Genomic DNA, 115,343 nt, shown 5'->3' with positions numbered 1-115,343 from the left:
GAACGTTCAGATTGTTGGTGTCCACTGGCGTTTCTCATTTGGTAGGTTCTGCTGAAACCACTTGTTCAACTTATACCTAATTTCAAATATTTCGACTGCTTGGGTCATTCGGATGCCTTGGTCAGGAGCCCGCACCCTGAGGAGGCCATGACCAAGCGCCAGGTGCGCTTGTTCCAAAGGTCACTACGATGTCGTTGCTCAACTCTTGCGCAAGTGTTTCTCGATGTTTCATCCAATCTTGGTTCAGGACCCCTACCATGATCATGTCGTGGAATTTTCCGTCTGCGAACCATGCCTGCCGCATGGTTCCTTCGATCTGGCATCCGACCTTTGCCACCAAGTCCCGACTGCTTTGATTGTCCACGCGGTAATAGGACGTAAGGCGGTTCAAACCTAACTGCCGAAATGCAAAATCAATCAGCAAGGCTGTTGCGCGCAGCCCGATCCCAAGGCGTCGGGCGTTCTTCTCAACAAACATGGCAATGACCGCGTCACGGTTGACGGTTGATATTGCTTCGATCCCCGCCATCCCAAGCGCCTTACCATCACTGGATTCCACCACGAACCAGCATTTGCAGCGGTTGTCAGGGGAAAAGGCATCTTTCCAGATTTCTTCGGTTTGCGACTGGTTGAAGGGAATGCGCGATGTTCGGTCAAACAGCGCCAAATCTTCTACGTCCTGAAACCACGGCGCGATAACCTCCAGATCGGACTTTTCAACTGGGCGCAGCCTGAATGTTCCTGTCGTTTTGTCCTGCACTGTAAAAACCTTTGAATAAAATACAAAAAATGACTCTGGCGACAGTAGCACAAAAATTCTGCAAATACGAAGGCAGAAACATGTGGCAGGTAAGAAGCCCCTAAAGTCCTTAGATATCAAGATGAAACTCTGTTTGATCGGACTCAACGGGGCTATTGCGCCCTGCATTGGACTCCGAAAATTCAAATTCCGAACCGACATGCCCAACGGTACCCATGAGGCGAACTAGCGAGTCGGGAACGCTGCAAGTTGTAGATGAAATTCTTGCATCTGCCGCAAAACCGGACTGAAAGCCTATCGGTACTGGAATGCCCGGATGCAAAGGTGGGATGCACGGTTTCGCAACGCCGGTGATCTCGTGCGTGCCGCTTTGGGGCAAATTTGTGCACGGCGGGTTTGGGCCGCCAAGGATATTGGTTCTAGCCCTTGGCTTTCGTTGCTATTGTCATTCAGTGATGATCAGCGACCAAAAACCTTCATTTTCAACAGTCTCAAGCAGCTTCATTCTTGATTGGCTTGTGGCGTTGCAGGCCCTTTGTGAGCCGGATCAATTTGCTTCGTTGCTCGCCCGATCCGGCATCTCATATGGCGACAATGCTCCGTTGGGTCGAGTGACTCTGGAGCAGATCGTTCGCCTGTACCAACTGGCAGCTGTGGAAACCGGCGATGAGATGATGGGGCTCTGGTCGCGTCCAATAAGGCCACGTGCCTTGCAACACCTGCTGACATCGGTGCGCGAGTCAACCTCGCTGTCGTCGGCGCTTTACCGGTTTTCGACATTCTGGAACCTGTTGCTTGATGACTACCGGTTCGAGTTGGTCGATGCGGAGGATACCATAGCACTGCGCCTTGTGCCCCGGTCAGACGCCCTTGCGCAGCGCTTTGGCCATATGCTGATCCTTAAGCTTGCCCATGGGATTCTGTCTTGGCTGGCCCGGCGTGAGGTCGCCGTGGAGCGGGTCGATTTCGCATTTGAGCGCCCCTCTTTCGAAGAGGACTATGCCGTCATTTTCCCCGCGCCTGTCACGTTTGATGCAAATTCCACATCAATTCGCTTTGCCAAAGCTTCGCTGGGGCCGGTGAATACGCGCAGTACCGATGATCTGGATCGCTTCCTGGAAAATGCGCCGCGCGACTGGGTCTTTACGCATTCGCAAGAGCACACACAGTCTTTGCGTGTCCGCGCCTATCTGAACCAATCGAGCTGGCAGGACGCGCATTTGGCGGGGGCCGCCAAGGCGCTTGGCATGACGCCGCGCACTTTGATCCGTAAGTTGGACGCTGACGGAACGTCCTTTCAGGCCATCAAAGACGGGTTGCGCAGGGATATCGCAATTCGCCGCTTGCAAATTGGAGATGCAAGTATCGAGGTTATTGCTCAGGACGTTGGCTTTTCTTCCGCGGCAAGTTTCCACAAGGCGTTTCACAGGTGGACAGGGGCGACACCAAGCTCGTATCGGCAGCGGGCTCTACTCTAGGCAAAGATTTGTCACTTTTGGACAATCGGTTGTCACCGCGCGAGATGGAGTAGGTGTTAATTGTGCTGCTACCTAGCGGTCAAAGCACATCTTACTGCGTAAACCCGATTTGCTTCGCCCAATGGTGGTGGCGAGATTGGATATTTGCGTTCAACTGAAAGGACCAAGGCCATGTCGTCTGATCTTGAAACTCTCTTGTCCGCCGCGCGCGATCACGCCAGTGAAGTGATCCTGCCTAATGTTGATGCCTGGAACAAAAACGGGGCTTGGCCTCGCGCGGCCTCTGACAAGGCAGGTGCGGCTAGTCTGACTGGCCTTTACGCACCGAAAGAGTGGGGCGGACAGGGTTTGCCGCTGTCCGAGGGTATTCAGGTTTATGAACAATTGGGAACAGGCGATGGAGCTTACGCATTTGCGATTTCCATGCACAACATTTGTACTTTTGCAGGTTGTGGATACGGGACCGACGCGTTCAAAGAGGAATGGGCGCGCGATCTGACTTCAGGTCGCAAGCTTGCTAATTTCGCGCTGACAGAGCCGCAGTCCGGGTCTGATCCGATGAAGATGTACACCCGTGCAACAATCAACAGTGACGGCACCTGGACGATCAATGGCGCTAAGGCGTGGGTCAGCTTGGCGACTGAGGCCGATATCTACTTTACCGTTGTCAAAACCTCGGATGAGCCTGGTCATAAGGACATGGCCATGATCGCGATTCCGGCAGACGCGCCAGGTATCAGCTTTGGCCCAATTTATGATACACCATCCTATAACTTCCTGCCGATTTCCGAGATGTATTTAGACAACGTCGTGGTCAGCGAAGACAATATCATTCTTCCAATTGGCCAAGGCTTGCAGGGCTCATTGATGGCGATCGACATCGCAAGGGTTTCGATCGCTTCTGGGTGTTGTGGCCTGATGCAGGCCGCGCTGGATACTGCGCTGTCCTATTCAAAGAACCGCAAGATGTTTGGCGGCAAGAACCTCGACCTTGACGGCATTCAGTGGATGCTGGGAGAGGTGGCAACAGATCTCGAAGCGTCCAAGCTGCTTTACCGCAAGGCAGCCGAAGCCCTTGGCACCCCCGAGGGGCCACTTATGGCGGCACATGCCAAACGTTTTGTCCCCGACGCTGCAGTAAAAGCCGCGAACACCTGCACGCAGGTTCTGGGTGGGATGGGTCTTTTGCAGCCTTACGGGCTGGATCGACTATCACGCTTGGCGCAGATGCTGCGGATCGTTGACGGAACAACCGAAATCAGCCGCGTCGTGATTGGTAGAGCGCTGCAAAAACGTGCGGCTGGTCTGCCGGACCTTCCTGTGCCAAAGGGGTATGGCGAAACTGACAAAAACGATACATACCTAGCGGCGGAATAGTACGCCATACATACAGGAGCTTGGGCTATGCGCGCTGTCCTTTGTTCGAAATTTGAGGGCGCTGATGCGCTTGAACTTGGCGAAGCGCCAGAGCCTGTTCCAGCAGCCGATGAAGTTCTCATCGAGGTGCATGCCGCCGCCGTGAGTTTTATGGATAAGCTCATGGCGGAAGGTGGTTATCAACTGAGGCCAGAGTTGCCTTATGTCCCGGGAACGGACGCGGCAGGCATTGTCTTACAGGTCGGGAGCGAGGTCACCGACTTTAAACCAGGTGATCGTGTCGTCGGGCAAATGTGGCACGGCAGTTACGCGGAACGTGCTGTAACCAAACACTGGAAGTGCGCGAAAGTACCCGAAAGCGTCGACCTTACGGTCGCTTCGACCGTTTTGCACAACTACATGACAGCCTATCACGCTTTGGCCCAAAGATGCGCGCTGCAACCGGGTGAGAACCTGTTGGTCACGGGTGCCACTGGCGGGGTTGGACTTGCTGCCGTTGACATGGGGCGGATGCTTGGTGCGCGCGTCCTTGCAGGAACCGGTGACGCCGCCAAAATGAGTGCGCTGCAGGAGGCAGGCGCCGATGCAGTCGTCAATATGCGCGAAGGCGACCTGCGCCAACAGATCCAAGACCTTACAGACGGAAAAGGGTTGGATGTTTGCTTTGAGATGATAGGCGGAGACACCTTTGTAAAGATTGCCCGATCCATGCGGTGGGGCGGGCGCATCACGCCAATTGGGTTTGTGAGCGGGGAAATCCCAAACCTACCGATGAACCTGCCTCTGCTCAAAGGCTTCTCGGTGGTTGGAGTGTTCGAAGGTGCATGGGCCGAGAAGTTCCCTTCGGAAGCCAAGAATGCAGCAGACAAGATAATGAACTGGATTGCTGAAGGTGAACTGCGCCCACTTATTGATCGCGTCTTGAAGTTGGAGGATGCATCTGAAGCCTTCCGATCTCTCAATGAGCGTGAAGTGATCGGGCGTATTGTTCTGCAAATTTAGGTGCTCCACCCACTTTCCAAGTCTGGCTAATATACGTCGAGGATCGGATGGTTCGCCCTCGGTCGACGATCTACCGCGAATTGAAGAGCAATTCGTCAGGGACGAGGATTTGGTTCGAGCGGTTTGGTAACAGAACCGATTTGTTTCAGAGTCTCAACTTCCCTCGATGCGATGTGAGTTGGCAGAGTGCAAATAGTCTGCTCAGAATCTTTCCATCTTAGATTTGGATAGGACATGCGCCATGACGATCAAACGCCGCCAATTCATGAAGCTGGGACTTGCTTCAACAGCCGCACTCGCACTCGGAACTCCTGCTGCATTTGCCGGGGACAAGGAACGCACCGGCGGCCTGTCCGGGCGTCGTGGCTATAACGTGAAAGGGACGGTCTCGGTCACCGGTGATACCGTTACACTCAAAAGCGACTATGTCTTTGACCCCAGCAAGAACCCACCGGACATCAAGATCGGCTTCGGCAATGGTGAGACCTATGCCAATGGTTCAAAAATTCACGACAAGCTGACCGTCAAGAAGGGCGAAGCCTCGTTTAAAATCCCGACCGGGATCGACACATCCAAGTACAACGAGTTGTATATCTATTGTGAGAAGTTCACTGTGATCCTGGCGGTCGCCCCGCTGAGTTAAGCGGTCCTTGAAGGCATTGTAAAACCGCCCGCCAAGGTGGGCGGTTTTCGTCCTTTTACCCAGCACTCAGCGAGGGCAGGTTTGTACCGTCAGGACTCCTTTTTTGATTTGTCAGGTTGGGGGCAGGTCGGACTGGCGTTGTTAAGCGCCATTCTTTTTTTGCTGATGGTGCTTCTGGCACGTCGTGCCTTGCGCCCTTTCCCGATCTGGGTGCGATTATTCGGGGCGCTTTCCTTGTTTTGGTTGTTCGTGTGGCTGTCGCCGCAAATCTATTACATGTATTATCGGTTGGTCATTCCCGATCTGCCTTTGCAATGGGTGATCTGGCCGCCCCGCGACCCTTTCAAGCCATTGAAAATGCTGATTTTCTCGTATGAGCAGAACCTAAGCGCCCTCGGGCAGGGTATCCTTGGGTGGACGGTCATTCTGGCGGCCGTCCTGTCACGCAAGCAAGCGGGTCGATCAGAGGGTTAGCTCTGTTCCCTGGTTGGTTCGATCTGGTCGAAAATGGCTGAACATATCTGGTCCATTTCCAGCGCAAAGAAGTTTTTAGCAGCCGCCTCGTTTGGATGGTATGGGTCCTTAACCATGCCGCTCTTGTTCAGGCGGAAATAATGCTTGTTGCCTTGATTGGCCGCAACCGTTTCGGGGGTGGCACCGGGTACGAACGTGCACCGCAATCCCGTGACCTTGAACGCATCCATCAAATTCTTTTGCGCCCGCAGTCGCAGATCCACGATCTTCTTCTTGTAAGCGGGCGCTGTGGTCATGAAAATGCACGGCAGGTCGGGGGGCAGTTGCGCTTGCAGGCGTTCAACATCCCGTACGGCGGCTTCGGGGTTGTTGGCCCACCGCTTGGCCGAGTTGCCGAGAAAGGACATCAGGATCAGTTTTGGATCATAATACCCGTCCCGCAGCATCTCTTCGAGCGGTGAGGTTTTGGCCGCGCAGAACTGATATTCCTTTCCCTTGCCAATCTGCACATACTTGTTGCCGGTCTTGTTCACGAACCCGTACGCACCGGCGTTCACGTTCCATTTCGGGTCCACCTTGCAGATCGTGTCCTTTGCCCGCCCCGACCGGGCGGTCCACGAGTCGATTGAACTGGACCGGACACCTATCACCCCGACCCGCATTTCCCCAAGGCGTTCAAGGTGCTTTTTCTGCCGGGCATTGGGGTGGCAGTGGTCCTTGATATCGCTGAAAAACTCCAGGAAAGCCGGGCCCGAACCAAAGGATATCTGGCTGTCCCCGATAATCAGAATCTCGGGCGAGGTAAAATCCTCTGCGCTTGCCCCCAGAGTGGTGAAGGCCAAAGCGCAAACAGTTGCGACCATCTTTTTGAACACCTGCATATCCCCCCTGCAGTCTTTACCTCTACTTCACGGCCGAAAATACAGCGTTGCAGATTTCGGCCGTGTTAATGTCAAGAAAAGCCCGGACCGCAGCCCGGCTTGGATGGTGCGGGTCCTTGACCTTGCCCGCGTCGTTGCGCCGGAAATAAGCGGGCTGACCTTCAATCACGGCGCGTGTCTTGCGGTTGAACCCTTCAACCACGGCACATTGCGTTCCCGCCTGCCGCAAGGCGCGGGCTATCGCGGTTTGGGCCTTCATTCGTTTGTCGTTGGTCTTTTTCAGATAGACCGGCACGCTTGAGATGAAGATACATGGAATGTCGTCCGGAATTTGTTCCAGCGTGCGGCGGGCATCCTGTTGGGCCAAATCAGGAGAATTCGCCCAGCGATCGGATGAATTGCCCAGAAAGGTCAGAACCAGCAATTCGGGGCTGTAATACCCGTCGTCAAACATCGCCTGAAACGCGGTCTGATTGGGTTTGCAGAACTGATAGGCGTTGCCTTTGCCGATCTGAATGAACACCCGGTCAGGGTTGCCTTCGATACCATAGGCCCCGGCATTGACCCCGAATTTCTTGTCGACATCGCAAATCGCACCTTTTGCGGCCCCATTGGGCGTTGTCCATGACTGCAAGGATGTCGAGCGGACGCCAATCGCGGCAGTCTCGCGGTTGCCGAGATTACCCAGTGCCCTTTTGCGTTCAGGCGTCATCCTGCACCGATCCGCCAGCTCATCGAAGAACCTCAGGTACTCTTTGCCAGCCCCGAACGAAATCTGGCTGTCCCCTAGGATCAGAATATCCGGTTGCGCCACCGCAGGCTGTGCGCTTAGGGCTGAAACGGCGGCCAGCCAAAGTCCGAATACTGATGTTCTGAACAAAGTCACACAATCACCTTCAACAGTCGTTCCCGCAGCCGGACCATGCCCGGTCATTCGCGCCAGAATGCGGGATTGTGCAGTGTAATACCAATCAATACCTGGTTATTTCCACTGCGCCTGCCGTGATGATCTGGCTGGGGTTCTATGAGGGGGGAGGTGGGTGTCCGATTGGTCGGATTAAGGGACATGCCCATATTCCATGCCATTCACGAAGACCTGCAACTCTATGGTTACCAATGTTTCTGGGCAAAGCCGCTCGATAACAAAGGCAATGAAACTAAAGGCTATTGGATATTGTGGCGTCCTTTCGTATTTTGGATACAAAGTGGAAATGCCAGAGACCATCCCAATGCCAAAAACCCGCGCGATTCATCGCCAAAGTTTGCCTGATGTCATCACAAACGACCTGCGCGAGCGTATCCTGAGCGGAGAGATGGTGGAAGGTGAAACCATTCGGCAAGAAGCGTTGGCAGAGGAATATGACGTATCCCGCATGCCGATACGTGAGGCGCTCAAGCGGCTGGATGCCGAGGGCCTGGTCCAACTGACTAACAATCGGGGGGCTTGTGTGACAACTCACTCCCTTTCCGAAATCGGAGAGATTTTTGATCTGAGAATCCTGTTGGAAGTTGACCTTTTCAAACGGGCGATCCCCCAGATGACAGAGGCGGATTTCGTCATCTGCGAAGAGTTTTTGAACAAAATGGAAAAGTCCTATGAAACATATGACGTCGGGCGGTGGGGCAGTCTGAACTACGAGTATCACAGGGCGTTATATTCCGCCGCTGAGCGCGGGATTACCAACGAATTCCTGCAACGGGTCAATCTGCAATCTGACCGTTATGTGCGGATGCACCTGAGTGTGATGGAACAGCGAGAGCCAGCCAAAGCGGAGCACCGTCAGTTGTTGGCACTGGCGCGGTCGCGCAATGCAGAGGCTGCTTGCGCGCTGCTGACGAACCACATCCAGCGCACCAAGGAACAGTTGCTGGCTATGGTCATCGCGACCCGCAAAGCCGAAAGTTAATCTGAATAGTCAGCTCACAGGACACTGACGGGCCACTTGGAGCGACCCGTTAATCCAACACGTTCCGTGAACCAGTCAAGTGTCAGCGGCCTATGATTGTAAGATCTTTGGGAAAACTGGTCAGCGACCGACAACCATCCTCGGTCACAAGAACATCATCTTCGACCCGAACACCAAAATTGCCCAGATCATACAGGCCCGGTTCGTTGGTCCAGACCATGCCCGGCAGGATTTTCTGGTGGTTCCCGCGCATGATATATGGCGCTTCGTGGACGTCGCGACCCAGACCATGACCCGTCTTGGTGCGAATCCGGTTGGCATAGGGCGAAGCCTCGAGCACATTTGTAACTGCGTCGTCGATGTCATGGGCGCTCGCGCCGGGGCAACAGGCCTTGAACCCTTCGAGGTTCGCGCGAAGGACTGTGTCGTAAACCGCCCTACCCTCGTCCGAAACCTCGCCAACAAAGAATGTACGCGTGATATCCGCCGCAAAACCGTTTTTGCGCGCGCCAAAGTCAAAGAGTAGCGCATCGCCGGGTTTGATCTGATAATCCGCGCGGGCTTTGCCGTGTGGTTGAGCCGAGTTGTCTCCGGCGGCGACAATCGGCGCAAAAGCCAACGACGCGGCGCCTTCAGCAAACAGCGCCTGGATCAACGCCTGTTCGATCTGTTTCTCGGTTTGCCCGACGCGAACCTCTGAAATCACACGTTCCAGCGCGCGTTCCGAGATATCAATTGCAGCCTGCAAAGCGGCAATATCGGCGTCGGTCTTGATGATCCGCAAACCGGAAATCTCGCGCTCGGCATCTACGATTTGCAAGTCGGGCATCGCATTGGTCAGGGCCTTGGACACGAAAACCCGCATCACTTGCCCTTCAACGGCAAGTGACCTCAGGGGCATATGAGCGGCCAATGAAGCAAAGGCGCTGTCATAGCCCTTTTGGTCCATCCAGTCGAAGACGGCCCCCTCAAAACCGACCAATTCCCACGTTCCCAGTTCCAGATTGGGCACAATCGCGGCAGGCGTGCCCTCAGCCGGGATTACGACCACAAAGGGTCGTTCGTGGCTCATGAAGGGTTTGCCCAATGCGCGGGTGAAATTAGGGCCCGGTACAAGGGCAATGGCATCTACTGACATTTCCCTTGCCAGTTTACTGTATTCCGACAAATTCGGCATGTGCGCCGACCTCCCAAGATAGTAAGGCCGAGCCGCCGTATCGGGCAGCCCTTGCCAATAATCTGCAACTGTTGGGACACTTACACCATGGAAGATGTAACTGCCCAGAGGGTGTGTTTTGGACCCGTACCCAAAGTGCCCATGGTTAAAACTCAATACCGAGCCAGATAGCGACCACCACGCAATTGCCCAAATATTGGGCGTAAGATTTGGGTTTGACGCGCATTTGGCCAGAATGGATTTACTTCCGATGGTCACGGATTTTTACTTCCACTCAATGAAAGAACGAATTGATCGCCCTTCCCCATGACCGCCGACCCAAAATTGCTGGTTTTCTCTGATCTCGACGGGACGCTGCTGGATCATCACAACTATAGTTGGGCGGCTGCTCAGCCGGGACTTCAACGCTTGTCGGAAATCGGCGCGGGGCTTGTATTGGCCAGCAGCAAAACAGCGGCAGAGATTGCACCGCTGCAGCAGGAACTTGATGTTACGCGAATGCCGGCAATTGTCGAAAATGGGGCGGGTATCCTGTGGCCCGATGCGCCCGATATTGAAGGTGACCATTATCAGGACTTGCGCACGGCGCTTTCCCAACTGCCCACGGGATTTGTCGGGTTTGGCGATATGTCCGATCAGGATGTGGCAGATGCGACGGGGCTCAACCCCGTTCAAGCCGCCCGTGCTCGAACGCGGAAATTCAGCGAGCCCGGGCTGTGGACGGGCACGGAGGCCGAGTTGGACCACTTCGTAGCACAAGCGCGCAACATGAGTCTTTTTGCCCGTCGCGGGGGGCGGTTCCTGACCGTATCCTTCGGCAAAACCAAGGCGGACGCCTTAAGGGAAGTTGTTCAGCAGCTAAGACCAAGCCGATCAATCGCCTTGGGTGACGCGCCAAATGACATCGAAATGCTAATGGCTGCGGATCAAGGCGTCGTGGTTGCAAATCCGGATGGGCCGGGCATTCCGCCTTTTCCACCTCATATCGAACCACGCATATTCAGGACAGACAGCAACGGTCCCCAAGGTTGGTCGGAGGCAATCCTGACCCTGACTGCAGTGTTCTGACAAAAACAAGGCGAACGACATGGCAGACTTCCATCAGAACGGAAATATAACGACGCTGCACAATTTGCGCAGCAGACCCAGTGGTCACCTGTCGCATGAGATTTCGGTCTTTGCACAGACCCGCAAGATCACCCTGATCCTTCCGTGTCTTTATTCCGAGCTGGAGGGGCCGGCCCTCGCTGGTATCCTCAAGGAACTGTCGCAGGTCCCGTATCTTCACCGCGTCATCATCGGCCTGGACCAAGCGGATGAAGAACAGTACCGCAAAGCCCGTGCGTTCTTTGCCGACTTGCCGCAAAACCACGCTGTTATCTGGAATGACAGCCCTCGTCTGACGCATCTTCAGGAACATCTGAAAGCCTTGGGCCTTGCGCCGCAGGAACCCGGCAAGGGTAAGAATGTCTGGTCTTGCATCGGCTATCTTCTGGCCTGCGCGGACAGTTCCGTTATGGCGATTCACGATTGCGACATTGTCACGTATAACCGCGAGATGCTGGATCGACTGGTTTATCCGGTGGTCAACCCGACCTTTCCGTTTCAGATGGCCAAAGGGTTTTACCCCCGTATCGGGTCTGGCAAGCTGAACGGTCGTGTGACGCGCCTTCTGGTCAGTCCGCTGCTGATCGCGTTGAAAAAGGTAATCGGGGACCGCGATTACCTCGATTATCTGCGCAGCTTCCGCTATCCACTGTCGGGTGAGTTTGCAATTCGCACCCCTACCCTGCCCGATTTGCGCATTCCTTCCGACTGGGGGCTTGAGATCGGAGTGCTGTCCGAAGCGTGGCGAAATCTGGCCCCGAAATCCGTCTGTCAGGTCGAAATTGTCGACAATTATGACCACAAACATCAGGAGCTGTCCCCTGAGGACGCAAATCGTGGCCTGTCGCGCATGTCCACCGATATCTGCAAGGCGATCTTCCGCAAACTGGCCGCCGACGGAACGGTGTTCACGCCCAATACCTTCCGTACACTCAAGGCGACCTATTACCGCTCGGCGCTGGACTTGCTCGAAGGGTATTACACCGACGCCAAGATGAATGGGTTGGAATTGGACCGCCACAAGGAAGAGAAATCCATCGAACTGTTCGCCGAAAATATCATTCGCGCCGGGCAGGTGTTTCTGGACAACCCGCACGAGACGCCGTTCATTCCCACATGGAACAGGGTCCATTCGGCTGATCCTGAATTCCTGCTGCGCCTCAAGGCGGCGGTGTCCGACGACCTGGACGAATTCAGCCCGCGTTCGTGATCCAGCGGCACTGATACGGGGCCAGCACAATATCGGGGCCGTTGGTGGCCAGGATTTCTCCAGTCAGGGCATCCGTCCAGGTTTCCTCGGCAATCATGTTGATCTCGGCAGGGCTGACGTGGACCTGCTCGGCCGAGACGTTATGCAGCGCAAAGATCGACTGGCTGCGATCCAGACTTTGCCGCCAGATGCCAAAGACGTGATCATCCAACCGCAGGGTGAATTGCGTGGCGTTCGGGTGAAAGGCCGCCTGTTGCGCCCGCAGGCGCAGACGTTTGGACAATTCGGACAGCACCAGCGCCTGATTTGACCCCGGATCGGCCAGCCTTGCCAGCAGGTCAGGGTAATGCCAGCGATGCCGGTTGATTGCCCGGTTCATGCCCCGCCGCGCAACAGCCTCGTGATCATTGGGTGTGGCCAGCAGGGAATGGATGTAAAAGGCCGGTATCCCTTCCAAAGACATCACGATGGTCTGTGAACAGATGAACCGCGCCAGATGGTACTGATCGGGGCCTTGAAATGTCTCGGCCATGGCTTCGAAATAGCCGCAGTTCAACTCATAGGGTTCTTCGCGCCCGTCAGGCAGCGCGCGCATCGAAACCAGCCCGCCAATGCGGCGCACCGTGTCGATCATACGCTCTTTTTCGTCGGGCGGCAGCAATCCCTCGGCCGGACGCATCCCGATCCCATCGTGGCTGGCGGTGAAATTCAGATACGCGCAGCCCAACTGGGCCGGAGGCATCGCGGCTTGCCATTCGCTCAGATATTGCGCTGTGCCTGACTGCATTGCGTGCAGGATCAAAGGGGGCAGCGGGAAATTGTAAACGGCGTGCGCCTCGTTCCGGTTGCCGAAGTAACTCAGATTCTCGGTCCGCGGGACGTTTGTTTCGGTCAGCAGTACAAGTGTTTCAGTTGCATAGTCGCACAGCAACCTGAGAAGCTGCACGATCGCATGGGTTTGTGGCAAGTGAATGCAGTTGGTGCCGATTTCCTTCCAGATGAAAGCCACCGCATCCAGTCGCAATATCCGCACGCCTTTGTCGATATGCAGACGGATAATCCGCAACATCTCGACCAAAACCTCGGGGTTCGAGAAATCCAGATCGACCTGATCGTGGCTGAACGTGCACCAGACGTATTTCTCACCCTCGCTGGTATCCACTTGCCGCAGCAACGGCGTGGTGCGGGGGCGCACAACCTCGGACAGATCATCTTCGGGTGACGCTTCAAAAAAGAACCGGTCGTGCGGGGATTTGCCCTGAAGGTAGTTGGTGAACCACGCGCCCTGGCTTGAGACATGATTCAACACGAGATCGGACATCAGATGAAAATCGTCCGCGATACGCGTGATATCCGTCCAGTCACCAAGCTGAGTGCTGACGCTATAGTAATCGGAAACAGCGAACCCGTCGTCCGAAGTGAAGGGAAAAAACGGTAAGACGTGAACGCCGTTGACCACCCCGGTCAGGTGTCGAACGAGAAAATCGTGTAACAGGTCCAGGGGTTTGTGCGCCTGATCTTCGATCGAGTTACCATAGGTTATCAGGACGCTGTCTTTCTCTGACCACAACTTATTGCCGGGCTTGCGGCCTTGTTTGCGCCTGTGCGTATTGGATGGCCAAAAGGCATCGGATACCTGTCGCGCCAATTCCGATTGATCATGGTCAGGGTAGATCTGAACAAGCAGGTCATTCAGGCGCCGGGAGAAGCTGGTATTATCACTGGTCAAGAGTCACAGGCCCTTCGCTGCATCCGCCTGATGGTTTTCCAGAACGGTCAGCCTGTCAAACCGAACGGCGGTTCTTTGACTCAACCTGCACCACCTTGCACATTTTTTGGACATGTAACCGGTGACAGAAGGCTCACACAGCGTAGCGGGTCATGAACATATCAACTGCCTGCCGCGCCACTTCGTCGATTTCAGACTGGGAAAAGCTATTCTGAATGCCAAATGCGGCACGGGCCCAGATGCGCACTTTACAAAGCTCTGAGAATTGTTCTGCGGCGATCTGCAAATCGTCGATGGCAAGCTCGCCTTGATTAACGGCCTTCCTAAAGTATTCCACCAAGTGCCGGACGCCGTTTTGCGGACCGGCCTCATAAAATGCTTGACCCAATTCCGGGAACCTGTCGCGTTCGGCCACGCAAATGCGGAAAACCTGCTGCGCAAACTCGGACACCAGAAAAGTAGTTAGTTGGGTTGCAGCTACAGTCAGCACCTCGCGCACTGGTTTGGAATCGTCGATCATCGACAAGACGTTTTCAGCCATCCGGCTGCATTCGGTATGAGCAACTTCCATGAACAAAAGGCGTTTGTCAGGAAAGTAGCTGTACAAGGTCGCCTTTGAGACACCAGCCGCGCGTGCGATATCGTCCACACTTGCGCCTTCGAAACCATCTGCCATGAATACTTCACGGGCACCGCGTACCACTTGATCGAATTTGCGACCTGTACGCAGAATGGTGGCTGACTCGGGCATTGTTTCTCCTTGGCTGCAGGTTCCAAGTTTATAAACCGTTCAGTTCAGATTCAACGATTCTCGCAGAAACTCCCTTGGGTGAACTACCGGACCCGCTTTGGGCAAGCGGGCTTGCCGCCAGTTCAAACCGTGCTAACACTCTGGCCATGGTCGATATCTTTCTGCGCACACTTCCTTTCTTTGCGATCATCGGCCTTGGATATTGGGCCGGGCGCAGCCGTTTTTTCTCGGAAGATGCAACAGCGTATCTAACAAAATTTGTCTTCTATTTTGCGTTGTCGGCGATGCTGTTCAGATTTGCCGCCACGCTTCCGTTTGCTGAAATCTTCAATGCGAAGCTGGTGCTGGGATACCTTCTGGGCACCTTCGCCGTCTATGCGCTGGCAACATTCGTTGCCTGGATCAGGGGCTTGGACATCCCCACTTCGGCGGTCGAAGCACAGTGTGCCGCCATTGGCAATGTTGGTTTTTTGGGCCTGCCGATGCTGGCGCTTCTGTTCACCGAGGCCGCAATCGGGCCGGTTATGTTGGTCCTCACAGTGGATCTTGTTGTCTTTTCGTCGTTGATCGTCATCTTGATCAACGGAGGGCGGGATGGGCGGCTGACCCCGTCTACGTTTCGGTTGATTGCTGTCGGGCTGATAAAGAACCCCATGATCGTTTCGATCTCGGCCGGGATGCTGTGGTCTGCGTTTCAAGTCCCGGTCCCAGTACCACTGAACGACTTTCTGACAATTTTGGGTGGTGCCGCGACGCCCGGAGCCCTGTTTGCAATTGGCGCGTCATTGGCCAGCAAGTCGGCGGAACGCGTGCAAATCGCGGGTTGGCTCAGCTTTTGCAAACTGGTGGTACATCCTGCCTGTGTCGCAATCGTCCTGATTTGGGTGATCCCCGTCGCGACATTTCCTGCGTCAATAGCCATCGCTGCGGCCGCTCTGCCGGTCGCGGGCAACGTTTATATGCTGGCCGCACATTACGGCATTGCGCCGCACAGGGCATCGGCGGCAATCCTTCTGTCTACTGCCGCAAGTATTCTGACTGTACCCGTCGTGATTGCGTGGGTGGGAACGCTTTAGGTTTCTGCGCTTCGAATTATCCCCTTAACCCGTCGCGCACAGGCTTTACGCAGCGGCTTGGTAAGGGTAGCCATGGCCCGAACCTAACGTAAGGACACGAGCCAGATGGAAACCCTTTCGGAAAGCGCCTGTTTCGGGGGCGTGCAAGGCGTCTATCGCCATACCTCCTCCGCGTGTAACTGCGACATGACCTTTGGCTTGTTCTTGCCCGCTGAAGCAAAAGACGGACCCGTCCCTGTACTGTGGTATCTGTCCGGGCTTACATGCACCCATGAAAACGCAATGACAAAGGCCGGGGCGCAGGCGTGGGCGGCTGAACAGGGAATTGCGGTCGTGTTTCCCGATACTTCGCCGCGCGGTGAAGCCGTGGCTGATCACGAGGATTACGATCTGGGTCAGGGCGCCGGGTTTTATGTCAACGCGACGCAAACCCCATGGGCCCCCCACTTTAACATGTGGGATTATGTGGCCGAGGAACTGCCCGCGCTGCTGGCAGAACATTTCGCGATTGATATGGATCGTCAGGCCATCACTGGGCATTCCATGGGTGGCCATGGTGCGCTGACGCTGGCGATGAACTTGCCGGGGCGGTACCGTTCAGTTTCGGCCTTTGCGCCGATCTCGAATCCGACGGGGGCGGATTGGGGCCGCAAACAACTGGCCGCCTATCTAGGGGATGATGAGGGCGCCTGGGCCAAGCATGATGCCTCGCTGATGATGAAGGAAAAGGGTTTTGACGGACCTGTCTTGATCGACACCGGGGCCAGTGACCAGTTCATTGACCTGCTGCGCCCCGAGGCCCTGGCAGAGGCCATTGCAGAGCGTCGCCAGCAGGCCACCTATCGCCTTCAGCCGGGCTATGATCATTCGTATTTCTTTGTATCGACCTTCATGGAAGATCACATCACCTTTCACGCCGAGGCGCTGTACGGAGACTGAGGCATGAGCGACTTTGATTACGACCTGATCATCATCGGGTCTGGCCCCTCGGGGCGGTCGGCAGCGATTCAGGCGGGTAAGCTGAAACGCCGGGTGCTGGTGATCGACCGAAAGGATCGGTTCGGCGGCGTGTCAGTACATACCGGTACGATCCCGTCAAAAACCCTGCGTGAAACGGTTCTGAACCTGTCGGGCTGGCGCGAGCGCAGCTTTTATGGCCGCTCGTACCGGGTGAAGGATCAGATCCGCGCCGACGACCTCAAGGCGCGTCTGCACATGACGCTGGATCATGAAGTTGACGTTCTGGAACATCAGTTCAACCGAAACCACGTGGAAACCCTGAATGGGCTGGCGCGATTTGTCGGCCCGCATGAGGTTGAGGTTGCGACCGACGCTGGTGACACGACCCGCCTGACCGCCGCAAAGTTTCTGATCGCGACCGGGACCAAAACTTACCGCCCCGACTATGTGCCATTTAATGGCAAGACCGTGGTCGATGGGGATGACTTCCTTGAAATGGCCGAAATCCCAAGGTCGCTTTGCGTGATTGGCGCAGGTGTGATTGGGGTGGAATATGCCACCATGTTTTCGGCGCTGGACGTGCGGGTTACGCTGATCGAACCGCGCGACACGTTTCTGGATTTCATCGACAGCCGCCTGATCCACGATTTCACTCACCAGATCCGCGAGAACGGCGTGGACCTGCGTCTGGGTTCCGCGGTCGAAAAGATCGAAGACGCAGGAGGCCATGTCGAGGTGACTTTGGCCAATGGGCGTCACGTGCGGTCCGAGATGCTGCTATTTGCGGCTGGCCGAATGGGTGCGACCTCGGCCCTGAACTTGTCGGCCGTGGGGCTTGAGACAGACCACCGCAACCGGATCAACGTGGACCGCAAAACCTATCAGACTGCCGTGCCACATATCTATGCGACGGGCGACGTGATCGGGCATCCTTCGCTGGCATCGACATCGCTGCAGCAGGGCCGCGTCGCCGCGTGTCACGCCTTGGAGACCCCTACCCTCCCAGAAAGCCCGTGGTATCCCTATGGCATCTATTCGGTGCCCGAGATTTCCACCTGCGGCATGTCCGAGGAAGAACTGCAGGAGCGCGGCATCCCATACGAGGTCGGCGTGGCACGATTCCGCGAAACCTCTCGCGGGCATATCATGGGCTTGGAACATGGTATGCTGAAGATGCTGTTCTCGCTAAAAACCCGGCGGGTTCTTGGCGTGCAGATTGTCGGCGAAGGCGCGACCGAACTGATCCACATCGCGCAGGCGGTGCTGAACCTGAAGGGAACGGTGGATTACTTCGTACAGAATACGTTCAACTATCCGACGCTGGCCGAGGCGTACAAAATCGCAGGTCTGGATGCTTTCAACCGAATGCCCATTCCGGATGAGTTCAAGGTGCGCAAGACATCAGCCGAAAAAAAGGCGAAGAAGGCGTGACGACGCTGTTCATCGACGCCGACGCCTGTCCGGTTAAAGCCGAGGCTGAACGCGTCGCTACGCGGCACAAGGTGCAGATGGCTCTTGTCTCCAATGGTGGCTTGCGGCCTTCGGCCAATCCACTGGTGCAAGTTGTTATCGTATCTGAGGGTGCGGATGAGGCCGATAAGTGGATCGCTGAACGTTGTGGCGCAGGCGATGTTGTTGTCACGTCCGATATCCCGCTTGCCGCGAAATGTGTTGAAGCTGGCGCGCGCGTATTACGCCCCAACGGCGAAGCGTTCACCGCAGCCAATATTGGGCAACAACTGGCTATGCGTGACCTGATGGCAGACCTTCGCGCCGCCAATCCGCTTGGTGCAGGTGGTGGCGGCAAACCCTTTGGCAAAGCCGACAGATCGCGGTTTCTGGACGCGCTGGAACGGGAATTGAGGGCAGCGCAAGAAGCATAGTCCTCGCGCCGGAGGGCGTTTTGCGCTGCGGTTGGGTCTTGTCAATCGGCGCCTGGCTTGATTCAGTCGGCGCCGACATAAACCTTCAGAACAGGTGTGCTCATGGCGGTTGAAGCCGTAGTTTTTGACATCGGAAATGTCCTTATCGAATGGCAGCCCGAACGTTACTACGACAAGGTGATCGGCGAAGACCGTCGCCGGGCCATGTTTGAAGAAGTCGATCTACATGGAATGAACGACCTTGTGGATCAAGGACATCACTTCACGGACACGATCTATGACTGGGCCGAGAAATACCCCAAGTGGCGCGAAGAAATCCGGATGTGGCACGATAAGTGGATCGAACTGGCCGCGCCCGAAATTCCGCATTCGGTCCGTTTACAGCGTGCTTTGCGGGGAAAAGGCGTGCCAGTTTTTGCTCTGACCAATTTTGGAGTACAGAATTTTGACTATGCGACAACGGTCTACCCATTTCTGAACGAGTTCGACAGGCACTATGTTTCGGGCAGGCTGCAAGCGGTCAAACCACACGTCCCTATCTACCAAATGGTCGAAGAAGACTGCGGCCTTTCACCCGATACTTTGTTGTTCACCGATGATCGCCTTGAAAACATTGAAACGGCGCATTCACGTGGATGGCAGACGCACCACTTTGAGGGCGCGCAGGGGTGGGCTGATCGCCTTGTTAAAGAAGGACTGTTGATGCCCGAAGAAGCCGTCTAGCTCAGGCGGGGACTGCATCCCTGTTTTCACGTATCGGCAGGTGAACGATTGCGCTGAATGCCCCGATTGCGACCCCAATCCACCAAACCAGCGTGTAATCGCCATATTGGTCATAAAGGCGTCCCCCAAGCCAAATACCCAGAAAACTGCCAAGCTGGTGGCTGAAAAAGATAATCCCGTAAAGGGTGCCCATGTAGCGCAGACCGTAAAGATGCGCGACCAGACCCGAGGTCAGCGGCACGGTTGCGAGCCAAAGCGAACCCATGACCAACGAAAAGACAACCACGGAAAGTGGTGTGATCGGAAAGATAATGAAGGCTGCGGCCGCAAAAGTTCGCGCGGTGTAGACGGACGCCAGAAGGTATTTCTTGGGATAGCGACTTCCGGCCCATCCCGCCAGCAAGGTCCCTCCGATATTCGCCAGACCAATCAAAGAGATGGACACGGCCCCCAGCGCCGATGTCGTTGTGATGCCAATGGAATGTAAAATACCCCCCGACATGATCGGGCCGCACATCTCGGTCACGAAGGCAGGGAAATGGGCTGTCACAAACCCAAGCTGATACCCGCAGCTAAAGAATCCAAGAAAAATGAGGGTGTAGGAAGGATCGCGAAGGGCCCGCCCCAATATTTCCCCCATGCTTTCCTGTAATTCTGCCTTCGACACCGTTTGCGGTGCCCGCATGAAAGGCAGCGTCAAAATCAATGCAAGAATCGCGATGGCGAAGACTATAAATACCTGCTGCCAAGGAAGAAATGTCAGCATCCATTCGGCTGCCGGAGCACCAATTATCTGCCCACAACTGCCGGCGGCGGTTACCAAGGCAAGAGACATTGACCGGTTTTCATCCGAAGAGGCACGACCAACGACGGCAAGCACAAGGCCAAATCCCGTCCCGGCAATGCCGAACCCAACAAGCCATGCATACATCTGATGTTCAAGCGGCGTCACCGACCACGCTGACAGTACCATGCCAGCGGCATAAGTCAGTGCCCCCAACACGATGGCACGCCGGTCGCCAGTTTTTTCCGCAATAGCGCCAAATATGGGCTGTCCGATTCCCCATGCCAGATTCTGAATCGCGATAGCCATCGAAAAATCTGTGCGCAGCCATCCGAACTCTTGTTCAATCGGGATCTGGAACACACCAAATGACGCGCGCACGGCGAAACTGACCGTCACGATAATACAACCGACGATCAGGATAGGATTCAGACGGCGCGGTGGCTGGGGCATTGAAACCTCATGACATTGGAAGGCAGACGCTAAATCAAAATTTAGTCCGGTCAATTCAGAAGTTTTGGGGCCGTAGATAAGCAAAATTGATGCAGGGCAGGTCTGGCTGCTTTTCAATGCGCGATGCAGAGGGTATGCCTCGGGCTATGACGGATTTGATTTCGCTTTATGAGGCTCGCGTCGCAGATGGAACCCTCACACGGGATGACGCGCAAGAGGCAGTTCTACCGCATTTTGAACGCATCCGCTCAGCGTTGGCGAAACCGGTAAAGCGCGGTTTGTTTCGCAAGCCACCCCCGCCGCCTAAAGGATTGTATCTGTGGGGCGGCGTTGGGCGCGGCAAGTCCATGTTGATGGACATGTTCGTCGACGCCCTTGACGGTATTCCGGCAAGACGCGTGCATTTTCATGCCTTCATGCAGGAAATTCATGCCGGTATGCACAAGGCCAGAAACGATGGTGTTGAAGATGCCTTGGCCCCAGTTGCGGACGCCGTGGTCAAGTCGGTTCGGTTGCTGGCATTTGATGAAATGCAGATCACGGATATCACGGATGCCATGATCGTTGGGCGTCTGTTCGATCTGCTGCACGCAGGTGGGGTTGTCGTGATCACGACGTCGAACCGTCACCCCGACGACTTGTACAAGGATGGATTGAACCGGCAACTCTTCCTGCCGTTCATTGCCCATATCAAGGAACTGCTGCAGGTGTGGGAGCTGATCTCGCCAACGGATTATCGCCAAAACCGTTTGGAAGGTGCGCCTGTCTATTTCTCACCCATTGGACCTGAAGCACGGCAGAACATCCGCTCGGTCTGGAACGACCTGTCCGGCGGCGTTGCAGATCCGTTGATATTGCAGGTCAATAGCCGTGCGGTTGAGTTACCTGAGTTTCGGAATGGTGTTGCACGGGCCAGCTTCTATGATCTTTGTGGTCGGATGCTGGGGCCTGCGGATTATCTTGCCATCGCAGAGGCGGTCAAGGTTCTTGTGCTAGAGGATATCCCCCGTCTGTCGCGGAACAACTTTAACGAAGCCAAGCGCTTTGTGACGTTGATTGATGCGTTGTACGAGGCCAAAGTGCGGCTGATCTGCTCGGCAGCGGCTGAGCCGGAGATGCTGTATGTCGAAGGTGAAGGCACCTTTGAATTTGAGCGTACCGCGTCACGTCTGCGGGAAATGCAGGATCAGGATTGGGGGAATTAGGGGGCTCTGCCCCCGCCGCGGCAAGCCGCGCCTCCCCCGGGATATTTTTAGGCCAGGTGAAGTATCAGGCGTTTTCGCGCAGGACGTTCCCAGCCAGATAGAGGGAACCGCAGATCAGGACGCGAGCCTGAGGATCATTGCCGACAATGGACTGAAGGGCATCTGTGACGCTGTCTGCAGTGGTCGATGCCAGTCCTACCTGGGCGGCGGCGGCGGCGGTTTCATCCGCGCTAAGGGTTGCGGCCTCGCCCGGAATTGAAACGGCCGTCAGGCTTTGGCACTGATTGGCCAAGGGCTTTAGGTACCCGGTTACATCTTTTGTGTTCAGCATGCCGCAGATCATATGCGTTGGGCGTGACGGAAGTTTCGCAAGCACATCCGCAAGCGCAACACCCGCGGCGGCGTTGTGACCGCCATCCAGCCATAGTTCAGCATCTTGGGCTTGCTCGACCAAGGGACCCGACTTTAACCGTTGCATCCGTGCGGGCCATTCGGCCTTTGTTACTGCGGCCTCATACGCGTCGTCACCCAGATCCAAATGACGCATGACGGCAAGGGCCGCGCCTGCGTTCTGAATCTGGTGCGCGCCCAGGAGGTTTGGCAGAGGCAGGTCACGCAGACCTGTTTCGTCCTGATACACGAGACGCCCGTTTTCTTCGACGACATGCCAGTGCTGGCCATGAATCAACAGGGGTGCGCCAAGGCGAGCGGCGGTGTATTCAATCACCTCCAGCGCTTCATCTTGTTGCGGCCCAACGATACAAGGGACTCCGGGTTTGATGATGCCCGCCTTCTCGGCCGCTATTTTTCCAAGGGTATTCCCCAGAAACTGTTCATGGTCGATGGATACAGGGGTGATTACTGTGACCGCAGGATTGTGCACGACGTTTGTCGCGTCCAGACGTCCACCCAATCCGACTTCGAGCAGGGTGTAATCCGCAGGCGTGCGTGCAAATGCTAGCAGCGCGGCGCAGGTTGTTATTTCAAAATACGTGATGGTATCGCCGTTATTCGCGGCGTAACACTCGTCCAGTACTTCGGTAAGTGCAGGTTCAGAAATCAATTCTCCGGCGAGGCGGATGCGTTCGTGAAACCGTGCCAGGTGAGGTGAGGTATAGGCATGGGCCTTAAGACCTGCCCCTTCCAACCCGGCGCGGATCATGGCCAGGGTCGACCCCTTGCCATTTGTTCCGGCAATATGGATGACGGGCGGTAGTTTTTCCTGCGGATAGTCCAATGCGGCCAGCAAACGCCATACGCGATCCAAGGTCAGGTCAATGATCTTGGGGTGAAGCGCCATCATCCGTTCGAGGATGAGGTCCGACGACTGAGGGGTCATTTCTCTTGTGCAGTGTCAGCCGGATTGCCGGGCTGTGCTTCTTCAGGTTTGGGGGCTGGAAGGTCACCTTTGACCGCAGGAGGTTGATTCATCAACATCCGCGTGATGGTGATCAGTTCCTCACGCATTTCTGTACGCTTGGTTACGCGGTCCAACATCCCATGATCCAAAAGGTATTCCGCGCGCTGGAACCCTTCGGGCAGCTTTTCGCGAATTGTTTGTTCAATAACGCGCGGCCCGGCAAAACAGATCAGAGCGTTGGGTTCTGAGATATGCACGTCGCCCAGCATCGCATATGATGCCGTAACCCCGCCGGTCGTCGGATGGGTTAGCACGACAATGTAAGGCAGGTTGGCTTCCTTGAGCATTTCAACTGCCACCGTTGTACGCGGCATTTGCATCAGGCTTAGAATGCCTTCCTGCATCCGTGCGCCACCCGCAGCCGAGAACAGGATCAGCGGGCGCTTGAGTTTTACTGCCTCTTGCGCGGCGGCAATGATGGCGTTGCCGACATACATGCCCATCGACCCACCCATGAAGGAAAAGTCTTGTGCGGCGGCAATAATCGGCGTGCGCCCGATTTCACCCTTGGCAACAAGCATCGCTTCTTTTTCGCCCGTCTTTTTCTGGGCCGCCTTCATGCGATCGGGATATTTTTTCTGATCCCGGAACTGCAGCGGGTCGTCTTTGGGGGCGGGAACGTCTACCTCGGTGAAGATTCCGCCATCAAAAAGATGCTTGAACCGGTCCCGCGGCGTGATCGCCATGTGATGGTCGCACTGGGTACAGACATTTTGGTTTTCCGCCAGCTCGCGGTGAAACAGCATCGTCCCGCATTCGTTGCATTTGTGCCAAAGGTTTTCGGGCACTTCCCGACGCGAGAAGATCGAGTTGATCCGGGGGCGGACGTAATTTGTGATCCAGTTCATATCGGAACCTTGCTAGTGCGGCTTTGAGGTCAAATAAGACGCTGCGGAAAGAAATGCAATCAACGCCTGAGCGCAAGGCGTGCTGTCAGCCAGCCGACGATCATGACGGCGAAGTCTACATATAACCATCCGCGCACTATATCCGTGTCGGACATGTCATAGGGCAGAATGAAAAGGGCCAGGCCGCTCAAGTTGTCTGGCAACGAGATCAGCAGCAGCGCAATAAGGTTATTGAAGAAATGCAAGGCGATAGCCGGGCCCAGCGTGCCGGACCGCGCCGTGAGGTCAGCCGCAAGCAGGCCGAACATGCAAGACCACAACGCGATCAGCCCCGCATTGTCCCCTGCAGCAGCCGGCGCGTAGTGACCAAGGGCAAATAACAGGGACGGCAGCCCCATCCAAATGATGGGGGACTGGAACCGTGCTGCAAGGCTTTGTTGTATGTACCCGCGAAACAGCACTTCCTCGGCGCTGGTTTGAATCAGTACCGCTAGCAGCGACAGCGGCAACAGCATTAACCACGTGGAGAGACCCAGATTAGGGGTCAACGGAGTCCCCATGTCATAGGGTGGCAGGACTGCGATCACCAAACCAAGGATCAGCAGCGCGCGAAACACAACCCAGAATTGGCGCGCACTTCTTCGAAATGAGCCAAGAACAGAACCCAGCGACCTATTTTGAAGCCGCCGAACCGCCATCCTGACGCCTAGCGTGACGAAGCCAAAACTAGACAATAAAATAATCATCGCCAGCGGTGTAGACCCTGTCAAAAACCCTTCGGCCACCGCATTTGACCCAAAGCCCACTACCACGCTGAATAGAACGAGGTTCAGTACGGTGACCACAACAGCGACCAAGCCCAAGCCGACAAGCAGGCGCCAAAGCTCGGGCTTTGGGCGCGCTTCGGCAACCAGACCTTCATGTGCGGCGTAGTACGCTGGGCGGGGTTCAGACACGGTTACTTTCACCTTCTGCTAGGTCAAACTCTTCCCAGAATTCGGTTGAATCTTTTGTGGCGTTTATTTGATCTGCCAGAGAATTCAGATAACCCGCAACGGTTTCCAGCAATTGAACGGCCACACCCGCATCGCTTTCGACGACAGCGCGAAGTTCCTCCGCACCGATTCGAAGGAACGAACAGTCGCTTATCGCGACCAGATTCAACTGCCTTGGATCATTGGTTATGATTGAAAGATCGCCAATCAACCGGCCCGGCCCGACTGTTGAAATCGGACGGGAACCGCCGCCGTCTTCGGGCCATTCAAGACTGGCCTCACCGGAAATGCAAAGATACGCCGCATCCGGCGCTTGCCCGTGTGAGAATATCACTTGCCCGGCTGCTACATCATACCATTGCGCCGAAAACGCCAACAGGCGCTGGTTTTTGGCATCTATTCCGGCGAACAGTTCGGTCGATGAAATGATCTTCAGCTTGCGGCCCAGATCGCCGACAACGCTGGCGTCTTCCTCGGCGGTCGCTTTCGAGACACCGTCGATGCGCCCATCTTTGATCTCGACGAACAGGTCATAGGCTTCGGGATGGGCAAAGCTGTCCTCCATGAAGATCATGATCGAATCCGGCAACAACTCGCGCAGCTTCAGTCGCGTGCGCAGGCGGCTTTCGGAATCGTGGCTGGCCAGTGCCTTGTCGAGGATCAGCACGTCGGGGCGCTTGATCCCCGCACGCGAGAAAGCGGCCCTTTCCTGGAAGACCGTCGGCAAGTTGTTTCCACCCAAGCCGGATGGCAGGTCATAGATGATGGCCGCTGCACGGCGACGTAAACCGGCCTCGTTCATGGCTTCGGCAACAACATCCTCAATGTCATCCGCGTGGGCCCCTGCCGTCAGCGAAATCCGACCAAACAGGGCATTCTCCATAGCCGTCATGCGCCCGATATAGGCATCAGGGTCTACGGGGATGAACATTCCATCCATTGATGTTCTCAACCGTTCAGCCTGATTGCTTCGGATCGAAAGGATCTTTTCTTTGTATTCATCCGGGAAATCCGGGCCGATCTGCTCGGCCGTCAACAGGAAAGGGACCGTTAGCAGCAATGCGCGCTCGCGTTCGCTGATCGCGTCGTCGCCCTTGGCAATGCGCCGTTCCTCGATATCCAGCAGCCGATAGTACATCTCCTTGGTCATACCAAGGCGCAGGAACAGCGGGTGGTCTGTCCCGTCGCGCCCGAACGTGCGGTTCAGTGTCTTGAGAACCGCGCTTGAGATACCCATCGCGTCATCGTCCAACTCATGCGCGCGCAGCATGGACATGAACCGTCCGTCACCGGCCAGAATATCCGGAGAAATGTCCCGCGACGGAGCCGCATAAAGCAGGTTGCCGCCCAAGGGAACGGCTGGATTGAACCGATCCGGGTCGAACCGGTAAACATAGCGATCCAACCCTCTTTCCCGAAGTCGCTCGGCAACCAATTCGCGTAAACCCACGATGTCACGCGCAAGTGTCGGGTGCTGAACCGGGTCGAACTGGCTGCGCAACGTGCGGCGGAACATGAACTCGTCAATGCCCATCGCTTCAACAAGTTGGAACCACCAATCGCGGATTTCTTCGGCATCTTCCAGACCGGCCAGTCCGGGATCAATCCAGTCATCAGACAAGGAATCCACTGGGTTTCCGGCGCGTTCCGCTTCGATCTGCCATCGGCTAGGGGCCTTTTTTGCGTCTTCCTCATGCTGAGGATGGGTTCGCAGCGGCATAAGCAGGTTGTCCCCCAGCGTGCCATCAAACAGGTAAGGGCGAGAATATGCATATCCGATCCGCGCCGCGATCACAGCCTGATGCAAGCCCTGAAGATCGTGCCCTGCTATGACGACGTCCCCCTGAACCGGCAAAATTTCCCGAGTCAGCAATTGTGCCAAAGCGCTGCGTTCGGCCGCGTTTGATGACTTGATGGCCACACGGGCACCCTTGGGTATGGTCAAGTCGATGTCTTCCAGGACCGTCTTTCCGTCACCATCGCGAACGGTGATGTTCTGAAGCTGAATCGCGCCCGTCAGATGAGGAATGGTCTCGGGTTCGCCCAAAAACAACTCTTCGGGGATCATGTTGTCAGGCGCAAAACGCTCGGTCACAACTTCCCACCGCAGCGACATGTCCTGCACCTGATTGTAATAGGTCAGCAGGTCTTTCCACGGGCCGCTGAGATCCTTGTAAGCACCCAATGCGGCGACAAGCGCGCCCACAGTCACCTCGCCCTTGATCGCGAGATACCCGCCTACTGAATAGAACAGGAACGGCGTGATCTGCGTGATCAGGTTGTTGAGGAATTTCATGAAGAACTTCTTGTTGTAGATCTTGAAACGGATCTCGAACAAGGTCCCCAGTCGGTGACTGAACTGTGCCAGGCGATACCGCCAGCCGCCATTCGCACGAAGATCACTGATCCCTGCCGCGCTTTCGCCGATCTCAGAGCTCAGCCTGCGCACTTCCTGAATGCGATCTTTGTTCAGAAGGTTGATCTGCCGCTGTAGCTTAGGGATCAGCCAGGCTTGCAATGGGATCAGTGCGATACTGGCCAAACCAAACCAGACGCTTTGCATGAACAGAAAAGTAACAATGGTCATCATCTGACCAAACTGAAACACCGGCTGTGCGATGGCGTCGCCCATCAGCCCGCCCATCGGCTCGGCCTCGGATGTGATCATGGATACCAACTCACCCTGACTGGTGGTGGCAAAATAGGACTTGGGAAACCGCATGGTACGATGGATCAGCGTAAAGCGCAGGCGGCGCAGCATCCGTTCGGCCAGCACGCCCTTCATTGTGTTGATCCGCATCTTCATCAATCCGCTGGCAATCACGGTCGCCAGAAACGCAACGCAGAGGATCAGAAGATACTGCACCTGCGTGAACGTCACGCCCATTACCGTCACGCTATCACTGGGCGCACCGATGGCATCGTTGATGATCTGCTTTGGCAGTTCGAGCGAGGCATATAGAAACGGAAACGAGAATACAGTCAGAACCAGCAACACAAGCTGTTGTTTCTTTGAATATTTCCAGATGAATGAAAAAAGAGTGGGTTCCATGCCCCGGCCTTGTATCAAAAATTGGTATGCAGTTTTTCGGATGATCCACAGCAATCAGGTGCCGGACGGTACGCATAGACCCGGTTGATTGCAAGAACGCCGCCTGACGTATCAGAACGCCACCGGACTGCCCAGCCCAAAGCGTAATGGCGTTTCGCGAAAATTAATCCTGTTTGTTCGAATTCCGCTTTATCCTGATCGCTGTCTTTGACTAAAGAGAAGTACCTTCAGGCGATAGGATTATGGGCAGACTTCTGGATCGCTATATACACCGCAAAGTTCTTGCGCGTTGGCGTCAGGCTGCACAGTCTGCATCAGACGCCGCGCCCGCGACTTTGCGCGCACAACGAGACGAGGCGCGCAGGCTGCGCGGTCACCTCGACCACTTGATTCACGAAGCAGACGGTCAACTGATGCGCCCGCTGATTGGCTCGTCTCAGTTTCCTAAGCCGCTGGGAACAGATTGGTACTGGCGGCCGGATCTTTGGCGGGGACCGCTGCCGCGTTCCGGTGTGGCATCGGCCCCTCGTAAAGTCACGGTGGATCAGCATGTGTCTTTGTTCCATGACTGCCGTTTGTCCGAGATTGGAATCCGTCAAACGCGAAACACGCGGGACGCCGACCTTGCCGCATTTGGACTGAGCCTTGAGGTATTCGGTTTCACCGGATCATTCCTGTCCCTGACCGTTGATTTGCCTGTTGAGGCCACGCAAGGATTCAGCAAACAACATCTGGTGCGCGTTGACGTGCATGCCGAGGCAGAGCGTCCATCAAGCATCATGGCGCGGCTGAATATCCAGCACGGCCCAAATACCGATCAGGTCCTGCGTCCGCTTGACATATCCCACACCTCCAGCGTGGCAGATTTCGATCTGGCGCATTTACCTTTGAATGAACGGCGCATTGATAAGGTTTGGCTGGACTTGATCATGGACAATCCCGCAATGAACCGCATCATTCTGCGCGACCTGACCTTCTGCCGCCACTTCCGTGCCGATTTGTGAGTTACTTGGATATGACACCCCCTATTCTGACGCCCACCCGACTGGAAAACGGCATCTGGCACGGGCACCTTTCAGCAGAAACGGAACCTCGGATCGAAGTTCGGTATCTGGGGCAAGAACTGGATGGTGTTGCCTTGTCTCCGACCAAAGGCGGATGGGCTCTGAGCGTAGAAGTCCCCACCGAAGCCTTGTCCGACGGGGTCCACAGTTTTCTGATCGTGGACCGGGAAACGTCACAGAAACTTGCTGATTTCACTGTGATCGCTGGAACGGCGGCGGCTGACGACATAAGAGCCGAGGTCAACTTGCTGCGCGCCGAACTGGATATGTTGAAGCGCGCTTTCCGCCGGGTACAGACGTCGGGCGACTAGGTATTCGTCCCCCCAAACACCGCATAATCCTATCTTTTGGCTCGTTTCCATGCATCATGGGTGCATTTTTTGGAAACAGGATGCGTTCATGGACCGAGCCAGCATAATCAAGGTTATCGCGCTGATGGTGACAGGGTTCGGCATCGGCATCGACTTTACGGGTGCCTTGATATTGGTACCCGCTATCGAAAACAGCTTTGACGCTGATATCACCAGCACTCAGTGGGTGCTGAATATCTATGCCCTGTTTTTTGCCATGACCATGGTCGCGGGTGGCCGCATGGGGGATATGTTTGGCCATCGCAGGATGATGCTGATTGGCCTTTCAATCTTTCTGTTTTCCTCGGTCATGTGTTTTGTTTCGCCAAGCCTGGATTTTCTGATCGCGTCACGTGCCTTGCAGGGGATCGGCGCAGGATGCGTGTGGCCCTGCACTTTGGCCTTCGGTGCCACCAAGGTTTCCAAACCAGAACACAGAGCCATGATCATGGGTCTGATCCTTGCCGGCGTAACCACCGGCAATGTCTTCGGTCCGATGATCAGCGGCATGGCCGTCAGCTTTGGTGACTGGAGGATGTTCTTTCTGGCAAATGTCGTCTTCTCGACCATTTCGATGGTGACAGCTCTTGTTTTGATGGAGCGTGAAACTCAGCACAAAAAGGACGAGCACCTGGATTTCGCTGGTATGGGCCTTCTGTCATTTGCGGTTTTGTTACTGCTCTACGGGCTGGACGTGGGTGCCGATTGGGGATGGACGTCGGTCCCGTTACTAATGCTGTTCTTCGTCAGCGCCGTCTTGTTTTTCTTTTTCCCGATGGTTGAAAAGCGTGTGAAAGAGCCGTTGCTGATGCCGCAAATGATGCAGAACCGCGAGTTCCGAATTACGCTGGGGCTCAACATGTTCAATGTATCGGCGGCCTTTGTCGGATTGCTGTATTTCCCGCAATATATGCAAAAGGTTCTGGGCTGGTCGGTGTTTCATTCGGCGCTTGGCCTTGCCCCGCTGACCGTTTTGTTGGCCGTCGGATCGATCGTTTCGGGTACGCTTTATAATGACTTTGGCCCCAAACGCCTGCTGTTCTGGGGTTATCTCATCGCAACCGTGGGTGCAGTCAGTATCGTCGTGATGCCCAGTGGCCTTGGCTATTTCCAGATATTGCCCGGCATGGCGATGATTGGTTTGGGTGCCACGCTTACTGTCGGGCCCTCCGGCACGGCCGCTGTCTGCGCCGTCAAGCCCGAACGCGCGGGGCTGGTAGGCGGATTAAGCTTTATGACCCACCTGGTCTATGGGGCGATCTCGGTCGCCTGTGCAACCGCGATCATGTATGTCACTAGCCTGTCCAGTCTTGGCAAACGGCTATCCGCAGACGGCATCAACATGTCAGAGGCGGATCAAAGGGCCATCAACGGGGGAACCCTGACAACGGACTCAGCAAAGGCGGTCATGTCCAAGCTCAGTTCGGCAGAAGCGGAAAGCGTTAAGTCCGCAATCGCTACCGCGTTCGACACCGGTATGAACATGGCGTTTGTCTTTGCCGCCATATCTGTTTCGGTGGGTGTCGTTCTGGCGACGATGCTAGACGAAGACAAGCTGCGCAGCGTCGAAAGCTGAGTGAAAGAAAAAGGGCCGCCGGTTGGCGGCCCTGGATTCTTATTGGGATGGCCCGTTTGGACTAAACGCTGAAAGACCCTTGAGAATGTCAATGGCATAGGCCAGTTGATAATCCTCTTCCCGTAGTTCAGCCGTTTCCTCGGCCTTGGCGCGATCTTCCTCTATCTGGCGAATCTCATCTTCGCTCAGACTGTCATTGTTCAGGCTGCCACGCAGATCAGCCTCGGACCGGGTGCGCGCATCGCTTTCGTCTTCTTCTGTTTCTGGCGCCGAACGCGGTTGCTCGACGATGATGTCCGGGCTAACACCAAGCGCCTGAATCGAGCGGCCCGACGGGGTATAGTAGCGCGACGTGGTCAGGCGCATTGCGCCGTCGCCCCGCAGAGGCATGACGGTCTGTACCGACCCTTTACCAAAGCTCTTAGTCCCAACAACAATCGCACGGCGGTGATCCTGAAGCGCACCAGCGACGATCTCGGACGCTGATGCAGATCCACCATTGATTAGCACGACAATTGGCTTGCCCTCGGCCAGATCGCCCGGCGTTGCATTAAACCGCTCGCCATCATTTGCGTCACGGCCGCGGGTCGAGACAATCTCGCCTTCGTTCAGGAAGGCATCAGACACTTTGATCGCCTGCGTCAACAGCCCGCCCGGGTTGTTCCTGAGGTCGAGGACAACGCCGTTGACCTTGTCGATACCGCCGATTTCGGCGATCTGCTCATTCAATCCTTCTTCCAGATTGGGGAAGGTCTGGTCGTTGAAAGTGGTCACACGCAGCACGACGCTTGTGCCTTCGGTCCGGGCGCGCACAGCAGTCAGCTTGATCGTATCGCGGATGATGGTGACGTCAAAAGGATCAGTTTCACCTTCCCGGACGACCGTGATGATGATCTCGGACCCGACAGGGCCGCGCATCAGGTCAACGGCCTTATCCAGCGTCAGCCCCAAGATGCTTTCACCGTCGACATGTGTGATGAAGTCTCCTGCCTCGATCCCCGCCTCATCCGCCGGAGTGCCGTCGATGGGTGAGACGACTTTTACAAAGCCTTCTTCCTGTGTGACCTCGATGCCCAACCCACCGAACTCACCCCGGGTTTGGACGCGCATCTGCTCGGCGTCATCAGGCGACAGATAGCTTGAATGCGGGTCCAGCGATGTCAGCATCCCGTCAATCGCGGCTTCAATCAGTTCTTCGGGCTCAACCTCTTCGACATATTGCGCGCGAATGCGTTCAAAAATATCGCCAAACAGGTCCAGTTGCTCATACACGCTGGCCTTGTTTTCGGCCTCTTGAGCAAGCAGGGGACCGGCAATCTGTGTCGTTGCGACGATACCTGCCAGGGTTCCGGCCAAACCGGCCATCACAAATTTCTTCATACTCGTTTATCCATCCTTGTCGGTCCGAAACCAAGATTCCGGGTCCACGGGGCTGTTATCTTGTCTTACCTCTATATAGAGCGTTTCTGACCGCTCAGTTCCAGTGCCATCACCGCTTGTTGAGAAAATAGCGCCTATTTCTGGTGTTTCACCGGGCATCAACCCGACCGGAGTGCCCTCGGGGATCACTTGTCCGGTCTCGCCATAAACCTCCTGCAAGCCTGCAAAAACGAACAGCAGTCCCGGCTGAGGTTCAAGAATTATCAAGTTGCCAAGTTCCAACAAAGGCCCGCGATATCGAATGGTTGCGGCAGTTGGCGACGTGACAATCGCGCGTGGCCGGGTTGCCAGGACGATACCTGGTCGGGTGACACCTGCAGCATCAGATTCGTTGGCATGGTGCAAAATGACACCCCGCGCTGGCAGAGCGATCTGGCCTTGTCGGTTTGAAACATTCGCATCGGTCTGCGCGATTTCACCTTCCGATATTTCCGACAATCCGCTGGCAAACCCTTCCAGAGTTTCGGTCGAGGAAATCAGAATGGCGGTGCGGATCGGGTCTTCTACAAATCTGCGGGGCAAGTCCGTTCTATCAGAGATCGCTTCGCTCAACTTGGTGCGCGCGGTCTGCACCCCAACCAACCCTTCGGTCAGGGTTTCAGACGCGTTCTGCTGCAAAAGGCGCAGCGTCTGAACCTCATGCAGGTTTTCGGCCAATGCCTGTGCGCGGGCATTCAAGGCCGGAGTGACTTCGGACAGCATCATCCCGGCGCGCGCCGACCCCAACGGGCCAGACGGGTGCAGCATGAGAACCGGCGGCGCGGTTGTCTCAATGGTTTGAAGGACACCCAATAGCTGGGCCACATCCTCTTCGCGTGCGTGCAGTTCGGCGGTCAATTGGGCCTCACGCGTGGCGGCCCGGCGCAAACCGTCCCGCATTGCTGAAAGCCCGGCCTCATAGGCCTGTATTGTCGCAGTCAGTGCGCGTACGCGATCTCGGGCACTGTCAGCTTCGGTCAGTGCAATTGACGCCTGTTCAAGTTTGCGCGCGGCGTTCAGCGCAGCCGTCGACGGATCAGTCTGTGCGCTGGCAGGCGACGTGAGAGCCATCGCCAGAATAAGCGCGCGAAGCGTCATGACAACAAACTCTGCCCGGTCATCTCTGGCGGCTGGTCAATATTCATCAGGGCTAGAAGCGTGGGTGCCAGATCAGACAAACGCCCATCCCGCAGCGACGCACCAGATGGGCCGCCAATCAAAGCAACCGGCACCGGGTTCAGCGTGTGAGCAGTGTGGGGACCACCGGTTTCTGGGTCGACCATCACCTCGCAGTTTCCGTGATCAGCCGTCACGATCATCGCCCCGCCCGCCCTTTCAAGCGCCGCAACTACCTGTGCGAGCCCCTGATCCACCGCTTCGCATGCCTTGATCGCGGCCTGTAGATCGCCTGTGTGTCCAACCATATCCGGGTTGGCATAGTTTGTGACAATCAGGTCATAACCTTCTTCAATTGCTTCAACGAATTTGGCTGTGACGTCTGCAGAAGACATTTCGGGCTGTAGGTCATAGGTCGCGACTTTGGGCGATTTGGGCATAAAGCGATCCTCGCCCGATTCCGGGGTTTCCTTGCCACCATTCAGGAAAAAGGTGACGTGCGGGTATTTTTCGGTCTCTGCCAGACGGAACTGGCGCAGTCCCTGTTTGGCCACCCATTCGCCCAGCGTGTTTACGATATCGCGCTTAGGGAAGACGGTGGTCATATAGGCGTTGTGGCCGTCGGAATATTCGACCATGCCCAAAAGCGCGGATAGCTGCGGGCGCGGCCCCGTTTCAAAGTCACCAAAGCCGGGTTCCCCGATGGCGCGCAATATTTCGCGCGCGCGGTCAGCGCGGAAATTCAGGCAGAAGAACCCGTCTCCGTCTTTTACGCCATCGAATTCAGCCAACACCGTCGGCACAATGAACTCGTCGGTTTCTGACTGGTTGTATGCGTGGTCAATCGCGCCATGCGCTGTGGCTGCCGCTCGCCCCTGCCCTTTGATCATCGCGCCGTATGCTTCGCTGACGCGTTCCCAGCGGTTGTCGCGGTCCATCGCAAAATAGCGCCCGCTGACTGTCACAATACGTGCACCTTCCGGCAACTGGCCTTCCAGTTCTGCAACGTAGGTAAACGCAGATTTTGGGGCCACATCGCGGCCGTCGGTTACAGCGTGCAAAGCTACCGGAACTCCGGCATCCGCGATCGCCTTTGCCGCGGCGACTATATGGTTCAGGTGCCCGTGTACGCCCCCGTCCGAAACCAGACCCATCAGGTGTGCCGTGCCACCTGACGCTTTCACCTTGGTGATGAAGGCTTGCAGCGCCTCGTTTTCGAAGAACGAGCCATCTTCAATCGCCAGATCAATCTGCCCCAGATCCATCGCCACAACGCGCCCGGCGCCGATATTGGTATGGCCAACTTCGGAATTGCCCATCTGACCACTGGGCAGCCCAACATCCGGGCCATGCGTGATCAAGGTCGCGTGCGGCCCGTTCGCCATGATCTTGTCAAAGGTCGGCGTGTTCGCCAGCAAGGGTGCATTGGCGGTCGTGTCCTCTGACAGACCCCAACCATCAAGAATACACAGGACAACTGGTTTGGGGGCGGTCATTTCGGCTCTCCGGATTATCTGCTCTTGGTTGGTCTTGTATCGTCTGGCCTGCGGCGGGTGAACCGCCTTTATTCCGTTAAACCTAAGAATTCATACAGCGGGCTAGTCTTTGCCGGTGAGCTCCCGGTAAGGCCGTGCTGTCCGGCCCCGGTACTTCACCGTCAGTTCCAGCGGAGCGTCGTTTTCATCGTAGACCCCGACCACGACTCCGCGCCCTCGGTTTTTGGTGCGCATTTCGATCAACTGTTGCTCGGACCGGGTGGTGCGCTGCGACTGGCGACGTGTCCATCTGAAAAGATGCGAATACATGTCCGCGATAACGTCTTCATGATCCGCAGAGCCACCCAAATCGTTCAGTTCATTCGGGTCATTCTCCAGATCAAACAGTAATGGGCGATGCCCGCCTTCGCAGTGGATCAGTTTCCACTTTTTGTTGGCGACCATGAACATCACGGCATCCCGAACTGACGCGTTCAGCTTGTCCGCAATCGGAGACGCAGAATAGTCGTATTCGCAGATCACTACATCCCGAGGTGTTTCCGTGCGCAGACCGTGCAGGATCGGCAACAGGGAATGCCCTTCCAGAATGTGATACGCAACTTCTTGGCCAGTTACGTCAACGAAAGTTGGGGCAAGGTCGATCGACTCGACCAGAGCATCACAAACCGTTCCGCGCGTGCTGTCGGCTTCGGGCGAAGGGTCGTAAATGATCAGGGGAACCTTGGTCGAGGCATCATGGAAGAACGTCTTTTCCCCCATCCAGTGATCGCCCAGAAAATCCCCGTGGTCCGAGGCCAGAACGATCATGGTATCGTCCATCCGACCGGTCTCTTCCATCCACTCAAACAAGCGGCCCATCTGATCGTCCGCCTGTTTGATCAATCCCATATAGGCCGGGATCACGGCGTCCCGAACGTCTTCACGGGAAAAGGTCTGCCCCACCTTGGTGTCCATAAAGGCCCTGAGGATCGGATGGGCGTTTTGCCGCTCGGTTTCAGCGCGGACAACGGGCAGCATATGTTCAGGCCCATACATCGAGGCGTAAGGTTCCGGCACAATGTATGGCCAGTGGGGTTTGATGAAGCTCAGGTGACAACACCACGGACCGGCATGAGATCTCATGAACTCGATCCCCCGTCCGGTAAGGTACGGCGTTTCGCTGTCTTCCTCGGCGATGTTGGCGGGCTCGGCTGAGTTTTTCAGAAACCAGCCCGACAAGACATTGCCGTCCGCATCCAAACCGGAATTGGCAAAGTCATGCCAGGGATTGTCGCTCTCATAACCCTTGGCGGTCAGAAACTTGTTGTATTCCTTCGCGCCGTCAGGGTCGTAATACCCATCCGGCCCTTCTGGAAGCATCCCGTCGTCGCGTTCAAACACATCGAAGCCGCATTCTGCTACGCGCGCGCCGATCAGGCTGTCAGGCTCCAGACCCAGCCGCGCCATGCCATCGGCATCTGCCCGCATATGAGTCTTTCCGACCAGCCAACACTCCATCCCGGCTTTGCGCAGATGATCCCCCATTGTCATTTCACCTACCTTGAGCGGAATGCCGTTCCAGGACGCACCGTGCGAATGCACATAGCGCCCGGTATAGGTGGACATGCGCGACGACCCGCAGATCGGCGACTGGATATAGGCGCGATCAAAACGCACCCCACGCGCTGCCAATCGGTCAATATTTGGGGTGTGTAAGTGTGGGTGGCCGTAGCAACTCAGGTAATCCCAGCGGAGCTGGTCAAACATGATGAACAGAATGTTTTTGGCTTTGGCCAACGCGATGCCTCCCCGATCGTCAGGGTCGCAGATTAGCCAACCCCTGCCCGTCGGTTAAGCGCAAATTACACCTGCGCCTCGCGTTCCATCTGGTCCAGCATTTTCTTGGCGCGTTTGCATTGCAATTGATCGCGCAGCGGGCTGTTTGGGTCGACGTCTTTCTGGCAAACCACGCATTTATCAGCACCCGAGATTGCGTTCAGGCCGCCGCAGCTACCTTTGATGGTCTTCCCCATCAACATGACACCCAGTGACATGCCCACCATCACAAGGGCCAACAGGATAAATGCCAGAATAAAGGTGCTCATATCTGTTCCTGCTTTCAGTTGGTGCCCAAAGCGTCTTTGAACGCGGTGCTGTGTACTGTGATATAGGCATCTTCGCCGCCTGTCACATCCCGCGAGATGAAATACACGGCAAGTTTATGCTTCTCGGCCAGTTCCATACCTTTTTCCTGACCCAGCGCCAGCATCGCCGTCGCCCACGCATCCGCCATCATCGCGTTTTCGGCCAGTACGGTCACCGATGTGGTCCGGTGCGTGATTGGCCGCCCGGTGATGGGGTCGATGATATGCGAATAACGCACACCGTCCTGTTCGAAGAAATTCTTGTAGTCGCCGGATGTTGCCATGCCCAGATCGTCCAATTGCACGATCAACTGCAGGTTCTGCGCCCCTGCTTCGGGTTTCTCGATCCCGATCCGCCAAGCCTCGCCCTTATCGTTTTCACCCATGGTGACCAGATCGCCGCCGATCTCGACCATGTAATCCTCGATCCCGGCATCCTGCAGGGTGCCTGCAACGGCATCAATTCCATAACCCTTTGCGATGGCCGACAAGTTGATCCCGACCCCGGCATCCGACTTGGCCAAAGTCCCGGCCTCACGATCCAATGTCAAAAGACGCGCCTGCCCGACACTGTTCAATGCGGCCTGAATGTCTTCGTCCGAGGGAACAGGGTCTTCTGGTTTACGCGGTCCGAATCCCCAGAGTTCAATCAGAGGTCCAAGCGTTACATCGAATGTACCGCCAGATTTTTCATGAACATCGTTAGCAGCCGCGATGACCAGGGCAAATTCATCTGAAACTTGCGTCGGCTCGGTGCTCTGTGACTTGGAAAACTTGGAAACTTCAGAATTTTCGTCCCAATTGGACATCTTGGCATTTACGTCTGCCAAGGTTTCCTCAACCGCAACAGCAAAGGCTTCTTCGTCGATGTCCAAGCCAATCGCCGTGATGTTGAAGGTTGTTCCCATCGTCTCGCCAGACAAACGCACGACGTCTGGCTCTTTGTCGAACAAACAGCCGGATACGAGTGTCGCAACAGCCAGAATAGGCAAAAGACGCATGCGGGAATCTCCTGTGGAAAAGCGTGATCGGCGTATGCCAGTGGCCTTTGCCAGAGTCAAACCAGCCTTACAGTTTCAAGGGCATGAACCCCAGCACAAGCAGGCCAATTCCTGCCGGAACTCCAAACAGCCAAGCCTTCTTTTGCCAACCCGGGGCCTGCTTTTTCCATGTCATGCGGAAATTGTGGCCACATACGACCACAACGAAGAAGATCAACGCGGCAACAGGTGGGGTCAGGTAAAGGTCAGACAAAAGGTCGAATATCCTGTGTGTTAGGCGGTTTTTCACGCTCGGGGCAATTGAACCCTATACAGGTCGCAAAGCTGCGCTAAGGTAAACTATAAAAGAAGAGGAGATTTCCCATGGCACCAAGCTCTTATCAGCCCCCAACGCGCGGCGACAAGGCCGAAACCGCGACGCGTAGCCAGTCCGTGGAATCCAACCTTTCCCATTCCCAGACTACAGTTGCGAAATTGATGGAAGGCAAAGGCGACGCGGTTTTTGCAGTGCGGCCGAACGATACGATCCACTCGGTTGTAAACATCCTCAAGGAGAAGCGGATCGGGGCTGTCGTTGTGACCGATCAGAACGGGAAACTGCACGGTATTCTGTCCGAGCGCGACATCGTGCGCCGGATGGCAGACACCCCCGGTCAGACACTTCCGCAATCGGTCGAAGACCTGATGACCCGCGAGGTCAAAACCTGCGCGCCAGAAGATTTGTTGAACGATGTACTGAAAACCATGACCGAAGGCAGATTCCGCCACATGCCAGTTCTGAGTGATGGAAATCTGCGCGGTGTCATTACCATTGGCGACGTTGTCCATTTTCGCTTGAAAGAGCTGGAATACGAAGCGTTGCGCATGAAGCAAATGATCGTGGGCTGAGAAACCCCTTGACCTTGGGCCAGTGACAGTATCCCTGATGCGAAAAAGTCTGCGATAGGTTCGAGGGTTGCATGAAACGGGTTCTGGTCACCGGTACGGCGGGTTTCATCGGTTTCCATCTGGCAAAGCTGCTGTTGTCCGAAGGGTTTCGGGTGCACGGCTATGACGGGATGACCGATTACTACGACGTGACACTCAAACAGCGACGCCACCAGATGCTGTTGCAGACGCCGGGTTTCTCGGCCACCGAGGATTTGCTGGAAAACCACGACCGTCTAGTGCAGGTCGCGGACGAGTTTCAGCCGGAAATCATCGTGCATCTCGCCGCGCAAGCCGGGGTGCGCTACAGTCTCAAGGATCCGCGAAGCTATATCAACTCGAATGTTGTGGGCACGTTCAACGTCATGGAAGTGGCGCGCGAACACAAAGTCGAACACCTGCTGATGGCGTCGACGTCGTCTGTCTATGGCGCGAACGAAGAGATGCCCTTTACCGAGGTTGAAAAGGCCGACACGCCGTTGACGATCTATGCCGCCACCAAGAAGGCAAACGAGGCGATGGGTCATTCCTACGCGCATCTATGGAACCTGCCGACGACCATGTTCCGGTTTTTCACGGTATATGGTTCTTGGGGGCGTCCGGATCTGGCTTTGTACAAATTCGTGGACGCGATTTTGGACGACCGCCCCATCGACATTTACAACCACGGTGACATGTATCGTGACTTTACCTATGTAGACGATCTGGTGCGGGGTATTCGGCTGTTGACCGACGTGCCGCCTGTGCGGCCGGATAGTGCCGACGATATCGCCGAGGGCGACAGCCTGTCCCCCGCCGCGCCGTGGCGTGTGGTCAATATCGGCAATGGCGACAAGGTGCGGCTGATGGATTTTATCGAAGCCATCGAAGAAGCCGTCGGAAAGAAAGCCATCCGCAACTACATGCCCATGCAAATGGGGGATGTGCCAGCAACGTGGGCGAACAACGATCTGTTGCAGGAATTGACGGGCTATCGGCCACAAACAGATTTCAAAGACGGGATTGCACGCTTTGTCGAATGGTTCCGCGACTATCATGGAAAATGACGCATATGTTTGAAACCGATCCAAACTCGCGCAGAATTGCCGTGATCGGACTGGGCTATGTTGGCCTGCCTCTGGCCGTGGCGTTCGGGAAGATAGCTCCGGTGGTTGGGTTTGATATTAACCCCGACCGAATAGACGCGTTGCGTGCCGGGCACGATTCCACGCAAGAGGTTGAACCCGATGACCTAAAAGCCGCAACTGGCCTGACATTCACCTCTGATCCGTCAGAGATTGCGGCCTGCGATACCTATATCGTCTCCGTCCCCACACCGATCACCGCTGGTAAGCAGCCTGATCTGACGCCTTTGCTGCGCGCGTCGGAAACCGTTGGCCACGTGTTGAAACCCGGTGATCTGGTGATCTATGAATCCACGGTATACCCCGGAGCCACCGAGGAAGACTGCGTACCGGTTCTTGAGCGCGTGTCCGGTCTGACCTTCAACCGTGATTTCTTTGCCGGTTACAGCCCCGAGCGGATCAACCCCGGCGACAAGACGCACAGGATCGCGGACATCTGCAAGGTTACATCCGGCTCGACCCCCGAGGTGGCCGATCTGGTAGATGCGCTTTACGCGCGGATCATTTCGGCAGGCACCCATAAGGCTGAAAGCATCCGCGTGGCCGAGGCCGCAAAGGTGATCGAGAACACCCAGCGCGACCTGAATATCGCATTGGTGAACGAGCTGGCGATGATCTTTGGCCGGATGGATATCGACACGGACGCGGTTCTGCGCGCAGCGGGAACCAAGTGGAACTTTCTACCTTTCCGCCCCGGTTTGGTTGGCGGGCATTGTATCGGCGTTGACCCCTATTATCTGACTCACAAGGCCGAGGCCGTGGGCCATCACCCGCAGATCATTCTGGCTGGGCGACGGTTGAATGACAGTATGGGCGGCTATGTGGTCTCGCAACTGGTCAAACGGATGATGCGCGACGGGATCAATGTTGCCGCTGCCCGTGTGCTGGTGATGGGGCTGACTTTCAAGGAAAACTGCCCCGATCTGCGCAATACTCGCGTTGTCGATATCATCAACGAACTGCAGGACTATGGCGTCACGGTCGATGTCTATGATCCCCACGCCGATCCTGCCGCCGCGCAGGCTGAATACGGAATTTCATTGATCAAGCAGCCTGAAGCCGGTGCCTATGACGGCATTGTTTTGGCCGTAGCACATCGGGAATTTCTGGCGATCGACCCCGCTGAGATACGCGCCTTTGGCGCGGGTCAAAGCGTATTGTTCGACGTCAAATCCTGCCTGCCGCCCGAGGCCAGCGACCTGCGGCTGTAAAAGAAACCGGCGCTCGGAAGCGCCGGTTTTTCTGTCTTATCCGCCGAAATCGTCCAGCATGATGTCTTCGCGGTCCACGCCCAGATCCAGCAGCATGTTGATGACCGACTGGTTCATGATCGGCGGGCCACACATGTAGAACTCGCAATCCTCGGGCGCGGGGTGGTTCTTGAGATATTCATCGAACAGCACATTGTGGATGAAGCCGGTATAGCCTTTCCAGTCATCCTCGGGTTGGGCATCCGAAAGGGCCACATGCCATTCGAAATTGTCGAACTCTTCGGCCAGTTGGTCGAAATCCTCGACAAAGAACATCTCTTTTTTCGACCGCGCACCATACCAGAAGCTGATCTTGCGGTCGCGGTTTTCCAGACGCTTGAGTTGATCGAAGATGTGGCTGCGCATGGGGGCCATGCCTGCACCACCGCCGATAAAGACCATCTCTTTCTGTGTGTCGCGGGCGAAAAACTCGCCAAACGGACCCGAGATCGTGACCTTGTCGCCCGGTTTCAGGTTGAAGATATACGATGACATCTGACCCGGCGGGATACCATCCGAACCCGGAGGCGGCGAAGCCACGCGGACGTTCAGCATGATCATGCCCCTTTCGTCCGGGTAGTTGGCCATCGAATAGGCGCGCTCGATCGGTTCGGCCACGACGGATTCGTATTGCCAAAGATTGAACTTGTCCCAATCCTCGCGGTATTCCTCTTCCACGTCGAAATCGGTGTATTTCAACGCATGCGCGGGGGCTTCGATCTGGATGTAACCACCTGCGCGGAAGTTCACATCTTCACCCTCGGGCAGGTCCAGTGTCAGTGCCTTGATGAAGGTCGCCACGTTTTCATTCGAGCGAACGGTGCATTCCCATTTCTTGACGCCAAAGACCTCTTCTGGGACTTCGATATCCATGTCCTGCTTGACCGCAACCTGACAGGACAGGCGGTCGCCACAGGCGGCCTCGCGCTTGGTGATATGGCTTTCTTCGGTCGGCAGGATCGAACCGCCGCCCGAATGCACCCGCACCCGGCACTGCGCACAGGTACCGCCGCCGCCGCAGGCCGAGGGTACGAACAGTTTCTCGGCCGCAAGCGTTTGCAGAAGTTTGCCACCGGCGGGGACCGAGATGGTTTTCTCACCGTTAATGGTGATGTTCACGTCCCCGGTCGACACCAGTTTAGAGCGCGCGGCCAGAATGATTGTCACCAGCGCGATGACGATTACGGTGAAAAGGGCTACGCCTAAGCTAAAAGTTTCCATTGCGCCCTCCTTACAGTTTCACGCCCGAGAAGGACATGAAGGCCATCGCCATCAGACCTGCGGTGATGAAAGTGATGCCCAGCCCCTGCAGGCCGTCGGGAATGTCCGAGTATTTCAGCTTTTCGCGCACGCCCGCCATCGCGGTGATCGCTAGCGCCCAGCCAAAGCCGGAGGACAGACCATAGGTCGCTGCCTCGGCAAAGTTATAGTCGCGCTCCACCATGAACAGCGAACCACCCAGGATCGCGCAGTTCACCGTGATCAAGGGCAGGAAGATCCCCAGCGCGTTGTAAAGGGGCGGGAAATACTTGTCCAAAACCATCTCAAGGATCTGAACCATCGCCGCAATCACGCCAATATATGAGATCAGGCCAAGGAAGGTCAGGTCCACATCCGGGAAGCCTGCCCAGGCCAGCGCGCCCGGTTTCAGCAGATAGTTCAGCAGCAGGTTGTTGGCGGGCACGGTGATGGCCTGCACCACCATAACCGAGATGCCCAAACCCAGCGCGGTTGAGATCTTCTTGGACACGGCGATGAAGGTACACATCCCCAGAAAGAAGCTGAGCGCGAGGTTTTCGACAAAAATGGCCTTTACAGCCAGTGAGATCAGACCTTCCATCAGTGGGCCTCTACCTGCTGAATTTTGTATTCACGCTCTTCCACCTGGTTCGGCTTCCATGTGCGGAAGGCCCAGATGATCAGACCGATGATGAAGAACGCTGACGGCGGCAGAAGCAGCATGCCGTTGGGCACGTACCAGCCACCGTTGTTCACGGTCTCCAGAATGGTGATGCCAAACAGAGACCCGGCGCCAAACAGTTCACGAATGAAACCGACCAGCAGCAGGATCAGGCCATAGCCCATACCGTTGCCCATACCGTCAATGAACGACGCGACGGGCGGGTTCTTCATCGCAAACGCCTCGGCCCGGCCCATCACGATACAGTTGGTGATGATCAGACCCACGAAAACCGACAGTGTTTTCGAAATTTCGAACGCATAGGCTTTCAGCACCTGATCCACCAGGATCACCAGCGAGGCGATGATCACCATCTGCACGATGATACGGATCGAGCCGGGGATCTGGTTGCGCAGGCACGAGATGAAGAAGGACGAGAACGAGGTCACGAACGTCACCGCCAGCGCCATCACGAAGGATACCTGCAGCGACGAGGTCACCGCCAGCGCCGAACAGATGCCCAGCACCTGCAGCGTAATCGGGTTGTTGTCGACAAGCGGGTCGACCAGCATCTCTTTTTTGGTCTGAGACATCAGATTTCTCCTGCTTGCAGTTTGGCCAGGAACGGAGCGTAGCCCGCATCCCCCATCCAGAACCTTACAAGGTTATCAACACCCACCGAGGTCAGCGTTGCCCCTGCCAGTGCATCCACATAAAAATCAGGGCCAGCGGCAGGCTGCGACTTCGCGACGGTAATCTGAAGCTCACCCGCATCATCGCGCAGCTTCTTGCCGTTCCACAGCGCCCTCCAGCGCGGGTTATCTACCTCGGCCCCAAGGCCCGGCGTTTCACCATGCTGATAGAACTGTAGGCCGAAGATATCGTTGCCGTTATTCTCCAGCGCGATAAAGCCAAAAAGTGTGGACCAAAGGCCATATCCATGCAGCGGCAGGATCACCTTGTCCAGTTCACCGGAATCGTCCCGCAACAGGTAAATCACGCGGTATTTGGATTGGCGTCCGATACCTGCGGGGTCATTGTCCAGCGCGATGCTGAGGTCAGGATCGCTGGCCGCGGCGATGTCATCGAACGTGGTGGCATCGAACTGATCGTCCACGAACTGACCGGTCGACAGTTCCAGCACATGTGGTTCAAACGCGGCAAATGCCTCGGAAACGTCGACGCCCGGCTCATAGACGCCTGCGACCTGCAGCACGTTGACCTGCTTGTCTTTCAGCGCGTTCGCTTCCTGCACAGGACGCAGGCTGACTGCCGCCGCAGACACAACCATTGAGGCCACCAGACATACGGCAACCGCGACAAAGATCGTTTTGCCAACTGAATCAGGCGAGGCCGCAAGGAACTTGGCAATCGCGCCTTTCGGTTCTGGGGATTGCGTATCAGACATGGCGACGCGCCCTCCGTTTGATGTTTGCCTGAACGACAAAATAGTCGATCAGCGGTGCAAAGACGTTGCCGAACAAGATGGCCAGCATCATTCCCTCGGGGAAAGCCGGATTGATCACGCGGATCATCACAACCATGACACCGATCAAGGCGCCATAGATGTAACGGCCCATATTGGTGTGGCTGGCGGAAACGGGTTCTGTAACCATGAAGGCCAGACCAAAGGCGTACCCGCCCAGAACGATGTGCCAGTACCAGGGCATCGCGAACATGGGGTTGGTGTCCGACCCGATCAGGTTCAGCAGCAGGGTAAAGCCGATCGTGCCCGCCAGGCAGCCGAGGATCAGGCGATAATTGGCAATCCTTGTCATCAACAGGAAGGCCAAACCAATCATACACGCCAGCGTCGATGTCTCACCAAAGCTGCCTTGAATTGTTCCGAAGAACGCATTGGCCCAGGTAATCCCATCAGCCGCCAGCGCCTGAAAGCCTTCGGCTGCGGTGATCCCCAGCGCGGTCGCCCCGGAAAAACCGTCGACCGGGGTCCAGACTGAATCCCCCGACATTTGCGCAGGATAGGCGAAATACAGGAACGCCCGCCCCACCAGTGCGGGGTTGAGGAAGTTCTTACCGGTGCCGCCAAACACTTCCTTGCCGATGACAACGCCGAAGATGATGCCCAAAGCCACCTGCCACAGCGGTGTCGATGCGGGCAGGATCAGCGTGTAGAGCATCGATGTGACAAGGAAGCCCTCGTTAACCTCATGCCCGCGCACGGTGGCAAAGATGACCTCGAAAATACCGCCCGCGACCAGTGTCGTGATGTAGATCGGCAAGAAATAAAGCAACCCGTGCAACACATTGGCAAACAGGCTGGACGGATCCAACGAAATGCCGAACATCTGCAGCAAAGCAATACGCCAGCCGGTCGCGGCATCCGGCCCCAGCGTGGCAATGGCCGAGTTTGCCTGATAGCCCGTGTTCCACATCCCCCACAGGATACAGGGGATAGTGGCGATCACGACATAGGTCATGATCCGCTTCATATCCACGTAGGACCGTGCGTGTGGGGCAACGGTGGTGACGGTTTTCGGAGTGTAGATGAAGCTTTCGACCATCTCGTAGATGGGGAAATACTTCTCGTACTTGCCGCCCTTGGTAAAGTTCGGCTCGATCCGATCGAAGAAGCTGCGCAAACCCATGTGGATCAGCCCTCCTTTTCAATCTTCGTCAGGCAGTCGCGCAGCGCCAGCCCATATTCATATTTTGCTGGGCAGGCAAAACCGACCAGGCCCAGATCTTCTTCGTCAAGTTCCAGCGCCCCAAGCGCTTGGGCCGTATCCGTATCCATGACCAACAGCGCCCGCAGCAACTGTGTCGGCAGATAATCCTGCGGCATCAGTTCTTCGAACGTGCCCGTTGGAACCATTGCACGGCGGCCGCCATTCAGATTGGACGTAAATGCAAACAGCTTTTTGGCAAAGGCAGAACCCAGAACCGGTTGAACGGCGTATTTTGACGGCATTGGGCGTATCCAACCCATCGGAATCTGGTCAGGGTCTTCGCGGATGATCGAAATCTGGCGCGCAAAACGGCCAAGATACGCGGTGGGGCCGTCTGCTAGTTTTCCCGAGAGGATCGAGCCCGAAATAATCCGCGCGGTGCCGTCAATTTCGATCTCATCCCGAGTAAGGTCATCTGTCGACGCGCCCATGACCGTTCGGATCAAGCGTGGGTGGCGTGCACCGGGGCCCGACAGGGCAATCACAACATTCGGGTCCAGATGTCCTGTCTGCATCAACCGGCCAATCGCGATTACATCCTGATATCCGATCGTCCAAACCTGCTTTTCGCCGGCCAGAGGTTCCAGAAAGTGGATATGAGTCCCAGCCAGACCAGCCGGATGCGGGCCGGAAAATGCTGCCGCTTCGACATCCGCAAGATCAGACCCCGGCAGCGAGTCCCCTTCCTGTTGACACAGATACGTTTTGCCATCCGTCAGAAGCGATACCGCCTTAAGCCCCTCGACAAATGCCTCGCCCGCGTCGTTTATGATGACGGCCGCGTCACCGGAAAGGGGCTCACTGTCCATTGCGGTGACAAAGATCGCCGCAGGCTTAGAGCCCGGTGCAGGCATTTTCGAATAGGGGCGCGTGCGGAAAGCTGTCCAAAGACCAGAGGTGCACAGCTTGGCAATAACACCTTCGGCGCTGTCCGAGTTACCCGTCGCCGAGAAATCCAAACCCGCATCGTTTGGGTCTGACACCTCGATCACGACGCTCTGCAAAACACGACGCGCGCCACGGTTGACCGCGACGACCTTCCCGGTCAGAGGCGCAACCATCATCGCTTCGGGCATGTCCTTGTGGCAGAACAGCGGCGTCCCCCGTTGTACCTCATCGCCTTCCTGAACCAGCATCCGTGGTTTCAGGCCAAGATAGTCACCACCCAGAACCCCAACGGTCGAAAATTCCGGACCGGGTTGAATTGTCTGCTCCGGGGCGCCCTGCACCGGCAATTCCAACCCCTTTTTCAGTTTGAAAGTTTGCATGTCGCTACGGTCTTCCAAGCCTTATTGCTGCACCACTCCGTTTTGGCACTCACATAGTGGCACAAAACGCTGTGAACGTGGGAGCCTTGGAGCAAAAAAAAGCGCGCGGCGCTCAATCCTGATCTATGGCTTCCTTTCGATCACGGACCCTTTACGCGCGGATGCTGACAAACGCAAACCCGTTACGGCTAAAATCGGCATCGGAATTTCACTTTCGGAAGAACAGCCTTATTTTAAGCCTTCTTAAATTGCGTATCGCGCCCGGAATGCTTCCGGTGTAAGCACCCAGAATGGAACACGCCGACACACTAGAGATTTTTTTGGTGGCCACGCCCGGCCTTGAGGCACCGCTTCGTGCCGAAGCCCAACAGAAGGGATTCGCCGATGTCACCGCCGTACCTGGCGGGGTGAATTGCCGAGGGACATGGTCCGAGGTGTGGCGTGCGAACCTGTGTCTTCGTGGCGCAAACAAGGTTCTGGTCAGGTTGGGTAGCTTTCCTGCCGTGCATTTGGCTCAACTTGACAAACGGGCGCGCAAATTTCCTTGGTCTCAGTTTCTGCGCTCCGATGTTCCTGTCCGGGTTGAGGCAACCAGCCGCAAGTCCCGAATTTATCACGCCGGTGCCGCGCGCCAGAGGATTGAGCGCGCGATTACCGAAACTCTTGGCGTTCAGGTGTCACCTGAAGCCAGTTTGCGCATATTGTTGCGTATCGAAAAAGATATCTGCACGTTTTCTGTAGACACATCCGGAGACCCTCTGCACAAGCGCGGTCATAAACCTGCGGTCGCAAAGGCACCAATGCGCGAGACAATGGCCTCTATGTTGCTGCGCGAATGTGGGTTCGACGGAACTGAGCCGGTACTTGACCCAATGTGCGGATCGGGAACCTTTGTGATCGAAGCGGCGGAAATTGCTTTGAACCTGAACCCGGGTCGATCGCGCTCATTCGCGTTCGAAAGTCTCAAGACTTTTGATCCCGCCATCTGGGCCGACATGCGGGCCCAACATGCGCCCTCAGAAGCAGATGTCATGTTTTTCGGCTCGGACCGAAACGCAGGAGCCGTCGACGCTTCGACTTCTAACGCCGAATGTGCAGGCGTCGCCAGTGTAACCAGATTTCAAACGCGATCTGTCAGCGACATCAAACCCCCGACGGACCGGGCGGGGCTTGTCATCATCAACCCCCCTTATGGTGCAAGGATCGGCGACGAAAAACGTCTGCGTTCCGTCTATGGGACGCTGGGCAAGGTCCTGACCTCAAAGTTCGTGGGCTGGAGGGTCGGATTGGTCACAAGTAATGCCTCGCTGGCGCGCGTCACTCGTCTACCCTTTTTACCTGCGGGGCCGGTGGTGGATCACGGCGGTACCAAAATCCGACTTTATCAAACAGAACCCTTGGCCTGACATGGAGCAAACTACTGTGTTCAAGTTGTCCTCAGCCATTTCGGTGCGCGACGCACAAAATCCCCCTTGCGCATCCAAATCGCCGGGTATAGACCCCCCGCCACGGTCGGAGTGTAGCTCAGCCTGGTAGAGCACTGTCTTCGGGAGGCAGGGGTCGGAGGTTCGAATCCTCTCACTCCGACCAATAAAATCAATTGCCTGTATTGATTTAGCGCCTTCCCAAAGCATCGAGTTTTCCTAACATGTTGGGGAAACCCTATTCCCTCACCCGTTCATTTTGTCGGTAAGGTTTGCATCTAAAAAACTCTGCGGTCGGTTTGAATTGGTCAGAGGGTCTACGCAGGCGGCGACTGCGGCCCGTTTTATTGGATCGTTTGACCTACAGCTCACTCAACCAGTTCGTAGTGCTTGATTAACCTGCTTTCGACCAACTCGGCTTCGGCAGGATCAATATGCGGAGAGCTATAGTCCTCGCCAACAAACTTCTTAAGCGTGGCTAAATCTTTCCAAACCATCACGAAACTGAATTCTCTTGGGCTATCGCTGTGCGGAGCACCCGGTAAAACCTGAACAATCCCTGCAGTTTCTTTCATCATCGGAATTGCGATTTTGTGGAAGAATTCCGTAAATTCGTCTTCCTTACCTTCTTTTACCTGAACTTGAAAAATGCGCATTATCATGCCGTTTCCTCCCTCAGAGGATTACTGGCCTGCATAAATGCCTCGGATAAGATAATACCGTCAGACCCTGTGAATGTCCTGACTGGGCGTATCCCTTTGTCACCCCATCGCTTCCAACGATTATAGAGTGCCGCGTGTAGTCCGTATTCCCTTGGCGCATTTCACCACCGTAACCCATTGTGATTGATAAAGATAATCCAACTCAAGACACGCCTGTAATCAACGTAAGGTTTGCCCTTGGACCTTGGCAAGAAAGGCTCAAGGCGCGACATCTGCTCGTCTCATAATCAAAAAAAACATCAGGCATGTTCACCGCTCGCTTTGAACGCGATGAATCACTCAGCCAAACGGAATTCAATGGGTCCTGAGCCCAAGGCGTTCGTGGCCCAAATTATCTTCAGTAAAACCTTCGGGGCTGGCTTGGAAGAAGGTTCAGGCCAGCTTCAACAGCGGGGTCAAAGCATCCACTCAACGGGCAGCCACCTTACGACCGCCGTTAGGGCGCGTTGGAAGCCGCTTGTTTCCGGGTCCGCGGTGTAAACGGTGACCGTCCCGTCTTGTTCTTCTTGCAGCCAGACAATCTCATCGTCTTCATTCAACTCAACGCGATACGAAAAATCGGTGTTAGCCAATTTCTCGGCCAGTGATTCAGCGATCGCCGCGCTTTCGATCATGAGCCCCATTTCAGTGTTCAATCGCGCGGATCTGGGATCGAGGTTGTATGAACCAATAAAGACACGTTTGCCATCCGATCCAAATACCTTTGCATGTAATCCTGATGCCGACCCCGCCAGCATTTCTGGCAGGCTTCGTTCGCGATGTTCCTGCCGTAAAGCCCGAAGCTCCAAAAGTTCTACGCCGCTATTCAGCAAATCTTCCCTGTAGCGCATATAGGCCGCATGAACCGGCATAACGTCGGTCGCGTCCAATGAGTTGGTCAAGACACGGACTTTAACCCCAGACCTGGCTAGTCCTTCCAAAACTTCGGCACCGCGTTTGCCGGGAATGAAATATGCTGAAACAAGGTCCAGTGAGGTTTGAGAGTCGTTGGCGAATGCTATCAGTTGCTCGACGATCAGATTTTCACTGTCTGCTTGGCCCAACCCTTTGGCTGGGTCGTCAACGAAAAGGGTAACTTCGCTCCACTCGACCTTCAGATCACGCGCAGCTATCCGGTCCGCAAGTTCATTGTCTTGGATCGCTTTTTGATAGCCTGCACCAACAGCGGTTTTTCGTGCGGCATCCGCCTTGGATTGCAGGCTTTTTCCCGCGGTGGGCTCCAGAAACAAGGCCGCGTCATAGGATGATGAGCTGTTCCAATACGCGTCGAATGACTGCGACACCTCATCGACAATTGGGCCAATGGCGATCGTATCTACATCCAGATAGTGCGTTCCAGCCCCATAATCGAAATAGATGTCACCGATATTGCGGCCTCCGACTATCGTGGCGACCCCATCCACAGTCATTGATTTGTTATGCATCCGACGGTTCAAGCGACTGAAGTCGAATGCATAAGACAGAAGTTTGGGGTTTCTCAGCGTAAAGGGATTAAAAATGCGCACATGCGCGTTGGACAGAGCATCCAGTTCAGCAAGCAAGCCATCCAACCCCGAGATGCCGTTATCATCGACCAGCAATCTGACCCGCACGCCACGCTCGGCTGCGGCCCTAAGCTCATCAAGAAGCATCAGACCAGTAACATCGTCCTGCCAAATGTAGTACTGAGCGTCTATAGAAGACGTCGCTTGCCTTGCGAATATAGCCCTGGCCGCAAAGGCGGCGCGTCCATTGCCCAAAGGCCGCACCCCGTCAAGGCCGGGGTTTCGTTCGATCGCTTGTTTAATAGTGGCGCCTAAAGGTCCGTCCCAGTCGGGATCTTGTTTGAGAGTTTGCTCAGAATAGTTTTTCTCAGGAAGTGGAAATGCCAGCTTTAGCCCGACCACGGCGATTGTGATCACCACCACTACAGTCAACAAAATCCTGATCAGCCGCATTCAGGGCTCCGTGTTCAGTACATCAGATAGGCCTTGTTCGTTAACATGATCTATCGACGGCTCATTTATCAAGAGTTTAGACTTGGGCGTCGCGCGATCGAACTCAGACTCCGTGCGACGAACCGGGTATCTGGGCAGTCAAATCGCGGGAATCGTTTTCCCTCAGCGCCAACTTCTAAATGTTGATATTATCCGTCAGTCGGCGCGTTCTCTCGGAAAAACTCCCAAGCGTCGACTTCTTCACCTGATGGAAGAATACAAATCCCGGTCTTTCCACCATTAGCACCATCGCGGATTTCATAGGTCCCGCCGCTTTCTTCACAGAACACAGCCGATGGGTTCGGGACTTTCACAAGGTCGTTGTTTGGCTTCATGCTGGCCTCCTTTACAATCGGGTATTTTTGGCCTTCGAAAACCGTTCCCCATATTCCGATCTTGGACAAGTCTGCAGTCTGGACCTCATACGGGTTTTGCTCAAGCACAACAAAATCTGCCTTCTTGCCTGCGCGGATCGAACCGATCTCGTCCTCCATTCGCATGAACCACGCGGCATCAATGGTGATTGCGCGCAGGGCCTGATCTATGTCCAGACGCTCTGACCCCGCATTGTTGTTGCCGTTGATCGACACGCGTTCCATCGCATTTTGTGCCAGCGTCAGCGGGCTGAGAGGTGCCATGGGGCTATCGGAATGCAGCCCGATTATTAATCCCTCGTCCGCAGCACTACCCAAGGGAACCATAAAGCGCGCCACATCTGCCCCCAACCACACATCTGCGTATACGTCAGCAAGGATGTATTGGTAGTAAGGGTTGGCCGACACCACCATACCCATCGCCTTCATCTGCCGCATCTGGTCCCGCGTGGCATAAGCAAAATGTTCAAGCGTCGTGCGGTGGTCAAAACGCGGTTTTTCCTCTTGCAGGTCGCGTACGATGTCGATCAGTAGGCTTGCGGACCCGTCGCCGTTGGTGTGGGCGTGCAACTGGAACCCTTCGTTCCAAAAGAACCGGGCCCATTCCAAAATATCCTCAGGCTCGTTCATCCACTGGCCTTGATGCCCGTCCTTGTAGCCTGGGAACCCGTATTGCGAGAGGCCGCTGTAGATCGCACCATCCATCATCAGCTTGAAGTGGTTGTCGAATTTGACCCTGTCGGTGTTTCCTTTCTCCCACTCGCGGATTTCGGCCAGAGCCTCTTGGGGCGATTTCCCACGCGCCGTGAAATCCGTGATGATCGGCGTCAGGACGACACGCACCGGGGCTCCGGTTTGCTCGGACACTTTGCGGATCAGATTTGTCTCGCCAACTGGATCACCGAACAAGCCGATGCCCATATCCATCACGCTTGTGACGCCAGCCTGATGGACGATCTCAAAAAAGGTCTCCATGCCTTGCGAGTAGCGGGATTCTTCCAGAATGAAGGGCATCTTCGGGAAAATTCCGACCAGCCCGTTCTCCCACCAGTGGCCGCGTTCCCAGTCGGACTCTTCGGGGAAGATCTGCGCGTCTTTTTCCGTCAGCCCAAGCAACTCGATGGCCGCGTCGTTTAAGAAATGCTCATGGAACGAGCGATGCCACAAGATCACTGGGCTATCAGGAAAAAGTCCGGTCAGATCATCGCGATACAACTCGCCATGCCATAGCGGATGGTAGCCCCAAGTGATGAAGGGGATTTCAGTGTCCCCCGATGCCTCATATTCAGCCACCAGTTCCTTTAGGCGGTTCACATAGCCCTCGGGTGTGGTTTCGCCGGGGAACTCACCAGTTGGAAGGCTCCAGTCATCCGGAGCGATGTAGGGATATTGTGTCAAAATCGCAGGCAGCGACGGGTGAACATGGGGGTCGATCAGGCCCGGCATGAGGATTTTGTCGGCGAATGTCGTGTCGATAACCGCCCCGGCCTTTACATAGTCGACCAAAGTTTCAAGCGTGCCGACCGACACGATACGACCATCTGACACAGCCACAGCCTTGGCTTCAGGAAGCGGCTTTTCCATCGTGATGATTTTATCTGCGGTATAGATTGTGATGTCGCCATCAGCCGCATGCACCGGTAACGACAGGCCCGTCACCGAAATTCCCATTGCGATTGCTACCTTGGTCAGGGTTTTGATCATCGCCGTCCCTCCAGTTCAAAAAAATTAAAGCATTCAAATCTTTGATGTGGATTTTGCCGCAACTACCTTAAGTTGCAAAATGAATTCTTAAGCGATCACAAGGACTGAGTCTTCAACATTGTGCCAGGGCTGCCAGAACATCAGGAGTATGGCGATATTTCCGCTGCTGTGATCTCGTAGCCAACTTTAGCCAGATGGGTCTCGGATTGGTTGGTTGAGAACACTCCGAGCGCCCAAACGGGTTCAAACAGCGTATCTGTTTCATAGGGCGTTTCGGGCGAAAGAAGAACCAATTGGTTTGGGGGCGGCGGAGGCACATGAATACATGCCCCGACATATGGCACAAGAAGAGCGGACAAAACCTTGTCTTCTTCAAATTTCAAAGGCACGAGATATCCGGGCAAGCGAACCCGCAGGCCGTTGTATTCCGTCGTCAGTTGCGCGCCCTTTTCGGCGTCAACGGGTTCTGACAATTCACCATGTTGAACAATGCCGCCATTTCGAAGGCGCTGAACGACCGTAGTCTCGGCACCCGGTGCAAGATCTTTCCAGCCTAGTTGTGTGGGTTCAGCGTCCAGTGCAAGCACGCAAGCAGGGCTCAGCACGCTTCCGGCACTTAGGGCCGTCGCAATCAAAAAATCTCTTCGGGTTTGGGTCATGGTTTAATCTCATCCCCCTTTGCCACGATTTCAGATCAATGCTTTTCGTAAACCAAAAATGGCGTCTTCTCGGCGACCTGATCATAGAGCATTCGTCCCTTATAGTTGAACTCCTGCGTCATCCAGTATGTAGTCGTGATGCCGTTCTCGGCGGCTTTGCTGTGAACTGCGTTGATCAAGGCGCGACCGATGCCAGTCCCCCGTGTGTTCGGGTCGACAAAAAGATCCATCAGGTAGCAGGTATTTTCCACGCTCCACATGGATCGGTGGAACAAATAGTGGGCCAGGCCCACAGGCTTACCCTGGACCTCAGCCAACAAACCCTGAAACTCACCGGGATTGCCCGACATCATCCGGGAAAATGAGGTGCGATAAATCTCGTCGCCCAGCGAAGTTTCATAAAATGCAAGGTACTGGCGCCAGAGTTGACACCAGACCTCGTAATACGCCTCGGCGATGGGACGTATGGTCGTGGTTTCTTGCATGTGCTCATTCAGTTGAAAGCCGGAAGGCCCTTGAGTTTCTTGGGTGAGTGATCGTGGTAATGCGCCTTGTTGCGTGCATGGCGCAGCGCGGCTTCAAGTATTTGATCGTCGTTTTCCAGTTTGATACCTGCCCTGTCATCAGGGTCGCTGTCTACCGGTACCGGTTGTACCCGGCCTTGCAGGACCGTGCCCCAAACGCCAATCTCTTGCAGTTTCATGTGGTCGACTGTCAAAGGATTGTCTTCAAGGATCGTGAAATTCGCAAGTTTGCCGGATTCGATCGAACCGATCTCATCTTCCAATCGCAATGAATATGCCGCCCCGATCGTTATACCTTTGAGCGCGTCTTCCGCGCTGATCCTCTGGTCCGGTCCCGGCACCCAGCCACTTGTTGCCACGCGGTTGACGGCGGCCCACATGAACTTGAGCGGTACGGCAGGTGCCATCGGCATATCAGAATGCAGTGAGATGGAAATACCTGCATTCACGGCATCGGCCAAAGGCACCATGCGTTCCGTCCGTTCGCGTCCGACGCCTTCGGCTGCATATTTGTCAGCCAAAGTCGGCGTATAAACTGCATTCGCACTCACAAGCGCCCCAAGATCCTTGATGCGGACGATCTGGTCCGGTTGGGCATACCCAAAATGCACCATCACTGTCCGATGGTCGTCGCGCGGGTTGCGCTGCATAGCGGCGTCCAGCGTGTCGAGGACGATATCCAGGCCCCCGTCGCCCAAGTTATGAATATGGATCTGATATCCGGCGTCCCAATACACATCAAACACGTCCTCGAAGAACTCGGGCGTCATGATCCACTGGCCTTTGTGACCATCCGTGTATCCGTCGCGCATGATCATCAACTGGCTGTAAATAGCACCGTCCAGAAGTAGCTTGATCTGCTTGGGCAGGAATTGGGTTCTGCCCTCGCTCCAACCCAGCATGGCTTCGGTTTCGGCCAGCATACGTTCGGGGCCCTCGGACTCGAGGAACATCCCGCCCAGCGTGCGTCCGTCAGGAATAAAGTAGAAGTTGAACGGCGTGTCATCCGGCCCAAACGCTTTTGCCACCAAGGCTTGCGCGTTTTGATCTACGGGGCCTGCGGGCTCGGCCAGGGTCGTGATGCCGTTGCTGTGGTAATAATCCTGCGTGTATTCCAGTGCGTCCATTACCCGGTCGATTGATGCAAAAGCGGGCGCAAACTTCTCAAAGAAGACGTGTTCCCAGAAGGCGGCCTCCAGAAAATGTCCATTCTCAAGATCAGCCTGCGATATAGCCAGCTGACTTGGCCAGCTTTGAATATAGTCGTCGGTAATGTCCAACTGCTCGAGCGCCAGTGTGTTGAAGTACATCTCGTGGGTGGAGCGTTGCCAAACAGCAACCGGAACATCTGGCACCAGCTCGTCAAGGATCGCGCGGCTCATGTCGCCGTGCCAGGTTGAGTGATACCCCCAAACCATCATCGACCGACCCAGACTGGTATCAAAGCCTTCGACTGCTTCGACCAGTCGGCTCCTGAATGCCTCCTGATCAATAGCAAGGGGTGCAAAACCGTTCGGGGTTTCCCAGTCTTCGATTGAGATAATGGCATCAGACATCATCACCAACGCCCCAAGCAGCGGGTGGAGATGTTGCTCGATAAAGCCCGGGACAATCACCTTGTCCTCGAATCCACGATCAATTGCATAGCTACCTTCGGGAAGGCGCTGCTCGATATCAGCCAAGACCCCAACATCCACTATGCGGCCATCTTTGACTGCCACCGCTTCTGCCATGGGTGCGTCCGGGTTCATCGTGACGATCTCTTTCCCGACGTAAACGGTGGTCGCCGGGAATTTTGGAAATAGCTGGTACGCGTCTTGCAGCGCAGAGGATTGTGCAAGGGCGTCAATTGGTAGAAGGGTGAGTGACAGTACGGAACACAGTTTTAAAAAATTCATGGCATTACCTCGATCAAGATAAAACACTGGGTCGATCTTCCACCCGCGCGGTGATTCAATCAACTAAATTCTTCTTCGGTTTTCAGGACTTATTCGTCATCATGTGCCCTTGTAACCTCCTGAGTGGTCGACGCTGCGTCCGGCTGCCAAGGTATCGTTGTTTGCGATATGCACGATTAAGGTTAGGGCGGTTTCGCGAAAGGGTTAAGGATGATCAAACGCATTTGGCACGGTTACACGACGCACGAAAATGCTGATACTTATCAGGCCCTGCTGCACGACACGGTGTTTCCCGGCATCGAGGCCAAGAACATCCCGGGCTATCGCAAAATCGAGCTTTTGCGCCGGGATCTTGGGCAAGAGGTCGAGTTTATTACCATCATGACCTTCGACAGCCTGCAAAACGTCATTGATTTTCAGGGCGAGGATTATGAGCGTTGCTATGTTCCGGCAGAGGCGCAAAAGGTCCTCAGCCGCTGGGATTTGACCAGCGCGCATTATGAGGAAATTGAGCACCGTGATTACTGATACACGTTGGTCGCAAGATCTTGCCCAATTTTTATAGGTTTCGTTTTGAGACCCGTAGGGCTGAGGCTATTGTATGCCACAGACGCAATAGTTGGCATTTTCCAACACTCGCTCGAAGTCTTTGTATTTTAAGAAGGATGAGATATTTGCAATTCCAGAGATTTATTGGATTGGCATTAATTTCGGCATTCATTGGAACAGGCGCTGCGCAGGCGCAGTCAGAAGCTGAAGATCTGGCCAAGCAGTTGGCGAACCCTGTCGCGGCACTAATCAGTGTTCCGTTCCAACTGAATTATGATGAGAACATCGGGCCAGATGATGACGGGTCCCGTTGGACGCTGAACATTCAACCCGTCATTCCCTTTGATTTGACTGAAGATTTGAATTTGATCTCTCGAACGATCTTGCCGGTTGTCTCCACCGATGGCATCCCAACTGGCGCAGGAAGCGAATTTGGATTGGGTGATACGGTCCAAAGTTTCTTTATTTCCCCAAAACGACCAACTGCTGGGGGATGGATATGGGGGGCTGGCCCGGTATTTTTGCTGCCAACATCCACGGATGACACATTGGGTCTTGGGGAATGGGGCGCATGCCTAACGGCAGTAGCCCTTAAACAACAGGGCCCATTGACATACGGAGGGTTGACCAACCACATCTGGGACATCAGCGGCGACACTGACGTCAACCAGACGTTCTTACAGCCCTTCCTGTCTTACACGACACCAAATGCGTGGACATTCACGCTTAACAGCGAATCCACCTATGACTGGGAAGCTGAGCAATGGTCGGTTCCGCTTAACGCGGTTGCAACGAAAGTAACCAAAGTTGGTGATCAACTCATAAGCGTCGGTGGCGGTGTTCGTTATTGGGCAGATAGCACGGATGCAGGGCCTGAAGGTTGGGGTGCACGTCTGATCCTGACCTTGCTGTTCCCGCGATAGTAGTCTGACACGGTCAGCCGAAAATATAACCGATACCTCGGACAGTACGAATAACCTCGGGTTTGGAGGGGTTCCTTTCAATCTTTCGGCGCAGGCGGGATATTCGCAGGTCGATTGAGCGGTCGAAAGGTTCCCAACCGCGGTCGTGGGCCCGCTCCAAAAGCTGGTCCCGGTTCAGAACACGGCCCCGGTTCTCGGCAAAAACCCGAAGCAAGTTGAATTCCATCGCAGTCACCGGAATTTCCTGCCCCTCGGTGTCGAAGAGACGCGCCGCGTCCAGATCCAGGCAGCAGCTTCCGAATGGCACTTTGGCCGCAAGACAGGATTGGTTGGCAGGAGGGGCCGGTTCGCCACCACGCCCTGCTGCGGGCCAGCGCCGGATGGCCGCTTTGATCCGCGCCTCCAACTCGCGCAAGTCAACGGGTTTACCAAGATAGTCATCCGCACCCATCTCAAGCCCAACGACCCGGTCGATGACGTCAGCCGCAGCGGTCAACATGATGACCGGAACTTCTGTTTCCTGCCGCAGTCGTTGCAATGCAGCCAAACCATTCTGGCCCGGCATGTTGATGTCCAAAACAATCAGATCCGGTGCAGTGCCGTCGCTGATACAGTCAAACAGCGCGTCTGCATTCTCGGCCTCACGGACGTCAAAGCCGCGTTCGGCTAGGTATTCCGCGACCATTTCCCGAAGATGCGGTTCGTCATCGCAGATGATGATGTTTCCATTACTCATGACCGGGGCCCGCCTGCCTCATGCGAACTGAAAATCTGGTCGACCAGTCTTAACAGGTCCTGAGGCGCAATTGGCTTTTCCATGTATCTGCAATTGTTGGATTTTAGAAACTCTATCGTCTTACGGCTCATTGCGTTACCTGTCACGAAACCAAAGCGGTTCAAGCACTCGGGCTTTTGCTGTGCAATCAACTTCAACAATTCCGTTCCATCCAGACCCGGCATTGTCATGTCGCTGAGTATGACATCGTATTCGTCCCGCTCCAGCAGGTTCAACGCGTCCCGGGAATCGTTGCAAGTTGTCACTTCGTATCCAGCGTCCTCGAGAATATCGGAAATCAACTCGGTTACATCTTGCTCGTCGTCGATGCTGAGCACCTTCAGCCTCGAGGTGTTCGAGGTTGGCGCTTCTTCCGCGTTCGGAGCGGCCTGATCAAGTGATGCTGGTTTCAGGCAAATGCGAAATTTTGCACCCTCACCCGGTGCTGTTTCAACGGTCAACCTGCCGCCATGACTGGTCACGATGCGATGGCAAAAGGCCAGTCCAACCCCCGTCCCTTCGCCCGCCACCTTGGTCGTGAAGAACGGCTCAAAAATCCGGGACTGGATGGCGGGGTCAATTCCATGTCCGTTGTCGTCGACTTCGATGAAAACATGACCGGACTTCGGTTCCGTCCCGCTGCGCAGTGTGACGCGGCCCTGTTCGCCCAAGCTCGCGACAGCATGTTCCGCGTTGACCACAAGATTGGTCAAAACCTGAACAATCTGATCGGGGTCTGCATCAACACATGGCGCATTTGGGTCCAGCTCGACCCGCACATCTGCGCCCGAACTCTTCAACCCGTACCCCGAAATCTCGAGCGCAGCTTCGACAAGAGTTCCGACATCGCATTGCACAATTTCCATCGGACGTTGGCGGGCCATGGCCAAGAACGCCCGCACGATCCTTGTGCAGCGTTCAGCGGCTTGACCAATACGTTCCACCCGGCGTTTCAGAACCGGATCGTCGACCTTGTCCTGCAACATCAGCGCATAGCCGACGACGATGGACAGAGGGTTGTTCAACTCGTGCGCCACACCCGCAAGCAACGATCCCAACGCTGACAATTTCTCGTTCTGATGGGCAATTTCGCGCTGCTTTTCCAGTTCGTCCTGCATCTGCAGGTAATCGGTCATGTCCCGCGTTGATGATACGATGACGTTCTCACCCTTGAAGTCGATCACCCGGGCCGATGTCAGCCCCTGCATGACGCTGCCATCCTGCTTAAGGAAGCGGACGGGGTAATTGTCCAACTGCCCTGTGGGTAACAGCGCATCCAGATAGGCCTGTCGATCCTCGGGGTTCAGAAAGAACCCCAGCGTGGTATCCAACTGACCAAATCGTTCCCGCGAGGCCGGAGGGCAATAGAGGATTCTGCCGTCATCCACACGCGAGACCAGAAAAGGCGTGGGCGAGGCATCAACAATCGTGCGCACCAGCAGGTCGGCTTCGCGCTGCGCCTGCTCGATCTGATCCCGTCCGCTCTGGTCCGAGAGGGTCAGCAACAATTCGCCCGCATCGCTTTTCCTGCCAGAGAAGGTGACTGGACGACCATCGCGCGTGTCCAGCCTGGTTTCTGCAACCGTTTGCGCGCTCAACCGGATCAGGGCGTCCTTGCTGTCCGAATGGGGTGCAAAATGTCCCCTTGCCGCAACAGCACGCGCAAAATCCTCGAACCGAATGCCCGGTTGCGCGTCTCGCTCGGCAAGACCAACAAAACTCGAGAATGCGGGATTGCAGACGATCAGGCAGCCATCCCGATCCCACAGGCTGATGCCATCCCTCAACGGGTGAATTGCGCTGTGCAGCAAGTCGCGTGCAGTGTCCGTGTCAACCTGTCGCGCAGCGGCGTCTTCCCTACCTCCCAGCGGCGCAAGCACATACCCGCGGTCATTGCCGCACTCAAAGCTGGAAACGACCACCACTTGATTGCCTTGCAGTTCCATCGTGACGCTGGCGTTTCCACCAAGCAACAGGCTCGCGGCCGTTCTCGCAGAACAGACCGTTTCTTCGGCGGTCAACTTCAATGCGTTGGACAAAATCTCATCAAGAAAAGCGCGTTCTGACAAACCTTCAGGTGCAGGTAGCCCAGCCGGGATGACACCGTTCCATTCCACGCACAAACCAGCCCTGTCGAAACGGAAAAAACTGACGGTTGCTTCAGATTTTTGGGGCTGGGACTTGGCGGCGCGTGAATGCATCTGGCTTCTCTTCAAATAGTGAACTTTCTATGTGACCGCAGGACGTGTCTGTCTGACGTCACCACATAAATCCGTTTGTATCAATTGTATCTGCGCCAAATGCATGCTTTGGCGGACGCACACAAAAAAGGCCCCCTCGTTCAGAGGGGGCCGATCACTCGTTAAGATAAATCAGTTCAGTCGAAGCGTCTTGGGCTTGCTTCCACCCGACTGGACCTTGAGACCGCCATTGCCCGGGCTTTTGCAATTCATCGAATATTTGGCACCGTTCGACTGGAACTTGGGCGAGACACCTTCGATTTTCACCCAACCGTTTTCCGGACCGTTGCCGTTGGGAATATCCCAGGTGTGCTGCACCACGGCGATCTTGTTGGCTGCTGTCTTGGCGGTAAAAACGTTGCTTTTCTTGCCAGTGTTATGCACGAACCGATACTTGATCTGTGCGTTGGCCGTATTGGTGGAAATAGCGGTCGTGGTCTTGATTTTGCAGGCCCCGTTGGGCGGCGCAATTTCAGTCAGTTTCATCGTAGCCTTCTTTACGGAAACCGGCTGGGTATAGCCTTTGACGCCACCCCCGGCCAAAGGCACGCGCGGCCCAGAGAATTTGCTGCATACGATCTTGACCGTCTTCGGTGCAGAATATTCCCAGATTTGGTTATTGGACCCGGCACCTGACGCTTCGACCGTGGTTTTCAGCGAAACCTTAAAGCTCACCTCGTGGTTTGAGCCAAAGATTTGCTTATCCGATTTACCCTGGTTGCGCAGGACAGTTGCTTTCATTTCGCACATGCTGACAGCCGCGGATTCGATCGTGCCGACGCTAAGGGCGAAAGGCCAGTTATAGTCGATGGATTTCGGACGATTGCCGACCGAATACGAGACAGTCTTCTTGTAAAACGACGTGCCCTGAACCTTGGCCGCGATACCGAAACCATGGGTGATTTCAGGCTCCATGGTCCATTTTTTGATCCGCCCTGCGGTACCGGTGTCATATTTGAGATTGGCACCTACTACGAATTTTCCGTTCAAATCCAATTTTGTATAATTCTGACCGTTGCTGAGAACTTTCAGCGAGGTCGGGTTTGTGTTGGTAACAGTCGCCACACCACTGTCGGCCGAGGCCACGTGCGGCAGGGCGGAAAAAATGCCAGAGATCAGAGCTACGGTTTTGATACTGGTTACGGTCTTCATAATCTTAATTCCTTCAGCTTTCTGTTTGCTTGTGACTGTCTGTCGTTTGGCACCCGAGAAAGGTTCAAATTTTTTTTGAGGGCCTGTTCGAATTGCGCCTGCGGCGTGAGATTAAGGTTCGCACGTATCTGGCAGATGTCCGGCAGATGTTTGGAATGTATCGACTTTGTCAGAGCCTTGTGCGGTCAGCACCCGCCGGATTGCACAAGGCCATAACCAAAACGCGTATCTCGGCCTGATGAACCAAGATCAACGGCTGTCTGGCGCAAGATGCGTCGTGCTTTGTCCAGAGACAGCCCGCCGCGGGATGCGTGTCGGGCCAGCAAAGCGGTCACAAGAGGAGCGGCGTAAGATGTCCCCGACCGATAACCGCCGCCTTTCGCTGTAATGACCCATAAGTCGACCCCCGGCGCGGAAAACTCGATATGAGGACCCTGGTTTGCCTTGCCATAAATCCGGCGAGCCGCGTCCACTGCTGTCACGGCAATGGTATCGGGGGATGCCGCTGGCAAACGCGGCGCGTTGCTGCTGCCATTTCCGGCGGCTGCAACCACGACCATGCCACGCGCGCGGGCTCTGGCAAGCAATTCAGCAAACACCGCGTTAGGCGCGCCTGACATCGACATATTGACCAACTGAACATTGCGCGCGCGTAGCCAGTCCAGACCCGTGGCAATATCTTCCAACCGTGCACCTTCACGGCCTTTGTCGCGACCAAACGCTTCGGCCGCAAAAATCTCTGAACCCGGTGCCAGGCCGACAATCCCGCCTGAGCCATTCCCGGCGATTAACCCAACGACTGCCGTAGCATGGTTGGTTCCCGTGGGCCTGAGCCCCGGCGACAGCACGGACTGACGCTGGATGCGCACGCCGGCAAGCGCCGGGTGTCCCGCCTGAACAGGGCCGTCGATTACTCCGACCCGCACGGCGCGCCGAAGAGCGCAGGATTGCTCAGGAGGATCTCCTACCATCGCGGCAGCATAGAGACGCGGCGGAGCCGCGAACCCGTAAATATGATGGCGGTCAATGTCAGCATCTGGCGAAGGGATCGTCAAAGCAGCGCGCGCGTCTGCAAGTGTCAGCCCTTGGGGGAAAGCATAAAACAGCATGACCCGACCCATCTGGGGTAGATTTCGCCGGCGCAAAAGCTGCGCCCCGCGTTCTTGCAACACATCCCTTGCCGCTTGCTCTTGCCGGGCTGGGACCAGAACCGTGTATTCCGGTGACCCATCCGGCGCAGGCACCATGTCACGCGCTGCGCGTTCTGTATTGCGCTGGCGTTGCGCGCAAAGCGTGATGGGCCCAAGGTCTCGTCCGGTTGTTCCACGGATAGCCCAGACGAGGCGATAAGTTTCACCTGCCCGAAGCCCGCGCGACGGCACCGCGATCGTGACTTGGCTGGGTGACCAGCGCAGCACCTGCATCTTCAGGGTCTGGCCCCGGCTGGTCGCGAGAATGTCACTGGGTCTTGCACCAAAATCGCGGGCTTCAATTCGGATGGAATCTCTGGGCTTTACGCATCCTTTGGCAATGATCCGAAAGTCGTCGGCCTGCGCTGCAATCGGAAATGCAAGCAATAGAAGGAGCATGAAAATACGCATGATCAATCCCCTCCCTCGACTTCGACGCTTTCCACAATCCCCGTTGCGGCGTTTAGACGTTCCAACGCACGGGCGGCGGCGTCTTCGTCTTTCGCGGCCAGCGAGTACAGACCCAAAGCCGATGGCCCGGACACGATGGTCAATTCCAGTTCCAGCAAAAGGGCGCGGATTTCTTGTTCGGTGGCTGTCGCGGCAAATGCCACTGTCAGGGTTGGCCCAGTGTCCAGAGATTCAGGGCCACCATCGGCCAGCTCGACATCTGGTCCAGTGTTAAAATATGGCAACGTCACCTGAACGGCCAGCAAAGCCATTGCTGCAAAGGCGGCGATTTTCCAAAGGCCGGGTTTTGTTGCTTTTGGCTGCGTCACGGTACGATTTGCATCTACATCCCGCATTAGCCTTGCCAACCCAAACTCACCCGGAGAGGTCCCGACTTCGGTCGCTTGCATTTGAATTCGCGCCGCTTTCAACGCAGCCAGTTCCGCCTGCAATTCGGGATTTTCGGCCACTGCGCGTTCAATTGCGCGGCGCTCATCACCTTCCAACGTATCATTTGCAAGAAACACCAGCAGGCTCTGGATTTCATCGTCATCCCAATTTGGACCGGTCATGTCGCTGCCTCCTTCATTCGACCTGACAGGCAGCGCAACAAAAGCTTCTTTGCGTGAAAAATTCGCGTCTTAATCGTGTTTTCAGGGGCGTCAACCACGCGCGAAATCTCGCCGTAACTCATGTCTTCGTAGAACGCGAGTTCAATGGCGCTGCGGTGATCGGCCTTAAGCCCCTCAAGACAGAACCGAAGATGTTCGGCCTCTTGCGCGGCGGCAAGGCAGGCCACGGCATCAGGCCCTTCATCGACCTGCTCGGGCAGGTCATCGCTGGGCGAGATACGTTTATGTTTTCTGAAGTGATCCATTGTCTTCCTGTAGGCAATTCCAAATACCCAGGTCTTGACAGCAGACCGACCCTCGAATTTACCGGCCGAGCGCCAGACTTCCATGAAGACCTCGTGAAGTATGTCGCCCGCTTCGAATGGATCGTTCATTTTTGAAGCAATAAATCTGTAAACCGGCTTTTCCAGCGCCCGGTACAACCCGGCCAAAGCGGTCTTATCCCCGCCCGCGACGGCCTGCAGCAAGGCGTTCAGTTGCGCGTTATTCATGGCTATTGCCTAAGCTGCAAAACAGGTTGCTGGCTTGGCGTAGTGTTCAGGCCACGTACCGAAGACACAGCCAACAGGTTTCCTGCAGAGTCAAACGCAGCAACTCGCCAGCGCAAAACCCTGACCTGACGCAAGCGATCGAGCGTGAAATCCTTCAACCGCGTTGACCGTTCACTGGTATCCAAAGCGGCGATCTGTTTTGGCGCAAGTCCGCCAGCACCCGAGTCCAGAAATTCCAGACGATAGAGGCTTGCGTTGGGAACCGATTGCCAACTGAACACAGTCGCTGCACTAAACCCCGCGCCCGGTTGGGGCGCCGAGAGATTTAGCATCGGCTTGGAGGCTGGATCCGGCGTTTGCGGCTCAATGGGCACGGCGGTGACTGTATAGCGCAGATCGGGAACGGATAGCGTAAAGCTGCCTCGCTGTCCGGGCGAGGGTACGAACCGCACCCTGTAGATTCCGGGCCGATCTACCGGCAGCGGCGGGCTCTCGAATGTGGCGCGCCGCGCGCCTGCCAAAACCTGACGAACTCTTCCGACGACACGGAAATCACCCGCGACGTCCGACGGACCGGCAACTTCCCACGCGCCGTCAAGGATGCCGCGTCCGTTCGTAGTCAACTCAAGCCGGGCTGCCAATTGCGAGCCGCTGGGAACCACACGGAAAAGACTGTCGTCGTCAAAGGCAAGATCAGCAAAACGCACGGCCAGTGGACCGCCGCTGGTCGCTTGCAGGCGTAAGGTTGCGGGCGCTGAGGTTCCGTTGAAATCCGTGAAGCTGCGGGTCAGAACGGCGTTGCCCGCCTGCGCAATCCGTGCCGCTGTTGTCCGGTCAACAACAAGCCGTTCGGACAGTGTTACAAAGATCAGACCGCCGCCTGGATGCTGCACCGTTCGGCGTAGAGGGCCGCCAATAGCACCGCCGGTGCTGAGTTGCGCGCCGGGCGAAGTGACCGTAATGGCTCTTGCTGCTCGCGAGATTACTCCGACGCGCCAGTTCAAGGTTATCGCGGATTCACCCGACCCATTGACGCGTGCCGTCGGAGGATTGACGGAAACCGGCCCCGCTGCATGAGCCAAGCCGCACAAAAGGGACAGGACAAAGCTGAGTATGAGTGTTGGCAGAAATCGCATACTCCGCCTCCTACCTAAAGAAATTAGTTGTTGCGCGCAGGGTCAGGCCGACCAGAGTATCCTCGTCCCCGCCACTTTCGCTGGCATAGGGCCCGTCGGCTCGGCTTGCGCTCAGAACCAGTTCGGCTGTTGGGTGGAACCGCCACGCCAGTTCGGTTGCATAATACTCTCCGTCCAGCGCGAAGGGTTCATCAGTGCGCGTTATGCCGGTATCGAGCCGAAAAATCAGATCATCCGGCCGCAGCGCATAGCTGAAGCCCAAAGTGGCTTCGTACCGCTCCCATGTATCAAAATCGCCATCCACACGCGTGTATCCCGCGGTGCCATTCACATTCGCCCGATCGTTGACGCCATAGTCAAAAGCTGCATTCAAACTGTGGCTGTCGGTGTCGATATCCAACACCCCCTGATCATCTTCACGGATGCGGACATAATCCAGTGACCAATTGCCGACATCCCCCAGTTTGTCGAACCCCACATACAAAGTTGTTGAGGTATAATCCTCGGGCGGGGGTGCCGCGTTGGGGGTCGTCAGCCGATCCTGTTCGATATAGCCACCCCCAAAACGCAGGGCTGTACCCTGCCAGAACCCCTCGCCCTGTAAGTCATAGCGGAGGTCGGTCAGGACCTGCGAAATCCGATCTTCGGGCCAGTCGGATGCCCCCCCGACATTAGTTTTCTGAGTATCGGCAAAGATGTTCAAAGCGAACCGGTTGGCGCTGTAGTCCATCGTTAGTCGCCAGGTTTCGGCCCCGACTGCAACACCGGGATTGGCGAGAGAAAAGTAGTCCTGATCCACTTTTTCATAGCCCAGACCCACGGTTAAAGCCCGGTCACCCGCGTCCGTGTTCAAAACGTCGTAGCTTAAGTGGGACAGAACCGCGTTTGCGCTGGTTTCAGGCAATGGGCCGCCGTCATCTTCGTCCCAATCGGTCTGTGACCAAACTGACCCATAATACAATCGCCCGCCCAACAATGTCCCGTCCAGCGAAAGCGACGAGCCTTGACCGGAACCTGTCGCGCTGCCGCCATAGGGATCACCATCGCCGGTATAGGTTTGCACGGACACTCTGAAGTCCTGCGTGGCAAAAGGTTGGAACGCGAATCTTGCCCCCTGCATGCGGCTGTCTTCGTCCGCCAGCCCTGTGAAGTTGGCGGCCCCCAATGCGTCGGCACTTTGCGACGCGAAGGCCCCCAGTTTCACGCGCTGATCTAACAGGCCCATGTCGACCGATAGACCACGCCGGGATACATCACCTACCAGCGCGCGATCATAGTCCAGCATCTGATGCCCCAATCGCCCAGTTAAGTTTGTGGCACCCAGCGTGCGATTGAACTCGAACAGATACTCGGCAATATCTACCGGGTTTTCGGTGACCCGCTCGACGGGGCGCGTCGAGCCCAGATAACTGACTTGTCCGCGAAAACTACCTTCTTCATTTTCCACGCCAAATGAACCGCTGCTTGAGGCGTTTGCAGCTTCGTCGCTGTTGAGAGATTGGATGCTGGCCTCGTGACTGGCGTCAACGGAAACCGTCAACCGGCTGCGGGCCGTGGTCAGGAAGCTGTAACTGGCGATCGGCACAAAGCCGTCACCCTCAAGCAGATAGACGGTCACATCGTGGAACTCACCCGCCAAAGGGGTGACAATGTTCAGAACAAGCTGCCCATTCTCGACCGCCGCGACATCGGTCATGTCGATGCCGTCAACTTCGATCGCAACCTCTCCGGTCAGGCTGGAAATGTCGAGCGGCAGGAAAAGCGTTTGCCCGGCTTCCAGCGTCCCAAGATCTTCAATCAGATCCTGCGCGACTGCGGGGGTGGTCGCCATGGCCAATCCACCGATGCACAAAAAACACCGGACTTTCTGTTTGAATTGCTGCCGCAAAACTGCGCCCTCGTCGTCTTGTCGCAGTGCAACGCCCTATGCGGCGAAACTGCCTAAAATATTGTTTTGCTAAGGATCAGGAGAGAGCAGTAACGAGACAAGCCACTGTAATGTCTCAATTGTTGCTGTTGTGTATCAGCTTGGGTCACGCGCTAAGCCACACAAGGCTTTGGTGCCCGCGCAACGTGTCTGACAGGATACAATTGATACACCCGCAGGGATATTCCGGAGGCTCTGCCCAAAGTAAAGTCTGCACGTACCCAGACTGCAAAAGGCATGGTGATGGCTGAATACGAGTTTGTTGAAAGCGCCCCGTTCGAAGCGGGGTTTGCAGAAGTGTATGAATGGCAGATTGCCCCCTTTTTGCGCGGCAAAGAGGAAGAGCGCCAAGCCGCGATCTCGCGCAGCATGGTCTGGGTAAAACTTATTGGCGCTGTCTCGGTCGTTCTGGCTGCTTTGGCATCGTATTACGTCCACCCGCTCCTTGGTATTTTTCCACTGGGGTTTGGTGGCGGTGCAGCGTTGATTATCTATCTCGAACGCGGAAGCCGCATCAGCAAGGACGTTTCGGGTTTCGTGCGTCCGATCTTGTGCAAGTTTCTGGGTAACATGGACTTGCACGCGCAAGTTCCCGCAGACTTTATGCCAGTAGGCCGTCTTGTTGCCCTGCAGATTTTACCCAAGGCCGAGCGCATACGCGAGGATACCGCCATCACCGGAACATGGCGGGATACAAATTACAAGCTGCTGAAGATGAGCTGCTCTGAAAGCTATCGCGATCACAATGACGACCGGAAATACAGAACCCTGTTCGCCGGAATCGTGCTTGAGATCGACTGCCCGGTCGACATGCCACGCACTGTGTTCGTCAAGGATTTTGGCGAGACCCTGAATAAGCTTTATTCCTGGGCGTCCCGTAATACCTTGCCAACCCATCGCTGGGATTTGGGTCTGGAAGATGCCGAACAGGTTTTTGAGGTCTACACTGACGACCCGGCCCAACTTGGTCAGTATCTTAAACCTCAATTCGCTTACACCTTGACGGACATTGCAGGACGGTTTCAGGGGGGGAAGGATTACTGCGCTGCGGCCTTTTCTGGCAGGCGGTTCTATCTGGCACTCAGCTTGCCGCATAGCTTTTTGGGGTTTGATGTCGCCGGCGCCCCCCTGAGCGAAGCTAATGACAGCATCCACCGCGCTTTACGCGATCTGATGACGCCAAGGCAGATCATTGACGCCCTGCACGCCTGAGGGGTGTGGCGTTGGCTTCGCCTGTGCTTTCAGGCAAACGCAATATCGACTGAGCCGAATGGACTGAAATCAGCATGGAATTTACTTCCCGGAGGGCATTTGGCCGGGCTAAACGCCCTGTCCGCATTGCGAAGCTCTGCGCCCACCCTGACCTATCACACTCGCCATCTCGCCTTGATAATCCAGCGTGTGATTTTCCAGTGACGGCACTAAAATAGGTGTGACCGCCCGCGGTCAAGGTCGCAAGCTTCAATTCAAAGCCTCCCAAACCTCGCTGATCACATCAGCAGCCATCAACACATCATTCCGCGTCGTATCGAATTGCCCCACCTGAAAGCGGATGATTTTGCGGCCGTCGAACATGCCCTGCGTCAGATAAATCCGACCATCGTCATTCAGCGCATCCACCAGACGTTGTTGCATCACGTCGTCACCCGGACAGCGGAACGAAAACAGGCTCAGGATGGGTCCCGTCGTGATCTCGAAACCGTCCATTGCACCGATTATTTTGGCAAGCTCATTTGCCCAAACAACATGGTTGCGAATTCGCTCGCGCAGGCCATCCAAACCGTAAGAGCGCAGCAGGAACCAGATTTTCAACGCCCTGAACCTGCGACCCAGCGGAATGGTCCATTCGGAATAGTTCGTGACCTCGGCCCCTGTGGTCTTCAGGTATTCGGGTTCGATTTTCAAAGTGTTGAGCTGCGGAGTAGCGTCCCTCAGAAACTGGATCGCGCAATCGAACTGGGCGCCAAGCCACTTATGTGGGTTAAAGACAACACTGTCATAGCGATCCGCTCCGGCCCACAACGCCTGACGGAACTCGGGGCAGATCATGGCGGACCCGACCCAGGCAGCGTCAAGATGGGTGTATAGGTCATGCTTCTGCGCGATATCCGCAACGGCCATCAGATCATCGCAGGCCCCTACACCCGTACCCCCGGTGATCGCGATGATCCCGGCCGGAACGTGCCCGGCGACTAAGTCGCTTTGGATCGCCGCCTCAAGTGCGCCGGGATCAATCGCGTAAGTTGACCCCCGCGTCGGCAATTTGACCAGATTGTCCTGCCCGATCCCGGCAACCCAACAGGCCCGGTCAATGGACGAATGCACCTGATCCGAGCAGTAAATCCGCAGCGCGCCTTTCGTATTCAACCCTTCACGGTTGCCGGTAAACCCGGTGGCGCGCTCTCGCATGGTCAACACCGCCGACAAAGTGGCCGAAGACGCACTGTCCTGAATGACGCCTGTCATGCCAACAGGCAGTCCAAGCGCCTGGCGCAACCAATCGACCATCACGGTTTCCACCTCGGTCGCGGCGGGCGAGGTTTGCCACAACATGCATTGGGCTGCGATTGTGGTCACCAACATCTCGGCCAACATCGAGGGTGGCGCGGCGTTGGCTGGGAAATAGGCAAAGAAACGAGGGTGCTGCCAATGGGTCATTCCAGGCATGACGATCCGTTCAAAATCGGCCATGATGGTTTCCATCGCCTGCCCGGAATCTGGCGGCGACGCGTCAATCTGGACGGCAATATCCCCCGGGTTTGTTTGCGCCCGGACTGGGCGATCCGACAGGGTTTGGTGATAATCGGCAGCCCATTTCGAAATGTGCTGCCCCCAATGCGAAAATTCATCCCAGTTCATCAATTCGCCCTTGTGTCGCCCGCTGATCAACTGGACATGACCTCTGCGGCAGTCGTTGTATTTGTAGCTGAAAGACTTCGGCCTAGACCTATAAGCCTATATTGGCCTGACCCGTTCCGGAACTGCCAAAATGGGGCGTTTAGATATCAATTGCGCCCTTGCAGCTGCCCCACCCACGGGCACCAACAAAAGCGCCGTATCGTTCATCGCGCATTCGCCGGCGCATTTCTTGGCTTAATCGGGAAGAATCCGAGACCGAGCCAGTGCACTTTCCGAAGCTGTTCTGGCACAGTTGCCACCTGGCCCAAATAAACAGCGCGTGCATTTGGTTGATTTCAAGCAGGTCAAAGTGGCTGTTTCTTATGCAAAGCAAGGAAACAGGTCCGTGTTCTGAAGGCGTTTAACACATCAGTGGTAGACCAGAGCACCTCCGCCTGCCTCTAATGTTCTAATAAACTGTCGGACCATTCAGGTGAAGGAAAGGGCAGGTGAAAGGCTGATTGGCAACCCTGTGTCATTCGACCAGCATGAGCAAAACAACGGTTTTGTTTAACGCATTGACTGACATCTGCTACTGATTGTGGCGCGTATTTAAGAATCAATGGAGAAGTTTACACCACTTGCTCCTCCATCGGTTGACCCTGTTTCTGCGGGTTTTTTTGTGACTAGTGTGAAGGTAAATCGGTTTGAAACTCATAGTTCAAATTCCCTGCTACAACGAGGCAGAGACCCTGCCCGCGGTCCTTGCCGACATCCCAAAGGAAATTCCCGGCGTAGACAGCATTGAAGTTCAGGTTATCGACGACGGGTCCACCGACGGAACATCAGAGGTTGCGCGCGAAAACGGGGCGACATATGTGCTGCGAAACCGGGGCAACAAGGGCCTTGCCCGAAGCTTTCAGGTTGGAATTGATCACGCGCTGCAGGCCGGGGCGGATATCATCGTCAACACCGACGGAGATAACCAGTATTCCGGTTTGTCCATTCCCGATCTCGTGGCGCCGATATTGCGCAAGGAAGCGGACATTGTTGTCGGCGACCGCAAACCCGGCGAGAACGCTGAATTTTCCACATTGAAGCGCCTGTTGCAGCGGTTCGGAACGTCGGTCGTGCGGCGGCTTGCCGGGATTGACGTCACTGACGCAGTATCCGGATTTCGCGCATACACCCGTGAAGCTGCCCTGACGATCAACGTCATGACCAAGTTCAGCTATACCACCGAAACCCTGATCCACGCAGGGCAGACAAACCTGAAAATAGCGTCTGTTCCCGTCAACGTGAATCCCGTCGAGCGCCCCTCGCGCTTGTTCACGTCGATGGGTGGATTTCTGCGAAAGCAGGCGACAACAATCCTTCGCAGCTATACGATGTATCGACCTCTCAGCGCCTTTTTGACAATTGGCCTGGTGATGTTGATCATCGGAACAATCCCGGTTCTGCGGTTTCTGTTCTACTATTTCACCGGTGACGGAGAGGGCCGCGTACAGTCCTTGATTCTGGGCGGCGTTTTTATTCTGGCCGGCTATATCACCATGATCATCGCGCTTCTCAGCGACGCGATTGCAACAAACCGGCGCCTTACGGAACAAGTCTTGAGCCGAATGCGGGAACTGGAACTGCGTATCGACACAAATAATCGTGGGAATGGATCGACGTGACGGATATGGGCGCGGCAAACGCCCCGTTTGCCGGGGGCAAACGTATTCTATGGCTGATTTCAATTTTGGGGTCCGTCTATTTCGGTTTTCTTGTGATCTCTTCGTGGACCTTGTTCGACCTCAAACCTTTTGGCTGGCAGATATATGACGCTTATTATGCGGCGATTTTGGATGGTCGGTTTGACCTGCCCGCCCGCGTGCTTCGCTACGAAGGTCACTATACCGCAGACGGAACGGGCTATCTCTATCATGGCGTTGCGCCGCTTCTGACACGCTTTGCCTTTGGCTGGGCTTGGCCGTTCGAGACCTTCCCCATGAACGGCTTTTCGATCTGGTTTTGGGCCGTGATCGGAACGCTGGGCTGGCAGCATGTTCTTGTGACCTTGGCCCGGACAGCAGGAGTTTCTGCGGATCGCCGCGTTTTGGTGCTGGCGCTTTGTGCCGCCTTGTGGGTCGCCGGGCCAGGCCCCGCTCTGGTCATCAACCTTTCGTTTTATCACGAACCGATTGCAGTGGCGTTTGCGATGTCTGGGCAGTTTGCTGCCGTTTGGACACGCGCGGCGCGCGGCGTGACACCAATGTCAGTGGCAGTCGTTTTGCTTGCCGTTTGCGCAATGGTCGCCGTGCACGCGCGGCCAAATGTGGCAATCGGGCTTTATGCCGGTGTCGTTTTGGCAATTGGACACGGTTTGTGGCGCGACCGTTCAGCCTTTCTCATCCCCGCGATCATCGCCATGGGGATTTTGGCCGCAGGCGGGTTCGGATATCTAGGGCTAAATGCTTTGCGGTTTGGGGATGCGTTGATCACCCATGGCAGCTATGAAGGCTCGCGCGTTGTATATGGCAACGTCTTTTGGGGTATAGAAACCAAGGACTCGATCCGCGCGGCAGCCTTCGAAGAGCATGGTCGTCTGAACCCATTACGCGTTGTTCCCAATGCAGCGTTTTACTTGTTCGACGTCCCTTCAGCATCTTTCCTGACCGGCCTGTCCGACTCGATTCTCGGTCTTTACCGAGCGGTAACGGAGCCGATTCTAGGCCATATCAGAGTTGGCGGCCCAAGAACCGGATTGGTTATGCTATGGCCGCTTTGGTGCCTTCTGGCGCTGTTCGGTATTCGCGCGGCTTGGCGCGACACACAAATGGCAGGGCTTGTGGTTGCGGTTGCGCTGTCGGCTATTGTGACATTGGCCTACGGCACGATCACCTTCCGATACCGCTTGGATCTTTGGCCAGTTATCGCAACACTGGCGCTGATGGGTGCTGTTTTCTGTATGCGACGCGAACCGGGCATAGCTGCAAAAGCCTGGATCGTTGGATTAGGTACGACGGCTTTTATTGTCGGAACTGCAACAACGACAGCGTCAGTGTATAAATATGCTTCTCCGCTTAGGGAAAGGCCGGGAGAATACTTTGAAAAGTGGTCTGAAGACGCCTGCCTGAGGCGCGCGGCCCAGATTGGTCTTACCGTCGAACAAGGTACGAAAACCTGCAGGTCGCATTCTTCGCTTGAGGACGCCGTATGACAAACGATCCACGCGCCACCCTTTCGAGGGCAGCAAAATCCGGCTACGTCGCAACGATGCGAGGCATCGCTTGGGGCCTGAACAAAACAAGCGTCGCAGACTGGCTCTCGCGCCGGCATCATCGCGGCAGGGGGTATCATTGGGCGTCAAGCCTTATGGCAATCCATGACATAGACGGGCTGATCGCCCTGGACGTTCCCTGGTGGACCTATGATGCGATTGAAGTCGTCGACGCGTTCCTGAAATCAAGACCAGCCCGTGTATTTGAATACGGCGCGGGGGCCAGCACGATCTGGGCGGCGCGACGTTCGGCTTCTGTAACGAGCGTTGAGCATGATGCGGATTGGTACGCACGCGTCTTGGAACGGGTCCAGGGTCAGACCAATATCTGCCCGGTCGACCTGCGTTTAGCACCTGCTTCGAACGCAAAAGACGTCGCACTTTCGGACCCTATCTACCTGTCTCAGAAACAAGACATGCGCGGCCTGAACTTTACATCCTATGCATCGGAAATTGACAAGGCGAATGGCTCATACGACTTGATAATTGTCGACGGTCGCGCACGCCAAGCTTGCTTGCGCCACGCTGCAAACCGGTTGTCACCGGGTGGAATGATTGTCTTCGACAACTCAAAGCGTGCCCGATATCGCGAGGCTATCAGTCAGTCCGGGCTTTACGTTAATCGCTACCCCGGGCTTACCCCGTCGCTGCCCTATTCAGACGAGACGTCAATATTGACGGCTCATACCTGAGCCTGCCGATGGAAGAGAACACGCCCTTGCGCGCAGGCTTATGGTTCAGGCGCGGAATTCGTGTGGCCGGGGTCGTGTTGCTTGTCTTGTCACTGGGTTATATCGCGCTCGAAGTTCAGCGCAATTGGACAGAGGTTTCGCATTGGCGCCCAAGTTCAACGGAACTTGTCCAACTATTCGGCCTGACGCTTGTCTACATTTTGACGCTGTCCCTGCCTGCCGAAACCTGGCACCAACTGGTTGGCGTCTACGGCGCGGAACCCCGGCGGCGAACGTGGCGCTCTTTCGGATTGGCGCAGATTGCACGCTATTTGCCGGGTAATGTGGCCCATCTGATCGGGCGCGCCATGGTCCTGCGCGACGGCCCGTTAAGCGCGAAACAATTGGGGTTGGCGACGCTGTTAGAATTAATTGCGATGCCAGCAGGCGCTGTTTTGGCACTTTTGATTGCTGCACTCGTCACTCCGGGGGTCGATCAAATCGCGCAAACAATTGGCTGGTCGGAAGACACGGTGCGGATTCTCACACTCATTTCTGCTCCCTTGTTGATTGCAGGTTTGTTCATCACCTCGCGAATAGCGGGGAATAGCAAGGAACTGACCCACACTTTTTGCATTGTGGTGCCGATTTGCGCGCTGTTCATGCTGGGGCTCGGCGCAATTTTTGGAGCAATCGTCTGGATAGTGGGACAGGGCCCATTCCTTGTCGCAACTGTCGCGGGCATCTGTGCATGGCTGGTTGGATACGTAACACCCGGTGCACCTGCTGGTTTAGGCCCGCGCGAGGCAGTACTGCTACTGTTTCTTTCGAATGTAATCCCCGCAGGCGGGCTGATCGTAGCTGTCGCCGTTTTCCGGCTTGTCACAGTCTCTGGCGATTTGGTCTGCTTTGCGATGTGTGCAGCCGTTCTGCGCAATGGCGCGCCAGCATAAGCCCCGCTGCCAAGTCTTACGTTGTTGCTCATCCTCTGAAATCCAACGCGCAGACCCTCTTTTTGTAGTTGAAATGCGATTTGGGTGAAAAATTGCTGCAATTTGAGACAATAAGCGGAATACTGGCATTAGGGAATCGTCTCTAGCCAGGTCAACCAGTATGGATCGAGTGACCAGCCGACGTGGGTTTCTGAGTGCCAAAATTCTCAGGGAGGACGGAAAAATCGTCCGACCTCCGGGTGCTTGTGTGAGCGGTTTCGCCGATGCCTGCACAAAGTGCGTAGAATGCGTGTCAGCCTGCCCGGAAGACCTGATTTCAATGGAACCCGGCGGCTACCCTGTTTTCAAACCAAACGATAACCCCTGCACGTTCTGTGGTGAGTGCGCGCGCGCCTGCCCGACCGATGCTTTGGATATCGAACGCTTGGCCGACTGGCCCTGGCGGGCTGCGGTGCGGGCTTCAAGCTGCCTGTCCATGAACGGTGTAAGCTGTCGTATCTGTCAGGATAATTGCGACCAGAATGCGCTTCGGTTCAAACTACAGACAGGCGGGCGTGCCGAACCCGCACTGGATTCCGATGCCTGCAACGGATGCGGGTCCTGCGTGGCGCTGTGCCCTGTCGATGCGATTATGCTGGAACGGCGCACCCAAGTTCAGATGGAGCCGATTCAATGAGTATTTGTGGCTGCCTTACCCATGTTTCCCCGGCTCAGGCCGATGCTGCGGCGCTGGTTATGAATGAGATACCCGGCGTTGAAGTACATGCGCAAACAGCCGAAGGCCGGTTCGTCGTTGTTGTCGAAGACACGCCCGCGCGCCTAGCATCCGAGATCATCATGGACCTGCATCAGATCCCGGGGGTGCTCTCGGTCACTCTTACCTATCATCATTTTGAGGATATTGCGGACAACGTTTCGCGTCCTGATGCCCCAAGCCAAACCACCAGTCGGAGGCCATAGCTATGACTACATCAGAATCTCGCCGAACATTCCTTAAGGCATCTGCTGCCGCTGCAACCGCTTCTGCTGCTGGAATTCCCCTGGCCGGTGGTCAGGCCAATGCGCAGATTGGCATTCCAGACATAAGCTGGGACAAAGCGCCCTGCCGGTTTTGCGGGACCGGATGCACCGTCCTTGTTGGCACCAAGAATGGCCGTGTTGTCGCCACGCAGGGTGATCCGAAAGCCGAGGTGAACCGCGGCCTCAACTGCGTCAAAGGGTATTTTCTGTCCAAGATCATGTACGGCGAAGATCGCCTGACCCAGCCGATGCTGCGTATGAGAGATGGTAAATACGCCAAGGATGGAGAATTCGAACCGATCTCATGGGACGACGCTTTCGACATCATGGCCGAAAAGTGGAAAGAAACCCTAAAGAACAAAGGCCCCGAGGGCGTTGGAATGTTCGGCTCGGGTCAATGGACTGTGTGGGAAGGCTATGCCGCATCCAAACTGATGAAGGCCGGGTTCCGGTCAAATAACATTGATCCCAACGCGCGACATTGCATGGCGTCGGCTGTTGTTGGGTTCATGAGAACCTTCGGAATTGACGAGCCGATGGGCTGTTACGATGACCTGGAAGCTGCGGACACCTTCGTTCTTTGGGGATCGAACATGGCCGAGATGCACCCGATCCTATGGTCGCGTCTCACCGACACACGCCTGACAAAAGAAGGCTGCGAGGTTCACGTACTTTCCACGTTCGAACACCGGTCCTTCGAACTGGCCGACAACGGGATGGTATTCAACCCGCAAACGGATCTGGCCATCCTCAACTATATCGCCAACCACATCATCCAAACGGGCGCGGTAAACGAAGAATTCCTATCCAAGCATGTCAATATCACCAAAACTGACACTGATATCGGTTTCGGCCTGAGGGAGGACAATCCACTGCAAGAGGCGGCGGCCAATCCGAACTCTGGCAAGCTGACCGAGATCAGTTTTGACGAATACGCAGAGTCGGTGAAACCCTACACCCTGGAATACACGGCCGAGCTGTCTGGTGTTCCGGCCGAGAAACTTGAACACCTTGCGCAGCAGTATGCCGACCCAAACCGCAAGGTCATGAGCCTGTGGACGATGGGCTTCAACCAGCATACGCGGGGCTCATGGGTGAACTCGCTGATGTATAACGTTCACCTGCTGACCGGAAAGATTTCCGAGCCCGGAAACTCGCCATTTTCACTGACGGGCCAGCCGTCCGCCTGCGGTACCGCGCGTGAGGTGGGAACTTTTGCGCATAGATTGCCAGCCGACTATGTGGTCACCAACCCAGAACACCGCGCGAAGGCCGAGAAAATCTGGAAAGTGCCCACGGGCACAATTCCTGAAAAGGTCGGCTTCCACGCTGTTCAGCAAAACCGGATGCTGAACGATGGAGTGTTGAACGCCTATTGGGTCCAGTGCACGAATAACATGCAGGCAGCCCCGAACATGAACCAAGAGGGTTGGCCGGGTTACCGTAATCCCGACAACTTTATCACTGTGTCCGACCCCTACCCGACCGTGACGGCGATGTCTGCCGACCTGATCTTGCCGACGGCCATGTGGGTTGAAAAGGAAGGCTGCTATGGCAATGCCGAGCGCCGCACTCAGATGTGGCGGCAACAGGTTCACGCACCCGGCGACGCTAAGTCGGACCTCTGGCAGCTTATGGAGTTTTCCAAGCGGTTCACCGTCGAAGAAGCATGGGGAGAGGACTTTGTCGCCACGGCACCCGAAATGGCCGGGAAAACCCTGTACGAGGTTCTCTACAATAACGGCAATGTCGACAAGTTTCCGCTTAGTGAAATTCAGCCAGGGCACCCAAATGACGATGCAAATCATTTTGGGTTCTATGTTCAGAAGGGCCTGTTTGAGGAATACGCCGAGTTTGGGCGTGGACACGGCCACGACTTGGCACCCTTTGAACGCTATCACGAAGAGCGCGGCTTGCGCTGGCCGGTCGTGGACGGAAAAGAAACTCTGTGGCGGTATCGCGAAGGCAGCGACCCCTATGTCGAGGCCGGATCCGAAGTTCAGTTCTACGGGTTCCCCGACAAGAAGGCCAAGATCATCTTCGCACCCTATGAGGCACCTCCGGAAATGCCGGACGAGGAATACGATCTGTGGTTCTGTACGGGTCGTGTCCTTGAACACTGGCATTCGGGCTCCATGACACGCCGTGTTCCTGAGTTGCACCGGTCCTTCCCTCTGGCCGTGATCTACATGCACCCCGAAGACGCCGCAGCCCGCGATTTGCGACATGGGCAGGAAATCAAGGTTTCGACGCGGCGCGGTGAAGTCACAAGTCGCGTATCCACCAAGGGGCGAAACAAGGTTCCCAAGGGGCTGATCTTCATGCCTTGGTTCGATGAAGGCCAGTTGACGAACAAGCTGACGCTTGACGCGACCTGCCCACTGTCCAAGCAGACAGATTTCAAAAAATGCGCCTGCAAAGTCGAGCGTGCCTGAAGCAGCGATGACCGCCCCAAGGCGGTCGTCCAGCCAATAAAGAAGGAACATGCAAGATGAACAAGATAGTCGCCACCGCAGCAGCCCTTCTCATCGCGCTTGGCAGTATTGCGATTGCGCAAGAACTTCGTGACCTGCGCGGAACCCCGCCAGATGCGCCCAGCGTTGTGAACATGAGCCTTCAATGGGAAGGCCGAGAGGGCCGAATGGTCCGAAACTACCGCCAGCAACCGCCGTTGATTCCGCATTCCATCACGCAGTACCAGATTGATCTGCGAACCAATCAGTGCCTGTCCTGCCACGACTGGACAAAGGCCGGTGAGCGGAATGCGCCGACGCTTTCGATGACGCACTACCTGGATCGCGACGGGACCGAGTTGGATCACATCGCCGGAACTCGTTATTTCTGCAACCAGTGTCACGTCCCGCAAGCGGATACGGAACCTCTGGTTACCAACCTCTTTCAACCGTCGTCCACCGACTGATCCAAAGTTGATCTGAAAGGAGCACCGAGATGGCAGACTCCCCTGAAAAACGCGGTTGGATAGGCCGGGTATGGAACGCAATCTGGACACCGGCAGTTGCCTTCAGTTCTGGTTTTTTGCTGCTGGCAGGCTTTCTTGCTGGAATCCTGTTTTGGGGCGGATTCCACTGGACCTTGGAACTGACCAACACCGAGGAATTCTGCACCTCGTGCCATTCGATGGAAACCAATTTGGGCGAGTATCGGGAAACGATACACTACAACAACCACTCTGGTGTCCGCGCAATTTGCTCGGACTGCCACGTCCCTCATGAATGGAACCACAAGATCAAAGCTAAGATCATGGCCGTCAAAGACGTGTATCACGAGATGGTCGGCACCATCAGCACAACCGAAAAATACGAAGAACACCGCCTGAGTATGGCATCGGCTGTCTGGAAAAAGATGAAGGCCTCGGACAGTCGCGAATGCCGCAATTGTCACAACTTCGATTATATGGACTTTACGATTCAGGAAGCACGCGCGGCATCCGAACATCAGCGCGCGATCGACAACAACATGACCTGTATCGACTGTCATCAGGGCATCGCCCATAACCTTCCACCCGGATACCTTGAACGATACCAAGAAGTTACAGAGACACTTGCCGGCACACCACAGAATTCCGTTCAGGGTCAACTGGCTGACAGTAGCGCTGAAATCCGGTCGTACCTGACCACGCAGGCCGAGTGAGAGGGGACAAGACATGCTTGAATTACTTGGAACCATCGGAGCCAACATTATCGGCCTGCCCGGAATCCTTGGCCTTGCTTTGGGGATGATGACCCGAAATCTGATGCTTGGCGCTGCGATGGGTGGGATTGTCGGCGTGATCGAGACATTGATTTTCGCACACTGGTCCTTTGCCAATGTGGAGATGACCGAACTGGTCATCGCTGTGATCATTGGGATATGCGCAGGCATGCTGGGAACTGCTATTCGCATCAAGGGCGCAACAGTCTGACCCAGCCGAGACCTGCTCGACGGGTTCTGAGACAGGTATTTCAAAAGATGTGCCTAATTTAAGTTCAGCGATGCGGGCCTGCGACCAGTTAAATTGCGGGGTTTGCACCGCTTTGGAGATTGCAGTTCCCGATGTTACAGTCTCGACTCAGACGAATTGTTCAAAACCATTTTTCAGACAGATTCAGGGAGACCCGCGATGAAGGGTGACAAGAAAGTAATAGAATACCTTAACAAGGCTTTGCGGCACGAGTTGACAGCAGTCAGCCAATACTGGTTGCACTACCGATTGCAGGACGACTGGGGTCTTGGCAGCATGGCCAAGAAAAGCCGCGAAGAGTCGATCGAGGAAATGGAACACGCCGACAGACTTATCGAGCGGATCATTTTCCTTGAGGGGCATCCAAATCTTCAAAAACTCGACCCGTTGCGGATCGGTGAAAATCCGCGGGAAACACTGGAATGCGATCTGGCCGCCGAAAGAAGCGCACGCGCCCTTTACAAGGAGGCCCGAGATGTCTGCAAGGATGCGGGCGATTACGTCTCGATGAACCTGTTTGAAAACCTGATGTCGGACGAAGAAGGACATATCGACTTTCTCGAAACCCAACTGGAATTGTATGACCGTGTTGGGCCTGAATTGTTCGCTCAACTCAACGCAACCAAAATGGAAGACGCGGAGTAAGCGCATTAGCGTACCATCTGTTACGCGGTTTCAATTTTGCGTAGTTCGTACGTCCTGCCGGATGAGCCCCCTGCCCGGGTGGTTTCGACCGGTGAACTGTAAGGTGAAGTTTCACAAGCTAAGGGATATTGCCGAAAATAGCGAACTATTGAAAAATCAGTCTCAGTTTTAGACAGAATCACATTGGGTTATTTTGGTATGATGGGTCTTGCAAGATTGGGTTGGCAATACGCCTTTGCAGGATGGTCGGAGTTTCACAATGGCCGCCGAGCAAGGTTTTTCTTTCCCCTAACCCTGCTGAAACATGAAAAGAACCTAGGGATAAATTTCGCAGGCGATGCCACATCGGATGACAACGCGAAATTTGACCTGCCTTTCCAGATGGCTCTGATCTGATGCAGGACCGTACTCAAGTATCGGCTTTTGACGTTGCACCTTTCAGCATTGCCGTAGGCTTGATCAGCCTGTTGATCGTCTTCGTCATCTCTTGGACGACCGGGGCAGACTTTGGCTACCTGACCCGCGACCCTGCGCAACAATTCAAAGCCCCGTCTTATGCAGGGTTTCTTTCGAATATGGGCGTTCTGTTCTGGATGGCCAGCGCGACCGTAACTGCGTTTGGCTTTGCCCTGTTAAGTGGCTCGCCACATGCAATGGCGTCACGAAGACTTCTGTTGGCCCTGACAATTCTTTCGACCGCGTTCTGCCTCGATGACTTTTTCTTGCTGCACGAGCGGCTCCCCATTGGTGAGAAGTATTTTTATGGGGGGTACGCTTTGTTCCTGGCGGGTACTGTCGTTCTTTACCGCCGCCATTTGGGACGGCTGGCCAGTATTCACCTTGTTATCGCGGGTTTGTTCTTTATGACCTCGATCGGAATAGATTTCTTTCAGAAGTTAATTCAGGTCTACCTCGGCCAGTATCGCATCCTATTTGAAGATGGCGCCAAATTCCTCGGAGCGGTGTTTTGGCTGAACTTCTCTTGGGCGGTAACCACTCAACAAATACTAAGCCTGTGGCCTAACATTTCCGAGCTGCCCGAAGGCCGCCCGAACTCTGACGGCGTAACAGCAGGCGAATAGAACCGCTGCTCACCATACATCGCTAAGGGACCAAGACCCGGCTTTGTACGGGCCAACGCGCCCCTTAACTTTGTTCGCTCAGGCGCGCAGGCGGGCTCGGGAGCTGATGATAGACTTCCAAATATTCGCCACTGCAATCAGTTAGGACGGCAGGTCAGTGCGTGTGCACTCCGCCACCCTTGGCCAACAGGAACAAGCAAACCTAAGACCCGTGTGAATCAGGAAAGACAGGTTTGCGTTTTTCCTCAAACGCGCGAATACCTTCCTGCGCTTCGTCGCTGCCAAGGGCAATTGACATAAGGCGTCGCTCGCGCAGCAGATGTGCGTTGAATACTTCCCGTTCGGGCGCCGCAATTAGCGATTTGATAGAAGCCTGCGCCTGACGTGGGCCGCGCGACAACGCTTCGGTCAGGTCCAACGCATCGCTCAGGGCATCGCCGGGCGCAACAACCCGGTTTACAACTCCCATGGCGTACAGCCGTTCGGCCAAGACCGGCTGGCCCGTCAAACACATTTCGGACGCCAACTGGCGTGGCAGGTTCATCGACAGGAAACCCGACCCCCCTCCATCCGGGACCAGCCCCGCGTTGACATAGGCCAGGGTGAATTTAGCTCCTTCTGAGGCCACTATCATGTCACAGGCAAAAGCAAGGGATGCCCCCGCCCCCGCAGCTCCGCCTTCTACCGCCGCGATCACCGGCAGCGGGCAGGCACGGACGGTTCGGATCATGCTGTGCAGAAACTCAATCTGCTCTTCTCGGTCCGGCAGAGGCATTTCGCGTCGCTGCTTGAGCATACGCAAATCGCCGCCAGCCGAGAAAAACTGCCCGGCACCGGTGATCACCACGGCCCGAACCGAGGAGTCAGGTGCAACCGCATCGCTCAGGGCCTTTTCTACAGGCTCATAGACCGCGCGCGACAGCACATTGCGGCGCTCGGGCTCATTGATGGTGATGATCAGTGTTGACCCTTGGGTCTCGAACAAGACAGCTTCGCTCATGGGTCAGGCCGCCATCACTCGGTGCAACTGAGCATAGCGGTCGCCCAGTTGGTGGTCGATCATCGACAGCCGCTTGGCATAATGCGAGCCGGGATATTCCCAGGTCATGCCGATGCCGCCGTGCAACTGAATGCTTTCTTCCGAAATCAGCAATCCGGTGCGGCCGATCAGGTTCTTGGCCATCGCGACATATTTGCCCGCCTCATCCGTTGCCAGCTTGCTTGCCGCCAGAATGGTGATCGCCCGACATTGTTCGATCTCGATTGCCATATCCACCGCGCGATGTTGCAGCGCCTGAAAGCTTGCGATTGGGCGACCGAACTGTTTGCGCTGTTTGAGGTAGTCGACCGTCATGCCGACCAGAACCTCCATGACACCCACAGCCTCGGCGCACAGCGCCAGACGGCCAGCGTCAAGTGCAGCTTCGATGATATTCCCGGCATCTTCGCTGATGCAGGTGGCGGCCGCATTGTCGAGGATCAATTCCCCCGCGCCACCGCCGTCGATCATGGCATAGTCGATGGTTTCGGGGCTATCGACCAGAAACAGCCCAACCCCGGCTTCGGTTTGCGCCGCGACCAGAGCGCCATCGGCACCCGGCAGGCCATAGACCACCGATTTTCGCCCATTCATAACCCAGCCGTCACCGGATTTGTCTGCGCTGGTCCGGATCAGCGGCAAGCTGTCCGCGTCCGGCTCCAACACCGCAAAGGCCAAACGTTTTGTGCCTGCGATCATGTCCTCGACCAGTTGCTCGGCACCGCAATCAGCCGCGGCACGCACGCTCATGAGCGTGGCAAGAATAGGTTCAGGACAGAGGCCGCGGCCAAGTTCCTCGAACACGGTTATGATGTCGAAACCAGCGCCGCCGAAACCGCCCTGATCCTCGGGAACGAAGGCGCCGATCAGGCCAAGCTCTGACAACTCTGCCCATTTCGTTGGGGAATGATACGGCGCGGTTTCGATCAAGCCGTTGCGCGTTTCAAAGTCGTACTGGTCCGCAAGGTAGCGGCGCAACGTGTCCGACAACATCTGCCGGTCTTCGGTCAGTTTGAAATCCATGGCTCAGCTCCGGAACATGTCTTTGGCGATGATGTTGCGCTGAATCTCGTTCGATCCGCCAAAGATCGAGAGTTTGCGATTATTGAAGTACGTGGCCGCCGATGCGGTGGCTTCTTCGGGCACTGTGCGGGCGTTGTCCGACAGCTCGGTGGCCGGGAATGGCGCAGCGGCGGCCCCCAACGCGGATTTGGTCAGGCCGTGGATGCGCTGACGGATGACCGTTCCCTTAATCTTAAGCATCGAGCTTTGCATCCCCGGCGCAGCGCCTTCCTTGGCCGCGGACAACATCGCAAGGTTCATCACCCGCATGGCTTCCAGATCAATCTCCACCTCGGCGATCTCAGCCGCGAAAACCGGGTCTTCAGCCAAGGGTTTGCCCATCCGGTGCAACTGCTTCGACAGCCGCTTCAGCCGGTCCAAGTCACGAAGTGAAAAACCCACTCCGGCGATATTGGTCCGCTCATGGGTCAGCAGATACTTGGCGATCGTCCAACCTTTGTTTTCCTCGCCCACCAGATTGGCCACCGGCACACGGGCATCGGTGAAGAACACTTCGTTCACCTCGTGCCCGCCTTCCAACAGTTTGATCGGGCGAACCTCGATACCGGGCGTGTTCATATCCACCAACACAAAACTGATCCCTTCCTGCGGCTTGCCCTCGGAAGAGGTGCGCACAAGGCAAAAGATCTTATCGGCGTGCTGACCCAGCGTGGTCCAGGTTTTTTGACCGTTGATCACATAGTGATCCCCATCACGGTCCGCGCGTGTTTTCAAGCTGGCCAAATCGGACCCGGCACCCGGTTCGGAATATCCCTGACACCACCAATGGGTCCCGTCCAGAATGCGCGGCAGAAATTCGGCCTTTTGCGCGTCCGAGCCGAATTTCAACAGAACCGGCCCCAGCATGCTTACGCCAAAAGCCACGATACGCGGGGCAAATGCCATTGCGCATTCTTCTTCGAAGATATGGCGCTCGACCGCGCTCCAGCCGGGGCCGCCGTATTCCACTGGCCAGGTAGCGGCCAGCCAATTGCGTGTTTGCAACGTGGCGTGCCAACCTTCCATATCCGCCTTGGTCAGTTCTTCACCATTGCGACCCTTGGCAGCCAGTTCCTCGGACAGGTTTTCGGCCAGAAACGCTTTGACTTCGGCGCGAAACGCCTCTTCTTCTGGGGTAAAGCTCAGGTCCATCCTCAGCCCTCCTTGTTGAGATCGTTAAAGGATTTGCCAGCCTCGGCCAGCTCACGCAGCAGGGCTGGAACCTGCCAGTAATACGGGTCTTCTTTCGCGTATTCCTCGATGCGCTGAACCAGAACATCCAGCCCTGTGATGTCTGCATATTGCAATGGTCCGCCCCAGTGGCGCGGAAAGCCGTAACCGAACAGGAAAACCGCATCCACGTCGATGGGGCGCAGGGCGATCTTTTCTTCGACCACTCGCGCGGCCTCGGACACCATCGCGGCCATATAGCAATCCACGATCTCGGCATCGGTAAATTTGCGGGGCGAGATACCTTTGGCCTCGCGCTCGACCTGCGCATACTCGGCCACGGCAGGGTTCACGCTGCGGGTCTTGCCGTCATAAATATAGAAACCCTTACCGCTCTTGCGTCCAAACCAGCCCTGCTCGCAGACCCGGTCAGCGATCTCGACATAGCGCTCCTCGGCCGGGCGGAACTCTGCCTGCCGCTTGCGCGTGGCCCAGCCGATATCCTGCCCTGCCAAGTCCGATACAGCAAAGGGACCCATCGCAAAGCCGAAATCCTCAAGCGCGCTGTCGATTTGTTCAAACGGCGCACCGTCCAGTTGCATATAGGCGGAAGACTTGCGGTAATGTGCCAGAATACGGTTGCCGATAAAGCCGTCGCAAACCTCTGACCGCACGGCGATTTTGCGCAGTTTCTTGGCCAGCCTAAAGCTGGTGGCGACGATTTCGGGCGCGGTCTCTTTACCGACCACAACTTCCAGCAAACGCATCACATGGGCGGGCGAGAAAAAGTGCAACCCGATCACGTCCTGAGGCCGGCTGGTTGTCGCCGCGATTTTATCGACGTCCAGATACGAAGTATTCGTCGCCAGAACAGCCCCCAGTTTACAGATCTGGTCCAGCTTCCCGAAAACCTCGCGTTTTACGTCCATGGATTCGAATACCGCTTCGATCACCACATCTGCGTCCGCCAGAGCGGCCATATCGGTGGTGCAGGTCAGCATGCCTAAAACGGTGTCCCGCTGCCCCTCGGTCAGTTTTCCGCGTTTGACTGCACCGTCGAGGTTCTTGGTGATGGTCTCACGGGCAAAAGCAACGCGGTCCTCTTCCATTTCAATCAGCGTGGCAGGCATCCCGGCCAGCAACATCGCCGTTGCAATGCCCGACCCCATGGTACCGCCACCAATCACACCACCAGACTTCAGGTCACGTGCGTCCGCCTTGGCTTCGGGGATATGCGCCACGGCGCGTTCTGCAAAGAACGCATGTTTCAGACCCTTATGTGCATTACTGGCCAGTGCTTCGACAAAAAGGTCACGTTCTACCTGCAACCCTTCGACCAGCGGAAGGCTGCTTGCCTCTGCCGCTTTCAATGCGCGGGTTACCACTTCGCCCTTTGCCTTGGCGCGGAACGTGTTCAACTCATCTGCGGTGATGCGGTTGTCTTGTTCAGCCGTAACGCGGGTTTTGAGTGTGCCGTCCAGAACCTGCTGACCAGCGGCCAGGGCAACCGCCTCGGGGTCACCATCCTGCAAGTCATCCAGCAGCCCAGCTTCCAGCGCCGCTTCGGCCGAGATCGGTTTTCCCGAGGTGATCATGGTCAAAGCCGTCTTACCATCCACAAGCCGGGGCAGACGCTGAGTCCCACCTGCACCGGGCAGCAAACCCAGATTAACCTCGGGCAGGCCCAGTTTCAGGCCCTTGATGCCGACCCGCGCCTGACAACTCAGAGCGATCTCAAGACCGCCGCCCAGTGTCGTCCCGTGCAAAACGCAGACTATCGGCTTGGCGCTTGCCTCCAGCAGGTCACAAACCTCGGGCAGGCCGGGCAGTTTCGGCGGCTGGCCAAACTCACGGATGTCTGCACCGGCCACAAAGGTTCGACCCGCAGCAAAAAGAGCGATGACTTTGACAACATTGTCCGATGCCACGTCCTGAATTGCATTCACCAGCCCGACGCGCACGTCGTAACCGGCAGCATTGACCGGAGGGTTGTCGATCTTGACAAGGGCGACCTCGCCCTCTTTGCGAATTTCGACCGCAGTCATAAAAATCTCCTGCTTTCTATCACATATACCCAAGGCTGTGCCTGAGTGTTTGCACCGTGTCGCGCAGCCGTGGCGCCACAACCCGTTCCAGTTTTTCAGTATTTAGATCAGAGGCATTGGCCCCGCACAGAAAGGCAAATGGCTGCGTGCCTAGGGTAGTTTGGAACGGGACAGCGCAAGCATTGACGCCGCTGTTCCAGCCTCCGTAGGAAATAACGTAGCCTCTGCTTTCAAGCTGTTCGCGGTCGGCCCTTGCCTGTTCAGTTTTGGCAACAAGCGTTGGGTCAGCGGCAAGAATGGCACGACCGGGGGCGCTTTGCTCCATCGGCAGTCGGTGCCCCTCGCTCAGCCACAGAGACGATGCGTTGCGCGGCCTCCAACAGCGAGTCAACATGGCCGCATCGCCGTGACGCATGGACAGCGCAACCAACACGCCGGTGTCGTCAGCCAGTTGCTGCATCACGTTTTCGGCCATTGGCAGAAAGGACAGCCCGGCGCGCGCCGTGTATCCAAGCGCCATGACCGAAGGCCCAAGCCGGTAGGCCTCGGACGGGTGCAACTGCTCTAAAAACCCCATCGAGGCAAGAGTGAAGGTCATCCTCGCCACGGTGGATGGGGGCATTCCAGTGCGCCGCGCCAGTTCGCGGTTGCCCAGCGAGACATCACCGGGCTTGAACGCCTGCATTACCTGCAACCCCTTGGCCAGGGTCGAAGCAAAACGGCGATCTCTTTCCGCGTCCGACATGTGGGCTTACACGCGCTCCAGGATCAGGGCGATCCCCTGTCCCACGCCGATACACATGGACAGACAGGCATAACGCCCGCCCGTTTCCTCAAGATGCCGCATCGCGGTCAGCACGATCCGCGCACCCGACGCACCCAAAGGGTGACCAACCGCAATCGCACCACCGTTGGGGTTCAGGCGGCTGTCGGCGGGATCAATCTCTAAGTGTTTGCAGCAGGCCAGAACCTGTGCCGCGAAGGCTTCGTTGATCTCGATAAGGTCCATGTCATCCAAGGACAGACCGGCGCGCTCCAGCGCCTTGGGGACTGCAAATGCCGGGCCGATTCCCATGATCCGAGGCGGTACGCCTGCGATGGCTCCGGCCACAATCCGCGCGCGCGGCGCGGCACGGTCGGTTCTGGCGCCGATCATCAGCATCGCCGCACCATCATTGACGCCCGAGGCATTGGCAGCAGTCGTCACCCCCTCGGGGAAGATCGTCCGCAAAGCCGACATCTTCTCAAGTTGCGTTTCCGGGCGGGGATGTTCGTCCTGCGCAACGTCATGGGTCGCCCCTTTGCGCCCCTTGATGGTGATCGGGGTGATCTCGTCGTCAAAGAAGCCACGCGCTCGGGCCGCCTCGTACCGGGCTTGAGAGTTGTATCCGAACTGATCCGACGCCTCACGTGTGATCTGGTAATCCTGGGCCAGATTGTCCGCGGTTTCTGGCATCGGGTATTCCCCATGCATCTCAGCGATGCGCGGATTTGGAAAGCGCACACCTATGGCACTGTCAAAAATCTGTGCTTGCCTTGCATAGGCGGTTTCAGACTTGGCAATGGTAAAAGGGGCGCGGGTCATGCTTTCGACACCGCCTGCGACGTACAAAGGAGCCTCGCCAATTGTAACTGAACGCGCAGCATCCAAAGCGGCCGACATGCCCGAACCGCACAGGCGGTTTACGGTCAGACCGCCAACCTCAACCGGCAGACCAGCCAGTAATGCGGTGTAGCGGGCCACGTTGCGGCTGTCTTCGCCCGACTGGCAAACATTGCCAAGAATGACGTCTTCGATCTCGGACGCGTCGAATGCGCTGCGTTCTACCAGCGCGCTCAAAACCTGCGATGCCAGATCATCGGGCCGGACCGACGCCAGCGCACCGCCGTGCCGACCAAACGGGCTGCGCAGCCCATCGTAAATATATGCGTCAAGCATTCTCAACCTCTTTGATCAATTGTGCCGGTGTGTCCGCGAAAACCCCAACTTGCTTGTGGGATAATTCGCTCGCTGCCTGTTCTTCGATCGGCTGGTGGGTTTGGCGCAATACACTCTCCTCAGATGCAGCGCCGTTGTTCTAGCTCCAAGACCTAAGTTAGTCAATATGCGGTTTAATGTTCCGCATAGCGGAATTATAAGATCGACAGTCTCGCCCAAAACCCCCATTCAAATGGGTCGGATTGGAATTTCCAGAACAGCCCAACGCGTTGTTTTGACGACCCGCAGATCAGACTGGAAAAGCAATTCCAATTCATGGGAGGATTACATCAAAGAAAAGTGAGCGATTCAAATTGGTGCAATATCCGTCGCTTGCACAGAAAATTACCTTTGGAGACGACGATGAGTGGCGGTGAAAACAAATTTGTCCCAGAACACGTGGAGCTGGATCCCAACCACGAGGATGCTATCGTTCGATGGTGCAACCGCATGATCCGCCACGGTGTCCGAGCGTTGTCTGTCCTCATGCTGGGCATTATTTTGTTGGCTATTATTGATGCAGGATTCACAACCTATCAGAAATTTATGGAACCACCTTTGTACATCCTGGAGGTCAGCGATCTTCTGGCGGTATTCAGTGCCGTTCTGGTCGTACTGATCGCGATAGAAATCTATACAAATATCACGCTCTACCTGACCGCCGACGTCATCCATATCAAGCTTGTAGTCGCGACAGCCCTGATGGCGGTCGCGCGAAAGATTATCACGCTGGACGACAAGAGCTTGGACCCTCACTACTTTCTTGGATACGCAGCGATCGGTCTGGCGTTGGGCGTAACGTATTGGCTCATAGCAAGAAAACCATGAGCGGAACCGCCCGCGCCCTCCACATACTCAGCAAAAACTGATTACAGCCCGAATTTGTTCGGATCAGTCCAACAGTCTGGGCGCTGCGTCGTTCAGGCCAGGTAATACTCGTCGAACTCAAAAAATTGCGGTCATGTGTTGAGTGCACGGCAGGTTGAGGGCGCCCCGTCACTTGCAAACGCATGCGTCAAAATATACATACAAAAAGTGATATTTTGCTACAATGCTTGGCTTTTGTATGCCATACACCCCGAGAATTGATCTTTGATGGCTGGATTCGGAAATGGAAGAAAGAGACACACGATCAGCCCTGCGCAGGGGCTTTGCTCTCAAATGCCCGAACTGTGGCAAAGGGCACGTGCTTCACAAGTACCTAAAGGTGAATGATACGTGCACTGTGTGCGGCCTTGATCTGACGCACGCGCGTGCCGATGATGGCCCTGCGTATTTTACGATTTTGATTGTTGGCCACTTAGCAGGCTTTGCGCTTCATATTATCTGGTCCGTCTGGGAACCTACGCCGTTGGTAATGGCGACGGTGACATCCGCCGGTGCAGTTGCGTTATCCCTGTTCTTGCTGCCACGGTTCAAGGGCGCGCTAATTGGCCTTCAGTGGGCAAAGCATATGCACGGGTTCTAAGGCGGGCTTGCCCGGCAAGCCTAGGCTGTTTCGGACAGATCAAGGCCGTAGTCGGTTGCGCAACTCCTTTCGGGAAAGCCCGACTACGCAACATGATCTCCCTCAACCTTCAGCCACGCGACGCTCGCAAGGGCTGTTACAACAAAAAAGATGCGCCGTCGCAGTAAGTTCTGCGATGGTTTTCCCTGTCGCCTCAAGCGAAACAGAACCCACGTCCATCTTTTCTTAATCTGGCTGAATCCGCCGTGAACGTTTGGATTTTCAGACAACCATCCAATCGTGCTGATCTGCGTTTTCCAACGCATCGACCAGTTTGCGCAATGCAGTCCCCAAATTCGCCGCGGTATCAACAGACCCAAGCGCAACACGGACCGCATTTGGCGCCTTGCCAGGCGCAAAGGCCGCACCCGGCACAAGTCCCAGCCCCGAGCCGCGCAGCTTCAGAACAAACTCTGTGGCGGAACACCCGTCTGGCAGCGGAAGCCAGATATGAAACGCGTCCTTTGGCACATGGATGTCCGGCAGAGATTGGCGCAGTACGCCCTGCCGCTGCCCAGTCTCAAGCCGGATCGCGGACAAGATTTTGTCTGCCAGACCAGAGGTGATCCAATTCGTCGCCAGCCGTGCGGAAATCGGCGACACAACGCTGCCATTGGCGCGCATCGCCCGTCTGACACTGTCATTCGACGCACCGGATGGCGGCACCATGAAGCAAACGCGAAGCGACGGTGCCAGGCATTTTGAAAGGGATGACACATACCACGTCCGCTCTGGCGCGATGGCACAAAGCGGATCCGGCGCCGTGCTTGCGAGCACCCCATAGGCATCGTCTTCAATGATCTGAAGATCGTGTTTGCGCGCAACCTCGGCGATGCGCGCGCGCCGTGCGACAGGCATCGTGATTGCCGTCGGGTTATGCAAGGTTGGCGTGGTGTAAATGGCACGAGGCTTTACAGTCTGGCAAATCTCATCCAGCGCGTCGGGGTCAAGACCGTCCGCATCCATTGGGATCGACACAACGTTCAGCTTTAGGTGTCGCGCAAGCGCCAGAAGGCCGGGATAAGTCAATTCTTCGCAGCATATTGTGTCGCCCGGCTCGAGTATGAGTGACAAAATAGTCCAGGTTGCGCCCTGCACGCCATTGCAAATGATGATGTCATCATGCGGCTGAAGCCCCAGATGGCGCTGAAGCCAGGATTGCGCGGCCTGCTGGTCTTCATGGCTGCCACCGGGCATCTGGTAGCGCATCAGAAACTCAACCCCATGTTCGGATCGAAGTGCATCAAAGCCCTGCCACATACTGCGCACTAGCCCAGCATCCTCCAACCGGGGGGGCACATTCATGCTCATGTCGACAGTCTGGTTTTTTGCGCTGTCCGAAGTCACCGGATTGGTAGGCCCGGACTCTTTGACGTAGGTGCCCTGCCCCACGCGCCCTTCGACCAAACCGTCTTTTCCTGCAGCCGAATACGCCCGGCTGACGGTCGTGAAATCAATGCCGAGAACACTGGCCAGCGCGCGCTGTGGCGGAAGCCGCTGACCGGGGCGCAGGACGCCCGCACGAATATCGCGCGCAATGGCTTTAGCAATCGCAAGGTACATAGGGCCGTTGCCTTCTTCGACGGCTGGAACCCATGCGACATTTGGCGCGCTGTCATTCATTGCTTCACTCCTTGTCTGCATTTATATGCGCTTTGTATGCATATTGCAATGCCTCAATCACGCTTGCGCCGCACTTATGGCCGCCGGGCAGAAAGAAGCGCAAGTAAACGAAAAACGGAAGGACATTCGACGTTTTATTTCAACCTTTCAAGGCAATAGCACAGTGTTTCGCACCCGATTGCAGCACAGCGATATGAATAAACCGACAGAACCCAACTTGGGTACAATCCAAGCAAGATCAGGAAGCAACTGATGTCCTCTCCCTCACTATATGCTCCACGCGAACCCATATTTCCCCGCCGCGTGTCAGGCTATTATCGCCGCCTGAAATGGGTGATACTGATCGTTACGCTGGGCATATATTACGTCACCCCATGGCTCAGGTGGGATCGGGGTCCAAACCTGTCTGATCAGGCGGTACTGGTCGATATCGCCAATCGTCGGTTTTACTTTTTCTGGATCGAGATCTGGCCGCACGAGTTCTATTTCGTCGCGGGCCTGCTCATTATGGCGGGTCTGGGACTGTTCCTGTTCACATCGGCGCTGGGTCGCGTTTGGTGCGGCTACGCTTGCCCGCAGACTGTCTGGACCGACCTGTTCATTCTGGTCGAGCGATGGATTGAAGGGGACCGCAATGCGCGGCTCAGGCTGCATCGCAGCACGTGGACCTTGCAGAAGATGCGGTTGAGCTTGACCAAATGGGCCGTCTGGCTGCTGATCAGTGTCGGGACCGGCGGCGCTTGGGTTTTCTATTTTGCCGACGCACCAACGTTGCTGGCTGATCTGGTGGCATTTTCGGCCCACCCGGCCGCCTACGGCACCATCGGTTTCATGACGCTGTCAACGTTCATCTTTGTCGACTTCATGCGTGAGCACATTTGCATTTATGCCTGCCCGGGGCCGCGCATTCAGGCTGCCATGATCGATGAACACACTCTGGTTGTAGGCTATCGTGACTGGCGGGGAGAGCCGCGAGGCAAAGCCAACACATCGGATGCCGGCAATTGCATTGACTGCAAGGGCTGAGTGAATGTCTGCGCGAAAGGAATCGACATCAGGAACGGATCACAGATGGAATGCATCACCTGCGCTTTGTACATCGACGCCTGCAACGACGTGATGACGCGGATCATGACCGGATATTGGGCAAGTTCAAAGAACGCTATCAGGAAGCCGTTCATTTGACGCTGATATATCCGGGCGTCAAACAGGCGCTGGATGCGCTGGTTCAGGGAGGGCACAACCTGGGAATTTGCAAATACAAGCCAACGGTCCCCTGCATGGACGTCGTTAAGCATCTTGATCTTGAAAAATATTTTTAGGTCGTGCGCGCCGGGGACAGACCGTCTGTACATAACCCCGACCCGGCTCCCCTGTATTCGGCCTATGCAGACCTGCCACTGGGGCCTGAGATTTTTGTCGGCGACAGCGGGGTTGATACCGAGACCGAAATGCGTGCGTAGGTTCCGTTTTTGCTGTTCACCGAAGGATATCGCAAGAAACCGGTCGAGTTGATTCCGCATACCCAATCCTTTTCCCACCACGACGGCATGCCGGGTTTTGTGGACGCACTATTAGCCGACTCCGAAAACGCCCGGTCGCCCTGATACACCCAGAGTCGATTCACCCCTTGGACCGCCAAAGTCAATTATTGGCGGTCCAAGGGGTGTGTTTTCTCGTCAATATTATTTCAGAACTATTTCAGACTTTTTGGCACATGTTTCAAATTTTAACCGATTCCTGCCGAAATTCCTTTTGTGATGCAATAATCTGCGCTCGCTGACCCAATCTGAACACGAAACTAACACTCCCCTTCACAAATCAGCGAAGCTCATACTCGGTCAGGTACCGCCTGTGGCATAAACGAGGACAAGGCCAGCCCGAAATGGTGCAGACAACGCTTGCCCAATAAGCGCGAGCGGTTCGAATAAGAGATATGTTTATTGACAGCGGCTAAGGACGACAAAATGGCTCTCGATCAAATGCAAGGCACTCCGCAGTCCTCAAAGGATATTCGCGGGGTACCGGTTTCTTATGGCGACGCATCGGCCATCGAGGGGTTGGAACGGGCGATTGAACAATCCTTGTCCTTCCGCGGAGACGCAATTGCCGGCATTGAAGCGATTTTGGCCGAGCATCCCCGCTTTGTCATGGGGTGGCTGTTCAAGGCTGGATGGCTGACACAGTTCATGGAAACGCGCGTGTACCCGCAGTTCATCGAAGCGATCACGCGCGCGGAACAACTGTCAGACCAGGCCAACACACGCGAGCAGGGTCACCTGGCGGCTGTCAAAGCCTGGGCGGCTGGTGATTTTTTTGGGGCCTTACAGAAGTGGGAGGCCGTTCTGACGCAATACCCTAAGGATCTGTTTGCGCTTGGTCTGATCCACTACACCATGGTTTTGCTTGGCGATGTCCCGGGGCAGCGCGACGTGGCCGCCCGTGTCTTCAACCTGTGGGATCCCGATATTCCGGGCTATGAGTTTGTTCTGGGCTTCTACGCTTTTGGGTTGGAAGAAAACCGCGACTTTACCCATGCCGAAGATCTGGCACGACAGGCATTGGATATCCGGCCTGACAACCCCTATGCGATTCACGCAGTAAGCCATGTGATGGAGATGCGCGGACAGCAATCCTGCGGCATCAAGTTCATGAAAGATCGCGCTGACGTCTGGGGCACGTCTAATTTCGCAAACCACCTATGGTGGCACACCTCGCTATATCACCTCGATCTGGAGCAATATGATCAGGTCTACGATATCTTTGATCACCACCTGGATTCCCGCCAGAAGGATGGCAACAAATACGAAGAGCTGGATGCGGCGGCCCTGCTGTGGCGTATGAATCTGGCCGGTCAGGATTCGGGCGACCGCTGGGTGCATCTGGCCAACAAATGGGAACCGGCGGCCCAGGACACGCTTTATGCATTCAATGATGTGCACGCGATGATGACATTTGCGTCTGACGACCGGTTAGAGGCACAAGACCTGTTGATCCACGCCAACAAACGCTATCTCGAAAGCGCCTCGGACGCGAACGCTGCAATGAGCCGCGAAATAGGAATGCCTTTTTGCATGGCAATTCAGGACTTTAAGCGCGAAGATTATTCCGCTTGCGTCGAACGCTTGTTGCCGGTCCGTTATATGACCCACCGCTTGGGCGGCAGCTTTGCCCAGCGGGACATCATCGGCTGGACCTTGCTGGAGGCCGCCTTGCGCGACAAACGCTATGATCTGGCGCTGGGGTTGGCCAATGAGCGCGCCGGATTAAAGCCAACGTCTGTTCAAAACTGGCGAGCCGTCGCGCGCGCGTTGAAAGGATTAGGCGATAACAGCGGCGCAGCTCGGGCCACGTCGAAGGCCGACGCGCTTGCCTCGGCCTGACAAGCCGGCAGACCCCTGCCCCTGATCTGTCGGGGCAGGAAACTACCTTCCATTTCACAAATCTCGCCCCAGATTGTTTTTGCTGCGGGCGCGCCCGGTATATTGAGTGGCTGAATAAGATGCCAATGCCGCTGCAGCGGCAGAACGTTCAGGTTCAGGCTGACCAGACGCCCGGTTTTCAGCTCTTCCATAACCGTATGTTTGAACAGCATAGCAATACCCAGCCCTGCATTCACGGCCTGTTTGATGGTTTCGTTACCCCATAACCGAAACCCGATAGCTTTGCCCTGCTCCCATGTCGTCCAGATAGCGCGCCATCAGCATCCGGGTGCCCAATCCCTCTTCTCGGGCGATGAACGTTCCCTGCAAAATCGCTTAGGACGACACTGCGCTTAACCCCGCCAAAGAATGTTCGGAGTTCGCGATCAGGATATAGGGATGCGACCCAATCATGGCCGACACAAGTTTGGGCGATTTCGGTGGGCGGCCCCGTTGCTTCGCGGAATACCAGCCATCAGCGAGACGTCCGCAGGCGCGGTCTTGGCGCGGGCGACGTTCTTGATCTGCACCAGCCAAGTTTCGCCCGTGGGAACGGCGGCCGAGTTCACCTCGATCTCTGTGGCCTTGGTGAACTCAGAAAAGATGAACTGCTTGAAGCTGTCCTTGAAGAACCCGCCATAGGTTCCGACCTTCAGCGGCTGTGCGGCGCTGACGATCGTAGGCACGGAAAGGGCGGCGGCAGTACCCAGAAAGCGGCGGCGCGGAAAGGTGATTGTGGCATTGCGGTCTCCTATTAGTGCCGTTAATTGGCCTGGTTTCCGGGCAAAACACATAGCATTTCATAGGCCAGGTTGGCCCCGATCAGCGCGGTGCAGCCGCTGACATCGTATTGCGGCGAGACCTCGACCAAATCGGTTCCGACAAGGTTGAGCCCGGCACAACCACGCACGATCTCTAGCGCTTGGATATTGGTCAGCCCGCCCATTTCAACCGTGCCAGTGCCGGGGGCATAGGCCGGATCCAGACTGTCGATATCAAAGGTCAGATAAGTGGGCGTATCTCCGATCCTTGCACGGATATCTTGCATCAAGGGTGTCAGAGACTTGTGCCAACATTCTTCGGCCTGAATGACGGTAAAGCCCTGTTTGCGGCCCCAGTCAAAATCATCGGGCGCGTAACCCGTGCCGCGCAACCCAATCTGAAAAACTTTGTCATTTTGCAGCAGCCCATCTTCGACCGCGCGCCGGAACGGGGTGCCATGGGCGATTTTTTCGCCGAACATCTCGTCATTCGTGTCTGAATGCGCGTCGACATGGATCAAGGCCACCGGGCCGTGCTTGCGGGCAATCGCACGTAGCACAGGATAGGTCAGCGTGTGATCACCGCCCAGCGTGATCGGCACGGTGTTGTGGCTGAGGATCTGATCATAGGCGTCGGTGATGATGTCCACGGTCTTTTTCAAATCAAAGGTGTTGATCGCAACGTCACCGATATCCGCCACCTGCATATTCGCAAAAGGTGCTGCACCGGTGGCCATATTAAAGGGCCGCAACATGCAGCTTTCTGCGCGAATTGCCCGTGGGCCATGACGCGTACCGGTTCTGTTCGACGTACCGATATCCATCGGAATTCCAACAAAACATGCATCCAGCCCCTGCGCTGTATCCTGAGCCGGCAGCCGCATCATCGTGGTTCCACCTCCGAAACGCGGCATCTCATTTCCGCCCAAAGGTTGATTGAAATGCGGCCTTGCGGTGTCTGGCATTGTGGTTCCCGTCGCGCTGTTTTTTTCGATTATCGCCAGACCTTAGCCAGAGGCGGGCGGGCGAAAAATACCGTTACGCAAACTCTTACATTTTCATTTCCCAATGTAATTTGCCCCATAAACCCCTTCTAGAATTGAAATGAACAGCTCATTGACGTTGGGCAGGCTCCCGGAGCGGGTGACAATCTGCATGGTACAGGTATAGTCGCCGTGGCTATTGGGCAGACGTCGGACACGGCCCTCACGCTCCAGCGGGACGGCCAGATGCAGTGGCAACAGGCCGACATAGGCCCCGCTCAGAACCAAGATGAGCTGTGCCTCGATTTCCTGCACAAACAAATCCCTTTCGGACGGATTCAGAGTCTTCCGCCTTTGCTGATTCCAGTATCCGCGATGTACCCAGGCCTGACGTGCGATCACATCCTCGGTGATCTCTTCGGCGGGGGCGCCAAAAAGAGGATGTGTATCCGCACAGTAGAGCGCGTGGTTTTCCTCGTATAGATCGGTCAGACTTAACCCATTGCCAACATTATCAAAGCTTCCAATACCGATGTGATAACTGCCATCCAAAATACCCTGCAGAATCTCCTGCGGCTCGGAAATCGACAGATCAATCCGAACTGCGGGCGCAGCTTCGGTGAACCGTTTTATAGCTTGCGGCAGCTTGAAATTCTCATCACTTGTGGTGGCATCAACCACCGCCAGCTTCAGACGGCCCACCATGTTGCCTTTCAACTCGGCCAGGTGGGTCGAGTGTTCGTCCAAAGACCCTAGCAGAGCCATACCGATCTCATGCACCATCTGACCCTTCTCGGTCAGCAGGAACCCACGGCGTCCGCGTTGACACAGGCGCACGCCCAAACGCTCCTCTAACGCAGTAATATGGTTTGAGATCGTCGGCTGGCTGAGGCCAAGCTCAACCTGCGCTGCCGAAAAACCCCGATTGCGCACCACACTGTTAAATACGGTCAAAAGATGGATGTCTGAGCCAGTGATTTTCATCCTTTCATTGAGCCCGAGAAATGTATCCGTTTGCAACGCACTATTTGTTGAATCCGCCATTCTGAATACGGTCGCGCAAGGAAACGCTGAATTTTTGATCCAACTGCACCACGACATGGGGCCGACCATGAAAATCACCGCATTTCAGATGCAGGCGGGCGGCACCCCCCAAGACCGGTTGACCCGTTTGGAACAGGCCATGCGCGATGCCAAGGCAGAGGGCTCCGATCTGCTGGTCGCGCCCGAGTTGGCCATTTCCGGATATGGGCGTGGGGCAGAACTGCGGACGTTGGCGCAGCCAAAGGATGGGCCTTGGGTGCAAAAACTGCAGCAATTGGTGCACGACCTCGGCATCAGCCTTGTCACCGGCTTCCCGGAAGCTGACGGTGACCGGCGCTATATCAGCGCCGTCATCATCAACAGCGATGAACCGAACACGCCGCTGATCTATCGAAAATACTGCCTTTATGGCGATTATGAGAAAGGGATTTTTGACACGCCCGAGCGGTCAACGATCCTGACCAATATGCACGGCCTGAAACTAGGCTTTCTGATCTGTTACGATGTCGAATTTCCGGAAAATGCCCGAAGGCTGGCACAAGCGGGCGCACAGGTGATTATCGTTCCAACCGCGATGGCCGAAGGGCCTGCTGGCGCTTTCATTACCCAACATGTGATCCCCGTGCGCGCGTTCGAAAACCAGGTTTTTATTGTCTATGCCAACCATACGGGTGCCGATGATAGCTTTGGCTATCAGGGCATGTCTTCGATTGTGGCCCCAGACGGGCAGAAACTGGCCTTTGCGCCCCAAGACAAAGCTGCGCTGATCTCGGCGCAAATAGATCCGGCCGGATATGAGAAGTCCCGTTCAGACAATCCTTATTTGTCGGATAGGCTAAAGCTTGACCTGACACGTCCGTGAGCGGGGTTCTTGCAACCAAATTGGTCAATACACTTCTAGTATTTCGAATATTGAATTTCGGGTCGCACCAGCATTTGGAAAGATTCTGTTGGTGAGAAATTCGTAAGGAAACTCGGGCCACGTCTTTCGCATTTCGGTAACGAGTTGTCGCGCAGACTCTGAGTTTCCTAACTTGTTTTGCGCAACAGCTTGAAACAGCAATGAAGGGGCACTGACAGGTGCGCCAGCGGCTGGCGCGCCTTGAAAGGCTTCGACAACACTTTGGTAATTCCCGAGCATAAGCTGCGAGACCCCCCAGATGTTTCTTGCGCCAAATCGACCAGATCCCGTTCGGGGCCTCTCGGGGTTGCTGACTTGGGCTGCAAGCTCGGGCGCATTGGCAACAATTGCCGTTATTCCAACAAGATCCAATACATGGCCGTCCATTGGGGTCAGTTCGATCGAAATCCTCGCATATTTCAAAGCGTCGTTTGACCGACCGCTGACAGCCAATACCCATCCATTTGCAGCATTCGCCCACGCATCAGTTGGGGATAATTCAAGCGCCTGCCCTGACATTTTCGAAGCTTGTCCAATAAGGTCTTCTCTCTGCGCTTCATCCGGTGACAACAATGCCAGAGTTGCCAAGACCTGCGCCGATCCGGCGTATCCGTCGGACAGCGCAGGGTCGAGTTCGGTCGCGTGCTGGAACATTCCTAGTGCGATCCGCTGACGTTCGGCGTCAAAGACGGGGAAAAACATGCCGCGCGCCTGATCCGCAAGGTTAGACGCCTGCAATCGCGTCAAAGACTGCTCGCCAAGTGCGGCTCGTTCCGCTTGCTCTCTGGAATTGGATGTTGGCATAGACTCGTTGCGTTCCCAGCCGAGCCAAATCCCAAGGCCAGCGACAGAAGCGAGAGCCCCAAATCCGAAAAGCAATGCGCGCCAGGAACGCCGCGCAGCACCTTTGCGCGTTCTAACAATTTCGGTGCGATCTTCAGGCGGGGCCTCGTACGAAAATCGAGGTTTGTAGCCGCCAGGATCGACAAATATCTGAACGCCGGTACCATCCCAGTGGTCGTCATAGTACTCACGCAGTAATCGACGCAGCCGTCTGGCTTCGACACGAACAAGGTTTTGACCGCCAGAACCGTCAATGCGGCGCCCATAGACCTCGACAGCGATTGCTTTACCCCGAATCTGGGGGCCGCGACCCGCGATAGTTTCCTCGACAACGTAGGTAAGAAACTGCTGGAGGCGGGGCGAAGCCTGAAACTCTTCGCTTGATACAACACGCGCGAGTGCTTCGCGGACAAGATCCGGCGAAGGCTGCCCAACATCTTGATCTATCTGCAAATCATTGACTGTGTTCAAGGCAAACTCACCCCCAACTCACGGTGACTCACTTGGCCGATGCGGTCAACCACACTCATCTGGATGTGAGAATAGATAGTGGGAACCGGGATTTATCCAGTGGCGGTGGATCTGATTGAAGAGATACCAGAACTTTCCGAAGTGCTTTCAGGGCGTATCAAAGCGGATGCGTTGCTGAAAGAAGTCATCGAAGACCTACGGAAGGTTTCGACGCAATTGGATGACGTATCCATCACAGCCTCAGAGCGCGCGGAATGGGCCCACATCAAATCTGAACTCGTGAACGAGCTTCGCAGGATGGTGAAGCGCGATCCTCGCAGCATTTCCAATTGAGGGCATGGCCATGACAAAAGAAGACAACAGCAAAGATATTAAGAACAATCCGAACCAGCAATCTGACGAAATCGAAAACCCTTCGCGGCGACACGTTATGCAGGGGTTGGCCGCAGGTGCAGTCGCAACCGGAGCGGTCAGCTACGGTACAGGCGAAGCGCAAGCGCACCAAGGCAATGGACCACTGGGTGAAACCCTTAAAAACCCTTACGGCGGCAGGCCTGCCGGGGGCATCACTTTGCCAGAGTATTTTCGCCCCACGAAATACATGACAGGCTCGAACGCGAACTATTTCCCGCTGTCCGAGGAACTCGGGCCTGACGAGATGCGGATTTCATTCTGTGGTTCAACTCCATTTCCACCCCGTGAAGATCAGGCCGGGACATGTATCATGGTGGAATTGGGCAATGGAAAACGGTTCTTCTTCGATTTCGGATCGGGCTGCGTTCGCAACATCATCGGGATGCAGATTCCGGGTCAGTTGATCAATGACATCTTCATCACGCACCTGCATGTCGATCACTACGCGGATATTCCGTACATCTACCCGTTCCGGGCTTGGTCTGGTGGATACACACCGCTGCGCATTCACGGCCCCTCTGGTCGGACGCCCGAACTTGGTACTGCCGGAATGGTAAAAGGCATGCAACAGATGCTCAAATGGCATCTGGAGGCATTTGACGTCTTCCCAATCGGGGACGGGTACGAGATCGACGTGAATGAATTCGATTTCCGTCAGGAAGGCGGCATTGTCTATGACGAAGACGGCGTTACGGTTCGGTCCTGGCCGCGCAGCCATGCTAAGGACGGTGCGGTCGGCTATCGTCTGGATTGGAACGGCCTGAGCTTTGTTTGGACCGGCGATGGCCGTCCCGATGAACTGAGCCTTGAGTACGGCAAAGGCGTCGACGTGTTTGTCACCGAAATGTCCGGTCAGGATATCGGTCAGTTGATGACCTACAAATACGGCCTGCCGCAAGAGCTGTTCAACTACACAATCGATACCCACCACACCTCGCACTATGCGGTCGGTAAGATGATGGCTGAGGCGCGCCCACGGCTTGCAATGGTGACCCACTATACGCAGGACGAGGACATTGATGCCGAGATGCTGGCAGGAATCCGGGCCCACTATGACGGGCTATTCGCCTGGGGTTTGGATGTCGCCGTCGTGAACGTCACAAAGGATGCAATCTGGTATCGGAAGGCAACGCTTCCGGGGAAATCCGGCTCGGTCGCGCCATTCCGCGAATTGGGCAAAATGGAAGCCGAAGGCAGGATCACCTTGCCGGATGAAATCAAACCACCGGCACCACGATCATCACGGGCGGAACAGCAGGATCAGAAATACCGCGATATGGAGATTGATCCCAAGGAATACTATCCAGCCGACGTTTTCCGAGCCCCTAATCCAGAATGGCCCAGCGATTTCGTCATCAAGGTCGATGACGTCATCCCAAACCGCAAGAAAAAGGCGGAGTGACGACATGATCGAATTCGGTTCGGCATCCGCAATCCCTGTTACGATCCTTACCGGCTTTCTTGGGGCCGGTAAGACAACACTATTAAACCGTATCCTGACAGGCAATCACGGGCTGCGGGTCGCGGTTCTGGTGAATGACTTTGGATCCATCAACGTCGATGCTGATCTCGTTGTTGGCCTTGAAGATGATGTGATGAGTCTGGCGAATGGCTGCGTTTGCTGCTCGATCCGGGATGATCTGATTGAGACTGTGGAAGCCGTTCTCGCCCGGCCTGAGAAACCGGAATACATCGTCCTCGAAGCAAGTGGCGTATCGGACCCGTCATCAATTGCGATGACGTTTACAGATCAGCGGTTCCGGGACATGATCCGCCTGGACAGCCTTATGTGTCTTGTTGATGCGGAACAATTATTTGCCGCGCCGGAACAGATGGAACTGAAGCTCCGTCAAATCGCATTTTCCGACATGGTTATTTTGAACAAGGTCGATCTTGTCGACAGGGCCACAGTTCAGAAGGTGCATGATTGGCTTGGCTCTCGTTTCCGTCGATATCGTCTGGTCGAAGCCGTCAATGCGAACGTGCCACTGGACATACTTCTTTCCGTTGGCCGCTTTGCGGCAGAACAACTCGAAACGGAAATACCTGATCATCATGAACATGGCCCCGACTGCGGCTGTCGTCACGCTGATCATTCAGACAGTTTTTCGACGACCATGATGAAAGTTGAAAACCCGATAAGCCTGTCATCTCTTCGAAGTGCTATTCGAAAGCTTCCCGGCGACGTCTATCGCCTGAAGGGTTTTGTCTTCAGCCAAGAGGATCCGGATCATCGCATCCTTGTACAAGTCGTCGGAAAGCGTATGGACATCGCACGGGATGGGGCGTGGGGCAGCCGAAAACCCGAAACAAGGCTCGTCGCAATTGGCGCACCGGGCACCCTTTCGGAACACGCGCTTTCCGATGCGTTGTTGGAAACCGCATAACGGCACGTAAAGGCACCTTCCGATTCGCACATTTTCTGAAAGCTCGATTCCAGAGTTTTTGACAAAATGGCTGATGCGTCGGCAGCAAATGCCGCCTCCTGGATCAGCCCCTTCCACCAGGGCTCCCCTAACGATCTCTATACCCAAGCCGCAAGCACCATTCTCGCCCCCAGGTCTGGGTTTAATCCGTCGGCCGACGCGCACTATCCAACGGTTTACGATGACTTGAAGGGGGTGCGTTTCATCGATGCTTGCTACCGCAGTCGAAGCGGCAGAGACCGCATTTGCCACCTTTGGCTGGTCCTCTCGCACCGAGCGGGCCGCACTTCTACGCAAGATCGCAGATGAGATTGACGCGCGCGGGGATGCCATCACCGAAATCGGCACGCAGGAAACCGGCCTGCCCGAAGCACGGCTGCAGGGCGAACGTGGCCGTACCGTTGGGCAATTGCGCCTGTTTGCCGATCACATCGAGGCCGGAGATTATCTGGACCATCGCCATGACCCCGCGATGCCCGACCGTGCCCCCCTGCCCCGACCGGACCTGCGGATGATCCAGCGCCCGCTGGGTCCGGTGGCGGTATTCGGAGCATCAAACTTCCCGTTGGCCTTTTCGGTTGCCGGGGGCGACACGGCCGCGGCGTTGGCCGCAGGATGCCCCGTCGTCGTCAAAGGACACTCGGCCCATCCCGGCACCGGCGAGATCGTCGCGCAGGCCATCGACGCCGCGATCAAGGCGACCGGCGTTCATCCCGGCGTGTTCTCTTTGGTTCAGGGCGGCAAACGCGATGTCGGCACTCGTCTGGTACAACATCCATTGATCCGTGCGGTTGGCTTTACCGGAAGTCTGGCCGGAGGGCGCGCCCTGTTTGATCTATGTGCACAACGCGACGAACCCATCCCGTTCTTCGGAGAATTGGGATCGGTCAACCCAATGTTCGTTCTGCCGCAAGCCGCCACCGCCAGAGGGTCAGAGATCGGCACCGCATGGTCAGGGTCTCTGACCATGGGGGCTGGCCAGTTCTGCACCAATCCCGGCATTGCCGTCATCGTCGATGGCCCCGATGCTGATGCGTTTCAGGCCGCTGCCGAAACCGGCCTGTCCGCAGTTGCCGAGCAAACCATGCTGACCGACGGGATCGCCGCCGCCTACCGGGACGGTGTGTCCCGCGTCGCGGCAGGGACCGGGGTTTCCAAAATCATCGGGACTGCGTGCGAAACCCGCGATGCGGCCCCTTATCTGTTCACCGTTTCGGGCGAGGATTGGCTATCCGACCACAAGTTGCAGGAAGAGGTCTTTGGTCCGCTGGGTATTATCGTGCGCGTGAAGGACACCGCGCAAATGCAACAGATCGCACGCTCTATCGAAGGGCAACTGACCTGCACGCTGCACCTCGACGAAGACGACATGGCGGACGCCCGTGCCCTGTTGCCTTTGCTGGAACGCAAGGCGGGACGCCTTCTGGCCAACAGCTTTCCCACGGGTGTTGAGGTTTGCGATAGCATGGTTCACGGCGGCCCCTACCCGGCCTCAACCAATTTTGGCGCAACTTCGGTTGGCACATTGTCCATCCGGCGCTTTTTGCGGCCCGTCTGCTATCAGGACATCCCGACGTCCCTTCTACCGGAGCAACTATAAGGAACCGCATGACATCCGGGCAACCCTCCCTTCGTCTTTCGGGTAAAACTGTCCTGATCACCGCCGCGAGCCAGGGCATTGGCCGTGCAACTGCCGAATTGTTTGCGGCCGAAGGGGCCCGTGTAATCGCCAGCGACATCAATGAGGCTTCACTGGCCGAATTGGGCACCATTCCCGGCATCGAGCCGCTTAAGCTGGACGTAACGGACAATGAAGCCGTGGCAACAGCTGCGGCCAACCTGCCAATTCTGGACGTTCTGTTTAATTGCGCAGGCTTTGTTGCCAGCGGATCAATTCTGGAATGCTGCGAAAAGGAGTGGGACTTCAGTCTTGACCTCAACGTCAACGCAATGTTCAGATCGATCCAGCTAACCCTGCCCGGAATGCTCAAAGAAGGTGGCGGGTCGATCATCAATATGTCGTCCGTCGCATCATCCATGAAAGGCGTCCCGAACAGGTTTGCCTATTGCGCATCAAAAGCGGCCGTGATCGGCCTGACCAAGTCCGTCGCTGCCGATTTCGCAACTCAAGGAGTCCGGTGTAACGCAATTTGTCCGGGAACGGTCGACAGCCCCAGCCTGCACGACCGTTTGCGCGCAACGGGTGACTACGACCAAGCAATGACTGACTTTATCACGCGGCAACCGATGGGCCGGATCGGCACACCTGAAGAAATAGCCGAGCTTGCGCTGTATCTTGCAAGTGACGCCAGTAGATATACCTCGGGACAACCATTCGCAGTCGACGGCGGTTGGACCATCTGAACGGAAAGGAACCATGAAATGAAACTGCTGAGGCACGGAACTGTGGGGGCAGAAAAACCCGGCATTCTGGACGAGGATGGCAATATCCGCGACCTATCACGCATCGTCGACGATATCTCAGGCCCGGTTCTGAGCGACGAAAGCCTGAGCCGCTTGCGGGCTGTAGACGTCGCCAATTTGCCGCTTGTTGCCGCGGACACACGTATCGGGTCGTGCGTCGGGCACGTGGGCAAGTTTATCTGCATTGGCTTGAATTATGCCGACCACGCCGCAGAAAGCGGAATGGCATTGCCGGATGAACCCGTAATCTTTTTCAAGGCAACATCAGCCATCATCGGACCTAACGACACCGTGGAAATCCCGCGCAATTCGGTCAAGACCGATTGGGAAGTGGAATTGGGCGTCGTCTTCGGGAAAGAGGCAAAATATGTCTCAGAGGCCGAAGCTCTGGATTACGTGGCCGGATATTGTGTGATCAATGATCTGTCCGAAAGGGACTTTCAGTTACATCGTTCAGGTCAGTGGGTCAAAGGGAAGTCCGCAGACACTTTCGGCCCGATCGGCCCTTGGCTGGTCACACGCGACGAAGTACCAGACCCGCAGAACCTGCCGATGTACCTAGAGGTCAACGGGCATCGGTATCAGGACGGGTCGACTAAGACGATGCATTTCGGCGTCGCGACCGTTATTTCGCACTTGTCGCAGTTTATGTCTCTGCAGCCGGGGGATGTCATCTCAACCGGAACACCGCCGGGTGTTGGCATGGGTCAGAATCCTGCGACTTATCTGAAACCCGGTGACAAGATGGAACTGGGTATCGAAGGGCTGGGCATTCAACGGCAGGACGTTGTGGCCGGATAAACCGGCTGGACGTCGCAAATAATTTTACGTCCCGACCCCGGACCTCGCGTTCGGGGTAACTTTTTGCGAAATGCGAAACCTCTAGAGAACCCTGCCAAAGAAAATACTTGTCTTTTGCACGTCCGGCTTTCTCTTCTGGACACCCACAGGCGGTCGACGTCTTTTCACATAGATCTGGCTTTGATGAACCCGCTGGGCAAGACCCAGCTACCTTACGTGGCCAAATGGTTCACGCAGAGGGAACGAAAGTGCACTAGAACGCGGCACCCAAGACCCAAAGTCTGATCACACACAACGAGCACATTCTTCTCAACATCGTAGTTAATCCTTGCAAGACTGAGGCTGCACCTGATCTTGTGACTAAAATCGAAGTGTTTTGGGGGTGAGGCGCTTGCGGACAGAACAAGATCAAGACTACGAAAACGAATTGCGTATTTACGAAGCGCTGAACGTTGCGTCGACAACGCCTATTTTTGGACTGTCTTTCTTGATGGCCTTTGCTGTCATTATTTTGCAGATCGGTCCCTCGAACCTGACGCTGGCTGCAACTGCATCTTTGATCGTACTGCTGGTCATGAATTTTCTGGGGATGAAAAGCTATTATGCTTTGCGTCACAAACCACGACCCAAAGCGATATCCAAGCGGCGATTGAAGGTAATCCTCTGCACTTCGATAATCCTTGGAACAGGATGGGGCAGCTTCAATTTTTTCATGATGCCCCATCTGGCACCGCATGAGCAGATGGTGCTGTATCTGTTTGCATTTATCGGAGCGTTTGGCGGATCTACGACTTTTTCTCTAAGGGTATCATGGGGCTTCTCCAGCCCGGTTCTTTTTCTAACTTGGTTGTCCATGCTTCTTTGGGGCCCGCTGGCATGGTATATCAACACATTCACAATGATGGGCACCGTACTGGTCATCACGCAACTGACGTTTTTGACCAGAAAAAGCGCGATCAATGGCATCAAGTTATCTCTCGCGAACACAAGAGCGCTCGACGATCAGTTTAAGGCTGAAAATCGAATGCGTGAATTGTCGCGCATACCAGAGGAAAACCCGAACCCGGTCTTGCGCCTCAGCGATCAGGGCAAATTGATTTACGCGAACAAGGCGAGCGCTCCTTTAATGAATGCGTTGAACTTGAAAGTCGGCGATCAAGTCGGGAAGAGTTGGCGCGAGCGGGTCGCCAAAGGAATGGAAGAGGACAAACGACAGGATTTCGAGCAGGAAGGCGGAGATTTGATCTATGCCCTTTTGCTTTGGCCGGTTCCCGAAGGAGGATACGCCAACATCTACGGTCGTGACATCACTCGGCAAAAGCGCGTTGAGAGCGAGTTGCGGGTCGCCCGCGATATTGCCGAGACAGCCAATAAAACCAAAAGCACGTTCCTTGCGAATATGAGCCATGAGCTCCGTACGCCCTTGAATGCCATTATCGGATATAGCGAGCTGATGCTGGAAGAAGCCATCGATCAAAACGACGAGGCGAACCTGAGTGACTTGAAGAAAATCCAATCCGCCGGGAAACACCTGCTTGCGCTTATCAACGACGTATTGGATCTCTCGAAAATCGAAGCTGGCAAGATGGAATTCGATCTGGAATCTTTCGACGTTCGCCGGATGATCAAAGACGTCAGCGCGACTGTAGAGCCATTGGCAGAGAAGAACGAAAACACGCTGGAAATCTTGTGCCCCGACGATATCGGTGAGATGGTCTGTGACTTGACCAAGATCCGGCAGGCCCTACTGAACCTGTTGTCCAATGCCTGCAAATTCACTGAAAAAGAAAAGATCACCCTGTCGGTCATGAAGTCGAACGACGCGGATCACCTGGAATTTGCGGTTGTCGATCACGGCATCGGCATGTCCCCGGAACAGGTGGATAGGATTTTCGACGCCTTTACGCAGGCGGACTCGTCTACCACCCGGAATTATGGCGGCACCGGGTTGGGATTGTCTATCACGAAAGCCTTCTGTGAACAGTTGGGGGGTCACATTCATTGCGACAGCACTCTTGGCTCAGGATCGACGTTCACAATTCGCCTGCCGAGTATCTGCCGGGATCCGGCGGCAGATGCCGTGTTGCAGTCCGACCATCCTGAGAACGACTTGAACAGCGACCCAAATGCGCCTTTGGTTCTGTTGGTAGATGATGACCCTACCGTGCACGATCTTTTGGGTCGGCGTCTGCGTCGGGAAGGATATCGGGTTCTTGTTTCGACCAACGGCGAGGAGGCGATGGATTTGGCGCGGTCGGCCCGGCCAGATGCCATCACGCTGGATGTCTTCATGCCCCACATTGACGGCTGGGCCGTCCTGTCAAAACTGAAGGACGATCCTGAGTTGGCGGATATTCCGGTCATCATGTTAACCTTCGCGGAAGATCGCAAAAGGGGTCTGTCGCTGGGGGCCAGCGAATACTTAGGCAAACCGATTGACAACGTTGAGTTGCTGAATGCCCTGAAGGAACACTGTCCCACTCTGCCGTCCCCACGCGCGTTAATCGTAGAGGACGAAGCAGCTACGCGCGAATTGATCTGCCGGGTTCTTGAAAAGGAGGGTTGGCGGATCACCACAGCCGTTAATGGACTGGACGCACTTCAACGGCTCTCTGAATCTGTGCCGGATGTGATTTTGCTGGATCTCATGATGCCCGAGATGGACGGGTTTGAGTTTCTTTCGGGGATGAGGAAAAATCCCGATTGGAAAGAAATCCCCGTTATCATCGTGACCGCCAAAACCTTGTCCAATGAAGACCGCACGCGGCTGAACGGCTTGGTCCAGACTCTGATCCGTAAAGATGGGGATGAAATAGAAACCATTCTTAGCCAGTTGAACGAAGTACTGCCAACGCCACACTCAGAGGGTGCGTAATTTGTGAGTGACTTACCAGAATCCCAGGCCCAGAACACCCAAGCTGTTTGGTTGGCAAATCTACGCCAGAACCTGATTTCTCCAGTCAGCGCCATCGTAGGTCTTTGCGAACTTCTGGAAAGTGAAGCCGGGCTTTCGGACCTAACTGACACGACCACCGACCTAAAACGGATTTCAGCGGCAGCAAGCGAATTGAGTGCGTTTGTCGATCAACTTCTTCACCCTGATATGGTGGTAAAACTGACCGTCAGCGGGGATGAAGGCACAAAGCAGCTACGCCATGACCTTCGAACGCCGATGAATGCAATCAAAGGGTACGGTGAAATGCTGCTTGAGGATCTGGATGATCTGAAGGCGCGGCATTTGGAATCTGACTTGCTAGGCCTGTTGGAACACACCGACGCCCTTTTAGATCAAATCGACATTCTCGCGTCACTGTCCGACAATCCGGTCGGCGGGACCCAACACATACCCGACACGCCTCAGGACGCGGCAGCAATGTTTGCAAGCCTTACGCAAAGTATGCGCTCTATCGCTCCGATGGCGGAAACCGGTGCGTTGACCGGAAGTATCCTTGTCGTCGACGATCTCGAAGCTAACCGAGATCTGCTGGCCCGTCGGCTACAACGGGACGGGCACGAGGTCTGCACCTCTGACGGGGGGCAGTCGGCGCTGAAAATGATGTCCCAACATCCGTTCGATCTCGTTCTGCTCGATCTCATGATGCCAGATATCAACGGCTACGACGTACTGACCCGGCTAAAAGAACATGATGATTGGCGCGATATCCCGGTGATCATGATTTCTGCGCTTGATGAGATCGAAAGCGTCGCGCGTTGTATTGAGGTCGGAGCAGAAGATTACCTGCCTAAACCGTTCAATCCAATCTTGTTGCAAGCTCGTATCCGCGCCGCGCTAGAGAAAAACCAGTGGCGCGAACGAGAACGTCACTACCTTTCGCAGATGGAAGCAGAAAAGCAGAAATACAAAGACCTGCTTCATAGTATTCTGCCACAAAAAATAGTGACCCGTTTAAACGACGGTGAAACAACAATCGCCGATCGGCATGACGACGTCACTGTCCTGTTCTCCGATATTGTTGGTTTTACCGAGATGTCGGCAAAGCTGCCGCCCGCGCATGTCGTTCACTACCTAAACCGGGTTTTTTCCGGCTTCGACAAAACTGCATCCGAACTTGGTGTCGAAAAGATCAAGACGATCGGGGACGCATATATGGTTGCGGCAGGAGTGCCAGAACACCGAAACGACCACGCAGAGGTAATCGTCGAGATGGCCCATCGGATGTTGTCTTGGATCGAGGCGCTGAACCACGAGATGGATTTTTCCATGAACATCAGAATTGGCGTTCACAGCGGACCCGTGGTTGCCGGTATAATCGGGTCACATCGGTTCCTTTACGATGTCTGGGGAGATACCGTGAACGTCGCCAGCCGTCTTGAATCGACAGGCGCACCGGGCCGCATTCAGGTCTCAGAAGAAACCGCACAGCGTGTTGTGCATCGCTTTGAACTATCCGATCCCATGGACGTCAGGATAAAAGGAAAAGGCCAGGCCAGAACGTTCTATGTATCGGGTCGCAAGTCTGATCCCGAATAGATGGCTTTTCGTTAGGGTGCTGACAGCAGCTTTTCCATTTTTTCAAGCAAACGACCAAGCTCGACAGGTTTGGTGTCAAAGTCGTCACAACCAGCATCCAGCGCCTTTTCGCGGTCACTGGCCATGGCATGGGCTGTCAGCGCAACCACTGGAATCGAGGTTGTCTCTGGCGCTGCTTTGATACGTCGCGTGGCCTCCCATCCATCAATCTTTGGCAGGCTCATGTCCATCAAAATGATGTCGGGGCTTTCTGCACCCGCCATGGATACACCTTCCAACCCGTCTTTCGCGACGACAACTTGATACCCTTTGCGCTCTAACCGGCGCGACAGCATATCACTGTTCATTTCGTTGTCTTCCACCAATAGAACTTTCGCCAAAATCCCCCCCCTTGCGCACTCGCGCCTTTTGACTGTCCAAAAGACAGAATAGTTCCAGATCCCAATTCAAAACGTCGGCAATGGCGCAAGACCGTGCAGCCCGTCTCGATTGGAGCATTCTTTCATCTATTCAGTTTCACGCAACGAGTATTTTGTCGGTGTAAGCCATCGAGCATTCACATTTCAGGACGCCCAACCAACAGAAGTGGCCGTTATCCGTCAATCAAAACGCGGTCACCTTGGGGATCGTGCGAGAAAGAGACCATGACTCAGAGACCGGTCGACGGTTCAAAGCTGTGCAGTTCGAAGGTTTTCTTTCCGTCCGAATTGAATTTCTGGACCGAGTCGCCGACGCGCAGCACCGTCATACAGCGGTAACGCCCCTTGTCGGCGGCCATGGAAACACAAACTTTGTCAGTATCCGTAATTGCAAAAGCACCCGCGCCATTCCAGCCACCATTCGTAAGCTCTCCGCTCACAACATTGTTCGCGTCATAGAAGAAGCGAAACGTCTTCTCTCCGGATGTGGCCGTGACCGTGTGTCCAATCAAAAGTTCTGCGATCTGATCTGCCTTGAGACGCTCGGCGCCATTCCCCAATGCGGCCTCCAGTTCGGTTTGCGCGGCTGCGCTGCCTCCCACCAAAACAACCGCGACCGCCGTGCAAAGCATTTTCAATTGTGCCATGTTTTTCTCCTCAACGTTTAGGGCGCTGGAAAAAGTAGGCGCCTCGGAAAAGGCTACTCGGGGCGAGTTCGCCTGGCTTGATCGGAACCTGATTTTTTTCTGACATTCTTCTGACAATTCCCAAACTTCGTTGAGCCAGGGACATTCCGGGGTGTAGGTTACGGTATGTACCATTTCCTGGAGTTCCAACTTGATCCCAAGCAGGGATTACACCGGTTAGGCGAACCGGTGTCTCTGGAACCGCAAGCCTTGCAGTTGCTGGAGTTTCTCGTTCGGAACCGAAACAGGATTGTCAGCAAACAAGAAATTATTGATGAGATATGGGACGGGGCCGCAATAACGGACGCGGCGCTGAACACCCGCATTCGGTCCGTGCGAAAGGCCTTGGGCGACACGGCGGCAAGCTCTGACTATATCAAGACTTTCCCCAAACGTGGGTTCCAATTTGTAGCCCCGGTCACGTCGGATGACCCGACTGAGGGCATTGTCCAGGCACCCAAACGCGGCGTTCTTGTTGCGGGGGTTCTGTTGGCCTTGGCAATCGCCATCCTGTCGCTTTCCATATTTGCCGACCGACAGCGCTTGCCAGACACCGGGAAGCCCTCTTTGGCCGTTGTGCAATTTGACAATATAGGGGACGAAAGAACTGGTCAGTACTTCGTCGACGGCCTCACCGACGACCTGATCGCACATCTTTCGCGCAACCGGGAACTGTTTGTTGTGTCCAGCGCGACCATGTTCTCTTACGCACAAGATCAAGCGACTCCGATAGAAATCGCACGTGACCTTGGGGTTGGTTATGTCGTTCGCGGCAGCGTTCGCCGCGCTGACGGTCAGATGCGTGTCAGCGGAGAGCTTATTGATGTCGACAGCGCCGAAACCATCTGGGCCGAGGTTTTTGATCGCCAAGTGACCGATATCTTCGACCTGCAGGACGAGATCAGCCGGGTCATCGCGGGCCAATTACTGCCCGAGATTTATCAGTCCGACGAGGCGCAGTCGCAAGGGAAACCTACAGAGGATATGGGCGCGTGGGATCTGTATCTGCGCGGTCGGGCACGGCAGGCGGTCTTTTCGCAAGAGGCGCAGCAGGACGCGGTGGCATTTGCGCAGGATGCCATTGCTGTTGACCCAAGCTTTGCCGCAGCCCACAGCCTGCTGGCCCGTGCGTTTGGGACAATTTTCTTTTTTCAGTGGACGGATACGCCTCAGGACACACTGATTGCCGCAACCGAGGCGGCCAAGCGCGCGATCGAGTTGGACGATCAGGATGCGCAAGCACATGCGGCCCTTGGCTATATCTACCGTTTTACCGGAGAGACCGATCCAGCCATCGCAAATCTTGAACGCGCCGTTTCGCTGAACCCCAACGACGCGCGCATCCGGCTGGAACTTGCCCATACCTATGATTGGTTCCGCATGCAGGATCGCGCCCTGCCCGAGATAGAAATGGCGCTCCGGTTAAGCCCCCGCGATCCTATGTTGCAGAACATGTATTTCTACAAAGGACACATCCTTTTTCATTTGGACCGTCACGAAGAGGCGCTGGACGCCGCCCGACAGTTAGGCGCAGTGGCGACAAGCAACACATGGCGACTTTTCCATCACTTGCTGAGTGCAGCCACCCTTGCTGAGATGGACAGGCCTGAGGAGGCACAGAAGGCCGTCAAAGCAGCGTTGGAGATCAACCCTAAACTGTCAATTTCCGCAATGCGAAGACAATTTGCGGGTTCTAAAAATCACCCTGAAAACAGACGTATCTGGCTGGCAAGCCTGCAAAAAGCGGGCATACCGGAATAAGACGGAATACTCTGCGTGCAGTCCGTATGGGACGCGCGCCCTAGTTGTTACGGGGCTTCGCGACCTCTGCTCAAAGGAATGACCCCGCCACCAGGCATTCCCGCAGCGTCAATTAAGGTGATCAGTTCAACCAGTGCGGCGCATCCGACTAAATGTCGTCAGTGGCAGGCCGCTTGGCCTGCATACATCCCCAAACCCACGCCGGCTGCGGTAGACAAAGCCTTGCCTGTTCCACCACCGAACCGGTTCCCAACCACTCCACCAAGTGCGGCACCGCCCACAACACCCGCAGCACAGCGCGCGTCATGCTGTAATTGGGCCTGAGTTGGCGTTGTTGGGGCTCCACATGCCGCCAAGAACAACGATCCGCCAACAATGCTGGTCAACACCACCTTTTTCATCTTGATCGCCTCTGATTTTGTCCAATGGGATACCTGATTAGGTGGTCCGTGGGCGGTTTCCATGCAAGGCTCCAACCGCAACATTAAGCAACCGTAATCTTTTCTTAATGTGCTCACTTGTCGCAGAACTTCTCAACCAACGCGCGCATGGGTTCGGATACAGGGTATCCGTCATTACTGTCCTGCGCGTGCGACCCCTCACTCAGAGTTTGGATCAAGGTCGCACCCTGGCTGAATTCACCGCTTCAGGATCGAAGCCCCAGCGTATTCGGCGACCTCGCCCAGCGATT

105 protein-coding genes, 1 tRNA gene and 2 pseudogenes (1 of these 108 running past the window's edge) are annotated in these 115,343 nt (G+C 55.7%); 52 read left to right on the top strand and 56 right to left on the bottom strand.

Annotated features, from left to right (window positions below):
• Positions 1–25, bottom strand: partial view of an adenylate/guanylate cyclase domain-containing protein gene (locus GOV87_RS17100; protein WP_371808196.1) — the beginning only. The gene continues 1,745 nt to the left of window position 1, outside the view; 25 of the gene's 1,770 nt are visible here — the first part of the coding sequence; it begins with the start codon at positions 23–25; its stop codon lies beyond the left edge, outside the window.
• A 96-nt stretch (positions 26–121) separates the two neighbouring features.
• Positions 122–760 (bottom strand): GNAT family N-acetyltransferase, encoded by a 639-nt coding sequence (locus tag GOV87_RS17095; RefSeq protein ID WP_371813534.1) that lies wholly within the window; start codon positions 758–760, stop codon positions 122–124.
• Positions 761–1,215: 455 nt separating this feature from the next.
• Here GOV87_RS17095 and GOV87_RS17090 point away from each other — a divergent pair, with 455 nt between their 5' ends.
• From GOV87_RS17090 to GOV87_RS17070, 5 genes are all read left to right on the top strand, one after another.
• The gene (locus GOV87_RS17090) at positions 1,216–2,238 is read left to right on the top strand and encodes an AraC family transcriptional regulator (protein ID WP_171126802.1); all 1,023 of its coding nucleotides are present in this window, start codon (positions 1,216–1,218) and stop codon (positions 2,236–2,238) included.
• 171 nt (positions 2,239–2,409) lie between these two features.
• A complete protein-coding gene (locus GOV87_RS17085) occupies positions 2,410–3,615 on the top strand; it encodes an acyl-CoA dehydrogenase family protein (RefSeq protein WP_171212577.1) in 1,206 nt (401 codons plus the stop codon).
• Positions 3,616–3,642: 27 nt separating this feature from the next.
• The gene (locus GOV87_RS17080; protein WP_171212576.1) at positions 3,643–4,617 is read left to right on the top strand and encodes an NADPH:quinone oxidoreductase family protein; all 975 of its coding nucleotides are present in this window, start codon (positions 3,643–3,645) and stop codon (positions 4,615–4,617) included.
• A gap of 241 nt (positions 4,618–4,858) precedes the next feature.
• Positions 4,859–5,260 (top strand): DM13 domain-containing protein, encoded by a 402-nt coding sequence (locus tag GOV87_RS17075; protein WP_171212600.1) that lies wholly within the window; start codon positions 4,859–4,861, stop codon positions 5,258–5,260.
• An 81-nt stretch (positions 5,261–5,341) separates the two neighbouring features.
• The gene (locus tag GOV87_RS17070; protein WP_171212575.1) at positions 5,342–5,734 is read left to right on the top strand and encodes a hypothetical protein; all 393 of its coding nucleotides are present in this window, start codon (positions 5,342–5,344) and stop codon (positions 5,732–5,734) included.
• Here the strand turns inward: GOV87_RS17070 and GOV87_RS17065 are convergent.
• Both GOV87_RS17065 and GOV87_RS17060 read right to left on the bottom strand, forming a co-directional pair.
• On the bottom strand, positions 5,731–6,615 hold the full coding sequence (locus GOV87_RS17065; RefSeq protein ID WP_171212574.1) for an SGNH/GDSL hydrolase family protein: 885 nt from the start codon (positions 6,613–6,615) through the stop codon (positions 5,731–5,733). The genes GOV87_RS17070 and GOV87_RS17065 overlap by 4 nt on opposite strands.
• 22 nt (positions 6,616–6,637) lie before the next feature.
• The gene (locus GOV87_RS17060; protein ID WP_171212573.1) at positions 6,638–7,501 is read right to left on the bottom strand and encodes an SGNH/GDSL hydrolase family protein; all 864 of its coding nucleotides are present in this window, start codon (positions 7,499–7,501) and stop codon (positions 6,638–6,640) included.
• Between the two features lie 343 nt (positions 7,502–7,844).
• Between GOV87_RS17060 and GOV87_RS17055 the strand changes: the two genes are divergently transcribed.
• Positions 7,845–8,522, top strand: coding sequence for a GntR family transcriptional regulator (locus tag GOV87_RS17055; protein WP_171126796.1), 678 nt, complete (start codon positions 7,845–7,847; stop codon positions 8,520–8,522).
• A gap of 82 nt (positions 8,523–8,604) precedes the next feature.
• Here GOV87_RS17055 and GOV87_RS17050 read toward each other — a convergent pair whose 3' ends face one another.
• Positions 8,605–9,699 (bottom strand): Xaa-Pro peptidase family protein, encoded by a 1,095-nt coding sequence (locus tag GOV87_RS17050; RefSeq protein WP_171212572.1) that lies wholly within the window; start codon positions 9,697–9,699, stop codon positions 8,605–8,607.
• Between the two features lie 306 nt (positions 9,700–10,005).
• Between GOV87_RS17050 and GOV87_RS17045 the strand changes: the two genes are divergently transcribed.
• Both GOV87_RS17045 and GOV87_RS17040 read left to right on the top strand, forming a co-directional pair.
• The gene (locus tag GOV87_RS17045; RefSeq protein ID WP_171212571.1) at positions 10,006–10,767 is read left to right on the top strand and encodes a mannosyl-3-phosphoglycerate phosphatase; all 762 of its coding nucleotides are present in this window, start codon (positions 10,006–10,008) and stop codon (positions 10,765–10,767) included.
• Between the two features lie 19 nt (positions 10,768–10,786).
• On the top strand, positions 10,787–12,016 hold the full coding sequence (locus GOV87_RS17040; protein ID WP_171212570.1) for a glycosyl transferase: 1,230 nt from the start codon (positions 10,787–10,789) through the stop codon (positions 12,014–12,016).
• Here GOV87_RS17040 and GOV87_RS17035 read toward each other — a convergent pair.
• Both GOV87_RS17035 and GOV87_RS17030 read right to left on the bottom strand, forming a co-directional pair.
• Positions 12,000–13,745, bottom strand: coding sequence for a sugar phosphorylase (locus GOV87_RS17035; RefSeq protein ID WP_171212569.1), 1,746 nt, complete (start codon positions 13,743–13,745; stop codon positions 12,000–12,002). The two genes, GOV87_RS17040 and GOV87_RS17035, sit on opposite strands and share 17 nt — an antisense overlap.
• Before the next feature lie 133 nt (positions 13,746–13,878).
• On the bottom strand, positions 13,879–14,496 hold the full coding sequence (locus tag GOV87_RS17030; RefSeq protein WP_171125690.1) for a TetR/AcrR family transcriptional regulator: 618 nt from the start codon (positions 14,494–14,496) through the stop codon (positions 13,879–13,881).
• A gap of 146 nt (positions 14,497–14,642) precedes the next feature.
• Here GOV87_RS17030 and GOV87_RS17025 point away from each other — a divergent pair, with 146 nt between their 5' ends.
• The 5 genes from GOV87_RS17025 to GOV87_RS17005 all read left to right on the top strand — a co-directional run bounded on the left by GOV87_RS17025 (position 14,643) and on the right by GOV87_RS17005 (position 19,138).
• Positions 14,643–15,572 (top strand): AEC family transporter, encoded by a 930-nt coding sequence (locus GOV87_RS17025; RefSeq protein WP_171212599.1) that lies wholly within the window; start codon positions 14,643–14,645, stop codon positions 15,570–15,572.
• 105 nt (positions 15,573–15,677) lie between these two features.
• Complete coding sequence (gene fghA, locus GOV87_RS17020) at positions 15,678–16,511, top strand: S-formylglutathione hydrolase (protein ID WP_171212568.1); 834 nt, start codon at positions 15,678–15,680, stop codon at positions 16,509–16,511.
• A gap of 3 nt (positions 16,512–16,514) precedes the next feature.
• Positions 16,515–17,963 (top strand): Si-specific NAD(P)(+) transhydrogenase, encoded by a 1,449-nt coding sequence (gene sthA / locus GOV87_RS17015; protein ID WP_171125686.1) that lies wholly within the window; start codon positions 16,515–16,517, stop codon positions 17,961–17,963.
• Positions 17,960–18,415, top strand: coding sequence for a YaiI/YqxD family protein (locus GOV87_RS17010; protein WP_171212567.1), 456 nt, complete (start codon positions 17,960–17,962; stop codon positions 18,413–18,415). The genes sthA and GOV87_RS17010 overlap by 4 nt, the downstream gene beginning before the upstream one ends.
• Before the next feature lie 102 nt (positions 18,416–18,517).
• Positions 18,518–19,138 (top strand): HAD family phosphatase, encoded by a 621-nt coding sequence (locus tag GOV87_RS17005; protein WP_171212566.1) that lies wholly within the window; start codon positions 18,518–18,520, stop codon positions 19,136–19,138.
• Position 19,139: 1 nt separating this feature from the next.
• Here the strand turns inward: GOV87_RS17005 and GOV87_RS17000 are convergent, their stop codons facing one another.
• Complete coding sequence (locus GOV87_RS17000; RefSeq protein WP_171212565.1) at positions 19,140–20,375, bottom strand: MFS transporter; 1,236 nt, start codon at positions 20,373–20,375, stop codon at positions 19,140–19,142.
• A 146-nt stretch (positions 20,376–20,521) separates the two neighbouring features.
• On the opposite strand from GOV87_RS17000, the gene zapE reads away from it, so the two are divergent.
• On the top strand, positions 20,522–21,580 hold the full coding sequence (zapE, locus tag GOV87_RS16995; RefSeq protein WP_171212564.1) for a cell division protein ZapE: 1,059 nt from the start codon (positions 20,522–20,524) through the stop codon (positions 21,578–21,580).
• Between the two features lie 64 nt (positions 21,581–21,644).
• Here zapE and GOV87_RS16990 read toward each other — a convergent pair whose 3' ends face one another.
• The 4 genes from GOV87_RS16990 to GOV87_RS16975 are packed head-to-tail and all read right to left on the bottom strand — an operon-like array spanning position 21,645 to position 27,895.
• Positions 21,645–22,919 carry a folylpolyglutamate synthase/dihydrofolate synthase family protein gene (locus GOV87_RS16990; RefSeq protein WP_171212563.1) on the bottom strand — a complete coding sequence of 425 codons (1,275 nt, stop codon included), beginning with the start codon at positions 22,917–22,919 and terminating at the stop codon, positions 21,645–21,647.
• Complete coding sequence (gene accD, locus GOV87_RS16985; RefSeq protein ID WP_171125675.1) at positions 22,916–23,848, bottom strand: acetyl-CoA carboxylase, carboxyltransferase subunit beta; 933 nt, start codon at positions 23,846–23,848, stop codon at positions 22,916–22,918. The genes GOV87_RS16990 and accD overlap by 4 nt, the downstream gene beginning before the upstream one ends.
• Positions 23,849–23,907: 59 nt before the next feature.
• Positions 23,908–24,804 carry a type II CAAX endopeptidase family protein gene (locus GOV87_RS16980; RefSeq protein WP_171212562.1) on the bottom strand — a complete coding sequence of 299 codons (897 nt, stop codon included), beginning with the start codon at positions 24,802–24,804 and terminating at the stop codon, positions 23,908–23,910.
• The gene (locus tag GOV87_RS16975) at positions 24,797–27,895 is read right to left on the bottom strand and encodes an ABC transporter transmembrane domain-containing protein (RefSeq protein ID WP_171212561.1); all 3,099 of its coding nucleotides are present in this window, start codon (positions 27,893–27,895) and stop codon (positions 24,797–24,799) included. The genes GOV87_RS16980 and GOV87_RS16975 overlap by 8 nt, the downstream gene beginning before the upstream one ends.
• 242 nt (positions 27,896–28,137) lie before the next feature.
• On the opposite strand from GOV87_RS16975, the gene GOV87_RS16970 reads away from it, so the two are divergent.
• The 3 genes from GOV87_RS16970 (at position 28,138) to GOV87_RS16960 (ending at position 30,885) form a co-directional block, all read left to right on the top strand.
• On the top strand, positions 28,138–28,899 hold the full coding sequence (locus GOV87_RS16970; protein ID WP_171125669.1) for a DUF6478 family protein: 762 nt from the start codon (positions 28,138–28,140) through the stop codon (positions 28,897–28,899).
• Positions 28,900–28,910: 11 nt separating this feature from the next.
• Entirely contained in the window at positions 28,911–29,270 is a 360-nt protein-coding gene (locus GOV87_RS16965; RefSeq protein ID WP_171212560.1) for a hypothetical protein, read from the top strand.
• An 88-nt stretch (positions 29,271–29,358) separates the two neighbouring features.
• Positions 29,359–30,885, top strand: a complete 1,527-nt coding sequence (locus tag GOV87_RS16960) for an MFS transporter (RefSeq protein ID WP_171212559.1) — start codon at positions 29,359–29,361, stop codon at positions 30,883–30,885.
• A gap of 39 nt (positions 30,886–30,924) precedes the next feature.
• Here GOV87_RS16960 and GOV87_RS16955 read toward each other — a convergent pair whose 3' ends face one another.
• From GOV87_RS16955 to GOV87_RS16925, 7 genes are all read right to left on the bottom strand, one after another.
• The gene (locus GOV87_RS16955) at positions 30,925–32,265 is read right to left on the bottom strand and encodes a S41 family peptidase (protein ID WP_171125663.1); all 1,341 of its coding nucleotides are present in this window, start codon (positions 32,263–32,265) and stop codon (positions 30,925–30,927) included.
• 6 nt (positions 32,266–32,271) lie between these two features.
• Complete coding sequence (locus GOV87_RS16950; protein ID WP_171212558.1) at positions 32,272–33,402, bottom strand: murein hydrolase activator EnvC; 1,131 nt, start codon at positions 33,400–33,402, stop codon at positions 32,272–32,274.
• Positions 33,399–34,916: a 2,3-bisphosphoglycerate-independent phosphoglycerate mutase gene (gene gpmI / locus GOV87_RS16945; RefSeq protein WP_171212557.1), complete on the bottom strand. Its 1,518-nt coding sequence runs from the start codon at positions 34,914–34,916 to the stop codon at positions 33,399–33,401. The genes GOV87_RS16950 and gpmI overlap by 4 nt, the downstream gene beginning before the upstream one ends.
• A 102-nt stretch (positions 34,917–35,018) precedes the next feature.
• A complete protein-coding gene (locus GOV87_RS16940) occupies positions 35,019–36,692 on the bottom strand; it encodes a sulfatase-like hydrolase/transferase (RefSeq protein ID WP_171212556.1) in 1,674 nt (557 codons plus the stop codon).
• 65 nt (positions 36,693–36,757) lie between these two features.
• Entirely contained in the window at positions 36,758–37,000 is a 243-nt protein-coding gene (gene nqrM / locus GOV87_RS16935) for a (Na+)-NQR maturation NqrM (protein ID WP_171126775.1), read from the bottom strand.
• Positions 37,001–37,014: 14 nt separating this feature from the next.
• A complete protein-coding gene (locus GOV87_RS16930; RefSeq protein ID WP_171212555.1) occupies positions 37,015–38,040 on the bottom strand; it encodes an FAD:protein FMN transferase in 1,026 nt (341 codons plus the stop codon).
• A gap of 67 nt (positions 38,041–38,107) precedes the next feature.
• Positions 38,108–38,293, bottom strand: coding sequence for a hypothetical protein (locus GOV87_RS16925; RefSeq protein ID WP_171126773.1), 186 nt, complete (start codon positions 38,291–38,293; stop codon positions 38,108–38,110).
• Between the two features lie 110 nt (positions 38,294–38,403).
• Between GOV87_RS16925 and GOV87_RS16920 the strand changes: the two genes are divergently transcribed.
• From GOV87_RS16920 to tviB, 3 genes are all read left to right on the top strand, one after another.
• Positions 38,404–38,928, top strand: coding sequence for a CBS domain-containing protein (locus tag GOV87_RS16920; protein WP_171125651.1), 525 nt, complete (start codon positions 38,404–38,406; stop codon positions 38,926–38,928).
• Between the two features lie 71 nt (positions 38,929–38,999).
• Positions 39,000–40,013, top strand: coding sequence for an NAD-dependent epimerase/dehydratase family protein (locus GOV87_RS16915; RefSeq protein WP_171212554.1), 1,014 nt, complete (start codon positions 39,000–39,002; stop codon positions 40,011–40,013).
• A gap of 5 nt (positions 40,014–40,018) precedes the next feature.
• On the top strand, positions 40,019–41,302 hold the full coding sequence (tviB, locus tag GOV87_RS16910; protein WP_171212553.1) for a Vi polysaccharide biosynthesis UDP-N-acetylglucosamine C-6 dehydrogenase TviB: 1,284 nt from the start codon (positions 40,019–40,021) through the stop codon (positions 41,300–41,302).
• A gap of 36 nt (positions 41,303–41,338) precedes the next feature.
• On the opposite strand, the gene nqrF is transcribed toward tviB, so the two are convergent.
• From nqrF to GOV87_RS16880, 6 genes are read right to left on the bottom strand one after another with little or no spacing between them, the layout of a single operon-like run.
• Positions 41,339–42,562: an NADH:ubiquinone reductase (Na(+)-transporting) subunit F gene (gene nqrF / locus GOV87_RS16905; RefSeq protein WP_171212552.1), complete on the bottom strand. Its 1,224-nt coding sequence runs from the start codon at positions 42,560–42,562 to the stop codon at positions 41,339–41,341.
• A 10-nt stretch (positions 42,563–42,572) separates the two neighbouring features.
• Positions 42,573–43,181, bottom strand: coding sequence for an NADH:ubiquinone reductase (Na(+)-transporting) subunit E (gene nqrE / locus GOV87_RS16900; protein ID WP_050603817.1), 609 nt, complete (start codon positions 43,179–43,181; stop codon positions 42,573–42,575).
• The gene (locus GOV87_RS16895; protein WP_171125643.1) at positions 43,181–43,834 is read right to left on the bottom strand and encodes an NADH:ubiquinone reductase (Na(+)-transporting) subunit D; all 654 of its coding nucleotides are present in this window, start codon (positions 43,832–43,834) and stop codon (positions 43,181–43,183) included. Before GOV87_RS16895 ends, nqrE begins: the two co-directional genes overlap by 1 nt.
• Positions 43,834–44,649 carry a Na(+)-translocating NADH-quinone reductase subunit C gene (locus GOV87_RS16890; protein WP_171125641.1) on the bottom strand — a complete coding sequence of 272 codons (816 nt, stop codon included), beginning with the start codon at positions 44,647–44,649 and terminating at the stop codon, positions 43,834–43,836. The genes GOV87_RS16895 and GOV87_RS16890 overlap by 1 nt, the downstream gene beginning before the upstream one ends.
• Entirely contained in the window at positions 44,642–45,850 is a 1,209-nt protein-coding gene (locus tag GOV87_RS16885; RefSeq protein ID WP_171212551.1) for an NADH:ubiquinone reductase (Na(+)-transporting) subunit B, read from the bottom strand. Before GOV87_RS16885 ends, GOV87_RS16890 begins: the two co-directional genes overlap by 8 nt.
• 5 nt (positions 45,851–45,855) lie before the next feature.
• Positions 45,856–47,199, bottom strand: a complete 1,344-nt coding sequence (locus GOV87_RS16880; protein WP_171212550.1) for a Na(+)-translocating NADH-quinone reductase subunit A — start codon at positions 47,197–47,199, stop codon at positions 45,856–45,858.
• A 290-nt stretch (positions 47,200–47,489) separates the two neighbouring features.
• Between GOV87_RS16880 and GOV87_RS16875 the strand changes: the two genes are divergently transcribed.
• Both GOV87_RS16875 and GOV87_RS16870 read left to right on the top strand, forming a co-directional pair.
• Positions 47,490–48,605 carry a class I SAM-dependent RNA methyltransferase gene (locus GOV87_RS16875; protein WP_171212549.1) on the top strand — a complete coding sequence of 372 codons (1,116 nt, stop codon included), beginning with the start codon at positions 47,490–47,492 and terminating at the stop codon, positions 48,603–48,605.
• Positions 48,606–48,712: 107 nt separating this feature from the next.
• A tRNA-Pro gene (locus GOV87_RS16870) sits at positions 48,713–48,789 on the top strand.
• A 202-nt stretch (positions 48,790–48,991) separates the two neighbouring features.
• Here the strand turns inward: GOV87_RS16870 and GOV87_RS16865 are convergent.
• The 7 genes and pseudogenes from GOV87_RS16865 to GOV87_RS16835 all read right to left on the bottom strand — a co-directional run bounded on the left by GOV87_RS16865 (position 48,992) and on the right by GOV87_RS16835 (position 56,480).
• Entirely contained in the window at positions 48,992–49,285 is a 294-nt protein-coding gene (locus GOV87_RS16865; RefSeq protein WP_171212548.1) for an antibiotic biosynthesis monooxygenase, read from the bottom strand.
• Between the two features lie 89 nt (positions 49,286–49,374).
• A pseudogene (locus GOV87_RS20470) lies at positions 49,375–49,557 on the bottom strand (transposase); the annotation flags it as partial.
• Positions 49,558–49,740: 183 nt separating this feature from the next.
• Positions 49,741–51,282 (bottom strand): phospholipase D family protein, encoded by a 1,542-nt coding sequence (locus GOV87_RS16860; protein ID WP_171212547.1) that lies wholly within the window; start codon positions 51,280–51,282, stop codon positions 49,741–49,743.
• Between the two features lie 188 nt (positions 51,283–51,470).
• Positions 51,471–53,399, bottom strand: coding sequence for an amidohydrolase family protein (locus GOV87_RS16850; protein WP_217360886.1), 1,929 nt, complete (start codon positions 53,397–53,399; stop codon positions 51,471–51,473).
• Between the two features lie 140 nt (positions 53,400–53,539).
• On the bottom strand, positions 53,540–54,058 hold the full coding sequence (locus GOV87_RS16845) for a DUF3299 domain-containing protein (protein ID WP_171212546.1): 519 nt from the start codon (positions 54,056–54,058) through the stop codon (positions 53,540–53,542).
• 35 nt (positions 54,059–54,093) lie between these two features.
• On the bottom strand, positions 54,094–54,543 hold the full coding sequence (locus GOV87_RS16840) for a GNAT family N-acetyltransferase (protein WP_171212545.1): 450 nt from the start codon (positions 54,541–54,543) through the stop codon (positions 54,094–54,096).
• Between the two features lie 8 nt (positions 54,544–54,551).
• Entirely contained in the window at positions 54,552–56,480 is a 1,929-nt protein-coding gene (locus GOV87_RS16835; RefSeq protein WP_171212544.1) for an amidohydrolase, read from the bottom strand.
• Positions 56,481–56,690: 210 nt separating this feature from the next.
• Here GOV87_RS16835 and GOV87_RS16830 point away from each other — a divergent pair, with 210 nt between their 5' ends.
• Together GOV87_RS16830 and GOV87_RS20465 are read left to right on the top strand one after the other, a co-directional pair.
• Positions 56,691–57,008, top strand: coding sequence for an antibiotic biosynthesis monooxygenase (locus tag GOV87_RS16830; RefSeq protein WP_171212543.1), 318 nt, complete (start codon positions 56,691–56,693; stop codon positions 57,006–57,008).
• A 20-nt stretch (positions 57,009–57,028) separates the two neighbouring features.
• Positions 57,029–57,952: a transporter gene (locus tag GOV87_RS20465; RefSeq protein ID WP_254447403.1), complete on the top strand. Its 924-nt coding sequence runs from the start codon at positions 57,029–57,031 to the stop codon at positions 57,950–57,952.
• Between the two features lie 13 nt (positions 57,953–57,965).
• Here the strand turns inward: GOV87_RS20465 and GOV87_RS16820 are convergent, their stop codons facing one another.
• From GOV87_RS16820 to GOV87_RS16785, 8 genes are all read right to left on the bottom strand, one after another.
• Positions 57,966–58,688, bottom strand: a complete 723-nt coding sequence (locus GOV87_RS16820; RefSeq protein ID WP_171125623.1) for a response regulator — start codon at positions 58,686–58,688, stop codon at positions 57,966–57,968.
• Positions 58,685–60,928, bottom strand: a complete 2,244-nt coding sequence (locus GOV87_RS16815; RefSeq protein ID WP_171212542.1) for an ATP-binding protein — start codon at positions 60,926–60,928, stop codon at positions 58,685–58,687. Before GOV87_RS16815 ends, GOV87_RS16820 begins: the two co-directional genes overlap by 4 nt.
• A 171-nt stretch (positions 60,929–61,099) precedes the next feature.
• The gene (locus tag GOV87_RS16810) at positions 61,100–62,119 is read right to left on the bottom strand and encodes a hypothetical protein (RefSeq protein WP_171212541.1); all 1,020 of its coding nucleotides are present in this window, start codon (positions 62,117–62,119) and stop codon (positions 61,100–61,102) included.
• Between the two features lie 185 nt (positions 62,120–62,304).
• Positions 62,305–63,720 (bottom strand): S8 family serine peptidase, encoded by a 1,416-nt coding sequence (locus tag GOV87_RS16805; RefSeq protein WP_171212540.1) that lies wholly within the window; start codon positions 63,718–63,720, stop codon positions 62,305–62,307.
• A 2-nt stretch (positions 63,721–63,722) separates the two neighbouring features.
• On the bottom strand, positions 63,723–64,331 hold the full coding sequence (locus GOV87_RS16800) for a hypothetical protein (RefSeq protein WP_171212539.1): 609 nt from the start codon (positions 64,329–64,331) through the stop codon (positions 63,723–63,725).
• Positions 64,328–64,882 carry an RNA polymerase sigma factor gene (locus GOV87_RS16795; protein WP_171212538.1) on the bottom strand — a complete coding sequence of 185 codons (555 nt, stop codon included), beginning with the start codon at positions 64,880–64,882 and terminating at the stop codon, positions 64,328–64,330. Before GOV87_RS16795 ends, GOV87_RS16800 begins: the two co-directional genes overlap by 4 nt.
• Before the next feature lie 2 nt (positions 64,883–64,884).
• Positions 64,885–66,018 carry a hypothetical protein gene (locus GOV87_RS16790; RefSeq protein ID WP_171212537.1) on the bottom strand — a complete coding sequence of 378 codons (1,134 nt, stop codon included), beginning with the start codon at positions 66,016–66,018 and terminating at the stop codon, positions 64,885–64,887.
• A 10-nt stretch (positions 66,019–66,028) separates the two neighbouring features.
• Positions 66,029–67,849: a hypothetical protein gene (locus GOV87_RS16785; RefSeq protein WP_171212536.1), complete on the bottom strand. Its 1,821-nt coding sequence runs from the start codon at positions 67,847–67,849 to the stop codon at positions 66,029–66,031.
• 339 nt (positions 67,850–68,188) lie between these two features.
• Between GOV87_RS16785 and GOV87_RS16780 the strand changes: the two genes are divergently transcribed.
• The gene (locus GOV87_RS16780; protein WP_171126745.1) at positions 68,189–69,157 is read left to right on the top strand and encodes a DUF3137 domain-containing protein; all 969 of its coding nucleotides are present in this window, start codon (positions 68,189–68,191) and stop codon (positions 69,155–69,157) included.
• A 249-nt stretch (positions 69,158–69,406) separates the two neighbouring features.
• Here GOV87_RS16780 and GOV87_RS16775 read toward each other — a convergent pair whose 3' ends face one another.
• Complete coding sequence (locus GOV87_RS16775) at positions 69,407–70,804, bottom strand: pyridoxal-dependent decarboxylase (protein ID WP_171212535.1); 1,398 nt, start codon at positions 70,802–70,804, stop codon at positions 69,407–69,409.
• A 686-nt stretch (positions 70,805–71,490) separates the two neighbouring features.
• Between GOV87_RS16775 and GOV87_RS16770 the strand changes: the two genes are divergently transcribed.
• The 12 genes from GOV87_RS16770 (at position 71,491) to GOV87_RS16715 (ending at position 82,380) form a co-directional block, all read left to right on the top strand.
• Positions 71,491–72,462: a glycosyltransferase family 2 protein gene (locus tag GOV87_RS16770; RefSeq protein WP_171212534.1), complete on the top strand. Its 972-nt coding sequence runs from the start codon at positions 71,491–71,493 to the stop codon at positions 72,460–72,462.
• Complete coding sequence (locus GOV87_RS16765; protein ID WP_171212533.1) at positions 72,459–73,988, top strand: hypothetical protein; 1,530 nt, start codon at positions 72,459–72,461, stop codon at positions 73,986–73,988. The genes GOV87_RS16770 and GOV87_RS16765 overlap by 4 nt, the downstream gene beginning before the upstream one ends.
• On the top strand, positions 73,985–74,740 hold the full coding sequence (locus GOV87_RS16760; RefSeq protein WP_171212532.1) for a class I SAM-dependent methyltransferase: 756 nt from the start codon (positions 73,985–73,987) through the stop codon (positions 74,738–74,740). The genes GOV87_RS16765 and GOV87_RS16760 overlap by 4 nt, the downstream gene beginning before the upstream one ends.
• An 8-nt stretch (positions 74,741–74,748) precedes the next feature.
• Complete coding sequence (locus GOV87_RS16755; protein WP_171212531.1) at positions 74,749–75,672, top strand: hypothetical protein; 924 nt, start codon at positions 74,749–74,751, stop codon at positions 75,670–75,672.
• 160 nt (positions 75,673–75,832) lie between these two features.
• Positions 75,833–76,348 (top strand): ferredoxin-type protein NapF, encoded by a 516-nt coding sequence (gene napF, locus GOV87_RS16750; RefSeq protein ID WP_171212530.1) that lies wholly within the window; start codon positions 75,833–75,835, stop codon positions 76,346–76,348.
• Complete coding sequence (locus GOV87_RS16745; RefSeq protein ID WP_171212529.1) at positions 76,345–76,632, top strand: chaperone NapD; 288 nt, start codon at positions 76,345–76,347, stop codon at positions 76,630–76,632. The genes napF and GOV87_RS16745 overlap by 4 nt, the downstream gene beginning before the upstream one ends.
• Positions 76,633–76,634: 2 nt before the next feature.
• Positions 76,635–79,127, top strand: a complete 2,493-nt coding sequence (napA, locus tag GOV87_RS16740) for a nitrate reductase catalytic subunit NapA (RefSeq protein WP_171212528.1) — start codon at positions 76,635–76,637, stop codon at positions 79,125–79,127.
• Positions 79,128–79,183: 56 nt separating this feature from the next.
• Entirely contained in the window at positions 79,184–79,612 is a 429-nt protein-coding gene (locus tag GOV87_RS16735) for a nitrate reductase cytochrome c-type subunit (RefSeq protein WP_171126737.1), read from the top strand.
• Positions 79,613–79,641: 29 nt separating this feature from the next.
• Positions 79,642–80,343, top strand: coding sequence for a NapC/NirT family cytochrome c (locus GOV87_RS16730; protein WP_171125588.1), 702 nt, complete (start codon positions 79,642–79,644; stop codon positions 80,341–80,343).
• A 13-nt stretch (positions 80,344–80,356) separates the two neighbouring features.
• Positions 80,357–80,614 (top strand): hypothetical protein, encoded by a 258-nt coding sequence (locus GOV87_RS16725; RefSeq protein WP_171125586.1) that lies wholly within the window; start codon positions 80,357–80,359, stop codon positions 80,612–80,614.
• A gap of 198 nt (positions 80,615–80,812) precedes the next feature.
• Entirely contained in the window at positions 80,813–81,298 is a 486-nt protein-coding gene (gene bfr / locus GOV87_RS16720) for a bacterioferritin (RefSeq protein ID WP_171212527.1), read from the top strand.
• Positions 81,299–81,693: 395 nt separating this feature from the next.
• Positions 81,694–82,380 carry a hypothetical protein gene (locus tag GOV87_RS16715; RefSeq protein WP_171212526.1) on the top strand — a complete coding sequence of 229 codons (687 nt, stop codon included), beginning with the start codon at positions 81,694–81,696 and terminating at the stop codon, positions 82,378–82,380.
• A gap of 202 nt (positions 82,381–82,582) precedes the next feature.
• Here the strand turns inward: GOV87_RS16715 and GOV87_RS16710 are convergent, their stop codons facing one another.
• The 6 genes from GOV87_RS16710 to GOV87_RS16685 are packed head-to-tail and all read right to left on the bottom strand — an operon-like array spanning position 82,583 to position 89,635.
• Positions 82,583–83,380: an oxepin-CoA hydrolase, alternative type gene (locus tag GOV87_RS16710; RefSeq protein WP_171212525.1), complete on the bottom strand. Its 798-nt coding sequence runs from the start codon at positions 83,378–83,380 to the stop codon at positions 82,583–82,585.
• Between the two features lie 3 nt (positions 83,381–83,383).
• On the bottom strand, positions 83,384–84,442 hold the full coding sequence (locus tag GOV87_RS16705) for an acyl-CoA dehydrogenase family protein (RefSeq protein WP_171212524.1): 1,059 nt from the start codon (positions 84,440–84,442) through the stop codon (positions 83,384–83,386).
• Positions 84,443–84,445: 3 nt separating this feature from the next.
• The gene (locus GOV87_RS16700) at positions 84,446–85,633 is read right to left on the bottom strand and encodes an acyl-CoA dehydrogenase family protein (protein ID WP_171212523.1); all 1,188 of its coding nucleotides are present in this window, start codon (positions 85,631–85,633) and stop codon (positions 84,446–84,448) included.
• Between the two features lie 2 nt (positions 85,634–85,635).
• Complete coding sequence (locus GOV87_RS16695) at positions 85,636–87,696, bottom strand: 3-hydroxyacyl-CoA dehydrogenase NAD-binding domain-containing protein (protein ID WP_171212522.1); 2,061 nt, start codon at positions 87,694–87,696, stop codon at positions 85,636–85,638.
• Between the two features lie 19 nt (positions 87,697–87,715).
• A complete protein-coding gene (locus GOV87_RS16690) occupies positions 87,716–88,441 on the bottom strand; it encodes an IclR family transcriptional regulator (protein ID WP_171212521.1) in 726 nt (241 codons plus the stop codon).
• Between the two features lie 6 nt (positions 88,442–88,447).
• Positions 88,448–89,635 (bottom strand): acetyl-CoA C-acyltransferase, encoded by a 1,188-nt coding sequence (locus GOV87_RS16685; RefSeq protein WP_171212520.1) that lies wholly within the window; start codon positions 89,633–89,635, stop codon positions 88,448–88,450.
• Positions 89,636–90,037: 402 nt separating this feature from the next.
• Between GOV87_RS16685 and GOV87_RS16680 the strand changes: the two genes are divergently transcribed.
• Both GOV87_RS16680 and GOV87_RS16675 read left to right on the top strand, forming a co-directional pair.
• On the top strand, positions 90,038–90,502 hold the full coding sequence (locus tag GOV87_RS16680) for a phosphate-starvation-inducible PsiE family protein (protein ID WP_217354453.1): 465 nt from the start codon (positions 90,038–90,040) through the stop codon (positions 90,500–90,502).
• 283 nt (positions 90,503–90,785) lie between these two features.
• A complete protein-coding gene (locus GOV87_RS16675; protein WP_171125568.1) occupies positions 90,786–91,142 on the top strand; it encodes a DUF983 domain-containing protein in 357 nt (118 codons plus the stop codon).
• Positions 91,143–91,403: 261 nt separating this feature from the next.
• Here GOV87_RS16675 and GOV87_RS16670 read toward each other — a convergent pair whose 3' ends face one another.
• Positions 91,404–92,804: a PLP-dependent aminotransferase family protein gene (locus GOV87_RS16670; protein WP_171212519.1), complete on the bottom strand. Its 1,401-nt coding sequence runs from the start codon at positions 92,802–92,804 to the stop codon at positions 91,404–91,406.
• A 252-nt stretch (positions 92,805–93,056) separates the two neighbouring features.
• Here GOV87_RS16670 and ccoG point away from each other — a divergent pair.
• The 3 genes and pseudogenes from ccoG to GOV87_RS16655 form a co-directional block, all read left to right on the top strand.
• Positions 93,057–93,935, top strand: a pseudogene (gene ccoG, locus GOV87_RS16665) (cytochrome c oxidase accessory protein CcoG); the annotation flags it as partial.
• Complete coding sequence (locus tag GOV87_RS16660; RefSeq protein WP_171212505.1) at positions 93,881–94,126, top strand: HAD hydrolase-like protein; 246 nt, start codon at positions 93,881–93,883, stop codon at positions 94,124–94,126. The pseudogene ccoG and the gene GOV87_RS16660, both read left to right, overlap by 55 nt.
• Positions 94,127–94,771: 645 nt before the next feature.
• Positions 94,772–96,187 carry a tetratricopeptide repeat protein gene (locus GOV87_RS16655; RefSeq protein ID WP_217360885.1) on the top strand — a complete coding sequence of 472 codons (1,416 nt, stop codon included), beginning with the start codon at positions 94,772–94,774 and terminating at the stop codon, positions 96,185–96,187.
• Here the strand turns inward: GOV87_RS16655 and GOV87_RS20685 are convergent.
• The 4 genes from GOV87_RS20685 to GOV87_RS16635 all read right to left on the bottom strand — a co-directional run bounded on the left by GOV87_RS20685 (position 96,088) and on the right by GOV87_RS16635 (position 98,954).
• Positions 96,088–96,399 carry a hypothetical protein gene (locus tag GOV87_RS20685; RefSeq protein WP_371813531.1) on the bottom strand — a complete coding sequence of 104 codons (312 nt, stop codon included), beginning with the start codon at positions 96,397–96,399 and terminating at the stop codon, positions 96,088–96,090. The genes GOV87_RS16655 and GOV87_RS20685 overlap by 100 nt on opposite strands.
• A 237-nt stretch (positions 96,400–96,636) precedes the next feature.
• Positions 96,637–96,912 carry a hypothetical protein gene (locus GOV87_RS16645; protein WP_171125562.1) on the bottom strand — a complete coding sequence of 92 codons (276 nt, stop codon included), beginning with the start codon at positions 96,910–96,912 and terminating at the stop codon, positions 96,637–96,639.
• Positions 96,913–96,989: 77 nt separating this feature from the next.
• Positions 96,990–97,952, bottom strand: coding sequence for an agmatinase (gene speB / locus GOV87_RS16640; protein WP_171212517.1), 963 nt, complete (start codon positions 97,950–97,952; stop codon positions 96,990–96,992).
• A gap of 93 nt (positions 97,953–98,045) precedes the next feature.
• The gene (locus GOV87_RS16635; RefSeq protein ID WP_171212516.1) at positions 98,046–98,954 is read right to left on the bottom strand and encodes a LysR family transcriptional regulator; all 909 of its coding nucleotides are present in this window, start codon (positions 98,952–98,954) and stop codon (positions 98,046–98,048) included.
• A gap of 127 nt (positions 98,955–99,081) precedes the next feature.
• Here GOV87_RS16635 and GOV87_RS16630 point away from each other — a divergent pair, with 127 nt between their 5' ends.
• Positions 99,082–99,876 (top strand): carbon-nitrogen hydrolase family protein, encoded by a 795-nt coding sequence (locus GOV87_RS16630; RefSeq protein WP_171212515.1) that lies wholly within the window; start codon positions 99,082–99,084, stop codon positions 99,874–99,876.
• A 24-nt stretch (positions 99,877–99,900) separates the two neighbouring features.
• Here GOV87_RS16630 and GOV87_RS16625 read toward each other — a convergent pair whose 3' ends face one another.
• Entirely contained in the window at positions 99,901–101,229 is a 1,329-nt protein-coding gene (locus GOV87_RS16625; protein ID WP_171212514.1) for a hypothetical protein, read from the bottom strand.
• A 99-nt stretch (positions 101,230–101,328) separates the two neighbouring features.
• On the opposite strand from GOV87_RS16625, the gene GOV87_RS16620 reads away from it, so the two are divergent.
• The 8 genes from GOV87_RS16620 (at position 101,329) to GOV87_RS16585 (ending at position 111,786) form a co-directional block, all read left to right on the top strand.
• Positions 101,329–101,562 (top strand): hypothetical protein, encoded by a 234-nt coding sequence (locus GOV87_RS16620; protein ID WP_171125552.1) that lies wholly within the window; start codon positions 101,329–101,331, stop codon positions 101,560–101,562.
• Positions 101,563–101,572: 10 nt separating this feature from the next.
• The gene (gntH, locus tag GOV87_RS16615; RefSeq protein WP_171212513.1) at positions 101,573–103,045 is read left to right on the top strand and encodes a guanitoxin biosynthesis MBL fold metallo-hydrolase GntH; all 1,473 of its coding nucleotides are present in this window, start codon (positions 101,573–101,575) and stop codon (positions 103,043–103,045) included.
• A gap of 4 nt (positions 103,046–103,049) precedes the next feature.
• A complete protein-coding gene (locus GOV87_RS16610) occupies positions 103,050–104,030 on the top strand; it encodes a GTP-binding protein (protein WP_171212512.1) in 981 nt (326 codons plus the stop codon).
• Between the two features lie 247 nt (positions 104,031–104,277).
• The gene (locus GOV87_RS16605; protein ID WP_254447402.1) at positions 104,278–105,669 is read left to right on the top strand and encodes an aldehyde dehydrogenase (NADP(+)); all 1,392 of its coding nucleotides are present in this window, start codon (positions 104,278–104,280) and stop codon (positions 105,667–105,669) included.
• Between the two features lie 8 nt (positions 105,670–105,677).
• The gene (locus tag GOV87_RS16600) at positions 105,678–106,433 is read left to right on the top strand and encodes an SDR family oxidoreductase (protein ID WP_171212511.1); all 756 of its coding nucleotides are present in this window, start codon (positions 105,678–105,680) and stop codon (positions 106,431–106,433) included.
• 18 nt (positions 106,434–106,451) lie between these two features.
• Positions 106,452–107,294, top strand: coding sequence for a fumarylacetoacetate hydrolase family protein (locus tag GOV87_RS16595; RefSeq protein WP_171212510.1), 843 nt, complete (start codon positions 106,452–106,454; stop codon positions 107,292–107,294).
• Positions 107,295–107,685: 391 nt separating this feature from the next.
• A complete protein-coding gene (locus tag GOV87_RS16590; RefSeq protein WP_171212509.1) occupies positions 107,686–110,169 on the top strand; it encodes a hybrid sensor histidine kinase/response regulator in 2,484 nt (827 codons plus the stop codon).
• Between the two features lie 3 nt (positions 110,170–110,172).
• Complete coding sequence (locus GOV87_RS16585; RefSeq protein ID WP_217360884.1) at positions 110,173–111,786, top strand: adenylate/guanylate cyclase domain-containing protein; 1,614 nt, start codon at positions 110,173–110,175, stop codon at positions 111,784–111,786.
• Between the two features lie 11 nt (positions 111,787–111,797).
• Here GOV87_RS16585 and GOV87_RS16580 read toward each other — a convergent pair whose 3' ends face one another.
• Both GOV87_RS16580 and GOV87_RS16575 read right to left on the bottom strand, forming a co-directional pair.
• Complete coding sequence (locus GOV87_RS16580; RefSeq protein ID WP_171212508.1) at positions 111,798–112,166, bottom strand: response regulator; 369 nt, start codon at positions 112,164–112,166, stop codon at positions 111,798–111,800.
• A 269-nt stretch (positions 112,167–112,435) separates the two neighbouring features.
• Complete coding sequence (locus GOV87_RS16575; RefSeq protein WP_171212507.1) at positions 112,436–112,852, bottom strand: hypothetical protein; 417 nt, start codon at positions 112,850–112,852, stop codon at positions 112,436–112,438.
• A 165-nt stretch (positions 112,853–113,017) separates the two neighbouring features.
• Between GOV87_RS16575 and GOV87_RS16570 the strand changes: the two genes are divergently transcribed.
• The gene (locus tag GOV87_RS16570) at positions 113,018–114,652 is read left to right on the top strand and encodes a winged helix-turn-helix domain-containing tetratricopeptide repeat protein (protein WP_171212506.1); all 1,635 of its coding nucleotides are present in this window, start codon (positions 113,018–113,020) and stop codon (positions 114,650–114,652) included.
• Positions 114,653–114,810: 158 nt separating this feature from the next.
• Here the strand turns inward: GOV87_RS16570 and GOV87_RS16565 are convergent, their stop codons facing one another.
• Positions 114,811–115,116, bottom strand: coding sequence for a hypothetical protein (locus GOV87_RS16565; protein ID WP_254447401.1), 306 nt, complete (start codon positions 115,114–115,116; stop codon positions 114,811–114,813).
• Between the last annotated feature and the right edge of the window lie 227 nt (positions 115,117–115,343).

Origin of the sequence: Ruegeria sp. HKCCA5426, from assembly GCF_013034585.1 — a bacterium.
Lineage (GTDB): Bacteria > Pseudomonadota > Alphaproteobacteria > Rhodobacterales > Rhodobacteraceae > Ruegeria.
The sequence above is the reverse complement of the archived record's forward strand: the minus strand, read 5'-3'. Positions and strand labels throughout refer to the sequence as shown.

What these genes read in the sequence shown, in the direction of transcription:
- GOV87_RS17090 (WP_171126802.1), top strand. Translation starts at nt 1,216, where the DNA reads ATGATCAGCGACCAAAAACCTTCATTTTCAACAGTCTCAAGCAGCTTC.
- GOV87_RS17085 (WP_171212577.1), top strand. Translation starts at nt 2,410, where the DNA reads ATGTCGTCTGATCTTGAAACTCTCTTGTCCGCCGCGCGCGATCACGCC.
- GOV87_RS17080 (WP_171212576.1), top strand. Translation starts at nt 3,643, where the DNA reads ATGCGCGCTGTCCTTTGTTCGAAATTTGAGGGCGCTGATGCGCTTGAA.
- GOV87_RS17075 (WP_171212600.1), top strand. Translation starts at nt 4,859, where the DNA reads ATGACGATCAAACGCCGCCAATTCATGAAGCTGGGACTTGCTTCAACA.
- GOV87_RS17065 (WP_171212574.1), bottom strand. Translation starts at nt 6,615, where the DNA reads ATGCAGGTGTTCAAAAAGATGGTCGCAACTGTTTGCGCTTTGGCCTTC.
- GOV87_RS17055 (WP_171126796.1), top strand. Translation starts at nt 7,845, where the DNA reads ATGCCAAAAACCCGCGCGATTCATCGCCAAAGTTTGCCTGATGTCATC.
- GOV87_RS17050 (WP_171212572.1), bottom strand. Translation starts at nt 9,699, where the DNA reads ATGCCGAATTTGTCGGAATACAGTAAACTGGCAAGGGAAATGTCAGTA.
- GOV87_RS17045 (WP_171212571.1), top strand. Translation starts at nt 10,006, where the DNA reads ATGACCGCCGACCCAAAATTGCTGGTTTTCTCTGATCTCGACGGGACG.
- GOV87_RS17040 (WP_171212570.1), top strand. Translation starts at nt 10,787, where the DNA reads ATGGCAGACTTCCATCAGAACGGAAATATAACGACGCTGCACAATTTG.
- GOV87_RS17030 (WP_171125690.1), bottom strand. Translation starts at nt 14,496, where the DNA reads ATGCCCGAGTCAGCCACCATTCTGCGTACAGGTCGCAAATTCGATCAA.
- GOV87_RS17025 (WP_171212599.1), top strand. Translation starts at nt 14,643, where the DNA reads ATGGTCGATATCTTTCTGCGCACACTTCCTTTCTTTGCGATCATCGGC.
- fghA (WP_171212568.1), top strand. Translation starts at nt 15,678, where the DNA reads ATGGAAACCCTTTCGGAAAGCGCCTGTTTCGGGGGCGTGCAAGGCGTC.
- sthA (WP_171125686.1), top strand. Translation starts at nt 16,515, where the DNA reads ATGAGCGACTTTGATTACGACCTGATCATCATCGGGTCTGGCCCCTCG.
- GOV87_RS17005 (WP_171212566.1), top strand. Translation starts at nt 18,518, where the DNA reads ATGGCGGTTGAAGCCGTAGTTTTTGACATCGGAAATGTCCTTATCGAA.
- GOV87_RS17000 (WP_171212565.1), bottom strand. Translation starts at nt 20,375, where the DNA reads ATGCCCCAGCCACCGCGCCGTCTGAATCCTATCCTGATCGTCGGTTGT.
- zapE (WP_171212564.1), top strand. Translation starts at nt 20,522, where the DNA reads ATGACGGATTTGATTTCGCTTTATGAGGCTCGCGTCGCAGATGGAACC.
- GOV87_RS16990 (WP_171212563.1), bottom strand. Translation starts at nt 22,919, where the DNA reads ATGACCCCTCAGTCGTCGGACCTCATCCTCGAACGGATGATGGCGCTT.
- accD (WP_171125675.1), bottom strand. Translation starts at nt 23,848, where the DNA reads ATGAACTGGATCACAAATTACGTCCGCCCCCGGATCAACTCGATCTTC.
- GOV87_RS16975 (WP_171212561.1), bottom strand. Translation starts at nt 27,895, where the DNA reads ATGGAACCCACTCTTTTTTCATTCATCTGGAAATATTCAAAGAAACAA.
- GOV87_RS16970 (WP_171125669.1), top strand. Translation starts at nt 28,138, where the DNA reads ATGGGCAGACTTCTGGATCGCTATATACACCGCAAAGTTCTTGCGCGT.
- GOV87_RS16965 (WP_171212560.1), top strand. Translation starts at nt 28,911, where the DNA reads ATGACACCCCCTATTCTGACGCCCACCCGACTGGAAAACGGCATCTGG.
- GOV87_RS16960 (WP_171212559.1), top strand. Translation starts at nt 29,359, where the DNA reads ATGGACCGAGCCAGCATAATCAAGGTTATCGCGCTGATGGTGACAGGG.
- GOV87_RS16955 (WP_171125663.1), bottom strand. Translation starts at nt 32,265, where the DNA reads ATGAAGAAATTTGTGATGGCCGGTTTGGCCGGAACCCTGGCAGGTATC.
- GOV87_RS16950 (WP_171212558.1), bottom strand. Translation starts at nt 33,402, where the DNA reads ATGACGCTTCGCGCGCTTATTCTGGCGATGGCTCTCACGTCGCCTGCC.
- gpmI (WP_171212557.1), bottom strand. Translation starts at nt 34,916, where the DNA reads ATGACCGCCCCCAAACCAGTTGTCCTGTGTATTCTTGATGGTTGGGGT.
- nqrM (WP_171126775.1), bottom strand. Translation starts at nt 37,000, where the DNA reads ATGAGCACCTTTATTCTGGCATTTATCCTGTTGGCCCTTGTGATGGTG.
- GOV87_RS16930 (WP_171212555.1), bottom strand. Translation starts at nt 38,040, where the DNA reads ATGCGTCTTTTGCCTATTCTGGCTGTTGCGACACTCGTATCCGGCTGT.
- GOV87_RS16920 (WP_171125651.1), top strand. Translation starts at nt 38,404, where the DNA reads ATGGCACCAAGCTCTTATCAGCCCCCAACGCGCGGCGACAAGGCCGAA.
- GOV87_RS16915 (WP_171212554.1), top strand. Translation starts at nt 39,000, where the DNA reads ATGAAACGGGTTCTGGTCACCGGTACGGCGGGTTTCATCGGTTTCCAT.
- tviB (WP_171212553.1), top strand. Translation starts at nt 40,019, where the DNA reads ATGTTTGAAACCGATCCAAACTCGCGCAGAATTGCCGTGATCGGACTG.
- nqrF (WP_171212552.1), bottom strand. Translation starts at nt 42,562, where the DNA reads ATGGAAACTTTTAGCTTAGGCGTAGCCCTTTTCACCGTAATCGTCATC.
- nqrE (WP_050603817.1), bottom strand. Translation starts at nt 43,181, where the DNA reads ATGGAAGGTCTGATCTCACTGGCTGTAAAGGCCATTTTTGTCGAAAAC.
- GOV87_RS16895 (WP_171125643.1), bottom strand. Translation starts at nt 43,834, where the DNA reads ATGTCTCAGACCAAAAAAGAGATGCTGGTCGACCCGCTTGTCGACAAC.
- GOV87_RS16890 (WP_171125641.1), bottom strand. Translation starts at nt 44,649, where the DNA reads ATGTCTGATACGCAATCCCCAGAACCGAAAGGCGCGATTGCCAAGTTC.
- GOV87_RS16885 (WP_171212551.1), bottom strand. Translation starts at nt 45,850, where the DNA reads ATGGGTTTGCGCAGCTTCTTCGATCGGATCGAGCCGAACTTTACCAAG.
- GOV87_RS16880 (WP_171212550.1), bottom strand. Translation starts at nt 47,199, where the DNA reads ATGCAAACTTTCAAACTGAAAAAGGGGTTGGAATTGCCGGTGCAGGGC.
- GOV87_RS16875 (WP_171212549.1), top strand. Translation starts at nt 47,490, where the DNA reads ATGGAACACGCCGACACACTAGAGATTTTTTTGGTGGCCACGCCCGGC.
- GOV87_RS16865 (WP_171212548.1), bottom strand. Translation starts at nt 49,285, where the DNA reads ATGATAATGCGCATTTTTCAAGTTCAGGTAAAAGAAGGTAAGGAAGAC.
- GOV87_RS16860 (WP_171212547.1), bottom strand. Translation starts at nt 51,282, where the DNA reads ATGCGGCTGATCAGGATTTTGTTGACTGTAGTGGTGGTGATCACAATC.
- GOV87_RS16850 (WP_217360886.1), bottom strand. Translation starts at nt 53,399, where the DNA reads ATGATCAAAACCCTGACCAAGGTAGCAATCGCAATGGGAATTTCGGTG.
- GOV87_RS16845 (WP_171212546.1), bottom strand. Translation starts at nt 54,058, where the DNA reads ATGACCCAAACCCGAAGAGATTTTTTGATTGCGACGGCCCTAAGTGCC.
- GOV87_RS16840 (WP_171212545.1), bottom strand. Translation starts at nt 54,543, where the DNA reads ATGCAAGAAACCACGACCATACGTCCCATCGCCGAGGCGTATTACGAG.
- GOV87_RS16835 (WP_171212544.1), bottom strand. Translation starts at nt 56,480, where the DNA reads ATGAATTTTTTAAAACTGTGTTCCGTACTGTCACTCACCCTTCTACCA.
- GOV87_RS16830 (WP_171212543.1), top strand. Translation starts at nt 56,691, where the DNA reads ATGATCAAACGCATTTGGCACGGTTACACGACGCACGAAAATGCTGAT.
- GOV87_RS16820 (WP_171125623.1), bottom strand. Translation starts at nt 58,688, where the DNA reads ATGAGTAATGGAAACATCATCATCTGCGATGACGAACCGCATCTTCGG.
- GOV87_RS16815 (WP_171212542.1), bottom strand. Translation starts at nt 60,928, where the DNA reads ATGCATTCACGCGCCGCCAAGTCCCAGCCCCAAAAATCTGAAGCAACC.
- GOV87_RS16810 (WP_171212541.1), bottom strand. Translation starts at nt 62,119, where the DNA reads ATGAAGACCGTAACCAGTATCAAAACCGTAGCTCTGATCTCTGGCATT.
- GOV87_RS16805 (WP_171212540.1), bottom strand. Translation starts at nt 63,720, where the DNA reads ATGCGTATTTTCATGCTCCTTCTATTGCTTGCATTTCCGATTGCAGCG.
- GOV87_RS16800 (WP_171212539.1), bottom strand. Translation starts at nt 64,331, where the DNA reads ATGACCGGTCCAAATTGGGATGACGATGAAATCCAGAGCCTGCTGGTG.
- GOV87_RS16795 (WP_171212538.1), bottom strand. Translation starts at nt 64,882, where the DNA reads ATGAATAACGCGCAACTGAACGCCTTGCTGCAGGCCGTCGCGGGCGGG.
- GOV87_RS16790 (WP_171212537.1), bottom strand. Translation starts at nt 66,018, where the DNA reads ATGCGATTTCTGCCAACACTCATACTCAGCTTTGTCCTGTCCCTTTTG.
- GOV87_RS16785 (WP_171212536.1), bottom strand. Translation starts at nt 67,849, where the DNA reads ATGGCGACCACCCCCGCAGTCGCGCAGGATCTGATTGAAGATCTTGGG.
- GOV87_RS16780 (WP_171126745.1), top strand. Translation starts at nt 68,189, where the DNA reads ATGGCTGAATACGAGTTTGTTGAAAGCGCCCCGTTCGAAGCGGGGTTT.
- GOV87_RS16775 (WP_171212535.1), bottom strand. Translation starts at nt 70,804, where the DNA reads ATGAACTGGGATGAATTTTCGCATTGGGGGCAGCACATTTCGAAATGG.
- GOV87_RS16760 (WP_171212532.1), top strand. Translation starts at nt 73,985, where the DNA reads ATGACAAACGATCCACGCGCCACCCTTTCGAGGGCAGCAAAATCCGGC.
- GOV87_RS16755 (WP_171212531.1), top strand. Translation starts at nt 74,749, where the DNA reads ATGGAAGAGAACACGCCCTTGCGCGCAGGCTTATGGTTCAGGCGCGGA.
- napF (WP_171212530.1), top strand. Translation starts at nt 75,833, where the DNA reads ATGGATCGAGTGACCAGCCGACGTGGGTTTCTGAGTGCCAAAATTCTC.
- GOV87_RS16745 (WP_171212529.1), top strand. Translation starts at nt 76,345, where the DNA reads ATGAGTATTTGTGGCTGCCTTACCCATGTTTCCCCGGCTCAGGCCGAT.
- napA (WP_171212528.1), top strand. Translation starts at nt 76,635, where the DNA reads ATGACTACATCAGAATCTCGCCGAACATTCCTTAAGGCATCTGCTGCC.
- GOV87_RS16735 (WP_171126737.1), top strand. Translation starts at nt 79,184, where the DNA reads ATGAACAAGATAGTCGCCACCGCAGCAGCCCTTCTCATCGCGCTTGGC.
- GOV87_RS16730 (WP_171125588.1), top strand. Translation starts at nt 79,642, where the DNA reads ATGGCAGACTCCCCTGAAAAACGCGGTTGGATAGGCCGGGTATGGAAC.
- GOV87_RS16725 (WP_171125586.1), top strand. Translation starts at nt 80,357, where the DNA reads ATGCTTGAATTACTTGGAACCATCGGAGCCAACATTATCGGCCTGCCC.
- bfr (WP_171212527.1), top strand. Translation starts at nt 80,813, where the DNA reads ATGAAGGGTGACAAGAAAGTAATAGAATACCTTAACAAGGCTTTGCGG.
- GOV87_RS16715 (WP_171212526.1), top strand. Translation starts at nt 81,694, where the DNA reads ATGCAGGACCGTACTCAAGTATCGGCTTTTGACGTTGCACCTTTCAGC.
- GOV87_RS16710 (WP_171212525.1), bottom strand. Translation starts at nt 83,380, where the DNA reads ATGAGCGAAGCTGTCTTGTTCGAGACCCAAGGGTCAACACTGATCATC.
- GOV87_RS16705 (WP_171212524.1), bottom strand. Translation starts at nt 84,442, where the DNA reads ATGGATTTCAAACTGACCGAAGACCGGCAGATGTTGTCGGACACGTTG.
- GOV87_RS16700 (WP_171212523.1), bottom strand. Translation starts at nt 85,633, where the DNA reads ATGGACCTGAGCTTTACCCCAGAAGAAGAGGCGTTTCGCGCCGAAGTC.
- GOV87_RS16695 (WP_171212522.1), bottom strand. Translation starts at nt 87,696, where the DNA reads ATGACTGCGGTCGAAATTCGCAAAGAGGGCGAGGTCGCCCTTGTCAAG.
- GOV87_RS16690 (WP_171212521.1), bottom strand. Translation starts at nt 88,441, where the DNA reads ATGTCGGACGCGGAAAGAGATCGCCGTTTTGCTTCGACCCTGGCCAAG.
- GOV87_RS16685 (WP_171212520.1), bottom strand. Translation starts at nt 89,635, where the DNA reads ATGCTTGACGCATATATTTACGATGGGCTGCGCAGCCCGTTTGGTCGG.
- GOV87_RS16680 (WP_217354453.1), top strand. Translation starts at nt 90,038, where the DNA reads ATGAGTGGCGGTGAAAACAAATTTGTCCCAGAACACGTGGAGCTGGAT.
- GOV87_RS16675 (WP_171125568.1), top strand. Translation starts at nt 90,786, where the DNA reads ATGGAAGAAAGAGACACACGATCAGCCCTGCGCAGGGGCTTTGCTCTC.
- GOV87_RS16670 (WP_171212519.1), bottom strand. Translation starts at nt 92,804, where the DNA reads ATGAATGACAGCGCGCCAAATGTCGCATGGGTTCCAGCCGTCGAAGAA.
- GOV87_RS16660 (WP_171212505.1), top strand. Translation starts at nt 93,881, where the DNA reads ATGCATCACCTGCGCTTTGTACATCGACGCCTGCAACGACGTGATGAC.
- GOV87_RS16655 (WP_217360885.1), top strand. Translation starts at nt 94,772, where the DNA reads ATGGCTCTCGATCAAATGCAAGGCACTCCGCAGTCCTCAAAGGATATT.
- GOV87_RS20685 (WP_371813531.1), bottom strand. Translation starts at nt 96,399, where the DNA reads ATGCTGTTCAAACATACGGTTATGGAAGAGCTGAAAACCGGGCGTCTG.
- speB (WP_171212517.1), bottom strand. Translation starts at nt 97,952, where the DNA reads ATGCCAGACACCGCAAGGCCGCATTTCAATCAACCTTTGGGCGGAAAT.
- GOV87_RS16635 (WP_171212516.1), bottom strand. Translation starts at nt 98,954, where the DNA reads ATGAAAATCACTGGCTCAGACATCCATCTTTTGACCGTATTTAACAGT.
- GOV87_RS16630 (WP_171212515.1), top strand. Translation starts at nt 99,082, where the DNA reads ATGAAAATCACCGCATTTCAGATGCAGGCGGGCGGCACCCCCCAAGAC.
- gntH (WP_171212513.1), top strand. Translation starts at nt 101,573, where the DNA reads ATGACAAAAGAAGACAACAGCAAAGATATTAAGAACAATCCGAACCAG.
- GOV87_RS16610 (WP_171212512.1), top strand. Translation starts at nt 103,050, where the DNA reads ATGATCGAATTCGGTTCGGCATCCGCAATCCCTGTTACGATCCTTACC.
- GOV87_RS16605 (WP_254447402.1), top strand. Translation starts at nt 104,278, where the DNA reads ATGCTTGCTACCGCAGTCGAAGCGGCAGAGACCGCATTTGCCACCTTT.
- GOV87_RS16600 (WP_171212511.1), top strand. Translation starts at nt 105,678, where the DNA reads ATGACATCCGGGCAACCCTCCCTTCGTCTTTCGGGTAAAACTGTCCTG.
- GOV87_RS16595 (WP_171212510.1), top strand. Translation starts at nt 106,452, where the DNA reads ATGAAACTGCTGAGGCACGGAACTGTGGGGGCAGAAAAACCCGGCATT.
- GOV87_RS16575 (WP_171212507.1), bottom strand. Translation starts at nt 112,852, where the DNA reads ATGGCACAATTGAAAATGCTTTGCACGGCGGTCGCGGTTGTTTTGGTG.
- GOV87_RS16570 (WP_171212506.1), top strand. Translation starts at nt 113,018, where the DNA reads ATGTACCATTTCCTGGAGTTCCAACTTGATCCCAAGCAGGGATTACAC.
- GOV87_RS16565 (WP_254447401.1), bottom strand. Translation starts at nt 115,116, where the DNA reads ATGGAAACCGCCCACGGACCACCTAATCAGGTATCCCATTGGACAAAA.